This is a genomic window from Alishewanella maricola (assembly GCF_016343785.1).
Lineage (GTDB): Bacteria > Pseudomonadota > Gammaproteobacteria > Enterobacterales > Alteromonadaceae > Alishewanella > Alishewanella maricola.
Window position 1 is genome coordinate 57,423 of the sequence record NZ_JAEINI020000005.1, and the last position, 115,343, is coordinate 172,765.

107 protein-coding genes and 1 pseudogene (2 of these 108 cut by a window edge) are annotated in these 115,343 nt (G+C 46.7%); 73 read left to right on the forward strand and 35 right to left on the reverse strand.

Features of this window, described 5'->3' with window-relative positions:
- From JAO78_RS09060 to JAO78_RS09070, 3 genes are all read left to right on the forward strand, one after another.
- Nucleotides 1-1,724: the 3' portion of a tetratricopeptide repeat protein gene (locus JAO78_RS09060; protein WP_226751026.1), read on the forward strand. The gene continues 745 nt to the left of window position 1, outside the view; 1,724 of the gene's 2,469 nt are visible here — the last part of the coding sequence; its start codon lies beyond the left edge, outside the window; the stop codon is at nucleotides 1,722-1,724.
- Nucleotides 1,721-2,140 (forward strand): hypothetical protein, encoded by a 420-nt coding sequence (locus JAO78_RS09065; protein WP_226751027.1) that lies wholly within the window; start codon nucleotides 1,721-1,723, stop codon nucleotides 2,138-2,140. Before JAO78_RS09060 ends, JAO78_RS09065 begins: the two co-directional genes overlap by 4 nt.
- 92 nt (nucleotides 2,141-2,232) lie before the next feature.
- Nucleotides 2,233-3,603 carry a GAF domain-containing sensor histidine kinase gene (locus JAO78_RS09070; protein WP_226751028.1) on the forward strand — a complete coding sequence of 457 codons (1,371 nt, stop codon included), beginning with the start codon at nucleotides 2,233-2,235 and terminating at the stop codon, nucleotides 3,601-3,603.
- 68 nt (nucleotides 3,604-3,671) lie between these two features.
- On the opposite strand, the gene JAO78_RS09075 is transcribed toward JAO78_RS09070, so the two are convergent.
- Nucleotides 3,672-4,406 carry a sulfite exporter TauE/SafE family protein gene (locus tag JAO78_RS09075; RefSeq protein ID WP_226751029.1) on the reverse strand — a complete coding sequence of 245 codons (735 nt, stop codon included), beginning with the start codon at nucleotides 4,404-4,406 and terminating at the stop codon, nucleotides 3,672-3,674.
- An 18-nt stretch (nucleotides 4,407-4,424) separates the two neighbouring features.
- Nucleotides 4,425-5,120 (reverse strand): pirin family protein, encoded by a 696-nt coding sequence (locus JAO78_RS09080; protein ID WP_226751030.1) that lies wholly within the window; start codon nucleotides 5,118-5,120, stop codon nucleotides 4,425-4,427.
- 129 nt (nucleotides 5,121-5,249) lie between these two features.
- Here JAO78_RS09080 and JAO78_RS09085 point away from each other — a divergent pair, with 129 nt between their 5' ends.
- From JAO78_RS09085 to JAO78_RS09105, 5 genes are all read left to right on the forward strand, one after another.
- A complete protein-coding gene (locus tag JAO78_RS09085) occupies nucleotides 5,250-6,107 on the forward strand; it encodes a DMT family transporter (RefSeq protein WP_226751031.1) in 858 nt (285 codons plus the stop codon).
- Nucleotides 6,108-6,250: 143 nt separating this feature from the next.
- The gene (locus JAO78_RS09090) at nucleotides 6,251-7,165 is read left to right on the forward strand and encodes a virulence factor BrkB family protein (protein WP_226751032.1); all 915 of its coding nucleotides are present in this window, start codon (nucleotides 6,251-6,253) and stop codon (nucleotides 7,163-7,165) included.
- A complete protein-coding gene (gene dtd, locus JAO78_RS09095) occupies nucleotides 7,162-7,602 on the forward strand; it encodes a D-aminoacyl-tRNA deacylase (RefSeq protein WP_226751033.1) in 441 nt (146 codons plus the stop codon). The genes JAO78_RS09090 and dtd overlap by 4 nt, the downstream gene beginning before the upstream one ends.
- Before the next feature lie 4 nt (nucleotides 7,603-7,606).
- Complete coding sequence (locus JAO78_RS09100; protein WP_226751034.1) at nucleotides 7,607-8,536, forward strand: bifunctional GNAT family N-acetyltransferase/hotdog fold thioesterase; 930 nt, start codon at nucleotides 7,607-7,609, stop codon at nucleotides 8,534-8,536.
- On the forward strand, nucleotides 8,529-9,344 hold the full coding sequence (locus JAO78_RS09105) for a Rossmann-fold NAD(P)-binding domain-containing protein (RefSeq protein WP_226751035.1): 816 nt from the start codon (nucleotides 8,529-8,531) through the stop codon (nucleotides 9,342-9,344). Before JAO78_RS09100 ends, JAO78_RS09105 begins: the two co-directional genes overlap by 8 nt.
- A gap of 7 nt (nucleotides 9,345-9,351) precedes the next feature.
- On the opposite strand, the gene JAO78_RS09110 is transcribed toward JAO78_RS09105, so the two are convergent.
- The 4 genes from JAO78_RS09110 to hutC all read right to left on the reverse strand — a co-directional run bounded on the left by JAO78_RS09110 (nucleotide 9,352) and on the right by hutC (nucleotide 15,463).
- Nucleotides 9,352-11,373 carry a methyl-accepting chemotaxis protein gene (locus tag JAO78_RS09110; RefSeq protein ID WP_226751036.1) on the reverse strand — a complete coding sequence of 674 codons (2,022 nt, stop codon included), beginning with the start codon at nucleotides 11,371-11,373 and terminating at the stop codon, nucleotides 9,352-9,354.
- A gap of 156 nt (nucleotides 11,374-11,529) precedes the next feature.
- Complete coding sequence (gene hutH / locus JAO78_RS09115) at nucleotides 11,530-13,065, reverse strand: histidine ammonia-lyase (RefSeq protein ID WP_226751037.1); 1,536 nt, start codon at nucleotides 13,063-13,065, stop codon at nucleotides 11,530-11,532.
- Nucleotides 13,062-14,744 (reverse strand): urocanate hydratase, encoded by a 1,683-nt coding sequence (gene hutU / locus JAO78_RS09120; protein ID WP_226751038.1) that lies wholly within the window; start codon nucleotides 14,742-14,744, stop codon nucleotides 13,062-13,064. The genes hutH and hutU overlap by 4 nt, the downstream gene beginning before the upstream one ends.
- Before the next feature lie 11 nt (nucleotides 14,745-14,755).
- Nucleotides 14,756-15,463 (reverse strand): histidine utilization transcriptional repressor HutC, encoded by a 708-nt coding sequence (gene hutC, locus JAO78_RS09125; RefSeq protein WP_226751039.1) that lies wholly within the window; start codon nucleotides 15,461-15,463, stop codon nucleotides 14,756-14,758.
- 181 nt (nucleotides 15,464-15,644) lie between these two features.
- Here hutC and hutI point away from each other — a divergent pair, with 181 nt between their 5' ends.
- Nucleotides 15,645-16,877 carry an imidazolonepropionase gene (gene hutI, locus JAO78_RS09130; protein WP_439647507.1) on the forward strand — a complete coding sequence of 411 codons (1,233 nt, stop codon included), beginning with the start codon at nucleotides 15,645-15,647 and terminating at the stop codon, nucleotides 16,875-16,877.
- An 11-nt stretch (nucleotides 16,878-16,888) separates the two neighbouring features.
- Here hutI and JAO78_RS09135 read toward each other — a convergent pair whose 3' ends face one another.
- The 7 genes from JAO78_RS09135 to priA all read right to left on the reverse strand — a co-directional run bounded on the left by JAO78_RS09135 (nucleotide 16,889) and on the right by priA (nucleotide 24,125).
- Complete coding sequence (locus JAO78_RS09135; RefSeq protein WP_226751040.1) at nucleotides 16,889-17,956, reverse strand: formimidoylglutamase; 1,068 nt, start codon at nucleotides 17,954-17,956, stop codon at nucleotides 16,889-16,891.
- 3 nt (nucleotides 17,957-17,959) lie between these two features.
- Nucleotides 17,960-18,445 (reverse strand): ribonuclease E activity regulator RraA, encoded by a 486-nt coding sequence (gene rraA, locus JAO78_RS09140; RefSeq protein WP_226751041.1) that lies wholly within the window; start codon nucleotides 18,443-18,445, stop codon nucleotides 17,960-17,962.
- A gap of 166 nt (nucleotides 18,446-18,611) precedes the next feature.
- On the reverse strand, nucleotides 18,612-18,983 hold the full coding sequence (locus JAO78_RS09145; protein WP_226751042.1) for a gamma-butyrobetaine hydroxylase family protein: 372 nt from the start codon (nucleotides 18,981-18,983) through the stop codon (nucleotides 18,612-18,614).
- Nucleotides 18,983-20,311 carry an ATP-dependent protease ATPase subunit HslU gene (gene hslU, locus JAO78_RS09150; RefSeq protein ID WP_226751043.1) on the reverse strand — a complete coding sequence of 443 codons (1,329 nt, stop codon included), beginning with the start codon at nucleotides 20,309-20,311 and terminating at the stop codon, nucleotides 18,983-18,985. The genes JAO78_RS09145 and hslU overlap by 1 nt, the downstream gene beginning before the upstream one ends.
- Nucleotides 20,312-20,322: 11 nt before the next feature.
- The gene (gene hslV / locus JAO78_RS09155) at nucleotides 20,323-20,841 is read right to left on the reverse strand and encodes an ATP-dependent protease subunit HslV (RefSeq protein ID WP_226751044.1); all 519 of its coding nucleotides are present in this window, start codon (nucleotides 20,839-20,841) and stop codon (nucleotides 20,323-20,325) included.
- A gap of 57 nt (nucleotides 20,842-20,898) precedes the next feature.
- Entirely contained in the window at nucleotides 20,899-21,468 is a 570-nt protein-coding gene (locus JAO78_RS09160) for an SPOR domain-containing protein (RefSeq protein WP_226751045.1), read from the reverse strand.
- A gap of 482 nt (nucleotides 21,469-21,950) precedes the next feature.
- On the reverse strand, nucleotides 21,951-24,125 hold the full coding sequence (priA, locus tag JAO78_RS09165; RefSeq protein WP_226751046.1) for a primosomal protein N': 2,175 nt from the start codon (nucleotides 24,123-24,125) through the stop codon (nucleotides 21,951-21,953).
- Between the two features lie 212 nt (nucleotides 24,126-24,337).
- Between priA and rpmE the strand changes: the two genes are divergently transcribed.
- Entirely contained in the window at nucleotides 24,338-24,550 is a 213-nt protein-coding gene (gene rpmE, locus JAO78_RS09170) for a 50S ribosomal protein L31 (protein ID WP_226751047.1), read from the forward strand.
- A gap of 230 nt (nucleotides 24,551-24,780) precedes the next feature.
- Here the strand turns inward: rpmE and JAO78_RS09175 are convergent, their stop codons facing one another.
- On the reverse strand, nucleotides 24,781-25,680 hold the full coding sequence (locus tag JAO78_RS09175; RefSeq protein ID WP_226751048.1) for a tetratricopeptide repeat protein: 900 nt from the start codon (nucleotides 25,678-25,680) through the stop codon (nucleotides 24,781-24,783).
- Nucleotides 25,681-25,781: 101 nt separating this feature from the next.
- Nucleotides 25,782-25,973 (reverse strand): hypothetical protein, encoded by a 192-nt coding sequence (locus JAO78_RS09180; protein ID WP_226751049.1) that lies wholly within the window; start codon nucleotides 25,971-25,973, stop codon nucleotides 25,782-25,784.
- An 88-nt stretch (nucleotides 25,974-26,061) separates the two neighbouring features.
- Here JAO78_RS09180 and JAO78_RS09185 point away from each other — a divergent pair, with 88 nt between their 5' ends.
- Nucleotides 26,062-27,303 carry a malic enzyme-like NAD(P)-binding protein gene (locus JAO78_RS09185; protein ID WP_226751050.1) on the forward strand — a complete coding sequence of 414 codons (1,242 nt, stop codon included), beginning with the start codon at nucleotides 26,062-26,064 and terminating at the stop codon, nucleotides 27,301-27,303.
- 41 nt (nucleotides 27,304-27,344) lie between these two features.
- On the opposite strand, the gene metJ is transcribed toward JAO78_RS09185, so the two are convergent.
- Complete coding sequence (metJ, locus tag JAO78_RS09190) at nucleotides 27,345-27,680, reverse strand: met regulon transcriptional regulator MetJ (RefSeq protein ID WP_226751051.1); 336 nt, start codon at nucleotides 27,678-27,680, stop codon at nucleotides 27,345-27,347.
- Nucleotides 27,681-27,857: 177 nt separating this feature from the next.
- Between metJ and metB the strand changes: the two genes are divergently transcribed.
- The 7 genes from metB to argH all read left to right on the forward strand — a co-directional run bounded on the left by metB (nucleotide 27,858) and on the right by argH (nucleotide 37,701).
- Nucleotides 27,858-29,030: a cystathionine gamma-synthase gene (metB, locus tag JAO78_RS09195; protein WP_226751052.1), complete on the forward strand. Its 1,173-nt coding sequence runs from the start codon at nucleotides 27,858-27,860 to the stop codon at nucleotides 29,028-29,030.
- Between the two features lie 263 nt (nucleotides 29,031-29,293).
- Nucleotides 29,294-32,197 carry a ligand-binding sensor domain-containing protein gene (locus tag JAO78_RS09200; RefSeq protein WP_226751053.1) on the forward strand — a complete coding sequence of 968 codons (2,904 nt, stop codon included), beginning with the start codon at nucleotides 29,294-29,296 and terminating at the stop codon, nucleotides 32,195-32,197.
- A gap of 122 nt (nucleotides 32,198-32,319) precedes the next feature.
- A complete protein-coding gene (gene argC, locus JAO78_RS09205; RefSeq protein WP_226751054.1) occupies nucleotides 32,320-33,348 on the forward strand; it encodes an N-acetyl-gamma-glutamyl-phosphate reductase in 1,029 nt (342 codons plus the stop codon).
- Nucleotides 33,345-34,109, forward strand: a complete 765-nt coding sequence (argB, locus tag JAO78_RS09210; RefSeq protein WP_226751055.1) for an acetylglutamate kinase — start codon at nucleotides 33,345-33,347, stop codon at nucleotides 34,107-34,109. Before argC ends, argB begins: the two co-directional genes overlap by 4 nt.
- A gap of 63 nt (nucleotides 34,110-34,172) precedes the next feature.
- Entirely contained in the window at nucleotides 34,173-35,087 is a 915-nt protein-coding gene (locus tag JAO78_RS09215) for an ornithine carbamoyltransferase (protein WP_226751056.1), read from the forward strand.
- Nucleotides 35,088-35,095: 8 nt separating this feature from the next.
- Nucleotides 35,096-36,310 (forward strand): argininosuccinate synthase, encoded by a 1,215-nt coding sequence (locus tag JAO78_RS09220; protein ID WP_226751057.1) that lies wholly within the window; start codon nucleotides 35,096-35,098, stop codon nucleotides 36,308-36,310.
- 5 nt (nucleotides 36,311-36,315) lie between these two features.
- Nucleotides 36,316-37,701 carry an argininosuccinate lyase gene (gene argH, locus JAO78_RS09225; RefSeq protein ID WP_226751058.1) on the forward strand — a complete coding sequence of 462 codons (1,386 nt, stop codon included), beginning with the start codon at nucleotides 36,316-36,318 and terminating at the stop codon, nucleotides 37,699-37,701.
- 36 nt (nucleotides 37,702-37,737) lie between these two features.
- On the opposite strand, the gene JAO78_RS09230 is transcribed toward argH, so the two are convergent.
- Entirely contained in the window at nucleotides 37,738-40,302 is a 2,565-nt protein-coding gene (locus JAO78_RS09230; protein WP_439647508.1) for a penicillin-binding protein 1A, read from the reverse strand.
- Between the two features lie 156 nt (nucleotides 40,303-40,458).
- Here JAO78_RS09230 and JAO78_RS09235 point away from each other — a divergent pair, with 156 nt between their 5' ends.
- The 9 genes from JAO78_RS09235 to JAO78_RS09275 all read left to right on the forward strand — a co-directional run bounded on the left by JAO78_RS09235 (nucleotide 40,459) and on the right by JAO78_RS09275 (nucleotide 49,358).
- Nucleotides 40,459-41,538, forward strand: a complete 1,080-nt coding sequence (locus tag JAO78_RS09235; protein WP_226751060.1) for a pilus assembly protein PilM — start codon at nucleotides 40,459-40,461, stop codon at nucleotides 41,536-41,538.
- A complete protein-coding gene (locus JAO78_RS09240) occupies nucleotides 41,526-42,125 on the forward strand; it encodes a PilN domain-containing protein (protein WP_226751061.1) in 600 nt (199 codons plus the stop codon). The genes JAO78_RS09235 and JAO78_RS09240 overlap by 13 nt, the downstream gene beginning before the upstream one ends.
- Nucleotides 42,122-42,721: a type IV pilus inner membrane component PilO gene (locus tag JAO78_RS09245; RefSeq protein WP_226751062.1), complete on the forward strand. Its 600-nt coding sequence runs from the start codon at nucleotides 42,122-42,124 to the stop codon at nucleotides 42,719-42,721. The genes JAO78_RS09240 and JAO78_RS09245 overlap by 4 nt, the downstream gene beginning before the upstream one ends.
- Complete coding sequence (locus JAO78_RS09250; RefSeq protein ID WP_226751063.1) at nucleotides 42,718-43,251, forward strand: pilus assembly protein PilP; 534 nt, start codon at nucleotides 42,718-42,720, stop codon at nucleotides 43,249-43,251. Before JAO78_RS09245 ends, JAO78_RS09250 begins: the two co-directional genes overlap by 4 nt.
- Nucleotides 43,252-43,266: 15 nt before the next feature.
- On the forward strand, nucleotides 43,267-45,336 hold the full coding sequence (locus tag JAO78_RS09255) for a type IV pilus secretin PilQ (protein ID WP_226751064.1): 2,070 nt from the start codon (nucleotides 43,267-43,269) through the stop codon (nucleotides 45,334-45,336).
- 172 nt (nucleotides 45,337-45,508) lie between these two features.
- A complete protein-coding gene (gene aroK / locus JAO78_RS09260) occupies nucleotides 45,509-46,027 on the forward strand; it encodes a shikimate kinase AroK (RefSeq protein ID WP_226751065.1) in 519 nt (172 codons plus the stop codon).
- Between the two features lie 20 nt (nucleotides 46,028-46,047).
- Nucleotides 46,048-47,103, forward strand: coding sequence for a 3-dehydroquinate synthase (gene aroB, locus JAO78_RS09265; protein WP_226751066.1), 1,056 nt, complete (start codon nucleotides 46,048-46,050; stop codon nucleotides 47,101-47,103).
- Nucleotides 47,103-48,524, forward strand: a complete 1,422-nt coding sequence (locus tag JAO78_RS09270) for an SPOR domain-containing protein (protein WP_226751067.1) — start codon at nucleotides 47,103-47,105, stop codon at nucleotides 48,522-48,524. The genes aroB and JAO78_RS09270 overlap by 1 nt, the downstream gene beginning before the upstream one ends.
- Nucleotides 48,525-49,358, forward strand: coding sequence for a Dam family site-specific DNA-(adenine-N6)-methyltransferase (locus JAO78_RS09275; RefSeq protein WP_226751068.1), 834 nt, complete (start codon nucleotides 48,525-48,527; stop codon nucleotides 49,356-49,358).
- Here the strand turns inward: JAO78_RS09275 and JAO78_RS09280 are convergent.
- From JAO78_RS09280 to JAO78_RS09290, 3 genes are all read right to left on the reverse strand, one after another.
- Nucleotides 49,355-49,549 (reverse strand): DUF2970 domain-containing protein, encoded by a 195-nt coding sequence (locus JAO78_RS09280; RefSeq protein WP_226751069.1) that lies wholly within the window; start codon nucleotides 49,547-49,549, stop codon nucleotides 49,355-49,357. The genes JAO78_RS09275 and JAO78_RS09280 overlap by 4 nt on opposite strands.
- 9 nt (nucleotides 49,550-49,558) lie before the next feature.
- Nucleotides 49,559-49,795, reverse strand: coding sequence for a hypothetical protein (locus JAO78_RS16780; protein WP_255654536.1), 237 nt, complete (start codon nucleotides 49,793-49,795; stop codon nucleotides 49,559-49,561).
- 117 nt (nucleotides 49,796-49,912) lie between these two features.
- Nucleotides 49,913-50,596: a TorF family putative porin gene (locus JAO78_RS09290; RefSeq protein WP_226751070.1), complete on the reverse strand. Its 684-nt coding sequence runs from the start codon at nucleotides 50,594-50,596 to the stop codon at nucleotides 49,913-49,915.
- A 225-nt stretch (nucleotides 50,597-50,821) separates the two neighbouring features.
- On the opposite strand from JAO78_RS09290, the gene rpe reads away from it, so the two are divergent.
- The 9 genes from rpe (at nucleotide 50,822) to speD (ending at nucleotide 59,205) form a co-directional block, all read left to right on the forward strand.
- Nucleotides 50,822-51,496 carry a ribulose-phosphate 3-epimerase gene (gene rpe, locus JAO78_RS09295; RefSeq protein ID WP_226751071.1) on the forward strand — a complete coding sequence of 225 codons (675 nt, stop codon included), beginning with the start codon at nucleotides 50,822-50,824 and terminating at the stop codon, nucleotides 51,494-51,496.
- 80 nt (nucleotides 51,497-51,576) lie between these two features.
- Nucleotides 51,577-52,581 (forward strand): tryptophan--tRNA ligase, encoded by a 1,005-nt coding sequence (gene trpS, locus JAO78_RS09300; RefSeq protein WP_226751072.1) that lies wholly within the window; start codon nucleotides 51,577-51,579, stop codon nucleotides 52,579-52,581.
- A 28-nt stretch (nucleotides 52,582-52,609) separates the two neighbouring features.
- Complete coding sequence (locus JAO78_RS09305) at nucleotides 52,610-53,197, forward strand: anthranilate synthase component II (protein ID WP_226751073.1); 588 nt, start codon at nucleotides 52,610-52,612, stop codon at nucleotides 53,195-53,197.
- A 271-nt stretch (nucleotides 53,198-53,468) separates the two neighbouring features.
- On the forward strand, nucleotides 53,469-54,686 hold the full coding sequence (locus tag JAO78_RS09310; RefSeq protein ID WP_226751074.1) for an aspartate aminotransferase family protein: 1,218 nt from the start codon (nucleotides 53,469-53,471) through the stop codon (nucleotides 54,684-54,686).
- 117 nt (nucleotides 54,687-54,803) lie between these two features.
- Nucleotides 54,804-55,823: an arginine N-succinyltransferase gene (gene astA / locus JAO78_RS09315; protein ID WP_226751075.1), complete on the forward strand. Its 1,020-nt coding sequence runs from the start codon at nucleotides 54,804-54,806 to the stop codon at nucleotides 55,821-55,823.
- A gap of 15 nt (nucleotides 55,824-55,838) precedes the next feature.
- Nucleotides 55,839-57,308 (forward strand): succinylglutamate-semialdehyde dehydrogenase, encoded by a 1,470-nt coding sequence (gene astD / locus JAO78_RS09320; protein ID WP_226751076.1) that lies wholly within the window; start codon nucleotides 55,839-55,841, stop codon nucleotides 57,306-57,308.
- Nucleotides 57,309-57,442: 134 nt separating this feature from the next.
- Nucleotides 57,443-57,793 carry a DUF3802 family protein gene (locus JAO78_RS09325; protein WP_226751077.1) on the forward strand — a complete coding sequence of 117 codons (351 nt, stop codon included), beginning with the start codon at nucleotides 57,443-57,445 and terminating at the stop codon, nucleotides 57,791-57,793.
- Nucleotides 57,794-57,915: 122 nt separating this feature from the next.
- Nucleotides 57,916-58,326 (forward strand): OsmC family protein, encoded by a 411-nt coding sequence (locus JAO78_RS09330; RefSeq protein WP_226751078.1) that lies wholly within the window; start codon nucleotides 57,916-57,918, stop codon nucleotides 58,324-58,326.
- Nucleotides 58,327-58,398: 72 nt separating this feature from the next.
- Nucleotides 58,399-59,205 carry an adenosylmethionine decarboxylase gene (gene speD / locus JAO78_RS09335; RefSeq protein WP_226751079.1) on the forward strand — a complete coding sequence of 269 codons (807 nt, stop codon included), beginning with the start codon at nucleotides 58,399-58,401 and terminating at the stop codon, nucleotides 59,203-59,205.
- Nucleotides 59,206-59,263: 58 nt separating this feature from the next.
- Here speD and JAO78_RS16860 read toward each other — a convergent pair.
- Together JAO78_RS16860 and JAO78_RS09345 are read right to left on the reverse strand one after the other, a co-directional pair.
- Nucleotides 59,264-59,368 (reverse strand): annotated as a pseudogene (locus JAO78_RS16860) (Rid family hydrolase); the annotation flags it as partial.
- Between the two features lie 88 nt (nucleotides 59,369-59,456).
- Entirely contained in the window at nucleotides 59,457-60,338 is an 882-nt protein-coding gene (locus JAO78_RS09345) for a phosphoribulokinase (protein WP_226751080.1), read from the reverse strand.
- Between the two features lie 269 nt (nucleotides 60,339-60,607).
- Between JAO78_RS09345 and JAO78_RS09350 the strand changes: the two genes are divergently transcribed.
- Nucleotides 60,608-61,003 carry an MAPEG family protein gene (locus JAO78_RS09350; RefSeq protein ID WP_226751081.1) on the forward strand — a complete coding sequence of 132 codons (396 nt, stop codon included), beginning with the start codon at nucleotides 60,608-60,610 and terminating at the stop codon, nucleotides 61,001-61,003.
- On the opposite strand, the gene JAO78_RS09355 is transcribed toward JAO78_RS09350, so the two are convergent.
- The 3 genes from JAO78_RS09355 to JAO78_RS09365 form a co-directional block, all read right to left on the reverse strand.
- A complete protein-coding gene (locus JAO78_RS09355) occupies nucleotides 61,000-62,772 on the reverse strand; it encodes an ExeM/NucH family extracellular endonuclease (protein ID WP_226751082.1) in 1,773 nt (590 codons plus the stop codon). The genes JAO78_RS09350 and JAO78_RS09355 overlap by 4 nt on opposite strands.
- Nucleotides 62,773-62,869: 97 nt before the next feature.
- Complete coding sequence (gene purD, locus JAO78_RS09360) at nucleotides 62,870-64,159, reverse strand: phosphoribosylamine--glycine ligase (RefSeq protein WP_226751083.1); 1,290 nt, start codon at nucleotides 64,157-64,159, stop codon at nucleotides 62,870-62,872.
- A 20-nt stretch (nucleotides 64,160-64,179) separates the two neighbouring features.
- Nucleotides 64,180-64,989, reverse strand: coding sequence for a class I SAM-dependent methyltransferase (locus JAO78_RS09365; protein ID WP_226751084.1), 810 nt, complete (start codon nucleotides 64,987-64,989; stop codon nucleotides 64,180-64,182).
- Nucleotides 64,990-65,169: 180 nt separating this feature from the next.
- Between JAO78_RS09365 and trmJ the strand changes: the two genes are divergently transcribed.
- The 19 genes from trmJ to JAO78_RS09460 all read left to right on the forward strand — a co-directional run bounded on the left by trmJ (nucleotide 65,170) and on the right by JAO78_RS09460 (nucleotide 85,251).
- Entirely contained in the window at nucleotides 65,170-65,913 is a 744-nt protein-coding gene (gene trmJ / locus JAO78_RS09370) for a tRNA (cytosine(32)/uridine(32)-2'-O)-methyltransferase TrmJ (RefSeq protein ID WP_226751085.1), read from the forward strand.
- Nucleotides 65,914-65,918: 5 nt separating this feature from the next.
- Nucleotides 65,919-66,728 carry a serine O-acetyltransferase gene (cysE, locus tag JAO78_RS09375; RefSeq protein WP_229586535.1) on the forward strand — a complete coding sequence of 270 codons (810 nt, stop codon included), beginning with the start codon at nucleotides 65,919-65,921 and terminating at the stop codon, nucleotides 66,726-66,728.
- 262 nt (nucleotides 66,729-66,990) lie between these two features.
- Nucleotides 66,991-67,470 (forward strand): Fe-S cluster assembly transcriptional regulator IscR, encoded by a 480-nt coding sequence (gene iscR, locus JAO78_RS09380; protein ID WP_226751086.1) that lies wholly within the window; start codon nucleotides 66,991-66,993, stop codon nucleotides 67,468-67,470.
- 17 nt (nucleotides 67,471-67,487) lie between these two features.
- Nucleotides 67,488-68,702, forward strand: coding sequence for an IscS subfamily cysteine desulfurase (locus JAO78_RS09385; RefSeq protein ID WP_226751087.1), 1,215 nt, complete (start codon nucleotides 67,488-67,490; stop codon nucleotides 68,700-68,702).
- A 36-nt stretch (nucleotides 68,703-68,738) separates the two neighbouring features.
- Nucleotides 68,739-69,122, forward strand: a complete 384-nt coding sequence (iscU, locus tag JAO78_RS09390; RefSeq protein ID WP_226751088.1) for a Fe-S cluster assembly scaffold IscU — start codon at nucleotides 68,739-68,741, stop codon at nucleotides 69,120-69,122.
- 6 nt (nucleotides 69,123-69,128) lie between these two features.
- A complete protein-coding gene (gene iscA / locus JAO78_RS09395; RefSeq protein ID WP_226751089.1) occupies nucleotides 69,129-69,452 on the forward strand; it encodes an iron-sulfur cluster assembly protein IscA in 324 nt (107 codons plus the stop codon).
- Nucleotides 69,453-69,470: 18 nt separating this feature from the next.
- A complete protein-coding gene (hscB, locus tag JAO78_RS09400; RefSeq protein WP_226751090.1) occupies nucleotides 69,471-69,995 on the forward strand; it encodes a co-chaperone HscB in 525 nt (174 codons plus the stop codon).
- Between the two features lie 7 nt (nucleotides 69,996-70,002).
- The gene (hscA, locus tag JAO78_RS09405) at nucleotides 70,003-71,859 is read left to right on the forward strand and encodes a Fe-S protein assembly chaperone HscA (protein ID WP_226751091.1); all 1,857 of its coding nucleotides are present in this window, start codon (nucleotides 70,003-70,005) and stop codon (nucleotides 71,857-71,859) included.
- 3 nt (nucleotides 71,860-71,862) lie between these two features.
- A complete protein-coding gene (fdx, locus tag JAO78_RS09410) occupies nucleotides 71,863-72,201 on the forward strand; it encodes an ISC system 2Fe-2S type ferredoxin (RefSeq protein WP_226751092.1) in 339 nt (112 codons plus the stop codon).
- A gap of 160 nt (nucleotides 72,202-72,361) precedes the next feature.
- The gene (ndk, locus tag JAO78_RS09415) at nucleotides 72,362-72,793 is read left to right on the forward strand and encodes a nucleoside-diphosphate kinase (protein WP_226751093.1); all 432 of its coding nucleotides are present in this window, start codon (nucleotides 72,362-72,364) and stop codon (nucleotides 72,791-72,793) included.
- Between the two features lie 140 nt (nucleotides 72,794-72,933).
- Nucleotides 72,934-74,061: a dual-specificity RNA methyltransferase RlmN gene (rlmN, locus tag JAO78_RS09420; protein WP_226751094.1), complete on the forward strand. Its 1,128-nt coding sequence runs from the start codon at nucleotides 72,934-72,936 to the stop codon at nucleotides 74,059-74,061.
- Nucleotides 74,062-74,082: 21 nt separating this feature from the next.
- Complete coding sequence (pilW, locus tag JAO78_RS09425) at nucleotides 74,083-76,140, forward strand: type IV pilus biogenesis/stability protein PilW (protein WP_226751095.1); 2,058 nt, start codon at nucleotides 74,083-74,085, stop codon at nucleotides 76,138-76,140.
- Entirely contained in the window at nucleotides 76,133-77,113 is a 981-nt protein-coding gene (locus JAO78_RS09430; protein ID WP_226751096.1) for a RodZ domain-containing protein, read from the forward strand. Before pilW ends, JAO78_RS09430 begins: the two co-directional genes overlap by 8 nt.
- The gene (gene ispG, locus JAO78_RS09435; protein WP_226751097.1) at nucleotides 77,113-78,213 is read left to right on the forward strand and encodes a flavodoxin-dependent (E)-4-hydroxy-3-methylbut-2-enyl-diphosphate synthase; all 1,101 of its coding nucleotides are present in this window, start codon (nucleotides 77,113-77,115) and stop codon (nucleotides 78,211-78,213) included. The genes JAO78_RS09430 and ispG overlap by 1 nt, the downstream gene beginning before the upstream one ends.
- 101 nt (nucleotides 78,214-78,314) lie before the next feature.
- Nucleotides 78,315-79,580 (forward strand): histidine--tRNA ligase, encoded by a 1,266-nt coding sequence (gene hisS / locus JAO78_RS09440; protein ID WP_226751098.1) that lies wholly within the window; start codon nucleotides 78,315-78,317, stop codon nucleotides 79,578-79,580.
- A gap of 20 nt (nucleotides 79,581-79,600) precedes the next feature.
- Nucleotides 79,601-80,230: a YfgM family protein gene (locus tag JAO78_RS09445; protein ID WP_226751099.1), complete on the forward strand. Its 630-nt coding sequence runs from the start codon at nucleotides 79,601-79,603 to the stop codon at nucleotides 80,228-80,230.
- A gap of 9 nt (nucleotides 80,231-80,239) precedes the next feature.
- On the forward strand, nucleotides 80,240-81,427 hold the full coding sequence (gene bamB, locus JAO78_RS09450) for an outer membrane protein assembly factor BamB (protein WP_226751100.1): 1,188 nt from the start codon (nucleotides 80,240-80,242) through the stop codon (nucleotides 81,425-81,427).
- Nucleotides 81,428-81,500: 73 nt separating this feature from the next.
- Nucleotides 81,501-82,976, forward strand: a complete 1,476-nt coding sequence (gene der / locus JAO78_RS09455; RefSeq protein WP_226751101.1) for a ribosome biogenesis GTPase Der — start codon at nucleotides 81,501-81,503, stop codon at nucleotides 82,974-82,976.
- 16 nt (nucleotides 82,977-82,992) lie between these two features.
- The gene (locus tag JAO78_RS09460) at nucleotides 82,993-85,251 is read left to right on the forward strand and encodes an arginine/lysine/ornithine decarboxylase (protein ID WP_226751102.1); all 2,259 of its coding nucleotides are present in this window, start codon (nucleotides 82,993-82,995) and stop codon (nucleotides 85,249-85,251) included.
- A gap of 99 nt (nucleotides 85,252-85,350) precedes the next feature.
- Here JAO78_RS09460 and JAO78_RS09465 read toward each other — a convergent pair whose 3' ends face one another.
- Nucleotides 85,351-85,920, reverse strand: a complete 570-nt coding sequence (locus tag JAO78_RS09465; RefSeq protein WP_226751103.1) for a gamma-glutamylcyclotransferase — start codon at nucleotides 85,918-85,920, stop codon at nucleotides 85,351-85,353.
- 269 nt (nucleotides 85,921-86,189) lie between these two features.
- Here JAO78_RS09465 and JAO78_RS09470 point away from each other — a divergent pair, with 269 nt between their 5' ends.
- From JAO78_RS09470 to JAO78_RS09480, 3 genes are all read left to right on the forward strand, one after another.
- The gene (locus JAO78_RS09470; RefSeq protein ID WP_226751104.1) at nucleotides 86,190-87,116 is read left to right on the forward strand and encodes a tetratricopeptide repeat protein; all 927 of its coding nucleotides are present in this window, start codon (nucleotides 86,190-86,192) and stop codon (nucleotides 87,114-87,116) included.
- 785 nt (nucleotides 87,117-87,901) lie between these two features.
- On the forward strand, nucleotides 87,902-88,258 hold the full coding sequence (locus tag JAO78_RS09475; RefSeq protein ID WP_226751105.1) for a hypothetical protein: 357 nt from the start codon (nucleotides 87,902-87,904) through the stop codon (nucleotides 88,256-88,258).
- Between the two features lie 109 nt (nucleotides 88,259-88,367).
- Nucleotides 88,368-88,679, forward strand: a complete 312-nt coding sequence (locus tag JAO78_RS09480; RefSeq protein WP_226751106.1) for a hypothetical protein — start codon at nucleotides 88,368-88,370, stop codon at nucleotides 88,677-88,679.
- A 149-nt stretch (nucleotides 88,680-88,828) separates the two neighbouring features.
- Here the strand turns inward: JAO78_RS09480 and xseA are convergent, their stop codons facing one another.
- The gene (gene xseA, locus JAO78_RS09485; protein ID WP_226751107.1) at nucleotides 88,829-90,166 is read right to left on the reverse strand and encodes an exodeoxyribonuclease VII large subunit; all 1,338 of its coding nucleotides are present in this window, start codon (nucleotides 90,164-90,166) and stop codon (nucleotides 88,829-88,831) included.
- A gap of 151 nt (nucleotides 90,167-90,317) precedes the next feature.
- Between xseA and guaB the strand changes: the two genes are divergently transcribed.
- The 4 genes from guaB to JAO78_RS09505 all read left to right on the forward strand — a co-directional run bounded on the left by guaB (nucleotide 90,318) and on the right by JAO78_RS09505 (nucleotide 95,539).
- Complete coding sequence (gene guaB, locus JAO78_RS09490) at nucleotides 90,318-91,787, forward strand: IMP dehydrogenase (protein WP_226751108.1); 1,470 nt, start codon at nucleotides 90,318-90,320, stop codon at nucleotides 91,785-91,787.
- Between the two features lie 58 nt (nucleotides 91,788-91,845).
- Entirely contained in the window at nucleotides 91,846-93,423 is a 1,578-nt protein-coding gene (guaA, locus tag JAO78_RS09495; protein WP_226751109.1) for a glutamine-hydrolyzing GMP synthase, read from the forward strand.
- Between the two features lie 651 nt (nucleotides 93,424-94,074).
- Nucleotides 94,075-94,779, forward strand: a complete 705-nt coding sequence (locus JAO78_RS09500; protein ID WP_226751110.1) for an aspartate/glutamate racemase family protein — start codon at nucleotides 94,075-94,077, stop codon at nucleotides 94,777-94,779.
- A gap of 52 nt (nucleotides 94,780-94,831) precedes the next feature.
- A complete protein-coding gene (locus JAO78_RS09505; RefSeq protein ID WP_226751111.1) occupies nucleotides 94,832-95,539 on the forward strand; it encodes a lipase family alpha/beta hydrolase in 708 nt (235 codons plus the stop codon).
- A 602-nt stretch (nucleotides 95,540-96,141) separates the two neighbouring features.
- Here JAO78_RS09505 and JAO78_RS09510 read toward each other — a convergent pair.
- Complete coding sequence (locus tag JAO78_RS09510) at nucleotides 96,142-97,200, reverse strand: S66 peptidase family protein (protein WP_226751112.1); 1,059 nt, start codon at nucleotides 97,198-97,200, stop codon at nucleotides 96,142-96,144.
- A 203-nt stretch (nucleotides 97,201-97,403) separates the two neighbouring features.
- Nucleotides 97,404-98,627 carry an ATP-dependent RNA helicase SrmB gene (srmB, locus tag JAO78_RS09515; protein WP_226751113.1) on the reverse strand — a complete coding sequence of 408 codons (1,224 nt, stop codon included), beginning with the start codon at nucleotides 98,625-98,627 and terminating at the stop codon, nucleotides 97,404-97,406.
- A gap of 76 nt (nucleotides 98,628-98,703) precedes the next feature.
- On the opposite strand from srmB, the gene JAO78_RS09520 reads away from it, so the two are divergent.
- Entirely contained in the window at nucleotides 98,704-99,417 is a 714-nt protein-coding gene (locus tag JAO78_RS09520) for a tRNA1(Val) (adenine(37)-N6)-methyltransferase (protein ID WP_226751114.1), read from the forward strand.
- Nucleotides 99,418-99,425: 8 nt separating this feature from the next.
- Here JAO78_RS09520 and fldB read toward each other — a convergent pair whose 3' ends face one another.
- The gene (gene fldB, locus JAO78_RS09525) at nucleotides 99,426-99,944 is read right to left on the reverse strand and encodes a flavodoxin FldB (RefSeq protein WP_226751115.1); all 519 of its coding nucleotides are present in this window, start codon (nucleotides 99,942-99,944) and stop codon (nucleotides 99,426-99,428) included.
- Between the two features lie 121 nt (nucleotides 99,945-100,065).
- Here fldB and xerD point away from each other — a divergent pair, with 121 nt between their 5' ends.
- From xerD to yghX, 6 genes are all read left to right on the forward strand, one after another.
- Nucleotides 100,066-100,983 (forward strand): site-specific tyrosine recombinase XerD, encoded by a 918-nt coding sequence (xerD, locus tag JAO78_RS09530; RefSeq protein ID WP_226751275.1) that lies wholly within the window; start codon nucleotides 100,066-100,068, stop codon nucleotides 100,981-100,983.
- A gap of 18 nt (nucleotides 100,984-101,001) precedes the next feature.
- Complete coding sequence (dsbC, locus tag JAO78_RS09535) at nucleotides 101,002-101,733, forward strand: bifunctional protein-disulfide isomerase/oxidoreductase DsbC (RefSeq protein ID WP_226751116.1); 732 nt, start codon at nucleotides 101,002-101,004, stop codon at nucleotides 101,731-101,733.
- Between the two features lie 96 nt (nucleotides 101,734-101,829).
- On the forward strand, nucleotides 101,830-103,563 hold the full coding sequence (gene recJ / locus JAO78_RS09540; RefSeq protein ID WP_226751117.1) for a single-stranded-DNA-specific exonuclease RecJ: 1,734 nt from the start codon (nucleotides 101,830-101,832) through the stop codon (nucleotides 103,561-103,563).
- Between the two features lie 114 nt (nucleotides 103,564-103,677).
- A protein-coding gene (prfB, locus tag JAO78_RS09545; RefSeq protein ID WP_226751118.1) for a peptide chain release factor 2 occupies nucleotides 103,678-104,776 on the forward strand; the annotation gives its coding sequence in 2 pieces (ribosomal slippage) (nucleotides 103,678-103,752 and nucleotides 103,754-104,776; 1,098 coding nt in all).
- Between the two features lie 42 nt (nucleotides 104,777-104,818).
- Nucleotides 104,819-106,339, forward strand: a complete 1,521-nt coding sequence (lysS, locus tag JAO78_RS09550) for a lysine--tRNA ligase (protein WP_226751119.1) — start codon at nucleotides 104,819-104,821, stop codon at nucleotides 106,337-106,339.
- 246 nt (nucleotides 106,340-106,585) lie between these two features.
- The gene (gene yghX / locus JAO78_RS09555) at nucleotides 106,586-107,476 is read left to right on the forward strand and encodes a YghX family hydrolase (RefSeq protein ID WP_226751120.1); all 891 of its coding nucleotides are present in this window, start codon (nucleotides 106,586-106,588) and stop codon (nucleotides 107,474-107,476) included.
- Between the two features lie 77 nt (nucleotides 107,477-107,553).
- Here the strand turns inward: yghX and JAO78_RS09560 are convergent, their stop codons facing one another.
- Complete coding sequence (locus tag JAO78_RS09560) at nucleotides 107,554-108,054, reverse strand: lactoylglutathione lyase family protein (RefSeq protein ID WP_226751276.1); 501 nt, start codon at nucleotides 108,052-108,054, stop codon at nucleotides 107,554-107,556.
- Nucleotides 108,055-108,146: 92 nt separating this feature from the next.
- Here JAO78_RS09560 and JAO78_RS09565 point away from each other — a divergent pair, with 92 nt between their 5' ends.
- Nucleotides 108,147-109,019: a LysR family transcriptional regulator gene (locus tag JAO78_RS09565; protein ID WP_226751121.1), complete on the forward strand. Its 873-nt coding sequence runs from the start codon at nucleotides 108,147-108,149 to the stop codon at nucleotides 109,017-109,019.
- A gap of 310 nt (nucleotides 109,020-109,329) precedes the next feature.
- Here the strand turns inward: JAO78_RS09565 and JAO78_RS09570 are convergent, their stop codons facing one another.
- The 3 genes from JAO78_RS09570 to JAO78_RS09580 form a co-directional block, all read right to left on the reverse strand.
- A complete protein-coding gene (locus JAO78_RS09570; RefSeq protein ID WP_226751122.1) occupies nucleotides 109,330-109,551 on the reverse strand; it encodes a hypothetical protein in 222 nt (73 codons plus the stop codon).
- A 274-nt stretch (nucleotides 109,552-109,825) separates the two neighbouring features.
- The gene (locus JAO78_RS09575; RefSeq protein ID WP_226751123.1) at nucleotides 109,826-110,038 is read right to left on the reverse strand and encodes a PilN family protein; all 213 of its coding nucleotides are present in this window, start codon (nucleotides 110,036-110,038) and stop codon (nucleotides 109,826-109,828) included.
- An 11-nt stretch (nucleotides 110,039-110,049) separates the two neighbouring features.
- The gene (locus JAO78_RS09580) at nucleotides 110,050-110,274 is read right to left on the reverse strand and encodes a hypothetical protein (protein WP_226751124.1); all 225 of its coding nucleotides are present in this window, start codon (nucleotides 110,272-110,274) and stop codon (nucleotides 110,050-110,052) included.
- Between the two features lie 242 nt (nucleotides 110,275-110,516).
- Here JAO78_RS09580 and tadA point away from each other — a divergent pair, with 242 nt between their 5' ends.
- The gene (gene tadA / locus JAO78_RS09585) at nucleotides 110,517-111,050 is read left to right on the forward strand and encodes a tRNA adenosine(34) deaminase TadA (RefSeq protein ID WP_226751125.1); all 534 of its coding nucleotides are present in this window, start codon (nucleotides 110,517-110,519) and stop codon (nucleotides 111,048-111,050) included.
- A gap of 172 nt (nucleotides 111,051-111,222) precedes the next feature.
- Here the strand turns inward: tadA and mltF are convergent, their stop codons facing one another.
- Nucleotides 111,223-112,659 (reverse strand): membrane-bound lytic murein transglycosylase MltF, encoded by a 1,437-nt coding sequence (mltF, locus tag JAO78_RS09590; RefSeq protein ID WP_226751126.1) that lies wholly within the window; start codon nucleotides 112,657-112,659, stop codon nucleotides 111,223-111,225.
- A 163-nt stretch (nucleotides 112,660-112,822) separates the two neighbouring features.
- On the opposite strand from mltF, the gene purL reads away from it, so the two are divergent.
- Nucleotides 112,823-115,343, forward strand: partial view of a phosphoribosylformylglycinamidine synthase gene (purL, locus tag JAO78_RS09595; protein ID WP_226751127.1) — the 5' portion only. The gene runs 1,370 nt beyond the window's last position; only the first 2,521 of its 3,891 coding nucleotides appear in the window; its start codon is at nucleotides 112,823-112,825; the stop codon falls past the right edge of the window.

The window sequence follows — 115,343 nt, forward strand, 5'->3', positions numbered from 1 at the left end:
TATTGTTGTCGTTTACGGCAGTGTGGTTGTTAGGTCGCTCAATAAAGCTGGCCATTGATGATGATGTGCAGCAAGCCCCGGCTATTGTGCAGCAAACCGTTGCTTTGGGGCCTATCGCAAACTCCTTAGCTATTTTGCCGTTTCAGCTGCAGCATGGCAGCAAATTAGCCGATTATCTGCTGTCGGGGATCCGTGATGAGTTAGTGTATTCCTTAACGCAATTAAATCAATTTCCGGTGCTGGCCGATCGAGCAATGCAAAATATCAGTACGGATCTGAGCTATCAACAATTAGCGGATCAATTGCGGGTGGAGTATGTGCTAGAGGGGCGTATGCAGATTGTGGATGAACAGTTTCAGCTGGCGATTTCATTGGTTGAAACCGCCACTGGCATGCAGCGCTGGTCGACACGTTTAGCTCAGCCAGAGCAAGCCTTACCGACATTACAACGCGATTTACATCGACAGGTGCAAAATGCATTGGTGCTAGTGATGCCGCAAGTGTCCGTTAGTTTAACTGGGCGTGATTATCAAATAACCAATAACTTCAAAGCGTTTGATGCCTACATGCAAGCCCAGCAACAGCTAAAAAAATATGATGATTTGGCCAGTTTAGATACGGCTGAACAGCTGTTATTACAGGCCTTAAAGGAAGATGCTGATTTTGCATTGGCTTCAGCTAGCTTGTGTAAGGTGCATTTAGATAAATATGCCCTGACTCGACATATCGAAGAGTTCGATTTAGCCAATACCGCTTGCCAACATGCCGCGGGTTTAGCGGTTAACCAAGCAGAAGTGTATTCTGCTTTAGGCGAGCTGTACCGGTTGCGTGGTCAATACCCAGAAGCTATCGCGCAATATGAGCAAGCGCTTGCCGTTAATAGCCGCTGGGTTGATGCTATTACCGGTAAGGCCAGAGTGTTAAGTGCTAAAGAGCAGTCACAAGAAGCGGAGTTGCTGTTTAATCAAGCCATCGAATTAGAGCCAGGATATTGGCAAAACTATATGCATTACGGCCGGTTTTTATATGACAATGCCAATTTTGCTGCCGCTGCGCGTCGTTTTGAGCAAGCGTCGCGCTTAAAACCAGGCAGTACCGATGTGCTAAATAGCCTTGCGGCGGCATGGTTTTTGAGCGGGCAATTTCAGCAGGCGATAACAGTTTGGCAGCAAGTGGTGGAGTTATCGCCCGTCTCGTTATCGTTTTCTAACCTTGGCACGGCGTTATATTTTGCGGGCGATTATCTGCAAGCCGAGCAGTTCTATCGACAAGCGTTAGCCGTGAGCCCAGCGGATTACACCATTTGGACTAATCTAGCCGATGTGCTTGATGTGCAGGCGGATAGGCAACAAGAAGCGTTGGGTCTGTATCAGCGGGCGCTTAGCTTAGCGCAGGGTAATTTGGTGATTAATGCTCAAGCTCAGCCGCTATTATCGCAAATTAGCCGATTACAGGCAGAGCTACAGCAATGCGAGCAAGCTTTTGATACTGAACAGCAATTATTAGTGAGTAACCTGACTGACTTTTACGTTTTTTATGATTTAGCCATCGCCAACTTTACCTGCCAGCGTGCTTTACAGGGCATAACGTATTTACAGCAAGCGATCGACTTCGGTTATCCGGCCTCTTTGGTGGCGGCTGATCCAAAAATTCCCCATGAGATCTCCTCTCGCCGTTCTGGAAATGCAGTATCGATTAATCAACATGAAGGAATATATAGATGAAAACCTTACTGATGTTCATGATTTTAACCGGCAGCTACTCGTTGTTTGCGGCGGATAAAGATCAGGTGTTACAAATTGAAGCGATGCCAGTTGCAGGCAGTTACTGTATTGTCGGCATTGAACCTGTCGGTGAAGATAATTGTAAAGAAAATAATGGTCAGCGCGGTCAATGTGAAGGTATCGCCAACTGTGTTTGCATAAAACCTGATAAGCATATTGAATGGCAAAGTGCCGACATAAAAGACTATCAAATTTATTTTTATGGAGATTCCCCTTTTAAACCAAATTGTAATTTAGAGTCGAATACTCAGGGTAAATTAAAATGTCGCATCAAAAATGACGCTGTGCAGCATTACGATTACGGTGTCAAAGTCGCAGGCTGTGAAGACTTTGACCCTAGGATCATTATTAAGTAAGCTGTTTTGGCATCATTATAATGCTTTATGCTGCAGCCCAGTTGCTGCAGCAAATTGTACTATGGCCTAATGTCTTATTCTGGGAGGCGATATTGAACAATGCACTTGAAGGATTGTTATTAGCGCTGTCGATGGATCCGCTGTTAGATAGCGATCATCGCTCGCAAGCCGAAAGCGTGTTGTTGCAAACGTGTTTACAGGGTATCAAGGTATCGCGGGCCAGTATTTGGCTTTATAGCGATGAGAACAGTACTATAGCGTGTAAGTTGTTGTGCACTCAACACGGCATAAGCACTCACGATCTGCCCACATTAAACCGGACAGACTATCCCAGTTATTTTGCCGCACTTGATAAAAAACGCGTGATCACCGCGCCAGATGCGCGCAGCGATCCGGCCACCTGTGAATTCAACTTGGTTTATCTTGAGCCTTGTAATATCTATTCGCTGTTAGATGTGCCGCTACGCTACAAAGGCGAGGTCATTGGCATTATCTGTTGTGAACAAACACAGCAGCCACGTTTGTGGTCGGATAGCGATGCAGCTTTTGTGGGGGCCTTATCAGACTTGTATGGCCGTATTGTCGCCGCGGCCCAGCGTCATCGTTATCAGGTTCAGCTGGAGACAGCGAATGCCCGTTTAGAAAGCCAAGTGCAAGAGCGTACACAGCACTTACAGGCTGCATTAGAACAGTTAAAACAAACTCAGCATCATCTTATTGAATCAGAGAAAATGGCATCATTAGGTAGTTTAGTGGTGGGCGTAGCGCACGAAATTAATACACCGATTGGCGTTGCTCTTACGGCGAATAGCCATAGCCAATATGTGTTGGAAAAAGTACAGCGTACCGTTGAAACCGGTGGCATCACCAAGCAATCTTTGAAAAGTGCTGTCACCGATTTATTGCAATCGTGCAATATCGTAGAGCGCAACTTAGAGCGTGCAGCTGGGCTGATCCAACAATTTAAACAAACGGCCTTAGATCAAGCGCATTTTGAATTGCACGCGATCGACATTGACGATTATATCTCTGCGCTGAGTAGTACCTTGCAACCATTTTGTCGGCAACATCAGGTTGAGTTACAGTTACAGCTGAGTAGCGGCTTGTCTTTAAACACTTTTCCGGGAGCCTTAGCGCAAGTCATCACCAATTTAGTCACGAATGCTTGCTTACATGCGTTCGAGCAAGCGACGCAGCCCGCGTTAGTTAACATTACTACTCGGGTATCTGCCGATCAACAGCTGTGCATTATGGTCAGTGATAATGGTTGCGGCATTCCGCGCAGCCATCAACAAAAAATCTTTGACCCTTTTTTTACCACTAAGCGTGGGCGAGGTGGCACGGGCTTAGGTTTATCGATTGTCTACAATATTGTTAAACAGCACTTAAAAGGTGAGCTAAGCCTGCACTCTGAGCCTGCTCAAGGCTGTCGTTTTAGCCTAACCATTCCTAATTTGCATTAAAGTGCGATTGGCCACCCCACGGCGCAATGTTCTTGCTAAAGAGCTGTGAAAGCGGCTTGCAGTTGCGTTTAAGGCAAAGTCCACAATAAGCGCGCGCCTGCCAAGAATAGCAAGCTGTAGATCAGCGGAATAATAATGCGTTCAGGCAGGCGTTTTTTTAAATAGACGCCCAGTTTAATCGCGATAAAGCTCAAAGGTAACAGCGGTAACACTTGATAGAGGTGTTGCAGGGTTAATTGTCCTTGCCAAATATACGCCGGTACTTTTAGCCAATTGGTTAAGGCAAAAAATACCGCTGCCGTGCCCAGGTATGTTGTGTAAGGCAGCTGTCGCGCCAGTAAGTAAATTTTTATTGGCGGTCCACCGGCATGCAATAACGTTGAGCTCAGTCCGGCGACAAAGCCTAAAATACCCCCTCCTAAGCTATTGGCTAACCAGGTTGCCGCTTTACCCCGTTGTAAAAAGTAATTTAGCGCAAATAGCACACTGGCGGCCCCCACTAAGCCTTGTAGAAAAGCCGTATTTAATTTGCCAAGTAACAAGGCGCCAACCAAGATACCGCCTAGCGCAGCCGGTAATAGCCGTTTTAAGTCAACCATACTCCATTGCCGCCAGTATTGATGCAAGGTTAAGGCATCAGCGGCAATTAATAACGGTAAGAGTAGAGAGAGTGCTGTTGGGGCTTCAAAGCTCAGTAATAGCAGCGGTAAAGCCAGTAAGCCAAGGCTACCTGCAAAGGCGGCTTTGGAGATGCCAATCAGTAACACAGCAATGATCAGTACTGCCCATTGTTCGATTAGCATAGCGTTGCAATACCGAGCTTAAGCCGGTAAATCAAACCAAATGGCATTGACAGGTCCTTGTAACACGTTGCCTTGAAGTGACGCGATCGCGGCAAGCTTGATACCATCACCGGGAGCAAGCGTTTGCTCTGCCAGCGACACTGTGCCACTGATCAGATGCAGATAATACGCTCTGCCAGCAACAACTGGCAGCTCAAATGCGTCACCTTCGGTTAAACGAAGCTGTGCCACCTGGGCGTCTTGTCGTATCTGCAAAGTGCCATTGCGGCCATCTGGCGTAATCACCCATGTTAAGCCAAATGCTTGGCCAAAGTCTTTTTGTTGATAGCGTGGTTCACCCTCTTGTTGATTGGGTTCAATCCAAATCTGCAAAAACGTTAATGGCGCGGTTTTACTGGCATTATATTCGCTGTGTTGAATGCCTTTTCCCGCACTCATCAGTTGGAACTCGCCGGCTGGTAAAATTTTTTCATTACCCGCAGAATCTTTATGCGCGATATGACCGTCGAGTACATAGCTGATAATTTCCATATTGCGATGACCATGCGTACTAAAGCCTGCCCCTGCGATCACCCTGTCATCGTTGATCACGCGTAAGGCTGAAAACCCCATTTGTTTAGGGTTATAGTAATGGCCAAATGAAAAGCTATGTTTGCTGGTTAGCCAGCCAAATTGTGCTTGTCCGCGGTCTGCTGAACGAATAATCTCTAACATGTTAATCTCCGCTAATCAGTTTGCAGGGCCCTATGGTTTACGTTGGCCTTGCATCGTATGTTGCTAGTTTAAGCGGCGGCCTTAAACAAATAAATGGTAATAAATATGATGAATCTTACGGTTAATTAGATGGTAAAAGCGAATATGCTTACTTTGCGGGTGTTGTGGTTAACAGTTTTAGCGTTGCTGGCTTTTGCGGGAAATAGTTTATTGAATCGAGCTGCATTTAATCATACTAGTATTGATGCGACGAGTTTTACCTTAGTGCGGATCATATCTGCGGCACTACTGTTATATGTGTTGTTAAGAGTGCGTCGACCGCGGCGGCAGCCTGCGGGCAGTTGGCTCGGTGCGGGCTACTTATTTGCCTATGCGGCGTTATTTTCTTTTGCTTATGTACAGTTGGATACCGCCACCGGAGCGTTATTGTTATTTGGCGCCGTGCAATTAACCATGCTAGCGTTGGGGGTAAAACAGTTAACTCAGGTTAGCGGTTGGCAATGGGCTGGCGCAGGCATAGCATTAGCAGGGATTGGCTGGCTATTGTTGCCAGGTGCCAGTGCGCCAGAACCCCTGTCAGCCTTCTTCATGTTATGTGCCGGTGCCGCATGGGGATTATATTCCTTACTGGGCCAACGCGCGGGTGATGCTGCGGCGAACACTGCAGGCAATTTTTTAAGAGCGAGCCCACTGGCATTGGTGCTATGTGTAATATTTTGGCCAAACCTGCAATGGGATACCTATGGTGTGCTGCTGGCGCTGATCAGTGGTGCCATCACTTCTGGTTTAGGTTACTACATTTGGTATCGGGTATTGCCAGCCTTATCAGCGTTACAAGCTGCATCGGTACAATTGGCAGTCCCTGTTTTGGCTGCCATACTGGGTATAGTGTTGTTAAATGAGCCATTAACACTACGTTTAGTGACCGCTGCGGCTGTCGTACTTTGTGGTTTAGGCTTGGTCTTATTGAGTAAAAATCGCGCTTAATCCGCTAAAGTATCCGCATTTTGCGGCACGTTCGCGTGTAAAGCTTGCTCGGGCAAACTGGTGAGCTTGCTGGATTTACGGTATGCTGTAACAGGGTATTGGCCAAGCTAAGTAGTTGCCATGCCAGCAAAAAAGGAATCGATATGCGATCTGTGAATTGGCAAAATGGTTGGCGGCAAACGATAGATTTTGTTCGAGCCTATGCCCAGCGTTGTAAGCAAGATCAGTTGTCTGTGATGGGCGGCTATTTGGCTTATATCTCATTACTGTCTTTGGTGCCTATGGTCACCGTGATGTTTTCTATGCTCAGCGCCTTTCCGATGTTCGCGCAGTTTCGCACGAACTTAGAGCAGTTTATTTATGCGAATGTGATCCCTTCTCGCGGCGAAGAAATTCAAACCTATCTCACGAAATTTATTGGCAATACCGGCAGTATGACCGCTATCGGTATTTTGGCTTTAGTCTGTGTGGCGTTATTGTTGATCCACAATATCGATAAAACCTTGAATAAAATTTGGCGCGTGACGAAACGGCCACGATTAATCATTTCGTTTTCTATTTATTGGATGATTTTAACGCTAGGGCCCATTTTAGTCGGCTTGTCGATCGGGATGACCTCCTACGTGGTCCGACTGAGCAGTTTTGCCGATGATTACACGCCTGGTTTTTCGAGCCTCGTCCTTGGATTAGTGCCTTACGCCATGTCGTTAATCGCCTTTTTTATCTTGTATTTGGTCGTGCCGAATATCAAAGTGCGGCTTAAACATGCCTTGCTCGGGGCGTTATTAGCCACTGTACTATTTGAATTATCGAAGCGCGGCTTTGCTATTTATGTGACACACTTTCCAACCTATCAAACGATTTATGGTGCTTTAGCCTTATTACCTATTTTGTTCGTTTGGGTGCATTTATCGTGGATGGTGGTATTGCTTGGTGCAGAATTAACGGCGTTATTGCAACAACGTGAAGAGGGTGTATGTGAAGAAGGCGATGATTGTGCGGTACCCGATCAGGATGAAGCGCCTCCTACCACTATTGATACCGAGCGCTTAACATGAAAGCATTAATTCAACGCGTGAGTTCGGCTAAAGTTGAGATTGAACACACAACAGTGGGTGCTATTGAGCAAGGTTTACTGGTGCTGCTTGGCGTAGAGGCGACAGATAATGCTGCTGATGTGCAAAAGTTGGCTGAAAAAGTGTGTCGTTATCGAGTGTTTAGCGATGAACAAGGCAAAATGAATTTGAACGTGCAACAGGCCGGCGGAGCCTTGCTGGTTGTTTCGCAATTTACCTTAGCGGCGGATACACGTTCGGGTTTAAGACCGAGTTTTACCCCAGCAGGCAGCCCGCAACTGGCAGAGCAGCATTATCAGGCTTTTTGCCAGGCTTGCCAAACGCTTGGCCTTAAGGTGGCGAGAGGGCGTTTTGGCGCGAATATGCAGGTGAGCTTGGTCAATGATGGGCCGGTAACTTTTTTATTGGAGAGTCGTTAAATCGATGAACGCGAACTTACTGAATCAGCGCTGGCAATTGCGCAGCCCAGAGAGCGCCGCCGACTGGCAAGCCTATTATCAATTACGTTGGCAAATTTTACGGGCGCCATGGTTACAAGCTTTAGGTAGTGAGCGCGACGAATTAGAGCAAGACGCTTACCATCTGATGCTCACTAACGCAGCCGGCGAGTTAATTGCGGTGGGGCGATTACATCAAGTCGATGCCGAAACGGCACAAGTGCGTTATATGGCGGTGGCCTCTGAATGGCAAGGCCAGGGCGCAGGTGCCGCAGTGTTACAAGGCTTGGAGCATTATGCGATAAGCCAAGGGTATAAAAAGCTGCTGCTAAACGCTCGCGATAGCGCCTTACCTTTTTACTTACGTCAGCAATATCATGTGTTGGGCTCGGCTCCCAGCATGTTTGGTATTGTGCATCAACGCATGAGTAAAACGCTTACGCTAGCCGGCACTGACAGCGAGTTCCGCCAGTGGTGTGCAGATTTGCAACAGACATGGCACAGCACTATTCCGTTAAGCCAGTTTATGCAATTGCAGATCACCTCTTTTGATGGTTTTAGTTTGCAATGTCAGGCGCCATTGGCACCGAATATTAATCTGCATCAGACCATGTTTGCTGGCAGTATTTATACCTTAGCAACCTTAACCGGCTGGGGCATGTTGTATCTTCAGTTGCAAAGTTTAGGCCTAGCAGGCGCGCAGGTGTTAGCGGAAGGCAATATTCGTTATTTACAACCGGTGCGTTCAACACCCACTGCGCGTTGTCATTTAGCCGATGTGCGGGGCGATCTTAGTCCCTTAGCCAGTGGTCGCAGAGTACGCCAGCAGATCACTGTAGATATTTTCGTCGATGAACAGCATTGTGCGCAGTTTGTGGGTTTATATGCCGTATTACCTGAGCAAAGCGATGACTAACAAGGTCGTCATTATTGGATGTGGTTGGCTAGGGCAGCAATTGGCGAAGCCTTTAGTGCATGCCGGTTATCAAGTATTCGGTAGCCGACAATCGAGTGCCAGTGCGGCAGCATTACCTGAACCTATCCAGGGTTTTACGCTGGCTTTAAATCAACCACTACTTGAGATCGACAAGTTATTGGCTATGTTGGCGGATGCGTGGGTGATTTGCAGTATTGCACCGGGTCGATCCTCGCCTACGGGGTATGTCAGTGCGCTTCAGCAGTTAGCTAAGCTTTGCCAACAAGCCGGTTTTAGAGGGGGCATCCACTTTAGTTCTACAGGTGTGTATCAGGGAGTCGATGGCCAACTGAATGAACAGACCACGCTGTCTGACACTCAACCTAGAGCGGTGTTGCTGGCTGAGGGGGAACAGGCTTTACAACAACAAGGTAATTGGCTGACGTTACGTTTAGGCGGCTTAATGGGGCCAGGGCGTCATCCGGCACGTTTTACCCAAGGTAAACGGCTTGCAGATGCACAGCAACCTGTGAATATGCTACACAGTGCTGAGGTGGTGCAAGCTGTTTTAGCCCTGCTACCCGTTTGGCCTTTAAGCCAGCCTTGTTATAACTTAAGCTCGCCTGCTCTGGTGAGCAAGCAGGCATTTTATCATGCGGCAACAGCTGCTCTTGGTCTGCCAGACAGTGCTTTTGATACTGAAACGGCAGCTCCATGGCGCAAAGTTGAGAGCCTAGCAATAGAGCGAGATACGCCTTTTCGCTATCGCTATCGTGATGCACGTGATGCGTTAGCCGATTGTTTGTAAACCCGTCTTAAATTTTAAACTTAGCGGCAGCAAGTTGTAACTGTTCGGCCAATGCTGCCACTTCGGCACTGTGGTTAAGCGTTTCTTCAGCTTGAGCTGCACTGGTTTTCGCCAGCCCGACCATTTCATGCATATTATCGTTAATCGACTGCCCTAACGCTAATTGACTGGCACTTGCGCTTGTAACTGCTTCGCTTATTCTCAAGGTTTCATGGATCGCTGCCGCCACTTGCTGCAAAGCGTTGACTAATTCAGCCATGGTTTGCACGCAGTTTTCCGCATCGGTTTTTCCTGCAGTGACAGCCGTTACGGCTTGTTTAGTTTGTTGCTGTAAATGTTCAATCATCTGGCGTATTTCACTGGTCGCCTGCTGCGTCCGGCTTGCTAAAGAGCGTACTTCATCGGCCACTACGGCAAAGCCACGGCCTTGATCGCCGGCTCTGGCTGCTTCGATGGCGGCGTTTAACGCTAATAAGTTGGTCTGTTCGGCAATGCTGCTGATGGTTGTTAAGATGCCGCCAATGTTAGTCGACTCCGAACTGACTTTGTTAATTAAGCTGCTGGTATTCACCAATTGTCCAGCCAACTTGCTGATACGTTTGCTGTTTTCATCTGCCAGCGTATTAATTTGTTGGCTTTGTTGCAGCGCCAATTGCATGGCTTGGCCAGTTTCTGCCGCATGCTCTGCGACCGCTTGCGTATTATCGGCTAATTGTTCGGTAATACTGTTAACCGCGCCAATTTGCTGCTGTTGTTGCTGTAACGATTGATTGATATCACTGACGGCATGGGTAGAGCGACTGGCAGTGTTGTTCAGCGCACGGGCATTGTGCTGGATATTATTAATTAAGCCGCTAAGGGCACTGATGAGGCTGTTAACCTTTGCAGAGAGGCTGCCAAATTCATCTTGTTGTTTAATCATCAGTTGCCGAGTGAGATCGCCTTGTGCGATGTAGCCTAGTATATGGTTGATACCTTTAAGCGGTTTGATCATGGCATTAATAGTGAAATAGGCGATAGTAAAGGCTAACACCACTAAAATCACCATGATGATACTGGTGCGCTGGCTGCCAGAGTTTAATTCGCTGGAAACTTGTTGTTGTAGCTGCGAAAATTGCTGATCTGCGGCTTGTACCACTTGATCTAAGCTATTAAGCGCTTGCTCAATTTGTTCCTCTGCTTGATTAAGTTGTAAACGTGCCTGCTGTAAGGCCGTGACATGCTGTTTTTTCAGTTGGCTTAAATTCGTTTCTTTGTCGAAAGCCGTATTTAAGTTCTGCCAATTTTCAGCAAACTGCTGCCATAAACCTTGGCTGTTGATGTCCTGCACTAATTGCGCTAAATAATCGACATTGACCTGCATATCACTGACGGCAAATTCAATATTTTGCTCGTTCGGTGCAAATTGTGCGTAGTCACTGTAACCTGCGGTTTCGCGTAGCGTGTTAATTAACCCTACCAGTTGCCCGTCTAAACGCGCAGCCGTGCCGGCAATAATTGCAGCCAGTTGTTTATCGCGTGGCAGTTCTAATTCAGACAATTCAATTAAGCTAGCGCCGGCTTCATCTAACAGGATTTCTAACTCAGCTAATTCACTGTTGAGTTGCTGCTGGTAACTCAGGCTACTTAAACGCGCTTGAAACATTTTTGCGGCGGCATCCGTGTAACCTTTGGCAAACTCAGTCGCTTGTTGCAGGTTTTGTTGCAGCGCACTGTCTACATTAAGCTGGGTAAAGCCCTCTGTTAGCTCAGCAAAAGCACGTTGTGCTTGAAGGAACTGTTGCTGTTGGCGTTCAATGGCATTTTGTTGTTCAGCATTAAACCCTGCAGAGGATAAGCGTGCCAGTTTTAATAATTGAATTTGCGCTAAATTGCTTTGTTGTTGTGCGGGCAGCGCTTGTTCATTGACCTGAGTATTGGCACGGGTGATGCTGCGAAATATACCAAGTGCTGAGATGCTGGCAAACAGTAATAATAAGGTGATAAAGGCAAAACCAATACTCACTTTATGTGCAACTTTTAATTTCATGCTGAGTTACCCTGCTTGAAGAAACTTATTATCTTTATTATAGTTTCAACTTAGCAGTTTTTAGCACACTGGTCTAGCCAGCAAAGCAGTCTGGCTAGACATAAAATTGTGCAAAAGGTGAACACAGTGCACGAAAATGCACTGGTTAGTGTGAGTTTAAAAGCTACATAACATACCGCTGGGTAACATGGGGTTAAATACACCCGAACGCACCAAGGCGGCACTTTTTTCTATATCAGGACCAAAGTAACGATCTTGCTGATAAAAGCTGACTTCGTCGCGCAAAGCGGCTTTTGCTTGCTCTAACACCGGGGTGCTTTTCAGTGGCGCCCGAAAATCCAAGCCTTGTGCCGCAGCAAGATATTCCACCGCCAACACGCCGGTAGTGTTCTCGGCCATATCTGCCAAGCGCCGAGCGGCAAAGGTCGCCATGGAAACATGATCTTCCTGATTGGCTGAAGTCGGTAAACTGTCGACCGAAGCAGGATGTGCTAACGATTTATTTTCTGAGGCCAGCGCAGCAGCGGTCACCTGTGCAATCATAAAACCACTGTTGACCCCACCGTTTGGCACCAAGAAAGCCGGTAACTTACTCAAACTAGCATCAATTAATAACGCCATACGTCGTTCCGACAGTGCGCCGATTTCGGCTATGGCTAAGGCCAAGTTATCGGCGGCCATAGCAACCGGTTCGGCATGGAAGTTACCACCGGATAAAATATCGCCATCCTCTGCAAATACTAAGGGGTTATCTGTAACGCCATTGGCTTCAACTTGCAGCACCTCTGCCGCATGACGGATTTGCGTTAAACAGGCACCCATCACCTGAGGTTGGCAGCGTAACGAGTAGGGATCTTGTACTTTTTCACAGTTTTCATGGGAATGGCCTACTTCAGAGCCGGTTTGCAGCAAGTGCCGATAAATGCAGGCAGTATCAATTTGGCCTTTTTGGCCACGCGCCTGATGGATGCGTGGATCAAATGGTGCACGACTGCCAAGTGCCGCTTCCACGCTCATTGCGCCAATAACGCAACCTGCAGCGTACAAATCTTCGGCATTAAACAAGCCTTGTAAGGCCAGGGCGGTAGAGGCTTGTGTGCCATTCAGTAAGGCCAGACCTTCTTTCGCGGCAAGGGTAATCGGCGCTAAACCGACTAATTCGAGTGCTTCTTTAGCATCATAAATTTGCCCTTTGTAGCAAATCTCACCTTCACCGATTAACGGTAATACCATATGAGCAAGTGGCGCGAGATCGCCAGAAGCGCCAACCGAGCCTTTTTCTGGAATACACGGGTATAACTCGGCATTAACCATGGCAATTAGCATGTCAATCACGCTTAAGCGAATACCCGAAAAGCCACGGCTGAGCGAATTGATTTTTAGCACCATCATTAAGCGTACGGTGCTATCTGCCATAAACTGGCCAAAGCCCGCGGCATGCGATAACACGATAGACCGTTGTAACAATTCTAATTCATCGTTTTTAATCCGTGTGCTAGCCAGTAAGCCAAAGCCGGTATTGATGCCATACACCACTTTATTTTGTTTAATAATATCGGCGACACAAGCGGCTGATTGAGCAATAGCAGGGAGCGCACTGGTATCTAGGCTGAGCGTTACTGCGCCTTGTTGCACAGCACGTAATTGTGCCAAACTAAGCTGGCCAGGGATCAAGTTTAAGGCGAAGGTCATGGTTGTTCTCCCGTCATCATTGGTAGATCTAGGCCCTGTTCATGGGCACATTTTTTGGCAATGTCGTAACCTGCATCGGCATGACGCATTACCCCTGTACCCGGATCATTCCACAGCACTCGACCTAAACGTGCTGCCGCTTCCTCTGTTCCATCCGCGACAATCACCACGCCACTGTGTTGGCTGTAACCCATACCCACGCCACCGCCATGATGTAACGACACCCACGTAGCACCGCCAGCGGTATTTAATAAGGCGTTCAGTAATGGCCAATCGGAAACGGCATCTGAGCCGTCTAGCATGGCTTCAGTTTCACGATTAGGGCTGGCAACCGAGCCAGAATCAAGATGATCACGACCAATAACAACAGGGGCATTGAGTTCGCCATTTTTTACCATCTCATTAAATGCTAGGGCAATACGGGCGCGATCTTTTAAGCCAATCCAGCAGATACGAGCGGGTAAACCTTGAAACTGAATGCGCTCGCGTGCCATATCCAACCAATGATGCAAATGGGTATCATCCGGGATCAGCTCTTTGACTTTCGCGTCGGTTTTGTAAATGTCTTCGGGATCGCCAGACAGGGCCACCCACCGAAATGGCCCAATGCCTTGGCAAAACAGTGGCCGAATATAGGCAGGAACAAACCCCGGGAAATCAAAAGCATTGTCTATGCCTTCGTCTTTGGCCATTTGCCGAATATTATTGCCATAGTCGGTAGCGACTGCGCCGCGTTGCTGCAAAGTTAAAATCGCTTGCACTTGAACGGCCATAGAATGTTTCGCGGCTTTAACCACTTTGGCCTCGTCTTGCTGGCGCATTTCTGCTGCAATTTGCAGGGTCCAGTTTTGGGGTAAATAGCCGTTTAAAGGATCATGTGCGGAGGTTTGATCGGTCACCACATCGGGCGTAATGTTTCGCTTAACTAATTCACTGAACACATCGGCGGCATTCGCCAATAAACCAATCGAGGTGGGTTTGCCTGACGCTTTCGCTTGCTCAAGTAATTGCAACGCTTCATCTAAAGCATAGGCTTTTTGGTCGATATAGCCGGTTTTTAGCCGAAAATCGATGCGACTTTCATCCACTTCACAGGCGATCATATGAAAGCCGGCCATGGTTGCGGCCAATGGCTGTGCACCGCCCATGCCACCGAGACCACCGGTTAAGATCCATTTATTGGCGGCGTTACCGTCAAAATGCTGCTTAGCAATCGCCACAAAGGTTTCATAGGTGCCTTGTACGATGCCTTGCGTGCCGATATAGATCCATGAGCCAGCGGTCATTTGGCCGTACATCATTAACCCTTGTCGATCTAATTCATTAAAATGTTGCCAGTTCGCCCACGCCGGTACTAAATTAGAGTTGGCGATTAACACCCGCGGTGCATCAGGGTGGGTTGGAAAAACACCAACGGGTTTACCGCTTTGCACTAACAGTGTTTGGTTATCCTCTAACCGGTCTAACACCTCGACAATCTTATCAAAACAAGCCCAGTTACGAGCCGCGCGGCCAATACCACCATACACCACCAGGGCTTGCGGATGCTCAGCCACCTCAGGATCCAGGTTGTTCATTAGCATGCGCTTAGCGGCTTCAGTTTGCCAACTTTTGGCGGTGATCTGCTTGCCGCGCGCGGCGCGGATCACTCTGCTGTTATCAATACGGTTCGTGTTCATAGCAACCTCTGTTAACGGGGTAACGCAAAATTAAGGTGTCCGCCTAGCCGATAGCGGCTACCAGGCGAGGTGAGATAAGCCAGGCTAACGGCACCATCACGGCTAAAGGTGCGACGGGTCAAGCGCAGGCAGGGTTCAGGTTTTTTCAGTTGTAGATGCTGGCAAGTAAAGTTATCTGGCCAGATCGCTTCAACGATATGTTCAGCTTCGGTCAGTGGCGCAATCATACTCAGATAGTGATGCGGTGTTTGCTCTTGAAAATCTTGCTGGATATACAGTGGCACTTGCAGCGGATTGACATAGCGCGCTTCGAGTTGCAATGGTTGCCCGGCAGACAGGTGCACAATCAGTGAGAAAAACACAGGATCATTGCGTTTTAACCCCAGTGCTGTTGCCACAATGGTCGGGCAAGGTAATTCGGTTAGCTGTACTAAGGTTGCGCTATAGGTATGGCCACGGCCGGCAATTTCATCAGCAATATTATGTATTTGCAATAAAGATGACTGGGATTTAAGTGCCGCAACAAAGCTGCCAACACCTTGCGTTCGATACAAAATTCCTTGCTCGGTTAGCTCTTGCAAAGCGCGCCGGGCGGTCATGCGGCTAACGGAGAATTGCTCGGCCAATTCATTTTCGGATGGCACACGGCTGTGCTCAGGCCAGGCACCGCTTTCAATTTGCCGTAGCATAAACTCTTTTATTTCTGCAAATTTTGCCATGTTATTCTCGTGTTAGTCAGACAGCGGGTCAGAACGGATCCACAAATTAGCTGCAAATAAAAATAGCGGATCTTGGTTGTATATACAAGTTTTTCGTATAGACTATTTTTAATAGTTTGGGCTTTAGCCCTAGAGGTCGTTGCGCGATTAAGTGTTAGCAGAATTGTGCTCAGGAGGAACAGTGACAGAATTTGATGCCGTGTGGGTGAATGCTCAGATCGCCAGCATGACGGGAAACGGCCAGCCTTATGGTGCTATCGCGCACGGCGCATTGGCCATCAAAGACGGTTTGATTGCTTATGTTGGGCCACAAGTTAATTTGCCGCAATTTGATGCATTAAGTACGCCGCTGTACGATGCAAAAGGCCAATGGATCCTGCCCGGTTTAATTGATTGTCATAACCATTTGCTGTTTGCTGGTAGTCGCGCCAATGAATTTGAGCTACGCCAACAAGGGGCCAGTTATCAAGATATCGCGGCAGCCGGTGGCGGTATTGCCAGTACCGTAAAAGCCACTCGGGCAGCCAGCCATGAACAATTGTTTGTATTAGGTAAAGATCGCCTCAATAGCTTACTGCACGAAGGCGTGACGACTGTAGAAATTAAATCAGGCTATGGTCTCGACTTAGCCAATGAGCAAAAGCTGCTTGAAGTCGCCGCGTTGTTAGCTGAGCATCATCCGCTGAATATTGTAAAAACCTTTTTAGGTGCGCATGCACTGCCAGCAGAATTTAAAGAGGATGCGGCAGGTTATATCAACGAAGTGTGTCGTATGTTACCGCTGCTTGCTGAGCAACAGTTGGTGGACGCGGTTGATGTGTTTTGTGAAGGTATTGGCTTTAGTGTTGAGCAGTGTCGGCAAGTATTTAACACGGCCAAGGCATTAGGCTTACCGGTTAAAGCGCATGCTGAACAATTATCTAATTTAGGCGGCAGCGCCTTAGTGGCTGAGTTTTCGGGGTTATCCGCGGATCATCTGGAATATTTGGATGAGGCAGCGATTGCCCGTATGGCAAACGCCGGTACCGTTGCGGTGTTATTACCGGGGGCTTATTACTTTTTACGGGAAACCCAATTACCACCGATAGCGCTGTTACGTCGCTACCAGGTGCCAATGGCGATTGCCACCGATCTTAATCCGGGGACCTCGCCATTTTGTTCATTATTGTTAATGTTGAATATGGCCTGCACCTTGTTTCGTTTAACGCCAGAAGAAGCGTTATTAGGCGTGACGCGTCATGCTGCCAAGGCGCTGGGATTGACTGACCGGGGAAGTTTGGCTGTGGGAATGCGTGCCGATTTTGCCTGTTATGCGATTAGCCAACCGGCAGAATTATGTTATCAATTTGGCGTCAGTGCGCTAAAACAAGTGGTCATTGGTGGCACCTTGTGCCGCTTAGCCAAAAATGTGTAGCTGATCACCCTTTAGTCAATGCTTGGCGGCTGTTGTTGCTTTCCCGCTAAAAAGGCTTGTACCAGTTGGCTTAACACTTGGCCGCATTGATTCATCCCTGCAGCTTCACCACTTGGATGTTGCGCAGGCGCGGCTTCGGCTAAGTGTAAATAAGCGGTTTGCGGTAATTTGGCGAAGTGAAACACGGCTTGCTCTGCTTCAGCTACGCTAATACCACTGTAGTTAAGCGCGCTGGCCGGCATGCTGGTAATGCAGTCGGTATCCACTTCAAGTGCTAACTTGGTGTTAGCGGATAACACTCTTTGCAAACTCAGTTCGATGGCCTGGCTCCAGTTGTACTGGCCTTCTACAAAGATCTGTTGATAGCTGAGATATTCAAAATTCGCTTGCTGTAAGGCCGTCAAACTGGCGGCATTATTTTTTTGCTCATGCAGCCCCAGCACAAAATAATGCTGTAATAACGCTTCAGCTTGCGCATAACTAAACGCATTGCCGCTATGTCGGCCTTCTAAGGCACGAAAATCGGCATGCGGATCCAAATTAATACAATTAACCTGTTGCTGCTGACAATCACTTAACGCCCGCAACAGTGGTAAGGCATTGTTATGACCACCGCCAATCACTATCGGGGTTAAGCCCTGCGCAAAAATAGGTTGAACGGCACTGAATACTCGTTCGTCAAGTTGCGCACAAAGGGCGCGTAATTGGCTTAAATGCTCGGGTTGTTGATGATCTAATGCTGTACTTTGTGCTTGTAAATCGGCACAAGCTACCTCACCGAGGATCAAAATAGATTCACCGGCGAGTAATGCATTAGCTTGCAGATTAAGGAATTTGTTTAAAAACGCTTGAAAGCCTAATTGTGCACCAGCAAAGCCACCGTTCGCTCTAGGGCCCAGATCTTCGGGGATCCCCAGTATGACAAACTTGCCACCGTGAGCGGCATGTAAGGCAAGGTTCTCTGCTAACGATAAAGTGGCTTCAGGAAAGCGTAACTGGGCAGATAATCGTTGTTCGCCGCTGCGCTGCTGACAGCAACGCGCAAGTTGCGCTTGAGTCAAATAGTGCAGGGCGTTCATGCGTTACTCGATGTCGAGTGCATCCGGCGATAAAATGATGCCGGTACTGTCAGCATACAGATGATCACCAGGTAGGAAGGTTACGCCGGCAAAATTAACGGGCACTTCGGTTTCACCAAAGCCTGCATCGTCAGCGCCAATCGGGATCGCATTAACGGCTTGAATACCGATATCGAAATCTTCTAATGCATCAAGATCGCGCACGCTACCGTAGCAGACAATGCCTTCCCAGCCGTTGCTTGCCGCTAAAGAGGCCAGATCCGCATCAACTAAAGCACGACGAGCTGAGCCACCACCGTCAATCAGTAACACCTTACCAATGCCGTTGTCAGTCAGCATTTGACGCACCAAACCGTTGTCTTCAAAACATTTTACGGTGTGGATTTTTCCGCCAAAAGAACGGCGACCACCATAGTTAGCAAAAATCGGCTCAACGACATCAACTTGATCCGCGTACAGATCGCAAAGCTCTGAGGTGTTATATTCCATAAGGTGGCTCCAAACTGCAAGAAAAGTATGCAGACAGTATAACCTGCTACCACCTAAGCTCAAGCACAACTTCGAGCACCATTAGGCAAAGTCACTTACGCAATGCGGTTTTCTACTTGAGAGAGAAGTGGTAACAGGCGGATGCTTAACGGCAGTGCACTGGCCCTTACAGCGTTTTAATACTGATCAGCGGTTCACGGCTGGCATTAGCCTGTTTTAACTTGGCCAAATAGTCTTGCCACAAGGTTGTTTCATTTTCAGCCAACTGGCAAAGATAAGCAAAACTGTACAAGCCAGTAGCATGGCCATCATCAAAAACCAGTTTTACTGCGTAATGACCCACCGCTTGGATCTGCTTGATGGCAACGTCACGTTTATGGCTGACCAACTTAGGTTGGCCATGACCACGCACCTCAGCAGAGGGGGAGTGCACGCGTAAAAACTCGGCACTCAAACTGCTGAGGCTGCCGTCGCTAAACTGTAAGTCGAGCAAACGGCGACGTTGATGGTAATGAAGTCCAACCAACTTTTTGGTCATTACAAAATAAACCGACTGAGATCTTCGTTTTGTACTAAGTTGCCCAGATGTTTTTCAACATACTCAGCATCGATACTGATTTGTTGCCCCGCATGATCGGCAGCATCATAAGAGATTTCCTCTAATAAACGCTCCATCACCGTGTACAAACGACGAGCACCGATGTTTTCTGTGGTTTCATTGACTTGAAAGGCCGCGGCCGCGATATGCTTAATGCCGTCAGCGGTAAAGCTGATGTTCACCCCTTCAGTGGCGAGCATCGCTTGCGCTTGTTCGGTCAGTGACGCTTTAGGTTCGGTTAAGATGCGTTCAAAATCAGCGGCGGTTAACGCTTCCAGTTCAACCCGGATCGGCAAGCGACCTTGTAATTCAGGCACAAGATCGGAGGGTTTACTCATTTGAAAGGCGCCAGACGCAATAAACAGAATATGGTCGGTTTTTACCATACCGTGCTTGGTGTTCACGGTGCAGCCTTCAATCAGCGGCAGTAAGTCACGTTGCACGCCTTCGCGTGAAACATCGGGGCCGCTGGTTTCGCCGCGTTTACAAATTTTATCGATTTCATCTAAAAATACGATACCATTTTGTTCAACCGCTTCTAAGGCTTCTAGCTTAAGCTCTTCAGGATTAACCAAACGTGCCGCTTCTTCTTCAATTAGTTGCTTAAAAGCGTCTTTGATTTTCAGCTTACGTTTTTTCTTTTTGTCATTGCCTAAGCTTTGAAACATGCTTTGCAATTGCGACGTCATTTCTTCCATGCCCGGTGGCGCCATAATTTCGACGCCAATGGGGCCTTGTGACAATTCCAATTCGATTTCTTTATCGTCTAATTGGCCTTCACGCAGCTTTTTACGGAAAATTTGCCGCGTATTCGATTCGCTACTTTTTTCTGTTTCACCCCAGGCGTCTTTGGCGGGTGGCAGTAAAGCATCGAGGATCCGCTCTTCTGCGGCTTCTTCTGCTCTAAAACGATTTTTGGCAATCGCTTGTTCACGCAACATTTTAACGGCACTGTCTGCCAGATCACGGATGATGCTTTCTACTTCTTTACCGACATAACCCACTTCGGTGAATTTGGTGGCTTCAACTTTAATAAAGGGCGCGTTAGCCAATTTGGCTAAGCGACGAGCAATTTCAGTTTTACCTACACCCGTTGGGCCAATCATCAGAATATTTTTGGGGGTGACTTCTTGGCGCAAGCTTTCATCAAGCTGCATACGGCGCCAACGGTTACGTAAGGCAATAGCAACGGCACGTTTGGCTTTATTTTGACCGATAATGTGTCGATCCAACTCGTGGACGATTTCTCTAGGCGTCATGTCAGACATAATTGTTCCGCTTATAATTCTTCAATGGTGTGATGGTGATTGGTATAGACACAAATATCACCGGCAATTTTTAGGCTTTTTTCAACGATGTCACGCGCGCCTAGATCAGAATTTTGTAGCAGGGCTGTCGCCGCCGCTTGCGCAAAAGGGCCGCCACTGCCAATGGCGATGAGATCGTGTTCTGGCTGGATCACGTCGCCGTTACCCGTAATGATCAAAGAGGTGTTGGCATCGGCTACGGCCAGTAACGCTTCGAGTTTGCGCAGCATGCGATCGGTACGCCAATCTTTTGCTAACTCAACGGCCGCGCGCATTAAATGGCCTTGGTGCATGTCAAGTTTGGCTTCAAAGCGTTCAAATAAGGTGAAGGCGTCAGCGGTACCGCCGGCAAAACCTGCCAAGACTTTATTATGGTAAAGACGGCGAACTTTACGGGCGTTACCTTTCATTACGGTGTTGCCCAGTGACACCTGGCCATCACCGCCGATGGCGACGTGACCATTGCGTCGAACAGATACGATAGTTGTCATGAATATGCCCTATGGCGAATTAACTTAGGGCATAGATAGGGTTTAGGCGTTAGCTTTTCAAGCCCAGTTACGCACCTGACAGGTATTAATACCCATTTGCCGTAACCGATTCATATCAACGGTGGCAGCACGACGAGACTCATAAGGGCCCAGCACTACCCGAAACCACACGCCATTAGTACCTTCGGTGCGGCGCACATCGGCGGTAATGCCCGCAAAGGCGATTTGCGCTTTCATGGCTTCGGCTTGGGTTTGCTGTCTAAATGAGCCGCATTGCAGTTGCGCCGGACCACTGCGACGCTGCTCTGTCACTTCGACGGTCACTTCTTTATTTTTAAGCTCTTCAATATATTGATAAGGCTCAGCTACGGGCTTGGGAGGCAATTCATCTTTTTTCACGGTAACAGCCGGAGCGGGTGCTTCAGGCGGCGTTACCACCGGAGCTTGTTGGCGTAAAAACCACAAACCGTAAACAAAAGCCAATAAGACACAGAGCACCAAGCCGATTAATATCCAAGGTTTTTGTGAGGCAGCTTGCGCTTTGGCGCCGCGTGCTGGGCGGGCTTTGCCTTTGGTCTTGCTGGCCGGTTTCGGGCGACTGGCGCGCACATAATCTTTTTGTGGCATAGTGACTGTTTGATTACCTACTGATTACAACAGCGGCTATTCTACCTTGAATAGTAAAAAATGAAATAGAGCTATCACTCTGCCTAGGGCTTGTTGACGTTTGCTGTTTAGATTTTGTTCGTTTGGCGATGTTTTGATCGCGAAACGAGGAGTGCAGTACGCGGTACCCGGTTTGTTATTCTAAATAAACGACAAGTGAAGCTACCGCGTCCTGCTCTCGCCCCTGACCTACATCCATGTAGGCCACAAAGAGCAAAGCATCGCCATACAAACCCTTCGGGCAGCGTGTGGCTGCCATTTCTACTGCGTTATACGAAATATTCCTATATTTCGCCTTCGGCCAGCAGAGCTGTTCCCGTTTGTTCCATACAAACGGGTCGCTTGTTTATGTAGAATAACTACACGGCACAAGCTCTACCTTGTATAAATGGCAGTCACTCAGCTGCAAAAACAACCATCAAACGTCAACAAGCCCTATGTACTTAGCTCAGATCCAGCGCATCCACATCGAGCTGCCATTTTACTTTACGGCTCAGCGGCCAACGTGTGATTTCTGGCAAGATGTGCCCTAAGGCATGATGCAATAGCGGTCTATTTTGGCTGTACAAATGCAACTGCCAGCGATACTTACCCGCTTTGCGCTCTAAAGGCGATAATAACGGCCCTAGCCGCTGTAAACCGTTATAGGCTTGGCAAAGCTCTGCGACCTGTTGTAACCACTGCTGGCATAAGTCACTTTGCAGGGCTTCGGCACGAAATAATGCCAAGTGCTGATAGGGCGGTAAGGTGGTTTGTTGGCGTTCGAGCAGGGCACTGCGTGCAAAAGCCGCATAACCGTTTTGAATAATATCTTGCAGCAGGGCATGTTCAGGATGCTGTGTTTGCAGTAATACCTTACCTTTGTCATTGCCTCGACCTGCGCGGCCAGCGACCTGTGTCAGCAGTTGAGCTAATTGTTCTGGCGCACGAAAGTCTGCGCTGTATAAGGCGCCATCTACATCAACAATTACCACCAAAGTCACAAAAGGAAAGTGGTGGCCTTTCGCCAGCATTTGCGTACCTAAAATTAGGCGTGGCCCAGCTTGATTAATATCCTTGAGCAACTCCCCTAAAGCACCTTTTCGCCTTGTACTATCGCGGTCTAAGCGGGTTACGGGTGTATCTGCAAACAACTGCTGCAAATGTTCTTCTAACTGTTCAGTACCTTGGCCAACTGGCGCTAATCGAGCACTGCCACAAGAGCCGCATTGTCTAGGAATAGGGCGGCTGGCGCCGCAATGGTGACATAATAATTGGCGACTATGTTTATGATAAGTGGTAAAGGTGCTGCAACGTTTACATTCGGTCAGCCAGCCGCAATCTTGACAGCTAAGCGCGGGGGCAAAACCGCGGCGATTCAAAAATAACATCACTTGCTTACCACGGGCTAACTGGCCGCGGATTTGTTTAATACTGCTATCGGCTAAGCCGAACTGCAATTGTTGCTGTTTTAAATCAATTAACTCGAATGGCGGTAAGCTTTGCCCTGTAGCGCGATGTTGCAGTTCTAAATGCACATAGCGTTTTTGTTGGCAATTATATAAAGATTCTAAACTGGGGGTGGCAGAGCCAAGCAACACAGGGCAGCCTTCTAATGAGCCGCGTTTAATCGCCAGATCACGCGCATGATAGCGAAAGCCATCTTGCTGCTTTAAAGATAAATCATGCTCTTCATCAATAATAATTAAACTGAGTTGTCGAAACGGTAAAAACAGCGCCGAGCGCGTGCCAATGACAATCGCAGCACTGCCACTTGCCGCTTGTAGCCAGCATGACAAACGTTCGCCATCGCTGAGGTTAGAGTGCCAAGCTAAAACGGGCACATTAAAACGCTGTACAAAACGTTGAAGTGTTTGCGGCGTTAAACCAATTTCAGGTAGCAACAATAAGACTTGTTCGCCACGGGCTAATAGAGGCGCAATGCATTGCAAATACACTTCGGTTTTACCCGAGCCGGTGACACCTTCTAACAAGAACGGCTGAAACTTTCCGTAAGCTTGCTGCACCGCACTCACAGCAATAGCCTGGTCAACTGTCAGTTGTAAGGGTGTTTGTGCTAAACCTTGATAGGCGTAAGGTTGACGCTCTAGTGTTTCAGCAACAACCATGCCTTTATCTATCAGTTGTTTCAGTGTGCTGCGATGATGCTGTTGCAGTAGTGTATCTTCAGCTAAAGGGCTGGTTTGCAGCGTTTGCCACAAGGCAAGTTGCTTCGCCGAACGCTTAAAATCACTACTTTGTGCTGCTTCGCCTGCCGCCGTTAATCGATAGCCGGTTAGGGCATAATCGCGCAGTTGTCGGCCTTCACGCAATAACGCAGGAAGGGCTGCGGTCAGCACTTCACCTAACGGATGGTGATAGTATTCCGCTGCAAAGCTTAATAAAAGGCGTAGGGTGCCGGAGATCACCGGAGCGTCTTCTAAAATGTGACTTACTGCTTTGAGTTGGCAGTGTTCAAAAGGACTATCCGGATCAATTTGCCAAACAATCCCAATTAACTGACGTTGACCAAATGGCACTTGTACCCGACACCCCACTGTTACACTGCTGTTTTCAGGCAACAGATAATCAAAATGTTGGCGTAACGGGACGGGCAGAGCCACTCGAATAACGGTCACTATGGTTTCCACAACAAAGCAAAGGGATTGTTAGTTTAAGGATCGATATCCGGCTTGCCAAGTAAAACAAAAATAGTGTTTTTTTGCCGCGGGCAGGTTGCAACTTGTTTGCCTATCAATTAAGCTACGCGCCCTAAATTAACTGTAATTGCGTATGGTGTCTGGCGCCAAAAATTGTGACCAGATAGCGATACGGCCTAACGAGGTAACCCATGAAACCAGGTATCCATCCAGAATACAAAGAAATTACTGCTACTTGTACTTGCGGTAATGCATTCAAAACTCGCTCTGCACTTTGCAAAGACATCCACTTGGACGTATGTTCAGCATGTCACCCGTTTTATACTGGTAAGCAAAAAGTGTTAGACGTAGGTGGTCGTGTAGATCGCTTCAAAAAACGTTTCTCTGTTCTGGGCAATCGTTAATCGATTACCGAACGAAAAAAAACCGGAGCTTAGGCTCCGGTTTTTTTTGCTTCAAAATACGCTGCATGTGCACATTAGTATTAATCTGTACTGAGCATAGCGGTAGGGTTTTCATGGCGATGGTTGTAGCACAATAAAAAAACGCCATGCTCAGCATGCTAGCTAAGACATAGCGTTAAGTGGGAACAACCTATGGCTAAAACGATGGTACAGCAAATTCAAACAACCGGTTATTGACCACCTGATAACACTTGGTTGATTGAAGAGGAAGAGCTGTCTGGTTTAATACTGGCGCAGTTGCTGCCGCTTTGCTCACAACTGACTCCGCGAATACGACTACCGACAGAGCGGCTATCATAAAGCCCTGAAGAATTTAACCGTTTGACTAAACCGGCAAGCATGTTGTTCATTTGAATTTGCTGCCCCGTCACGCGGATGACCTCAATGTTTTCAACTTGCTGTAAATCTTTTACTAATTCTGCATGTTCATTGCTTGCTGCTAGTTCAGCGCTGACTTCCGCTAAATAAGGTTTGGCTTGGGTTTGCCCAGTTAACACTAAGCGTTTAAACAACTCCGCCGCCGCAACGAGATCTTTTTCAGTGCCAATACCATGTTGTTTAAGTTGGCCCAGTAACAGCATTGACGTTGCTAACTTTTGTTCTGACGCTTGCTCGAGTAATACCACAGCTTGCTCGATTTGCGTTGGATCTTCAGTTTGCAACAATGTTACTGCTTTTGCATATTGGGCTGGAGCATAATTTAAAGAGATGGCTTGTTCTAATAACCGGTCTGCTTCTGCGATATCTTGCTCAATAACAAAGCCATTTCGTAACCAATCTGACATCAAGTAAACTGACATGGGGTTGCGCTGGCGTACACCTTGGCGAAGATAGCGTAATGCTTGACTGGTATTCTGTTCTAAACCATCGCCTGTCGCATAAGACATGGCAACGATCGCCGCGGCATCGCCGCTACCTGCTCGAGCCAGTCGCATCAATTTACGCAGCTCTTTTGTGCAGTCAGTTTCAGTGCATATTTGCTCATTGTTTCCGGCATTTTGTGCAGTGGCGGGCAGGCTAATACTGATGCTACTTACGAGAATAAGTGCAGAGATCGATAAAAGGCGCATGGCATAACCTCATTAACTAAATATTTACCAGATATTGTAGTGATATTTTAATGACGGTCAAGGGATGTCGCTAAAATTAATAGTGATTTGTTTTGTTTATGTTAAATTTTGGTGGTAACTAGTTCAACATATAAATACTCAGCAAGAGATTGGGTTTTAAGTGTATAGGCTTCTTTATGGCTAGCGCATTTCTTGCTATAAGAAGAGAAGAAAATATCAACAAGAAGGTGGTCATACTTGCTTAGGCTGGTAGGTCCAGCAACAAATTGGTGTTTTTCTATTAAAGAGCTCATTAAAATGAGCCTTCATCTGGCTTGCTGTAAAACAATAATAAGCATAATTGCAGCCTGTCGCCGCTTACCTTACTCCAGGACAATTAGAATGACAGATTTCAGAGAACAGGCACTTCGCTACCATGCCGAACCCCGCCCAGGAAAAATTAGTATTGAAATTAGCAAACCGGCTGAAACCGTCCGCGATCTTGCGCTAGCTTACAGCCCAGGTGTGGCGGAGCCCGTTCGTGAAATTGCTGCTGATCCAGACAATGTTTATAAATATACCGCTAAAGGTAACTTAGTCGCTGTGATTTCTAACGGTACTGCGATTTTAGGTTTGGGCAATCTGGGGCATTTAGCATCAAAACCGGTGATGGAAGGTAAAGCCTTGTTGTTTAAACGCTTTGCCAACTTAGATTCGATTGACATTGAAGTGTCACATCGCACAACGGAAGAGTTTATAACGACGGTTGCCAATATTGCCGATACCTTTGGTGGTATTAATTTAGAAGATATTAAAGCGCCAGAATGTTTTGAAATAGAGAAAGAGTTAATCAAACGCTGCAACATCCCGGTGTTTCATGATGATCAGCATGGTACAGCAATAGTCACTGCTGCCGGTATGCTTAATGCGTTAGAAATCCAAGGTAAGGATATTAAACACGCCATTATCGTTTGTATGGGTGCGGGTGCTGCGGCTATTGCTTGCATGGAGTTATTAATTAAATGCGGTGCCATGCGTGAGCATATCTATATGTTGGATACCAAAGGGGTGATCCATGCTCGGCGCGAAGATTTAAACCAATATAAATCGTTATTTGCCAATAATACCGATAAACGGACTTTAGAAGATGCTTTACAAGGGGCGGATGTTTTTGTTGGTGTATCGGGCCCCGATGTGTTGCCAGCAGAAGCTTTAATGTTAATGGCAGATAAGCCTGTTATTTTTGCTTGTTCAAACCCTGATCCGGAAATTAAGCCTGAGCTCGCGCACGCGGCTCGACAAGATCTGATCATGGCAACAGGTCGCTCTGATTACCCTAATCAAGTGAATAATGTTTTGTGCTTCCCGTTTATTTTCCGTGGTGCTTTAGATGTACGTGCCAGTGAAATCAATGACGCAATGAAACTTGCAGCAGTAGAAGCGATCCGCTCAATTGCTAAAGAGCCGGTGCCAGCCGAAGTTTTGGCGGCGGCTGATGTATCAGCTTTAGAGTTTGGTAAATCTTACATTATTCCAAAACCGATGGATCCGAGATTGTTACCTCGAGTGGCACGTGCTGTGGCGGAAGCCGCGGTAAACTCTGGCGTTGCTCGTTTACCACTGCCTGATAATTACTATAAGTAAGCTGAGCCGCTTATAAAAAAAACCGCCTATTGGCGGTTTTTTTATTCTTCGTCGTTTTCTGCTTCAATGATGACTGGGATGGGTTTACCCATGCTGGTCAAAATCTGCCGAACTTCAGCAGGAATTTGATGCGGATTATCTTTACGTAGATCGTCATCAGCCGGTAATGGCTGGCCAGTAAAGGCGTGCAAAAAGGCTTCGCACAATAACTCACTATTTGTCGCATGCCGTAAGTTGTTCACTTGGCGGCGAGTGCGTTCGTCAGTTAGCACTTTTAAAACATTCAGCGGGATCGATACGGTAATCTTTTTAACTTGTTCTGATTTTTTACCGTGTTCCGCGTAAGGGTGAGCATACTCACCATTCCACTTAGCCATAAGGGTCCCTTGTTATTGGTCGAGAGAAATTGCTCGCGCAAGTGCGAAATTCTACTGTTTTCTCTGTTACAGTCAAACACTGTGCAACAAATAAACATTATAGACGGCTAAATGGTTTGACTTCCAGTGTTAACGCATTATACTTTTTGGACATCTAAACATCCAAAAGGGCGTATTATGACCAAGCGTCATCCAGCGACTATCGTTGCTCGAGCGGGTATTGCGGAAGATACCGCCTTTGGTGCAGTGACACCACCGATTTACCTCACTTCAACTTATCAACTTCCGGCATTAGGGCAGCCAGGTCCTTATGATTATTCACGTTCAAATAACCCTACCCGCGATGTATTAGGGGAGGCGTTAGCCGAACTCGAAGGCGGTGCTAAAGCGATTATCACCAATACTGGTATGTCAGCTTGTTTGTTAGCACTGCAATTACTAACACCCTCTGACACCTTAGTGATCCCGCATGATTGTTATGGTGGTAGTTATCGATTATTTACCAATTTGGCGCAAAAGAAGCAGGCTTTTAAATTACACATTATCAATTTTCAAGATGCCGATTGGGCCGAGCAATTACGGTTAAGCCAAGCCAGCATGATTTGGTTAGAAACACCGAGTAACCCATTACTGCAAATTACTGATGTGCGAGCGGTTTGTCAGTTAGCGGCCAGCCTCAAAGCCAAAGTGGTGGTGGATAACACCTTTTTATCGCCAGTATTACAGCAGCCCCTCTCCTTAGGTGCAGATTTAGTCATACACTCGACGACGAAATTTATTAATGGCCACTCTGACATTATCGGCGGTGCCGTGATTGCTAAGGATCTGGCGGTTGGCGAAGAATTAAAATGGTGGGGAAACTGTTTAGGCTTAACCGGTGGAGCATTTGATGCCTATCTTACCTTGCGAGGCTTAAGAACGTTAAACTTGCGCTTAAAGCTGCAACAAGAAAATACGGCTGCAGTGGTCGATTTTTTAGCGGCGCATCCTTTAGTTGCTAAAGTGTATTATCCCGGGCTGACAAGTCATCCTGGGCATCAGATTGCTAAAGAACAGCAATTGGGTTTTGGGGCGATGTGTAGTTTTGAGTTGAACGCTCCTGCGGCATTGTTAAAAGATTTTTTCAATGCTCTAGAGTATTTTACTTTGGCACAGTCACTGGGAGGCACTGAAAGTTTAATCTGTCATCCTGCTTCAATGACGCATGCTTCGATGGATGCGGCGGCGCAGCAGCGAGCGGGTATTGCTGCCACCTTAGTGCGTTTATCAATAGGCATTGAAGATGTGGCAGATTTACGTGCTGATTTGCAACAAGCGCTAAACGTGGTAGCTCAGCGTTTAGCTGACTAAAACAACTCATCTAGCTTAGGCAACAGATGATTTAATGCTTGTTGCCGAAGTTATTTTTTAATAATATGTGAGCTCTCGCTAATATCTGAAATTCATTAACTTAATGATTTCTTTATTTTAGTTCGTGTTTGTTGGTTTCTTTATACCGTAAAATCAAGTTCCTTAAGCAGGTAACACGCTTGGCATTGTTAATTAAATTCGGTTAATCTAAAGTACATTAGTAGCTAAGCGCTAACGCTACAGCCAAGGAATTGGACTTCTGCATGCTTTTATCGGGCCTGTGTCGGCATCGGCGACATGTTTATCATTTTTTCTGCTTTTTGTTGTGTACTGTATTTTTTAATACGGCAGCGGCTTCTGCTGCAAAGCATATTCCTAGCTTAGATAATTATTTTAAAGAAACGCTCAACACTCGATCCGGCTTACCGCACAACACTATTAATGCTATTACTCAAACGCCGGATGGCTATATGTGGTTTGGCACTTGGGAAGGCGTTGCACGGTATAACGGTCGCGAATTTCGCATTTTTGATCGTAACCCCCAAACCGGTTTGCCAGATGTCGGCGTGCGTACTTTTCATTTGGATAAACATAATGTTTTGTGGATAGGTGGTGCACGTGGCGGGTTGGTTAAAGTACAAGATGGGCAATGGCAAGCTTTTCCCCCTTTTGGTGAATTGATTAATCGTTTGTTTATGGATAATCAAGATCGATTATGGGTTGCTACCGAGGGGCAGGGGCTTTACATGCAAGATGCCACCGGTAAACGCACACATTTTACGCTTGACGATGGATTACCCTCTCTCCAAATTCACAGTTTGCAACAAGATGCCAACGGCTTACTGTGGGTTGGCACCGCGAATGGATTGGTTTACTTAGATGCACAATTGCAAATTCAACCGGTTGCTGCAGACGAATTTAATGGCGTACCGATATTTGCATTGGAATTAAATCATCAAGCAGCGTTACTAGTGGGCACAGAACGTGGCCTTTACCTGGCACAGCCAAGTCAATCTAAGCCATTAACTTTATTAGATAATGTTCCGGTGTCGGCCATATTGCAGGAGAACTCAGACATTCTATGGATTGGCACTATAGATAGAGGCTTATTACGCTTACATAACGGTATTACTGAATCTTTAGATATGCGGCAGGGCTTACCCAATAATCGTATTTTAGCTTTGTTAAAAGACAAAGAAGGTAATTTGTGGGTTGGAACAAATGGCGGCATTTTTCGTTTAAGAGATGCGCCTTTTAATACCATGACTACCGAAGTCGGATTAGCCGGAAATTATACCCGTGCTCTGTTATCGCATTCTAATGGCTGTATGTATGTTGGTAGCAGCCGCGGTTTAACTCGTATTTGTAATGGTGCGTTCAGTATTATTGATTTAACGGCAGTCAGTGTCGGGCAGTCGGTGTTAAGTCTAGCGGAAGGACCCGATCAAACGGTGTTAGTGGGCACCTATGCCGATGGTTTAATTGAACTGCAATATGATCAGATCCGACGCCATTATGATACCGGGAACGGTTTACCAGCCAATGAAGTTCGAGCCATCCTACCTCTGGGCAACGGTCAAATGTGGGTAGGCACGTCTAATGGTGTTAGTCTTATAAAGGATGATGGTATTTTAAGTTTAGGCGTTGCAGATGGTTTACCCAGTTCTTTTGTTGTCTCGCTGTTTCAAACACCCGATCAGCGAATTTTTATTGGCACCGGCAATGGTGTGGCCGTTTATGAAAACGAGCAACTGAGAACACTAAATATAGCGGCATACGATGATGCACACTATGCCTTTGGAATGACCTATGATGCCCCGGTAAACATTTTATGGATAACCACGGATCGAGGCCTGATGGCCTATCATCTAGCCAGCAATGACATACAGATTATTGGCCGAGCGCAAGGCATGCCGTTTGATAAAATATTTGAGTTAGTTCAAGACCAGCAAGGTTCTTTTTGGATCAGCAGTAATAGGGGCATTTTAAGGTTAAATCGCAGCCATGCCCTGGCGCTTTTAGCCGGTAAGCGTAGTTCATTAAGTGTCGAACTTTATGGCGAAAGCGATGGCATGATCAGTTCGCAAGCCAATGGCGGCTCGGCTAAAGCGGGTGCACTTCACCATGATGGCTCGGTGTGGTTTGCCACATCGATGGGAGTCACCCGGGTTCAGCCTGAGCGTTTACAGCAATTTGCTGAAATTGCTCCGCCAGTAGTTATTGAAAAAGTACATGTTGATGGCCAAGCTTTACCCTTAGGTTCTCCAGTTAATCTTATAGCAGGCAGCAATCGATTGGAAATTAGTTACGCTGGCTTGGGCTTTGTGATGTCAGGGCGAATTCAGTATCGCACTAAGTTAGTCGGTTTTGATCGTGATTGGGTGGCGCGTGGCACCGCCATTACCGCCGAGTACACTAACTTACCACCAGGTGAATATCGCTTTTTAGTGAGTGCCAGTTATCCCGACGGTGAGTGGAGCAAGCAAGAAGCTGTCTATACCTTTACGCTACTACCACATCTCTGGCAGCGTTGGTGGTTTAAATTCGCCATTATCTTGTTACTCACCACACTCAGTATTATTGCGGTGCGTTGGCGTATGTCGAGTTTAAGACACACTGAACAACGTTTGCGTAAATTAGTCGCAGAGCAAACAACCGAATTGCAATTGCTCGCAAGACAAGATGCCTTAACCGGTTTGGCTAATCGCCGAGCTTTTGATGAAGAATTGCAGCATGAGTATCAACGCGCGCAGCGGAATAACACCACTTTATGTCTGGCATTAATAGATGTTGATCATTTTAAGCGGGTTAATGATCAACTGTCGCATGCGGTAGGTGATGAAGTACTGAAACGTTTGGCTGAAGTGTTAAAACAGCAATGCCGGACGGTTGATATGCTTGCACGTTGGGGCGGCGAGGAGTTTGTGGTGTTGTTACCTGATACCTCATTACAGGATGCTTCAGAGGTGTGTGAACGCCTTCGTCATAAAGTAGAAAAACTTAACTTCACTGATCTAGCTGCTGATTTGCATATCACAATAAGTATTGGTTTAACCACGAATAATAAGTTGGAATTACCCCAGCTATTAGTCAGTGCCGATAAAGCCTTGTATAACGCGAAAAAATTAGGGCGTAATCGCTTAGCCTTAGCGGACAATACGCGTTAAATATTGGGTATTAATTCAAAAAAACAGCATAATAATTCTTGATTGTGCATATCCTTCGTTCTACACTAGGCGCCATATTGTGCTATAACTTGTAGCCTAGTTTTTCTTTTTAAGAGTTTTCCATGTCCGTTGAACAACAAAACATTAAAATTCGCAGTGCCGTACTCGGTGCGGCGGGATACAGTGGTGCTGAGCTATGTGCTTTGCTATGCGCTAACCCCTATTTTGAACTGAGCTATGCTTTTGCATCGGCCGGTCGCAGTAGTGAACCTTTCGCCCAGTTATATCCTCGTTTTCAGCAACAAGTCGATATTTTGGTTGAGCCTTGGACCGATGAGCGCGTAGAGACGTTAGATGTGCAGGTAGCGTTTTTGGCGTTGCCACATGAAGCCAGTGAAGCTATTGCCCCGCTGTTGTTAGCAAAAGGCATTGCGGTAGTCGATTTATCGGGTGCCTTTCGTTTAAAGCAAGCTGACTTATACCCGAAATACTATGGTTACGCTCATCAACATCCTGAGTTATTGGCCCAAGCGGTGTATTCATTAATGGAATGGCAAACGACTCCATTGGGTGATCTAGTCTCTGTTCCTGGCTGTTATCCTACCGCTTGTACGTTGGCGTTATTACCGCTGCTAAAAGCGGATTTAGTAACTAAAGACTGCATTCCGGTGATCAGTGCCACAAGTGGTGTCTCGGGTGCTGGCCGCAAAGCCAGCTTAAGTACTTCATTTTGTGAAGTCGGTTTAAATGCTTATGGTTTCTTTAAACACCGGCATCGCCCAGAGATTGAACAAAATCTGGGACGCAAAGTGGTGTTTACCCCTCATCTGGGTAATTTTAAGCGCGGCATTTTAGCAACCTGCGTTGTCACGTTAAAAGCCGGCGTGAGCGCTGAGCAAGTTGCGGCAGCTTTTCAGCATGCTTATGCCAGTAAGCCGTTAATCCGTTTTACTAAGAACTCTCCTAATGTTGCCGATGTGGCGGGTACACCGTTCTGTGATTTGTATTGGCAGCAAGATGGCGAGCAATTAGTCATTATGTCAGCCATTGATAACTTATTAAAAGGCGCTGCCGCGCAAGCGATGCAGGCGGCGAATGTTCGTTTTGGTAAACCTGAGACAGCGGGTTTATTAGCAGGAGCCAACCTATGAAACCGCTAGTATTAAAAATGGGTGGCCGCTTACTGCAAGACAGGCAAGCGTTAGATGCCTTATTAGCGGTATGTGCCAACATTAAGCAGCAACGGCCGGTCATTTTAGTACACGGTGGTGGCGATCAGGTTGATCAATGGCTGAGCAAGTTTGGTTTTGTCACAGAAAAAATTGATGGGCAACGGGTATCACCAGCAGAACAAATGCCTGTGATAACTGGTGCTTTAGATGGCGCGGTAAATGCTGAAATGGTCAGCCGTGCCATGTTGCAAGGTTTGTTGCCTGTTGGCTTAAATTTATCCGCGGGTAATGCCTGTCAATTCACCGTGAATACGCGCCTTGGTGCGGTAGGTATTGTTAAACCCGCTGATGCGACTTTAATTGAGTTGTTATTAACCCAAGGCTATACCCCCGTATTTAGCTCGATTGGCATTGCCGCCGATGGTCAGTTGTTAAATGTGAATGCCGATTTAGCCGCAGCGGCGATTTGCCAGCTAGTGAAAGGCCAATTGGTGTTATTGACTGACGTTCCGGGAATTCTCGATGCCAATATGCAGTTAATTAACGAACTTTCTGCCGAACAAGCCAGTAACTTAGTGCTTGAGGGTGTGATTAAAGGCGGCATGAAAGTGAAGCTAGATGCTGCTTTAGAAACAGCGGCTGCGTTGCAAAGCAATATTGTGGTCGCGGGCTGGCAAAATCCAGCCGATTTGATGAATTTGATGCAGGATAAGCCTGTCGGCACCTGTATTTTGTATTAATTAGCGGCGCCATTGCTTGGCGCCATTGAGTAAGGATACCGCTTAGCGGATAACGCGTGTGCTATGAGTAAATTAACCCAGCTGCTATGTTTAGCTGAACTGGATCAACAACAATTGTCTGCTCTGCTTGATCTCGCCTTAGATATCAAACAATCACCTAACAATTACCGACATGCTTTGCAGGGGCGCAGTATTGCTTTGCTGTTTGAAAAGCCCTCGTTACGCACCCGCGTAAGCTTTGATGTGGGTATTCACAAATTAGGTGGCCATAGTGTCTATCTTGATTTGCAAAATGGCGCTATGGGTGAGCGTGAATCGGTTGAAGACTTCGGCAGTAACTTAGCATGCTGGACCGATGCTATTGTGGCGCGTGTTTACTCACAGAAAACCTTAGTGCGTTTAGCCTTAAGCAGTAAAAAACCGGTTATCAATGCTCTAAGTGATATTTATCACCCTTGCCAAGCCTTAGCCGATTTATTGACATTAAAAGAGCAATACGGCGATTTATCTCAAGTACACTTAGCCTATGTGGGCGATGGTAATAATGTTTGCCAATCTTTAATGTTAGGTGCTGCGATCATGGGGATGGACTTAACGGTGGTCACACCACAAGGTTTTGGCCCTGATGCGCATGTATTATTAAAAGCGCAAGAAATCGCGCAGCGCAGTGGCGCCAAGTTAACATTGAGCCAGCATGTTTCTTCTGCGGCCGGTGCTGATGCGATCTATACCGATACTTGGTTATCAATGGGTACCCGTTCTGATCCTGCGTTAATTACTGAAATTTTTTCACCCTATCAGATCAATACTGCAGTGATGCAGCGTTTAGCGGTAAAACATTTTATGCACTGTTTACCTGCACATCGTGGCCACGAAGTGACCAGTGAAGTGTTAGACAGTGAACATTCTTTGGCATTGCAGCAAGCGGAAAACCGCATGCATGCACAAAATGCCGTTTTAGTCAGTTTATTTAGTTGAGGTTGATGATGAGCGTTGAAAACGTTAAAAAGGTAGTTTTAGCCTATTCAGGTGGTTTAGATACATCGGCTATCGTGCCGTGGTTAAAGGATAATTATAACTGCGAGGTGATTGCCTTTGTTGCTAACGTCGGTCAAGGGGACGAAGAGCTTGCCGGTGTAGAAGAAAAAGCCATTAAATCAGGTGCTAGCAGCTGCTACATCGTTGACTTACGTGAAGAGCTAGTCAATGAAGTGATTTTCCCGACGTTAAAAACCGGTGCGGTGTATGAAGGCCAATATTTATTGGGAACCTCTATGGCACGCCCTGTGATTGCGCGTGCCCAAGTTAATTTAGCCTTAGAATTAGGTGCTGATGCGTTATGTCACGGCTGTACTGGTAAAGGTAATGACCAAGTACGTTTTGAAGGGGCCTTTGCCGCGTTAGCGCCACAATTAAAAGTGATCGCGCCATGGCGTGAATGGGAATTTAACTCTCGTCAGTCACTGCTTAATTACTTGGCTGAGAAAAATATTCCGACTACCGCTTCTGCGACCAAGATTTATAGCCGTGATGCTAACTTATGGCATATTTCACACGAAGGCGGTGAAATTGAGAATCCGTGGAACGAGCCTTCAGATCAAATCTGGATGTGGACGAAATCACCTGAACAAGCTCCTGATCAAGCAGCTTACGTTGAGTTAAGTTTCGAAGCCGGTGAATTAACCACCATCAATGGTCAAGCGATGGGGGGTGTTGCTGCCATTGAGTTACTGAATGATATCGGCTCTGAGCATGGTGTTGGCCGTATCGATATTGTTGAAAACCGTTTGGTTGGCATGAAATCTCGGGGTTGTTATGAAACACCCGGCGGTACAATTTTATTAGCCGCATTAAAAGGTTTAGAAGCCTTAGTGTATGACCGTACTTCACTGAAATACCGTGAAGAAGTGGGTTTAGAGTTTGCGCAGCTGGTTTATGATGGACGTTGGTTCACGCCATTAAAAGACGCCTTACTTGCCGCAGCAACCTCTTTAGCATCACAGCTAACCGGTGATGTTGTGATCAAACTATACAAAGGTAATGTCACGGTAGCGAAGCGTCGCTCACCAAACAGCTTGTACTCAGAAGCATTCGCCACGTTCGAAGGTGATGAAGTGTATAACCAAAAAGACGCTGAAGGCTTTATCAGATTATATAGTCTGGCTAGCCGGATCAGAGCCTTACACGCAAACAAGGGTTAAGTATTATGGCTATGTGGGGAGGGCGCTTTACTGAGGCCACACTGGCAGAATTTCGTGAGTTCAACGATTCCTTGAGCTTTGATTATCAACTTGCATTGCAAGATATTACCGCATCCCGTGCTTGGGCTGCGGGCTTGCTGCAAGCCGGTATTATTAATCAGCAAGAAGCGCAGCAGTTAGATGCCGGCCTGGCCGACTTAGCTGTAGCGATTGAAGCTGATCCTAAGTTACCGTTGCAAACGCAAGAAGAAGATATTCATAGTTGGGTCGAAGCCCAACTAACGGCCAAGCTAGGTAATGTTGCGAAGAAATTACACACGGGGCGCAGCCGTAATGACTTAGTTGCAACTGACTTGCGGCTCTGGACTCGTTTAAATGCGGGTCATGTGCGTCAATCACTACTGGCGGCGTTAAAAGCCTTGTTGGTGTTTGCTGAGCGCGCCGAAACCGCCGTGATGCCGGGTTTTACCCACTTACAGCGGGCACAGCCGGTATTAGTGGCGCACTGGGCCTTGGCCTATGTAGAAATGTTTAAACGTGACCTGGGCCGATTGGATGATGCTGTCGCACGTTTAGACAGTTGTCCGCTAGGTTGTGGCGCACTTGCCGGAACGGGCGTAGCAATGGATCGGCATACACTGGCACAACGCCTAGATTTTGCCGAACCTGCAGCTAACAGCTTAGATGCGGTTTCCGATCGTGACTATGTGGTTGAGTTATCCGCTGCCGCAACTTTATGCATGACGCATTTATCACGTTTGTCAGAAGATGTTATTTTCTTTTGCTCAGGCGAAGCGGGCTTCTTTAAATTAGGTGACGCGATCAGTAGCGGCTCCTCTTTAATGCCGCAAAAGAAAAACCCCGATGTATTTGAGTTATTGCGTGGTAAAACCGGTCGTGTCTTGGGCCATTTAGTGGCCATTTTGCATGTCATTAAAGGTTTACCTCTGGCATACAACAAAGACATGCAAGAAGATAAGCAAGGCTTTTTCGACTTGATGAGTACCTGGCAGCAATCGTTGTTAGTACTGGCAACCGTATTGCCGCATTTGTCGGTAAACGAAGCGCAATGTCGTTTAGCAGCAGAGCTCGGCTATAGCAATGCCACTGACTTAGCCGATTATCTGGTGGCGAAGGGTATTCCGTTTCGTGATGCGCATGAATTATCCGGAGAGCTGGTGTTAAAGGCATCAGCGGCGAAGGTTGCGTTAGAAGCACTGCCATTAGCAGAGATGCAGCAGGTGTGTGAACTGATCAGTGATGATGTGTTTGCTGCTTTGACCATCGAAGCCGGCTTAGCGAAGCGCAATGCTTATGGTGGCACTTCACCACAACGCGTATTGGCTGCGTTAAAAGCGCGCCAAGCTTGGTTGGATAGTATTTTGGCCTAAGGCCATTTGAAAAAAAACCGGCTTTCGCCGGTTTTTTTAGAACAATTCTTCGACTTCTTCAGTTTTTTCAACCGGCTCTTCGCCAAATTGAATTTGCGGTACACTTCCTGAAACGTATTGCGTCGGCTCCGTGCCCAACTTGAAGTATTCAAAGGTACTGCTGTCATCGGTACGACGGCTTAACAGCCCAGTGGCCTGATCAATACGTACTGAAGAAATACCTACGGGAGTTGGTAAAGACTTTTCAGCATAAGCGGGCAATACAACTCGCATGTAGTTTAGCCAAGCTGGCAGAGCAGTACGAGCACCAGACTCTGTGCCTGCACTTTGATTTCTGTCTAAATTGGCATTCCACAAGGCACGGCCTAAGCTGCGGTTAGCATCATCAAAACCAACCCAACTTGTTACAACAAGTTGCGGGGTAAAGCCTGAAAACCAGGTATCTTTAGAGTCGTTGGTGGTACCGGTTTTACCCGCAATATCTCGACGTTTTAAGCTTTGTAATTGCCAGGCCGTACCATTCCAGCCTGTGCCTTGTCGCCAATCGCCACCGCCCCAAACGCTGCTTTTTAAGGCATCGGCGATTAAGAACGCATTTTGGGCTGAAATAACTTGTGGCGCATATTGTTCTGTTGCCATGGCGTTAAGGTCAGTTAATTCATCTACTGTCGCGTCGGTCAGCTCGGCAGAACTGTCTGGATTTTGCTGTTCGCCACAGGCTTGGCAAGCCAACAACGGTTGATGTTGATAAACCACTTTACCTTCGGCATTGATAACTTTATCAACAACATAAGGCTGAACCAAATGGCCACCATTAGCAAAAACGGCATAGCCAGTAACCACTTCTAATGGGGTTAATGAGGCTGAACCCAGCGCAAGCGTTTCGTTACGTGGCAGGTCGCTTTGTGCAAAGCCAAATTTTTGCAAATGGGCAATACTGGCATCAACCCCGATACCGCGCAATAAGCGGATCGACACGACGTTTTTGGATTTAGCTAAAGCTTCACGGATGCGAATTGGTCCATCATAAACGGCGGGTGAATTCTTCGGCCGCCATGCAATACCCGCGTTATTATCCCATTGATGGATGGGAGCATCATTCATGATGCTGGCTAAAGTATAGTTTTGCTCTAAAGCCGCAGAATAGATAAAAGGTTTTACGTTTGAGCCGACTTGACGCTTAGCTTGTGTTACGCGATTAAATTGGCTTTGTGAGAAGCTGTAGCCACCAACTAATGAGCGGATCGCACCGTTTTGCGGGTCTAATGCCACCAAAGCACTACTGACTAAAGGCACTTGGCTTAAACGCCAGGCATTATCTTGCTGACGTACTAAAATACTCATGCCGGGTGCTAAGATGCTGGCAGCAGATTTTGGTGCTGCACCTTGACGATCATCAGCAATAAAGTTACGCGCCCATTTTAAGCCATCCCATTCCAAAGTGAGAGTTTGGCCGCCTTTTAAAATCACTTCCGCACTTTGTTGCGCCACGCTCAATACTACCGCTGGCACTAAATCTTCGATTCCCTGTTGTTGGTCAAGAAACTGGGTAAGTGCCATGTCATCTAAACGCCCGCTTTCGTTAAACACAGGAGACTCATCATCGTTACTGACAAATTCGGCCTGCCACGCTCTGGCAACAGGGCCGCGATAACCATGGCGTTCATCGTAATCGTAGATATTTTGCTGTAACGCTTGTTTGGCAGCGGCTTGTTGTTGACTATTGATAGTTGTAAAGACTTTAAAGCCATCAGCATAGGCGACTTCTTCACCGAACAAGTCAACCATTTGTTGCCGAACCATTTCAGCAATGTAGGGTGCTGATGCGGTAATTTGTGCACCATGCAAGCGGCTGGTCACAGGTGCAGCAATGGCGTTTTCATAAGTTGCTTGATCGATAGCGCCGGTATCGAGCATCCGACCTAACACCACGTTACGTCTAGCGCGAGCGTTACTGGCAGAACGAACGGGGTTAAGGATGGATGGCGCTTTAGGTAAACCCGCGATAATGGCAATTTCGTCAACCGTAAGTTCAGTGACAGACTTGCCAAAGTACACTTGAGCAGCAGCACCGACACCAAAAGCACGTTGACCTAGTTCAATTTTATTTAAATAAAGCTCTAAAATTTCTTGTTTAGTCAGTAGCTGTTCAATGTGGATCGCTAAAAAGATCTCTTTTACTTTACGAATGATTTTTTTCTCACGCGATAAAAAGAAATTTCGAGCTAATTGTTGGGTGATGGTACTGGCACCTTGGCTTAATTCACCCGACGTCGCAACTACACTGGCGGCACGAATAATACCAATAATATCAATACCAGGATGTTCATAAAAACGAGTATCTTCGGTTGCTAGGAAAGCTTCGAGCAATAAGGGGGGCATTTGCTCTAAGGTTAAAGGTATGCGGCGTTGCTCGCCAAACTGGGAGATCAGTTCGCCATCAGCGGTGAATACTTGCATGGGGGTTTGCAGCCGCACATCTTTTAAAGTGGCAACATCAGGTAGGTCATCTTTTAGAACCACATAGGTAATACCGATAGTGGCGACACCTAAAAATGTCATTAAGACGAACAAAATAAAAAGCTTTTTAACCCACGACACCGTTGGCCCCCAATTTTTAACTCCCAATTTGACAATAACGCTGCTAGTATATATTTATTAGGTTGAGATTAAACGCTTTTTCTTGCCAAAAACCTGTGACTGGACTAAGAATACCTAAACAAAAATCGATAAATAATAATACGGCTGCAAGGCGCTATGATTAAAAGCCTGTTTAGTAAACAATCACCCATAATGGTGGGCATTGACATCGGTTCTCACACCGTGAAAGCAGTGCTATTAAGTATGCACAGTGGCTACTACAGGGTAGAAGCCTTTGCAGTTGAGCCCATGGTAAAAGGCGCAATGGCAGATCGTGAGATCCAAGACATTGAAGCTGTTGGTAATGTGCTAGCGAAAATTCGTAAAAAAATTCCACGTAATGTTAAGTTTGCGGCTGCAGCTATTTCTGGTTCTACCGTTATCAGCAAAGTCATTTTCATGGATGTGTCATTAACTGACGCTGAACTTGAAAGCCAAATTGAAGTTGAAGCGGATACTTTAATTCCTTATCCATTAAATGAAGTTAGTCTTGATTTTGAAAAACTTGATGTTAATGAAGCCGATCCTTCTAAAGTTAACGTGCTTTTAAGTGCTGCTCGAACTGAAAGTTTAGAAGCGCGAGTTGCTGCATTAGCCGATGGCGGTTTTACAGCAAAGGTTGTCGATGTTGAAAGCTATGCGTTAAGTCGGTCAGCAGAGTTATGTTTAAGTCAGTTACCTGCGGATGCCGCCAATAAAGTGGTTGCTATGATAGATATTGGTGCAACCATGACATTATTAAGCATTGTTGAAGGTGGCAAAACACTCTATACCCGTGACCAAGTATTCGGTGGCGAACAATATACTCGCAGTATTTTGTCTTACTACAATAAAAGCTACGATGAAGCTGAAACTGCCAAAGTTTCTGGTGATTTACCCCCTAATTATACTTTCGAAGTGTTAGCACCTTTTCAAACTATGTTACTGCAACAGATCCGGCGCGGTATTCAAATGTACTTAACCAGCAGTGGTAAAGAAACACTGGATTACATCGTAGTGTCGGGTGGTTCAGGTATGATTGAAGGTATCGATAAGTTATTAATTGACGAGTTAGGCATTCACACTGTGATAGCTGATCCCTTTAACAGTATGGAAGTGGCGTCATCAATTGACCGCGATCTTTTAGATAAGCATGCTCCACAATTAATGGTAGCCAGTGGGTTAGCCTTAAGGAGTTTTTCACCATGGCACATATAAACCTACTGCCGTGGCGTGATGCGGCTAGAAAGGAACGTCAAAAAAACTATGTGATGGTATTGGCTTTTACCGCATTAATGAGTTTTTTGGTGTTTTTTTTAATTAATATGATTTACAACGCACGTTTAGAAGGCCAAGCGAAGCGTAATCAGTATCTGCAAAGTGAAATTAGCATCTTAGATCAACGAATTGCCGAGATTAGCCGTTTAAATGAAACCAAACGCAGCTTGCAACAACGTTTAACATTGATTGAGCAACTGCAAAGCAGCCGAAATTTAGGTACGCAAGTGATGTCTGAAATTGCGACCATCATTCCAAACGGTGTTTATTTGACACAATTAGAGAAAAAAGGCTCGATGTTACTGTTAGTGGGGAAAAGTGAGTCAAATAACCGACTGTCTAATATGCTGCGTGAAGCGGAGCAGTCAGAGTTATTAGCAGAGCCTTACCTCGAGTTTATTCAAGCTGCCAAAGAGCGCTCAAGTTTATTAAGTGATTTTCAAATGCACTTAAAAATTGTCGGCTTTGAAGCCCTAGACAACAGCAACGCAGAGACTAAAAACAATGCACAGGGAGGCCGGAGATGAGCCTCAACATGAAGTTATCTGATATTGATGTTAATGATTTAGACTTAGACAATATGGGCTCTTGGCCTGTATTGGTGAAAGTGATTTTTGCTGCTATTTTAGCGGCCTTGGTGTCAGTAATCAGTTATTACTTATTAATCGACAGTAAAATTGACGAGTTGGCGAGCGCGAAACAAAAAGAAACCGAACTGATGCAATTGTATCAAACCCGCTATGCGGTTGCGGTGAACCTAGAAGCGTATCGCGAACAAATGAAAGAAATGCAAGATTCATTAGCTTTCTTATTAAAACAGCTACCGACCACGTCTGAAACGCCTGGTTTGTTGGATGACATTACCTATGTTGGCACAACAAGCGGTTTAGTTTTTTCCAAAATTAACTGGGAACCGGAAGTTGAAAAAGAATTCTACACCGAGCTGCCAATTAAGATTGATGTGACCGGCGATTACCATCAATTTGGTAACTTTGTCAGCGAAGTGGCTAAATTACCGCGTATTGTCAGTTTGCATGACTTTAATATTCAAGCTGAAAAAGACGGTAAACTAAGGTTTAATGTGGTCGCAAAAACCTATCGCTACAAGGAGAACAGCCAATGAGAGCCTTACTGCTAGCCGGTACCTCAGTGCTGCTACTCAGCGGTTGTTTTGACAGCGTCGACCATATTCAAGCTCATATGGATAATGTAAAAGCCAATACACGGCAACGTATTGAACCGTTACCGCAAGTAAAAGAGTTTTCTCATATCAGTTATGCGGCTGCAAATGAACGTAGTCCTTTTGCAGAACCTACGCCAGAAGCAATTCAGGAACGACTCTTGCAACAACAAGATTGTTTGTATCCGGATCCTAATCGGCGCAAAGAACTGCTGGAAAGATTTGCGTTGGAAAACCTGACAATGCGCGGTACTTTAGGGGATGGCGATAAACTCTGGGGCTTGATTGAATCTGCTGACAAGTCTTTATACAGAGTAACAATTGATAATTATTTGGGCTTATTCAGTGGCAAAGTAATCAATGTAGAGCCAACTTATATCGATTTACTGGAATTAATTCCTGATGGTTCTGGCTGCTGGGTGGAACGTGAAACACGGATCCAGATGTACGATGCTGCGACTGCAGGTAACTAGGTGTGCGAGTGAATCATGGATAAATTAATAAAAATTAAAAATGTAGGACGCAAAGTTAGCAGACTTGGTTTGTTATCGTGGTTATTGCTTGCTTTACCTGCTAGTGCAGCGCCCTTGCTCTACGAGGTTCGTTTCAATCCATTACTTAATGGTGAAACCGAGATCGAGTTCGTGTTCGATGAACCCTTGCTGCAAGAGCCGGACATCAGCCTGTTAAATGAGCCATCACGTTTAAACGTGCGCTTTGCTGAAGCTGAGCTGGAACAGCGTATTGCGGATGTGGCCATTAATAATGCCGGCGTTAGCCGAGTGAAGTCTACCTTGTCTGAAGGTGGCATTAATTCTGTTATCAGCATGGATTCCTTAAAAGTCTACCGCACCAGACTTGATGGTAATGTCTATGCTGTGCACCTCGCTAATTCACCGCAAATTGTCAAAGCGGGTTCGACATCTGAGCTTAATCCAAGCTTTATTAATAAGTTGCAAGCAATTGATTTTCGTCGTGGTGACAAAGGCGAAGGCCGAATTTTAGTATTTTTAAAAGAAAATGCAGCGGCAGTTGATGTGCAAGAGCGTCTTGGCAAATTAGAAATTGAATTCTATAACACCGATATTCCCGATGAGTTACTTTATCAGCTTGATGTCGGCGATTTTGCGACAGTAGTGAAAGGTATTGAAACTTTTAAAACTAAAACCTCTACGCGTTTAGTGATTGATGCCACAGATCAGTTCACTTTTAACTATCAGCAAATCGACAATATTTTTACGGTTACTATGCAACGTGATTTGACCAGCCGGAGTATTTTAGGTGGTGGTCGTGATTATAAAGGCCGTGCTATTTCTTTGAACTTCCAAGATATTCCGGTAAGAACCGTACTACAAATTATCGCCGATTATAACGGCTTCAACTTAGTCACCAGTGATTCTGTTGTTGGTAATATTACTTTGCGCTTAGATGGTACTCCGTGGGATCAGGCCTTAGATATCGTGATGCGTGTTAAAGGTTTAGATAAGCGTATGGAAGGTAACATTCTGTTGGTGGCGCCAACTGAAGAGTTAGCCGCGCGAGAAGCGAAAGAATTAGAAGTATTACAGCGGGTGGAAGAGTTAGAGCCTTTGTATTCAGATTTCTTACAAATTAATTATGCAAAAGCCGTTGATTTAGCGCTGTTGTTGTCCAATAAAGATGCAACATTACTTTCTCCTCGCGGCAGTGTTGTCGTGGATGAACGCACCAATACCATCTTAATCAAAGATACAGCCCGTAACATTGAAAATGTTCGCAGATTAATTGAACGTTTAGATATTCCTGTACGCCAAGTTTTAATCGAATCGCGTATTGTCACGGTAAATGACAGCGTAACGGATGAGCTTGGTATTCGTTGGGGTTTTAGTGATCAACAAAGTACCAGTGGCGGTGATCGCGGTGTCTCAGGTAATGCCACCGGCGCTAATGGTATTTCAACGGGTGGTTTCCCAGCGTTAGATGATCGTTGGAATGTAAATCTGCCCGTTTCTAGTCCTGCTGGTAGTATTGCCTTTCATGTTGCTCGGTTAGCTGACGGGACTTTGTTAGATCTTGAATTATCGGCGTTAGAGCAAGAAAACAAAGGTGAAGTGATTGCTAGTCCACGCATCACAACTTCTAACCAAAAAGAAGCGAGTATTGAGCAGGGTGTTGAAATCCCTTACGTGCAAGCAGCTTCCAGTGGTGCGACAACGGTAGAATTCAAGAAAGCCGTGTTGAGCTTAACGGTGACACCGCAAATCACCCCAGACAACAAGATTATTTTAGACTTAGTCATTACCCAAAATACCCGTGGTGAGACAGTACAAACGCCTACAGGCCCAGCTACAGCTATTGATACACAGCAAATTAAAACGCAAGTGTTAGCCGACAATGGCGAAACTATTGTGTTAGGCGGTATCTACCAGCAGCAAGTGGTATCAACGGTTACTAAAGTACCGTTACTGGGTGATCTGCCTTACATGGGTGTGTTATTCCGCAACAAAAGCGAATTAAACGAGAAAAGCGAGCTGTTAATTTTCGTTACACCACGTATTTTGACTGAAGGCCAGCCTTAATTCAGGCACAAGCGATGGTCGCTGACCATCGCTTGTGCGGATGACGCTGTCAGAATTAACTTGCCAATCAAAGGGCATTCCTGACATAATTCAGCGCTTCAAATTTTCGTGGGAGCCTAGTGGTCCTTGAATTCAACTTTTCTTTGAGTTAGCTGATTTAGCAATACGACATATGGCAGAAAAACGTAATATCTTCCTTGTGGGGCCAATGGGTGCAGGTAAAAGCACAATCGGCCGCCATTTAGCAGACATGCTGCATCTTGATTTTTATGATTCTGATCAGGAAATTGAACGACGCACTGGTGCCGATATCGCCTGGGTTTTTGACCTTGAAGGCGAGGAGGGTTTTCGGGTGCGTGAGGAAAATGTCATTCAGGATCTAACTGAATTACAAGGAATAGTATTAGCGACCGGTGGTGGCTCAGTTATCAGTAAAGAAACGCGCAATAGGTTATCTGCCCGCGGTATCGTGGTCTATTTAGAAACGCCTATTGAAAAGCAAGTGGCCAGAACACAACGTGATAAAAAGCGGCCATTATTGCAAACAGAAGAAGAGCCAAAAGAAGTTTTAGAACGTCTAGCAGCTGAACGCAACCCGTTATATACGGAGATTGCTGACTTTACTGTTCGTACCGATGAACAAAGTGCCCGCAATGTAGCTAACCAGATTATTGAGCAACTGGGTTTTTAATCGTTAAAGGAGAACTGCATATGCAAGAAGTTGCTGTACAACTTGGCGAGCGCAGTTATCCCATCATCATCTCCGATACGTTTCCTGCATTACTCCCTGAGCTAGCGAAAGCGGCTCAGGTAGTGATTGTTTCAAATCCTACTGTTGCTGAACCATATCTGGCCGCTGTCAGGGCGTTATTCCAGCAACCGGTAAAACATTTCCTTTTACCAGATGGCGAAGCCTATAAAACGCTGGCATCGTTTGAGCAAGTGCTATCCTTTTTGTTAGAGCAAAAAGTGTCACGGGATGCGGTGCTTGTCGCATTAGGTGGCGGCGTAATTGGTGATATGACCGGTTTTGTTGCAGCGTGTTTCCAACGTGGTGTGCGCTTTGTACAAATTCCGACCACCTTATTGGCGCAAGTTGATTCATCCGTCGGTGGTAAAACCGCAGTTAATCATCCGTTGGGTAAGAATATGATCGGTGCGTTTAAACAGCCCGAGCAAGTGTTAATCAATACTAGTGTGTTGAGCACCTTACCTGATCGCGAATTTGCTGCAGGCATGGCAGAGGTGGCGAAATACGGTTTATTAGGCGATGCTGCTTTTATTCAGTGGTTGTTAGCGAATGCGCCGGCTATTCAACGTAAAGAGCCGCTAGTGTTAGCGCAAATGATCAAACATTGCTGCCAAATGAAAGCCAATATTGTTAGTCGTGACGAGACCGAGCAAGGTGACCGTGCCTTATTAAATCTTGGTCATACTTTTGGTCACGCTATTGAAGCCTTTTTGGGCTACGGCGAATGGCTGCATGGTGAAGCGGTTGCCGTTGGTATGGTGATGGCGGCTAAACTTGCGCAGAGTCGAGGTTGGTTAAGTGATAACGAACTCACTCAAACCATCGCATTATTGCAGGCTTTTAACTTGCCTACTGTTGCACCTGCACAGATGAGCATCACAGACTTTCTGCCGTATATGAAAACAGATAAAAAAGTGAAAGAGGGCAAGATGCGTTTTATTCTGCCAACGGCGTTAGGTGCCAGTAAAGTGGTTGCGGATGTAACCGAGCACGAACTTAGCCAAGTTTTTGCCTGATGAAAGTACGCGGCCTCCAACAACAGCTGGCCAATTCTGGGTATTTGCTGCCCTCGCAACGTGATGTGTTATCGCGCTTATTATTTCAATTAGCCTTTAATGATTTTTCCCGCCTCGCTATTATTGGTGCTTCAGGCAGTGGTAAATCGACATTGGCTCTCGCCTTAGCTGAATTATTTTCTGAAGCTGAAGAAATCTCTGTCAATGTTGCAATGCTTCAAGCACCGATTGCTGAGGCATTATTAGCTTCGCAGCTTGGCAAACAATGGTTCGCGACCAGTGATTTAACCGAGCAAAATCTATTGCAGCGTTTGCAAAACGTTGACGCCGATACCCGTTATATTTTAATTACCGATAATCCCGAGCTATTAAGTACTGAGCAATATGCTTGGATCTTAAGTTTACCGGTGACATTATTTGTCTTCACGACGCAAGCGGATAGTCAGATGCAGCTTAATTTGACGATCCCTGGGCTTACCTTAGCGGATTGCGAGCAGTTGTTACAGGCAGAACAATTAGATCCCTTAACGTTAGCGGAACGTTTTGCCAACTGTCAGAATAACCTGCATAAATTAATTAGCCCAGCGCCTGCACGAACGGCTCGGGCGGCACGCAAGCCCGTGGTTAGCAGACCCAAAGCCCCCTTAATTGCAGCAGGCGTAGGCGCGGCACTGATCGTATTGTTTATCCTCACTAGCTGGTTAAATTCAACACCTTCAGCAGATCAAGCAAATCCTGTTGCAGAGATGGCCATTGTACCCATACCGCAAGAGCAATCAGCTACAGCAAGCCCTGAAACGATTGGTGCAACGAGTCAATCAGCTCTGATTGATTTATCTAATGACGCTAGGATGCCAGAGTTAGCTGAAGCAGAAGCTGAAGTAGAAGCCGAGCCCGAGCCCGCTATAGTCGCTATGCCCAGCAACGCTGAGAACATTAAGGCTGCTGTTATTGACGAGGCCAAAACTGTCGTTGCAGAACCGACAGTAGCAACCACATTAAATAATGTGCAGCCATTACCTGCTAAGTTATTACAAGAATCAGTGCTTACCCCTGAGCCTGAAGTGAAACGCGAACAAGACACGCCGAAGGTGCATCAGCACGGCGCATTACTTGCCACGCCTGCTCAACATTTTGTTGTGCAAATCGCGGTATTATCGAGTGAAAACGCGTTAAGCCGATTTAAGCGTAACTATCCAAAATTATCGATACAAGTTTATCAACGCAGTTGGCAGGGGCGAGGTCAATGGGTCATCGTCAGCCAAAGTTTCGCCAGCAATACCGCCGCTAAACAGTATGTGCAAAAATTACCCAGCGCGCTGAGCTCAGCTGGGCCTTTTATTAAAAGTGTGGGTGCTGTCCAGCAAGAGATCAAAGCTTGGCAACGATTGCAACTGGCCCAAAGTAGTCAGGATAATTAAGTGGTACAGAAAAGAAGTCGTGCCTTTTTAAAGTGGGCGGGTGGTAAATATAATTTAGTCGAGCAGTTGCAGCGGCATTTGCCCGCAGCTGATTGTTTGGTTGAGCCTTTTGTCGGTGCGGGCTCCGTTTTTTTGAACACGCATTATCCGTCTTACAAGCTAAACGATATTAATGCTGATCTGATTGAATTATATAAAATTGTTCAGCAGCAGCCAGAGCGTTATATTGCTGACGCCCGTCAACTTTTTGTGCCCAGTGCCAACGAGCGCACAAGCTATATCCGCTTTCGGCAGCAGTTTAATGAGCAACAAGATACCTATCAACGTGCTTTGTTATTTTTGTATTTGAATCGCCATGGTTACAACGGTTTATGTCGTTACAACCTGTCTGGCAAATTCAACGTACCCTTTGGTAGTTATAAAAAGCCTTATTTCCCAGAGGCCGAGCTGTATTTCTTTGCGGAAAAAGCACAGCTCGCCGAGTTTACCTGTAGCAGCTATCAAGATGTCTTTCAGCAGTTAACTGCTGGCGCCTCCGTGTATTGTGATCCTCCTTATGTCCCTTTAAGTAAAACGGCCAGTTTCACCAGTTATGCGCGGCAGGGTTTTACTTTAGATGATCAGGCGCAGTTAGCGATTTTAGCCGAGCAAGCGCAGGCTAATGGGCATAGCGTGTTGATCAGTAATCACGATACGACTTGGACTCGGAAGATTTATCAGCAAGCAGAGTTGCACACCATAAACGTTAGTCGTTCTATCAGTCAAAAGGGCAGTGCTAGGGGTAAGGTTGCAGAGTTATTTGCGTTATATCTGGCCGAGCAAAAAAGCAGTTAAGGGACGACGAAGCTAACGATCAATAATAAGACACTCACAAATAGCGCTGCCATCAGAATGCCTGTGATAATGTAAGGTACCGCGCTGTCGCTTTGAAAATCTTGTAAGCGTTGTTTTTCAGACTGTACGCCAATAAAAGCGCCGAGCACGGCTTTGATAATTTGCCAAGTACTTGCTTTCGTGTGGCTCATACCAAGAAACTAAGAAGGGTTATTGTTGCTAGGAGACATACGACTTAAAAGTTCTAGAAAATCAACAAAATGGAACTGTACAGAGCGACTATCGCCAGACAACCAACTCACCCAATTACGTTGAATTTCTTTACAGCCAACAAGGTTGTCAGAGCATTGCGACAAACTATCTATTTGCCAAAGCGCAACAGCAAACACCACACCACTGATGGCAAGCATTGATTTGCTGGTTTTAGTTAGTTTCATGTTAAATCCTGTTAACGACGCATAACTTCCTTATATTAGTAGATTACACCACCAGATACAAGCTGATTATTTATTAAGCACTGTATCGGTGGCGTAAGTTAGTGATGGAAACGAGATTTAGAAGCTTTTTGAGACGCCAAACACCACACGACTATCAGCTAAATATAAATCTTTAACATCGGTATCGATATAGGCTAATGATAACCCAAGACCCAATACCTCAGTGCTGACCGTGACACCGTAGTCTAAATAGCTTAATGAGCTATCGTCTGAATATTCGTTTTGACCAACATGAAAATCAACAGCCAGATTATCGGTTAACGCTAAGCTGTAACCGGCATAGACATAGTAGTAGTTACCAGTGTTGCCATAGTAATCATCGCTGTAGGCTAAGCCTAAGCTGAAGTCTTTGTAAGCAACAGAACCGTATAGTTCCCAGAAGTTAGAGCCTTCGAACTCGGTGTTTGGGTAGCCATAACGCATAATACCTACGTCGGCCGACCAACCTTCAGCAATATCACCGCTCCAACCTAACATCACGTCTAGCTCTAAAGTGCCAGTACCACCGAAATCAACGCTTGAGCCCCATACTGACAAATAGATGCCTGACTCATCACTTAAGGTTAAACCACCCTGTAAGGCTGCCGCTTCGTCCGTTTGTGAAATACCACGGAAGGCATAGTCAGAAACAAAGGTGACATCGCCACTCACTTCTACCGCGTGGCTCTGCATGCTGGCCGCGCTCATGGCTACAAATAAGGTGCTATAAGTTGCTACAGATAGTTTTTTTAATAATGTCATTATTGTTTCCCCTCATATTGGATTCATCTAATTGTTTCCAAGATATATGCCATGTGGAAATTTTCATTAATAAACAGCACCTTAGTTTTTTTGATCGACTTGGTTTGCTAAGTTTTGCGACATCTTGGTGCAGCTATGCTTGTATTTTGTGCAGCACGGCTTAAGCCGTTGATGCATTCTGTTGAATAATTCAGTAAAGTCGGTGTTTTTCCAAGGAGAACACTGATGCAACCATTTTTAATCGCGCCGTCTATTCTGTCTGCTGACTTTGCTCGCCTAGGTGACGATGTAGCCAAGGTGCTCTCTGCTGGAGCGGATGTGGTGCACTTTGACGTGATGGATAACCATTATGTCCCTAACCTCACTATGGGGCCGATGGTTTGCCAAGCGTTGCGAGATTATGGTGTGACGGCCCCCATCGATGTGCATTTGATGGTTGAGCCTGTCGATAGCATGGTGCCGCAGTTTGCTAAAGCCGGCGCCAGTATTATTACTTTTCATCCCGAAGCCTCTCGGCATATCGACCGTACCTTACAGCTGATCAAAGAACACGGTTGCCAAGCTGGCTTGGTGTTTAATCCTGCAACACCGCTCAGTTATCTGGATTACGTCATGGATAAAATTGATGTGGTGTTATTGATGTCGGTGAATCCGGGTTTTGGTGGCCAGAAGTTTATTCCTGCCACGCTCGATAAGTTACAAGCAGCACGGCAACGTATTACGCAAAGTGGTCGGTCAATCCGTTTAGAGGTTGATGGTGGCGTTAATTTAGATAATATCGCTGACATTGCTCGTGCGGGTGCTGATATGTTTGTCGCTGGCTCGGCTATTTTTAACACGCCCGATTACGCGGCAACGATACAAGCGATGCGAGTTGAATTAGCAAAAGTCTGCTGTTAATGGCTTTTTTGCTGCGAGCTTAGCCGACAACAGCGTATAATATCGCGCTTACATGGTTTTAAAACAGGATACTGCAAAGAATGAGTCGTAAACCGATAGTGCTAAGTGGCGCACAACCTTCAGGACAATTGACGATTGGTAATTACCTTGGGGCATTGCGTCAATGGGATGAAATGCAAAATGATTACAATTGCTTGTATTGTATTGTCGATTTGCATGCCATTACAGTGCGTCAAGATCCTACGGCGCTGCGAAGTGCTTCCTTGGATAGTTTGGCACTGTACTTAGCTTGTGGGATCGATCCGGCTCGTTCAGCGGTCTTTATGCAGTCACATGTGCCTGAACATAGCCAACTAGCATGGATATTAAATTGTTATACCCAGTTTGGTGAATTAAGTCGTATGACACAGTTTAAAGATAAATCAGAGCGGCATAACAATAACGTTAATGCCGGTTTGTTTACTTACCCGGTGTTAATGGCGGCCGATATTCTGCTGTATCAAGCGAATCAAGTACCTGTAGGTCAAGATCAAAAGCAACATTTAGAATTAGCTCGTGATGTTGCCAGCCGCTTTAATGCCTTGCATGGTGATATTTTTACGGTGCCTGAGCCCTTTATCCCAGCGGTAGCCGCGCGTGTCATGAGCCTACAAGAGCCGCAAAAGAAGATGTCAAAGTCTGATGAAAACCCTTGGAATTTCGTTGGCTTATTAGAAGATCCCAAAGTGATCAGTAAAAAGTTTAAAAAAGCGATGACAGACTCTGAAGATCCACCACGCGTTTACTTTGATCAAGAGAATAAACCTGGTGTAGCAAACTTATTGAATATTCTCAGTGGTGTAACCGGTAAAACGGTAACAACCTTAACCAATGAATACGAAGGTAAGATGTACGGCCATTTAAAAACAGATGTGGCCGATGCCGTGATTGGTTTATTAGAACCGGTACAGCAGCGCTTTAAAGAAATCAGAGCGGATCAAGCCTATATGCAGCAAGTCATGCGAGCTGGTGCCGCCAGTGCTCGTGAGCATGCTTGCAAAACGTTAGAGCAGGTGAATGCCGCTGTTGGTTTTGTCACGCCTTAAGTTGGTTTGGGTCTGGAGTTAATACCCTATGCTGCTGATGATCGACAACTATGATTCTTTTACTTGGAATCTGGTGCAATATTTTGCTGCCTTAGGGCAGCAAGTTGTGGTGCGCCGCAATGATGACATCAATGTCGAACAGATCCGCAGCATGGCTCCGCGTTATCTGGTGATTTCACCGGGGCCGGGTAATCCTAGTCAAGCGGGCATCAGTTTAGCCGCAATTGAGGCTTTTGCCGGTCAGATCCCTATTTTGGGGGTTTGCTTAGGACATCAGGCGATAGCACAAGTATTTGGGGCTAAAGTGGTGCGGGCGCCCCGCGTGATGCACGGTAAAAACTCGATTATTCAACATCAGCACCAGTCGGTGTTTCAGCAGTTACCCTCACCACTGAGTGTGACGCGTTATCATTCGTTGTTGGTAGAGGCCGCAAGCTTACCGGCAAATCTGCAAGTCAGTGCCACAACTATTCCGCTTAATGAAAACGAGCCGCCTGAAATTATGGGCCTGTACGACCCAGCCTTAGCACTACATAGTGTGCAATTTCATCCGGAAGCGATTCTCAGTGAGCAAGGACAGCGGATGCTCGCAAATTTTTTAGCAGTGACTATTTAAGCTTTTCATAAAAATAGCGCGGTTTACCGCTAAGGCATAGGCTGCTGCATCTCGCCGAGCATTTCGCTTTCATTGAATATTCTTAAGAAGCGCTTGAATATTCATTTCCACTGCAAATCTATCTGTATCCCTTGTTTTTTCAGGTGTTGCTACAGATGTAGATGCAAGACAACGTCAGTATAATCTGTAATAATGGCGCTATCACGATGTCAATACTTACACCTATACGTGCAAGCTATTCCCTACAAATAAGCGAAAGAGGAACACGAATATGACCGCAGAGATCCAAGTAACCCGAGCTTTGTTCGATGACGTAATGGTACCCAATTATGCTCCAGCAAAATTGATACCGGTAAAAGGGCAAGGCGCTCGCGTTTGGGATCAAGAAGGTCGGGAATATATCGACTTTGCAGGTGGTATTGCGGTCAGTAGCTTAGGTCATTGTCATCCTGCGTTAGTGAATGCGTTAAAAACGCAGGCTGAAAAACTGTGGCATTTAAGTAATGTTCTCACTAACGAGCCTGCGCTGCGTTTAGCGAAAAAGTTAGTCGACGCGACCTTCGCCGAAAAAGTGTATTTTTGTAACTCTGGTGCTGAAGCTAACGAAGCGGCCTTTAAATTAGTGCGTCGTTGGGCTTTAGACAATTTTGACGAGAGCAAGCAAGAAATTATCTCGTTTGGTAAGAGTTTCCATGGTCGGACATTCTTTACCGTAACGGTCGGCGGCCAAGCTTCATATTCTGACGGTTTTGGTCCAAAACCTGGTGCTATTGTGCATGCTGAATTTAATAACTTAGACAGCGTGAAAGCGCTGATCTCGGATAAAACCTGCGCCATCGTTGTTGAGCCCATTCAAGGTGAAGGCGGCATTATTCCCGGCGATGCAGCGTTTTTAAAAGGGTTACGTGAGCTGTGTGATCAGCACAATGCCTTATTAGTTTTTGATGAAGTACAAACAGGCGTTGGTCGCACAGGCCAGTTATATGCGTACATGAACTACGGTGTCACACCCGATATCTTGACCACGGCAAAATCGCTTGGTGGCGGTTTCCCGGTGGGCGCTATGTTAACCACCACGGCGATTGCACAACATTTAAAAGTGGGTACCCATGGTAGTACTTATGGCGGTAACCCCTTAGCTTGTGCCGTTGCTGAAGCCGCAATCGACACCATCAATACCCCTGAAGTATTAGAAGGGGTATTGAAAAACGAAGCCATTTTCCGCGAGTGTTTAGCCACGATTAATGCCGAGCACAAGGTGTTTGCCGAAGTGCGTGGTAAAGGCATGTTGTTAGGTGCGGTATTAAACGAGCAATACAAAGGCCGTTCACGTGAGTTTTTCTTAGCGGCAGCTGACCATGGTTTATTTGCTTTAGTTGCTGGCACCGATGTTGTGCGCTTTGCACCCTCGCTGGTTATTACCGAAGCTGAAATTCGTGAAGGTATGAAGCGTTTTGCATCTGCCGTGGCGCAAGTTGTCAAAGGCTAAGCGGTTTACGCGTTTTTGCTTGTCGATAATCGTTAATTCAACTGCATGCTCAGTCAAACTTGGGGCTTTTAGCCCTGAGTTGCGACCGCAGCCTGTATCAGAATGGAGTAAGCTAGCATGATGGTGATTCGCCCGATCCGAGCGAATGATTACCCCGCACTGTATCAAATGGCGGTAGAGTCAGGACATGGCTTTACCTCGTTGCCGGTTAATGAAGAGCTGCTGATGCGTAAAATCAGTCGTTCGATGGCGTCTTTTAATAAGACCGTCAGTTCGCCCGGAGACGAAGGTTATTTGTTTGTGCTGGAGGATACGTCGAGTGGCCAGGTGTGTGGTACCAGTGCGTTAGAGGCCGCCGTAGGGCTAGAAGATGCGTTCTATCATTATCATCTTGGTAAGGTCGTGCATAGCTCGAAAACCTTAGGCGTGTACAAAACGGTCGATATCTTGACGTTATGTAATGACTACACGGGCGTAAGCGAATTATGTACTTTGTTTTTGCGACCGCCGTTTCGCCAGAAGTTTAATGGCCGCTTGTTGTCTAAAATGCGCTTTTTATTTTTAGCTGAGTTTGCTGAACGTTTCTCAGATAAAATTATTGCCGAGTTACGTGGCGTATCTGATGCCCAAGGTAACTCACCATTTTGGCAATGGTTACAAGCCCACTTCTTTTCAGTTGATTTTCCAACGGCAGATTACTTAACAGGCATTGGTCAAAAAGAGTTTATTGCCGAACTGATGCCAAAATATCCAATTTATGTCAGTTTGCTGAGCAAAGCCGCACAGCAAGTGATTGGTCAGGTGCACGAACAAACCCGCCCGGCGCTCGCTTTGTTAGAGTCTGAAGGTTTTTCTTGTCGTGGTTACGTCGATATTTTTGATGCAGGCCCAACGGTAGAAGCGCGCATTTCACAGATCAGAGCCATCCGAGACAGCCAGCGTTTACAAGTGCGTATTGCTGAGGCAACGGGAAGTGGTGAGGCCTATATGATTTGTAATACGACCCTAAGCGATTTTCGAGCTTGTTGGGCAGAGTTACAACCGCAGGCCAATAGTACAGAAATTAGCATTCCCGCCGAACTCGCTAAGGCCTTGCAGGTCAATGCTGGTGAGTGGGTGCGGATCAGCAAACTATAATAATAGGAGAGACAGATGAGCCAAGCAGTGCAGTTTATTAACGGTCAATGGCAGGCAGGTGAAGGTCAAGCTTTTCACTCTATCGATCCCGCAAAAAATAAGGTTATTTGGCAAGGCCAAGCGGCCAGTGCCACGCAAGTTAAGCAAGCTATCCTCGCCGCGCGTCAAGCACAAATTGCTTGGGGAGGCTTGGGTTTTGCAGAGCGTGTGGTGTTTGTTAAACAGTTCGCCGCCCAACTAAGCAGCCATAAAGAACAACTGGCGGCCTGTATTGCTGAAGATACCGGCAAAGCGTTATGGGAAAGCCTAACCGAAGTGGGCGCCATGATCGGTAAAATAGACATTTCAGTGCGCGCCTATGAAGAACGTACTGGCACCAAAGAAAACCCGATGCCACAAGGGCGAGCGTTTTTACGTCATAAACCACATGGTGTTGTGGCGGTGTTTGGCCCGTATAATTTTCCAGGCCACTTGCCTAATGGCCACATTGTACCCGCACTTCTCGCGGGTAATACCGTGGTGTTTAAACCGTCGGAATTAACGCCAAAAGTAGCAGAATTAACCGTTAAATTATGGCAACAAGTCGAACTTCCCGCCGGTGTGTTAAACTTGGTGCAAGGTGAAGTTGATACAGGTAAAGCCTTGGCCAGTGATGATGGCATTGATGGCTTGTTCTTTACCGGGAGTTCTCGCACCGGCCATTATTTACATCAACAGTTTGCCGGCCGACCAGAAAAAATTCTGGCCCTGGAAATGGGCGGAAATAACCCCTTAATAGTGCAAGATGTGGCAAATATTGATGCTGCGGTGCACGATATTGTGCAATCGGCCTTTATTACCTCAGGCCAGCGCTGTACTTGTGCTCGTAAGTTATTTTTACCTGTAGGCGCTAAAGGTGATGCGATTTTACAGCGCTTGTTAGAGGTTAGCCGCAACATTCAAGTGGGTGAATACGATGCCCAGCCGCAGCCATTTATGGGGGCCATGATCTCCGTCCAAGCAGCGAAAGGGATGTTAGCCGCGCAGCAGCAACTGGTAGCGTTAGGCGGTGAGATCTTACTGCCGTTAAGCCAACCGTATGCCGATAAAGCCTTGGTCACGCCAGGTATTATTGAGTGTACGCACATTACTGATTTTCCAGATGAAGAGCACTTTGGCCCTTTATTAAAAGTGTTCCGCTTTAGCGATTTTGATGCCGCCATTGCTGCAGCGAATAACACCAGCTTTGGTTTGTCAGCGGGCTTGTTAAGCGATAGCCATGAGCTGTATCAACACTTCTACAAGCATATTCGTGCGGGTATTGTAAACTGGAACCGGCCTATCACAGGTGCCAGTTCAGCGGCGCCATTTGGTGGTATAGGTAAAAGTGGTAATCATCGTGCTAGCGCTTATTATGCCGCCGATTATTGCGCTTATCCCGTGGCGTCGGTAGAGTTAGAACAAGTGGTGTTACCCGAACAATTGTCACCCGGCTTACAATTTTAAGTGCGTCAGTTTATCGGCGCTTCGGCGCCGATTTGTTTTTCATAACATTGTTTGCTTAAATAAAGAGAGTTGATAACACAACATTTTGCTGTTTATCAGCAAAACTCGCCGCACTATGACGATATAGGTACAGTATGGTTATTGATAAGGTCGGTTATGAACATCTTATTCAGTTTTTAACTGAACAATTAGATTTATTTACTACTCAAGGCCCCGCAGATGCATCGGGTAAATCGATAGGCGCTTTATTAGAAGAGCATATTGCAGAGCAAATTATCACCTTGTGCACGCAACATCAAGAACTCGAAATGAATCATCGCGCACTGATTATCCGTGAGATTGACGGTATCATGTATGATTTTCAAGAAATCCTTGCCTCGGTATTAGACAATACCGCCACGCCACAACAAGTCGAATTAATTAACGAGATCGCGCTGTTAATTAAAAATTTATTTGATAACGCCATTGCCGAATTATTTGATTAACAATTACTGATGTTACCCGTATAAACGTTATGGCTGCTCGGCAGTTCATGTGCGATTTAACTGGCGGCACACTGGTCTTTTACGTAGAATACTCACCCTTGTTTTAAAGCTGAGATACGAAGATGAAAGCCAAGGTCAGTTGGGTCAATGGGTTAACTTTTTTAGGTCAATCTGAGAGTGGTCATGCCGTAGTATTCGATGCCGATCGTGACAGTAATACCGCACCGACGCCAATGGAAATGCTATTGATGTCAGCCGGCGCATGTTCATCGGTTGATGTGGTCAGTATTTTAGAAAAAGCACGTCAGCAAGTGTCAGCTTGCCGGGTTGAATTATCCGGTGTGCGCGCTGAGACTGTGCCTAAAGTCTTTACTGAGCTGCATTTACATTTTGTTGTTAGCGGTAAAGCCTTAAGCGAAAAGCACGTAGAACGAGCCGTAAGCTTGTCTGCTGAGAAGTATTGCTCAGTGTCTATTATGTTATCGCAAAGCGTAAAAGTAACTCACTCATTTAGTGTTGAAGACGCTGAGTGAATCAATTGTCTGCACGGTCGGGCTGAAAGTTAACTACGGCGTATTTGGGCGTCGTTAGCGGAGAGCAAAGAATTGGTTAAGCCTTTTGAAAAACTGAAACTGCACGGATTTAATAACCTGACTAAAAGCTTAAGTTTTAGCATTTATGATATTTGTTATGCAAAAACAGAACAGCATCGTCAAGAATATATTGAGTATATCGATGAGCAATACAACGCGGATCGTTTAACCGATATTTTGACCGAGGTGGTGGATATTATTGGCGCCAATGTTTTGAATATTGCCCGGCAAGATTATGATCCTCAAGGTGCCAGCGTGACCATTTTGGTCAGTGAAGAGCCGGTACTGGTTGATCCGGACAATACTGAAAACCCTGGGCCATTACCTGATGCGGTGGTTGCGCATTTGGATAAAAGCCATATTTGTGTGCATACTTATCCTGAAGTGCACCCGCATGCCGGTATTTGTACGTTTCGAGCAGATATTGAAGTATCAACCTGTGGCATTATTTCACCGTTAAAAGCGCTGAATTATTTGATCCACAGTTTTGAATCGGATGTGGTGACCATCGATTATCGGGTACGGGGTTTTACGCGTGATATTAGTGGTACTAAACACTACATCGACCATCCGATCACATCGATCCAAAACTTTATGGATTACGATACTAAGAAAGCCTTCCAAATGATTGACGTTAACGTTTATCAGGAAAATCTATTCCATACCAAGATGATGCTAAAAGAAGGTGATTTAAACAATTACTTATTTGGGATGGGCACGGATTCGATGACCGCCGATGAACAAAAAGACATCAGTAGTAAGGTGTTTCGCGAAATCCGTGAAATTTTCTACGGTCGCAATTTGCCAGAAGTAAAATAACGGCAACGACAGACAGTACGGGCAACAGCAGAGGGGCGCTGTTACCCGTACTGCTGTATTACTTGGCTTTTGGCCTTACTGCAATCACTTCAATTTCAACTAACATACCTGGCCGAACAAGGCTGGCAATTTGTACCGTTGAGCGCGCCGGAAAATTAGGTTTTTTCGCGGCTTCACCAAACTAAAAAAGCAAACATCAAGGGCACTGGCAGGGCAACTTGTTATGCTAAAACCGCATTAAGCGTCAAGTTTTAGTACAAAAATTGTGAATTACGGCGCTTCTGCATCAACGCTTCAATCAGCGGCGTTAATATTAACTCCATCGCTAAGCCCATCTTGCCGCCTGGCACCACTAAGGTGTTAACACGAGACATAAAAGATCCATCAATCATCTTCAAATAATAGGGAAAGTCGACATGTTTGATCCCGCGAAAGCGGATGACCACGAAGCTTTCATCTAATGATGGGATATCTTTGGCACTAAAGGGGTTAGACGTATCAACCGTAGGTACGCGTTGAAAGTTAATATGGGTGCGAGAAAACTGCGGAGTAATGTGGTTAAAGTAGTCTTCCATGCTGCGCACAATACTGGCTTGCACTGCTTCGCGGCTGTGCCCACGTTCAGAGGTATCGCGAATAATTTTCTGGATCCACTCCAAATTAACAATAGGCACCATACCAATCAGCAAATCGACATGTTGGGCGACATTCTGTTGTTCGGTAACGGCACCGCCATGCAACCCTTCATAAAAGAGCAGATCGGTATTCGCGCGTAACTCTTGCCACGGTGTAAAAGTGCCCGGCAGTTGGTTATAGGGCACCGCTTCATCGAAGGTATGTAAATAGTGGCGAATTCGTCCAGTACCGGTTTCAGCATAGCTAGCGAAAAAGCTCTCTAAAGCCGCAAAATCGTTGGCTTCTGGGCCAAAATAGCTAATATGTCGACCTTCTTCACGTGCTTTACGTACCGCTAAATCCATTTCAGGTCTGCTAAAACGATGAAAGCAATCACCTTCAACAAAGGCTGCATCGATACCCAGTGTACGGAAAATATGTTTAAAGGCATTGGTCGTAGTTGATGTGCCTGCACCCGATGAACCGGTAACCGCAATAATAGGATTTTTGTGCGACATAGTGTCACCCTGTAACTTAAATTAGCTTCACCTTATCGGATTTGGGCCTAGCGACGCAACTATTATCCATTCAGGTTTGTGTCGTATGACCGATTAAATTTTGGGATTTGCTGGGGTTAAGCTTGGCAAAGGCAGCGTATTGTTGGAGTAAGCTACTGGGTTATGCTAACCGCCACAAATAACAACTGACGCGAGATTTAACTGATCCGAAATGAGCTGAACGAGTACAAAGCCACAGTAGGTTTAATACGATATTTTTGGAGAATGCCATGGCAGATATGCTGCTAACCTTATTAATTGTTGCAGTGATGCCTTATTTAGCGAAGGCGCCTTTGGTGTGGGCAATGCAACAGGCCGGGGGCTATGACAATCATTATCCTCGGCGGCAACAAGCATTATTAAAAGACTTTGGGGAACGTTGTACTGCGGCGCATTACAACAGTTTTGAAGCCTTAGGGTTATATATTGCTGCGATAGTATTTGTGGTTGCAGCGGGGAACGTCACAAGCTCAATGCTAATCGCTGCTTGGTTGTTTGTGGTTTGTCGACTGGGCTATTTATTGTGCTACTGGTTAAATTGGGCGGCTGCACGCAGTTTAATTTGGCTTGGCTCGGTAGCGGCAGCCATCAGCTTAATGCTGATGGCGTTAGCCGAATTACCTTAAAAGCGGAAGGTAGCAATAATCGGATCGTGGTCAGAAGAGCGATACGGTGTTGGCGCATATAATTGTTGCTGTTGCGCCGCTGATTTAAAGCGTAAGCTGTAATCCAGTAATACCGGTTCATCCGCATTAATGGGCCAGTGCTGAAAATGGCTTAGCTGTTGTGCCAAGGCTGGGCTAGCTAACATGTGATCTAAAGATCCGGCTCGGCCTCTGAATACAAAAGAGTAGGAGGCGTCTTTATTCTCGTCTAAATATTGCCAGCCTTGCTGTTCTAAATAGGTAATCGGATCTTCAAAACGATAGGCATTTAAATCACCTAGCACCACTTGGTAGGATGTGGCAATGCCAGTGGGCGTGGTCGTTAACCATTGCTGTAACGCAGTCACGGCTTCTACTCGAGCTGCATTCCAACACGCTTGACCATCAGCTTGATCTTTTTGCAGTGCATAATCACTGGCATTGGCGCGAGGGCAACTGCCTTTAGATTTTAAGTGACCAAGTGCCAAGGTGAGTTGTTGGTTTGAGGCAAGATGCCGAAAACTTTGCGCCAGCGGTGGCCGATGCAAACGGGTAAATGGCGCTGCGGTATTAACTGCGGTTTGCCCAATGGCTTCAATACGCTCTGAGCGATAAAACATACCGACTTTTATAGCATCTGAACCTGGTGCCACCGCGGTTGTAATCATGCTATACGGTGAAGCACTGCGCTCATTAACAGCGGCTAATAACGTCGCAATAGCGCTGCCCTCATCGTAGCCATTATTTTCTAGTTCTAGCAAACCAATAATATCAGCGTCTAGGGCGACGAGTGCTTCAACTAATTTGGCTTGTTGTCTGGCTAATTCAGCGGGTGAACGAGCTCCTCGGCGTGTTGGGAAAGGCTTATCTTGGCCATGGCCGTTAAAGAAATTCAGCACATTATAACTGGCAATTCGCAGTTCGTTCTGTTGCACCGGTGTCGGTACAGCAGGCCGTGGATTAGCACTGACAAACTTAGCGGGTGAGGTGGGCAAAATGCGATAGCCGCGCTCGTCTTGATGTACTATACCGGCAACATCTAATACCTGATCGCCAATCCGTAAAGTGCTGTTGGCGCTTAAGCCGTTATTAGGATATGGCAGAGGGTCGGGGTTTTGTTGCCAATGGCCATCATCTAACCAGATTTCTTGGCGGTTTTGTTGCTCTGCCAGTTTTGCAGCAGCTTCGCCCGGACTGACGACTTGCGTCGGCACCATTAAGCGTTCATTCGCCAGTAAAATTTCGCCATAACGACCTAAAGGATAAGTATCGGCGACTAACAGCGGTTGGCTAAATGCCACCCACATCCCTTCATAAGCTTCCCAACTTTGCTCTGCTGCCAGCGGTAAGCTCAAGGCTATAGGTTGTGTGCTGCTCTGGCCGCAGGTGTTAAGCACGGTAGCATCCACTAGGCTGGTCTGCTGTTCAATTTCAGCGACGGTGCCTTGTACCGTTAAGATCTGCCCGACTTGATAATTTGCTGCATCCGCGAGGCTGAGTAAAATCCCTTCAGCGGTTTGAGGATCGTTATCAGGTTCGACACTTTGTAACATGAGGCCTGGCATAGGCCCATCGAGGTAGACGGGGGCTAATACCACACCTTGCAGCGTAACGCGCTGTCCAAGCAGTGGGCTGATTTCTGCCGTGCCTTGAACTTGTGCAATGCTATGAGTGGTTTCGCCACAAGCGGAGGGCGGTTGCTGACATGCTGCCAGACATAAGCTGATAAAACCGAGAGCAATAATTCGCATAATCTATCCTATGAAAGCCGATAAAAAAGGTGCCGAAGCACCTTTTAACACCCTTTAATTAGGGCAAATCTAATTAGCCTAATGGCCAATAAAAACGTTAAGCTTGTTGCTCACGCGCAATAGCGCGATAGCCAATATCATGGCGATAATACACATTATCCCAATGAATTTTTGTCACAAGCTGATAGGCCGCTTGTTGTGCCTCGGTAACGCTGTTACCCAATGCGGTGGCACATAACACGCGGCCACCATTCGTCACGACATCGTTGCCAACCAGTTCGGTACCTGCATGAAACACTTTACCCGCAAGGGCTGCGGCATCGTCTAAACCATGGATCACTGTGCCTTTAGCATAAGCATCAGGGTAACCCCCAGCAGCCATCACCACACCTACTGCCGCTTTAGGGCTAAATTGAATGTCGGTTTGTGCTAATTGACCTTGCACCGCACTTTGACATAAAGCGACGAGATCTGACTCTAAGCGCAGCATAATCGGTTGTGTTTCCGGATCGCCAAAGCGACAGTTAAACTCTAACACTTTAGCCGAGCCATCTGCGGCAATCATTAAACCTGCATATAAAAAGCCGGTAAATACATTACCTTCAGCGGCCATACCTTTAACGGTAGGCATAATCACCTGCTGCATAACCCAATCATGCACCGCAGGGGTGACTACGGGGGCAGGAGAATAAGCACCCATTCCACCTGTATTTGGGCCTTTATCGCCGTTATCACGCGCTTTATGATCTTGCGAAGAGGCAAAGGCTAGAGCATGGCTGCCATCCACCATCACAATAAACGAGGCTTCTTCACCGGTCAGGAATTCTTCAATGACCACGCGACTGCCAGCATCACCAAATTTATTACCCGCCAGCATATCATCGATAGCGGCAAAAGCCTCTGCCTCGGTTTGCGCGATAATGACACCTTTACCTGCGGCTAAGCCGTCGGCTTTGATCACTATCGGCGTGCCGAGGCTTTTTACATAGGCTTTCGCCGGAGCAATTTCAGTAAAGTTTTGGTAAGCGGCTGTAGGGATGTTGTGCCGTGCCAAAAAGTCTTTGGCAAACGCTTTTGAGCTTTCTAATTGTGCCGCAGCTTGGGTTGGACCAAAAATGGCTAAACCAGCTGCACGAAAGCGATCGACTACGCCTTTGGCTAAAGGCGCTTCAGGGCCAACAATCGTCAGATCAATCTGTTCTTGTTGGGCAAAAGCCAGTAGACCTGCCACATCATCGGCAGCAATAGCGACATTTTGCAACGCCTCTTCGCGAGCGGTGCCCGCATTGCCTGGTGCGACAAATACTTCGGTTGCCAGTGGAGATTGTGCTGCTTTCCACGCTAGGGCGTGTTCACGACCACCGCCGCCAATTACCAATACTTTCATCAGTTTGTCCGTTTGCTCAGTTAGTTAATGGGTTTGCGGAATTTTAACGTCATGCGATCGCTTTCGCCGATAGCTTGATATTTTGCTCTATCTTGTTCACCTAAACGTAAAGTAGGTGGCAAAGTCCACACACCTGAAGGGTGGTTGGCAGTATCTTTGGCGTTGGCATTGATTTCGCTGCTGCCTTCAAATACAAACCCCGCTTGCTCTGCTAAACGCACCGCCATGCTTTGTGGCATGTAACCGCTGCGTGTCCATTCGGTGTTTAATTGGCTTTCAGGTAAGCGGTGTTCAACCACACCTAATACGCCACCCGGTTTTAATGCGGTAAAAAACTGCTTATAGGCTGCAACCAGCGCGTCTTCACCACCGCCAATATACCAATTGTGTAAATTACGGAAGGTTAATACCACATCGGCTGAGTTAGCAGGAGCAATAGTGACACCGCCAGCAGCCGAAAACTCGGTGACCTGAACTTTACTGTATTGTGGTTGGCTCGCCATTTTTTCGATAAAGGCTTTGCGGCTACGCTGACCATACTCTGACGAGTTGGCAGGAAAATGTGCCGCATAGTACATGCCTTTTTCAGCAACGAGTGGCGCGATAATTTCCGTGTACCAACCGCCGCCGGGAGAGATTTCAACAACGGTGCTTTGTGGCGTAACGTCAAAAAAGGCCAAGGTAGCGACCGGATTGCGGTATTGATCACGCTGTAAATATTCAGGCGTACGTAGCGGATTTTTTACAGCGGTTTCTAAAGCTTCATTTGCGGCAAGTGGCAAGCTGCATAATAAAGCAGTCAGGCTTAATATTTTGCTGAAACGTAACATAATGGTGAGCTCCTTTTAGGGGTGGCTGTAGTTTAGCAAAGCAACTGCAGAATTGCAGCGTCTTTCGTTGCCCAATAAATAGGCACTTTTGTTTTTTTAGGTGGCTAGACTGCTAATTTTCAAGCTACAATCTGCCGTGGCTATGCTAGAATAGCCCCCTTTTTTAGTGTGAGTTGCATTATGTTAGATCAGATTAAAGTGGTATTGGTGGGCACGACACATACGGGTAACATGGGTTCGGTTGCTCGAGCTATGAAAACGATGGGTTTGTCACAGCTTTGTCTGGTTGCACCGAAAACCGCCCCTGACGGCCAAGCCTATGCCTTAGCAGCGGGTGCCAGTGAAATTTTAGCTAACGCGCAAACGTTCGAATCTTTAGCCGAAGCCGTGGCCGATTGCAGTTTAGTGGTCGGCAGTAGTGCGCGTTCTCGCACCTTAAGTTGGCCAATGTTGTCACCGCGTGATTGTGGCTTAAAAGCGGTAGCAGAAGCTACGGCAGCACCGGTGGCGTTAGTGTTTGGCCGAGAAAGTAGCGGCTTAAGTAACGAAGAGCTGCAGCTGTGTCAGTACCATGTGTGTATTGATGCCAATCCAGAATACAGCTCGCTTAACTTGGCGATGGCCGTACAAATTATTTGTTACGAAGTGCGAATGGCGCATTTAGCGGCCAAGCCGTTACCTGAGGTCGCGGATGATGAAAAATATCCAAGCTCAGCGCAGATGGAAAACTTTTATCAACACCTAGAAACCGCCTTGCAGCACACGGGCTTTATTATTAAGCAGCATCCGGGTGTGGTGATGACAAAACTGAAGCGCTTGTTTACTCGCGCTCGACCTGAAGAGGCGGAATACAACATTTTACGCGGCATTTTAACCTCGATGCAGCGTCTTGAAAAAATTGATCAGACGAGTCACAAGGAATAATAGGCATGTTCTCCGGCATCAAAGAAGATATCCGAAGTGTATTTGAGCGCGATCCGGCAGCACGCAGTGCCTTTGAAGTACTGACCACTTACCCTGGCCTACATGCCATTTGGTTACATCGCTTAAGTCATCGTTTATGGCGTGCTCAGTGGCGTTGGTTAGCGCGTTGGCTCAGTACCCTTGGGCGCTGGCTAACGGGCGTGGAAATTCATCCTGGCGCTAAAATTGGCAGACGTTTTTTTATCGATCATGGTATGGGCGTGGTCATAGGTGAAACGGCTGAAATTGGCGATGATTGTACGCTGTACCATGGCGTTACCTTGGGCGGTACGAGCTGGAATCCGGGTAAACGGCATCCTACTTTAGGAAATGGCGTGGTCATTGGTGCCGGTGCCAAAGTACTCGGGCCGTTAATGGTGGGCGACAATGCCCGTATCGGTTCCAACGCGGTCGTGGTTAAAGATGTGCCAAAGGCAGCAACGGTTATCGGTATTCCAGGACGCGTTGTATCTAAGCCCGATGCCGATGTGTCTAAACAGCGACAACATTTAGCCAAGAAATATGGCTTTGATGCCTACGCGGTAGCGGCAGATAACCCGGATCCGGTTGCCAATGCGATTGGCAGTTTATTGGATCATATCCAAGTGCTCGACAATAAGGTTGCTGAACTTTGTCACAGTGTTAATGCGCTAGGGGGCAATGTGTGTGAAGAAGTGCCCACGGTCAATATTGAGGAAAGTGATTTTCGGGAAGCGGAACAACGCGCTGCCGAGCAGCGCTGTAAAGATGAGGAAGTGTTTGATCCGCGGGTCTAATGGCTAATCGCGAATTCCGATAAGTTTAGGCTTTAGCATGATGCGGTTTGCTCAGCTTAATAAACCTTGAATCATCCCTGAGGCGCGATGATTATCTGCATTGCTGCAGTTCACCCTTGGCCTGTAAAGGTTGATTTAGAGCAAACAAGCCATACTGAACAGGCGGGTATTCGGTTAATACCTGACTAAAACACTAGGGTTAATACTTGACTAAAATAGTCAGGAATGTAAAATGGACCCCATTCTGAAATGGGAGCCAATTATGCGATTAACTTCAAAAGGCCGTTATGCCGTGACTGCAATGTTAGACGTTGCTTTACACGCAGTACAGGGACCTGTACCTCTCGCAGACATATCAGAGCGACAAGGGATCTCACTTTCTTATCTTGAACAATTATTCGCTCGTTTACGCAAGCACGGGCTGGTAAGCAGTGTACGTGGCCCCGGCGGCGGTTACCAACTAGGTATGGCAGCAGCGGCAATCTCTATCTCTGCCGTGATCGCTGCGGTAGATGAGTCCGTAGATGCCACACGCTGCCAAGGCAAATCCGATTGCCATGGTGGTACTCGCTGCTTAACCCATACGCTGTGGAGTAATTTAAGCCACCGTATAGAAGACTTTCTGACCAATATTTCGTTAGAAGAACTGGTCAATCAACAAGAAGTGCGGCAAACCGCTCAGCAACAAAGCCGTAAGTTAAAGAATCCTGCCACTGATATTGACGTCAGTTGTCAGCTGTAAGCGCAACGGAGCAAACCATGAAGCTACCAATATATTTAGACTATGCTGCAACAACCCCGGTTGACCCGCGGGTTGCAGAAAAGATGATGCAATTTTTGACAATGGATGGCCAGTTTGGTAACCCAGCGTCACGCTCGCATCGTTTTGGCTGGCAAGCTGAAGAGGCGGTAGAAATTGCACGCAGTCAGATCGCCGACTTAGTCAATGCTGATCCACGTGAGATCGTGTTTACCTCTGGTGCCACTGAATCAAATAATTTAGCCATTAAAGGTGCGGCCGAGTTTTACCACAAAAAAGGTAAACACCTGATCACGGTCAAAACAGAACATAAAGCGGTATTAGATACTATGCGCCAATTGGAGCGCGATGGCTTTGAAGTGACCTATCTAGATGTTGAAGCTAACGGTTTAGTCGATTTAGCGAAGTTAGAACAAGCCATCCGCCCTGACACCACGCTCATCAGCATTATGTTTGTCAACAACGAAATTGGTGTGGTGCAAGATATTGCGGCTATCGGTGAATTATGTCGCAGTAAAGGGATTATTTTCCATGTTGACGCGGCGCAAGCAACCGGCAAAGTAGCGATCGATTTACAAACCTTAAAAGTCGATTTAATGGCCTTCTCTGGTCATAAAACTTACGGCCCTAAAGGCATTGGTGCTTTGTATGTGCGGCGTAAACCACGCATTCGCTTAGAAGCACAAACGCACGGTGGTGGTCATGAGCGTGGTATGCGTTCTGGTACTTTAGCCACGCACCAAATCGTCGCGATGGGCGAGTCTTTCCGCATTGCTAAAGAAGAAATGGCTTCTGAAAATATTCGGATCACCGCGTTACGTGATCGCTTATGGAATGGCATTAAAGATATTGAGCAAGTTTTCTTAAACGGCGATGCCGAACATCGTGTGCCAGGGATCACTAACATCAGCTTTAACTATGTTGAAGGTGAGTCTTTAATCATGGCATTAAAAGACATTGCGGTATCGTCAGGTTCTGCCTGTACGTCGGCCAGTTTAGAGCCATCTTATGTGCTGCGCGCACTGGGCTTAACTGACGAACTGGCGCACAGTTCCATTCGTTTTAGTATTGGCCGTTTCACCACGGAAGAGCAAGTTGACCACACTATTAAGATCGTGCATGCCGCTATCGATAAATTACGTGAAATGTCGCCGTTATGGGATATGTATAAAGACGGTGTCGATTTAAACACTGTGGCCTGGGTGGCGCACTAAACACTAGGCGCTATCGCCACAACAGAGGGTATTAACATGGCTTACAGCAATAAAGTTATTGATCACTACGAAAATCCACGCAACGTTGGCGCTTTTGCTAAAGATGATCCAACCGTTGCCACCGGCATGGTGGGTGCGCCGGCTTGTGGTGACGTAATGAAACTACAAATCAAAGTCAATGAGCAAGGCATCATCGAAGATGCGAAGTTCAAAACGTACGGTTGTGGTAGTGCTATCGCTTCAAGCTCACTGGTTACTGAGTGGGTAAAAGGGAAAACCTTAGATGAAGCACAGCTAATTAAAAACACTGATATTGCGCAGGAACTCGCTTTACCACCGGTGAAAATTCACTGCTCAATTTTAGCTGAAGATGCTATTAAAGCCGCTATCGCAGATTATAAACAAAAGCACGGAGGCTAATGCCCGATGGCGATTTCAATGACAGCAGCGGCGGCCGAGCGGGTCAGTAGTTATCTGCATAATCGCGGTAAAGGTGTTGGCCTGCGCGTTGGTGTTAAAACCACTGGCTGTTCTGGATTGGCATATGTACTGGAATTTGTTGATGAGTTGAACGACGATGATCAAGTGTTTGAAGATCATGGTTTAAAACTCATTGTTGATGGCAAAAGCTTGGTATATATCGACGGCACGCAGCTTGATTTTGTTAAAGAAGGCCTAAATGAAGGTTTTCAATTTAACAATCCGAACGTCAACGGCGAATGCGGTTGTGGCGAAAGCTTTACAGTGTAATGCAGACCCTGAGGTAGCATGAATTACTTTCGGTTGTTTGATTTACCTGAGACATTTGAACTGGATCTAACCGAATTAGGTTCGCGTTATTTGTCGTTGCAAAAGCGTTTTCACCCCGATAATTTTGCGGCCGGCTCTGAGCGTGATCGCTTGATGTCGGTGCAGCAAACGGCCAACATTAACGATGCTTATCATAGCCTAAAGCAGCCTTTGCTGCGGGCTGAGCATATGTTAGCGTTACGTGGTTTGAAAATTAGCAATGAACAGCGCAGTTTTACCGACCCGCTGTTTTTAATGCAGCAAATGGAATTGCGCGAGCAACTAGCAGAATTACAAGACGAGGTCGATCCAGAAGCGGCCTTGTTTGCTATTGAGCAACAGATCCAGCAGCAACGCAAACAGCTATTAAAGGCGTTAAGCGAAGCCCTGGTTGAGCAGAGCGCTGAACAAGATCAGCTCGCCGCCGAGTTGGTGCGTAAATTAAAATTCTTTTATAAACTGCAGCAAGAGCTGGAGTTAATCGAACAGCAACTACAAGACTAATTTCACTATGGCTTTACTACAAATTGCAGAGCCGGGCCAAAGTGCGGCCCCGCATAAACATCGGTTGGCCGCAGGCATTGATCTGGGCACCACTAATTCCTTAGTTGCAACGGTACGCAGTGGTGAAGCAAAAACTTTGCTGAACCAAGCCGGCGAATCGATGGTTCCTTCCGTGGTTCGTTACACTAAAGACGGTGTGCAAGTCGGTAGTGCTGCCGAAGCCGCTGCCGTTAGCGATGCTGAAAATACGATTGTTTCGGTTAAGCGTTTAATGGGCAAGGGCTATCAAGAAACGCTGGCTTTAGCCAATGCGCTACCTTACCGCTTAGTTGAGCAAACCGGCTTAGTCGCTATCGAAACGGTACAGGGTATCAAAAACCCGGTAGAGATCTCTGCTGAAATTCTGGCTACTTTAGCGAATACCGCCAGTGAAACACTCGGTGGCGAACTGAATGGCGTAGTCATTACCGTACCGGCTTATTTTGATGATGCGCAGCGCCAGGCAACCAAAGATGCCGCTAAGTTAGCCGGTTTAACCGTACTGCGCTTATTAAATGAGCCAACAGCGGCAGCCTTAGCTTATGGCCTCGACAGTGGCCAAGAGGGCGTCATTGCCGTTTACGATTTAGGCGGCGGTACCTTTGATATCTCCATCTTACGTTTGCGTCGCGGCGTGTTTGAAGTACTTGCGACCGGGGGTGATTCAGCACTCGGTGGTGATGATTTTGATCAAGCCATTGTTAGCGAATTGAAAGAACGTAGCGGCCAAACTGATTTATCCTTTAGTGCTCAGCGCCAATATCAGCAGCAAGCTCGGGCCTTGAAAGAAGCGTTAACCGATAAAGATCGTTGTGATTATCATTTTACTGCTGATCAACAAGAGGTTAAGGGAACTTTAACCCGTACTGAGTTAGATCAGTTAATCCTGACGTTGGTGAAAAAAACCATCAGGGCTTGCCGTCAAACCCTTCGCGATGCTGACTTAACCACCGATGAAGTGTTAAAAGTGGTCATGGTCGGTGGTTCAACCCGAGTCCCCCTTGTCAGGCAGCAAGTAGCAGAGTTTTTTAATACCGAGCCATTAACCAGTATCGACCCTGATAAAGTGGTGGCCTTAGGCGCGGCTATTCAAGCCAATGTGCTGGTGGGTAATAAAGCAGACAATGAAACCTTGTTGCTTGATGTGATCCCATTGTCGTTAGGCATTGAGACCATGGGCGGGTTAACCGAAAAAATTATTCCACGCAATACGGTGATCCCGGTTTCGCGTGCCCAAGAGTTTACTACCTTCAAAGATGGTCAAACGGCGATGGCGATTCATGTCGTGCAAGGTGAGCGCGAATTAGTCGAAGACTGCCGTTCTTTAGCACGCTTTGAATTACGCGGTATTCCTCCGATGCCTGCTGGTGGTGCTCATATTCGCGTAACCTTTCAGGTTGATGCCGATGGTTTGCTCAATGTCAGTGCCGAAGAAAAATCGACCGGTGTGCAAGCCAGTATTCAAGTGAAGCCGTCTTATGGTTTAAGTGATGATCAAATTGCTAGTATGATCAGTGGCTCGATGCAGCACGCCAGACAAGATATGCAGCAGCGCTTGTTGCGTGAGCAGCAAGTTGAAGCAGAACGAGTCATTGAAGCCGTTAGTGTGGCGTTAGCCTCTGATGCGGCGTTACTTGATGAGCAGAAGCAAGCCGACATTAAGCAGGCGTTAGCCACCTTAAGTGAGTTACGTCAGCAACAAGATACCGCGGCCATTAAAGCTGCCATAGAACATACCAACCAGTTAACAGATGAATTTGCAGCCCTTCGCATGGATAAATCTATTCGTTTAGCGCTGCAAGGTCATAAGGTAGATGAGGTCTAAGTTATGCCACAAATCGTATTTTTACCCCATGCCGAATTATGCCCTGAAGGCGCGGCTCTCGACGCTAAAAGTGGCGAAACGGTATTAGATGTTGCATTGCGCAACGGTATTGCCATTGAACATGCTTGTGAAAAGTCTTGTGCCTGTACTACCTGCCATATTGTGGTACGTGAAGGTTTTTACTCGTTAAACGAAAGTGACGAGTTAGAAGAAGACATGCTGGATAAGGCTTGGGGTTTAGAGCCAGAGTCTCGCTTAGGTTGTCAGGCGCGAATTGCCAATGACGACTTAGTGGTTGAGATCCCGAAATATACCCTGAATATGGTCAGCGAAGGGCATTAAGCCCCGCTAGCGCTCTGCGCTGTCTAGTCGCAGCACAGAGCGCAGTAAGTGTTTTACCTCCCTAGGCAATCTTTTCTTCAAGCTAGGTTTTTTATAACTTTTAGCGTATAATTTGCCGCCCAAATTTTTTAACCCTTTATTAGATTAATAGGAGCCAGACATGGCCTTAGAACGTACTTTCTCTATCGTAAAACCTGATGCCGTAGCCAAGAACCACATCGGTGCTATCTACAGCCGTTTCGAATCTGCAGGTTTACGCATTGTTGCTGCTAAGATGTTACACTTAAGCCAAGAACAGGCTGAAGGTTTCTACGCTGAGCACAAAGAGCGTCCATTCTTCAATGCATTAGTTTCTTTCATGACATCTGGCCCAGTAATGGTTCAAGTGTTAGAAGGTGAAGATGCCGTTCGTAAAAACCGTGAAATCATGGGTGCGACTAACCCGAAAGATGCTTTCGCGGGTACTTTACGTGCAGATTTCGCTGCTAGCATCGACGAGAATGCGGTACACGGTTCTGACGCTGCTGCTTCTGCTGCACGTGAAATCGCTTACTTTTTCACTGAAGCTGAGCTGTGCAGCCGCACACGTTAATTTTCAGCGTTTAGTGAACAAACAAAGGGGGCGCGAGCCCCTTTTGTGCATTAATGCCCTCACTGCGGTGAGCATGACGACAATAGCGTAAGTTATTGTTCTGAAAAGATAGTTATATTGGTTAGCAGGAGTATCCTGGAATGAGTAGCTCATCCACTTTAGTTAATTTGTTAGATCTTACCCGATCGCAGATGCAGGAATTTTTTGTCACGCTTGGCGAAAAACCGTTTCGTGCCGATCAGGTAATGAAGTGGATATACCATTACTGTGTCGATGATTTCGACAAGATGACCAACATTAACAAAAAGCTGCGCGATGTTTTAAAAACGCGCTGCGAAATTAAAGCCCCGGTCGTGGCGACGCGGCAAGATAGCGCCGATGGCACCATCAAGTTTGTAATGGCCTTAGAGGGTGGTCAAGAAGTTGAAACCGTTTGGATCCCAGAAAAAGATCGCCGTACACTTTGTGTTTCTTCACAGGTGGGTTGTGCGCTGGATTGTTCATTTTGCTCTACAGCGCAGCAAGGGTTTAACCGTAATTTATCTGTCTCAGAAATCATCGGTCAGGTTTGGCGTGTTTGCCAAATTATCGGCAGCTATGGCGATACGGGTGTAAAACCCGTTACCAATGTGGTGATGATGGGCATGGGCGAGCCATTATTAAATTTGAATAACGTTGTGCCTGCGATGGAACTGATGATGGAAGACTTCGGTTTTGGTTTATCTAAACGTCGTGTCACTTTAAGCACTTCGGGTGTTGTGCCCGCGTTAGATTTATTGCGTGAGCGCATTGATGTCGCTTTGGCTATTTCGTTACATGCCCCCAATAATGCTTTACGGGATCAGTTGGTTCCAGTCAATAAAAAGTACCCCATGGAAGAGTTTTTAGCGGCTTCGCGCCGTTATGTTGCGCAATCAAAAGCCAATGATAAAGTTACCGTAGAGTACGTTATGCTTGATGGCATCAACGACAGCATGGAGCAAGCGCATGAACTGGCTAATGCTTTAAAAGAAACGCCTGCTAAGATTAACTTAATTCCATTTAATCCTTACCCTGGATCGCCTTATAAGCGTTCGAGCAATTCTAGGATTGATCGTTTTAACAAGGTCTTACAAGAACATGGTTTTACTGTTATGGTACGTAAAACCCGAGGCGATGATATTGATGCGGCATGCGGGCAGCTGGTTGGTGATGTTATCGACCGAACTAAACGTTTAATGAAAAAGCAGCAAAAAGGTGAGTCAATCACAATAAAAGAGCTGCAATAACAAAAGGGAACGCCAGTGGTAATGCAGAGATTTCCTGTTGTCACCGCGCTTACGGCATTGTTAATACTCTCAGGATGTGTTTCTGAGAGCACTTATGTTGCGAATGAGCGCCAGGTTAGCCAGCGCAGTGTGGATAACACCGAAGCGGCTAGAACCCGAATTTCGCTAGGTTTAAACTATTTGCGTCGTGGCGATACGACGCAAGCGCTTTATAATCTTGAGCGTGCCAAAACGATGGCACCTAATTTGCCAGAAGTGTTTAACGCCCTGGCTTATTATTACCAAACGGTGGGGGAGCATACTCAGGCTGAAAACGCCTACAAGCAAGCCATTGCTAAAGATTCAAACAATGCGGATGCTTACAATAACTATGGTGCATTTTTATGCCAAATAGGAAAGTACGTCGAGGCTGAACAGCTATTGTTATCGGCCATTTCCAAGCCCGGTTATATCCGCGTGGCGGAAAGTTACGAAAATTTAGCCCTGTGTCAGTTAGAACAAAACGGTTTTGAACAAGCCCGAACCTATTTAGGGTTTTCTATCTCACACAATGGCACGCGGATAAGTGCATTAATCAACAGTGCTTCGGTTAACTATGCCATGGGCAACTTAATTGATGCCAAAGCCGATTTGCAGCGTATTCAACGTTTAGGCCGTGTCTCTGCGCGCAGCACCTTATTAAATTATTTGGTGTCTGAAAAGCAGGGTGATATGGCAACCATGCGCCATGCCGAGCAGCTATTGCTGACACTGTATATTGATACGGCTGAAGCCAAATTGCTGTTACAGCAACGTACATTGGATAGCGAGTTTGAGCAGTTGCGTGAACGCTACAAGCAAAAACTTCTGGCTAGCATTCAACCTGTGGTTACTGATACACCTGCCGCCAAACAACAGCGGCAACCGGTTGCTAACCCGCAGTTGCGGATACGACGCAAATCGACCGAAGCCGAGCCGGTTAACGATACGCCTGTAGCGAATACGCCTGCTGCTGCGCTAAGCCATAACCCTACACCGCCCACTGCGGCGGTAACTCGTCAGCCAGAGCCGACGCATTCGGTGGCGGATATTGCTAACAGCTTTAGTGCGCAACAAACCAAGCCGGCTGAACTTCCACCGGCTTTACCGGTTGAGCATGTGCTGTTAAATGACAAAACCGTGAATGCTGCCCACAATACATCGGCTGCTACAGCTGAAGAACTCAGTGCTCAAGCTGCGCTCATCACGCAAAACGAGCCCAGCAACAAGACCACAACATCGCGCAGCGATTCGGCGCTGCAAGCAACAAAACTGGAAAGCGCCGTTACTGCGCAACCAAGGTTAAACCCTGCTACAGCCACCAGCGCTGCTCCTGAAGCGCAGCTTACTGCTGTGTCTAATACTCCCACGGCGAGCTCCCAACAAACGGCGCAAGAGCCGTCAGCGGTTACGCCTGCGCTTGAGACCAAGGCGGCATTAGAAACATTAACAACAGCAGCTGTGGATAGCGCTGCGCCAAGCATGATGTCAACTGAACCAGCCGCCGCGCTGACCGTTCAGCCTGATCCTTTAACGAAACAAACCGTGGTGGATACTGCAGAGCCCGCTGTTACAGCGAATTTACCTGCCGCTGATCCTGTCGCGTCAGTGCAACCTATCTCTTCTGCACAGCTCACCATAACCATGCCACAAAGCAATAACGAGCTTATTGCTGATATCAGTGATGTGCCTTTTCATAAAGTCGCCGAGGGCGAATCACTTCACAGCATCTCGATAAATTACAATATTTTATTAACCCGCCTGCAAGAGTGGAACGCCTTAACGCCAACCTCTAAATTGCGGGTAGGACAAAAAATCTGGTTAGCTCCGAGTGATGCCCCGCCAGATTCGGGTGCACCGCCAGTGCGATTGGCCAATGCGCAGCCAGTCGATGAATATTTTCATCTGGTTGCTGAAGGTGACACTATGTTTGCTATTTCGTACCGCTATAATATTCGTTTAGAGCGGTTCATGGCCTGGAATGCGTTAACGGAACAAAGCCGTTTAACCATCGGGCAAAAACTTTACATTGTGGATCCGGCATCAATTAATCATGACTAATGACGAACAACTTGAAGCGAGCTCAGCACCTGAATTGACGGTCGGTCAGATCTTACGGCAAACACGTGAGAAGCGCGGCTTATCTTTAAAGGATGTAGCACAACAGCTAAATTTAAAAGCCGAAGTGTTGCAATGCATAGAAGCCGATGAACCTGATAAAAACATCCTGCCGACCTTTATGCGTGGTTATGTTCGTGCCTATGCGCGGTATTTAAAATTACCTGAGTTGCCGCTACTAAAACAGTTTGAACAGGCGCACCATGTCAATAGTGCACCGGTGAAAACCATGAAAACCTTTTCTAATCGGCAGGCCAAGCAGCAAACTGAAGCTCGCTTTATGTGGCTGACTTATTTGATTGCCGCTATTTTACTGGCCTCGTTAGCCATTTGGTTTTGGCAGGGCTCGCGTGATTTTGTCACAAGCGATAGCCTACCGACCAGCAGCACAACGCCTGCACTGACAGAATCGAGCGGGACTATTCCACTTACGCAAACCGCATCACAGCCTAGCAGCTGGGAGTCACCACCAGCGGCCAATAACGCAGCAGATAACAGCAATGAGCCAGAAAGCTTAGTAAGCGAGTCGGTAACGCAAAGCGATTCGTCTGCATTACCCAGCAGTGTGCCCATGGTTGAGCTGGCAGCGCCCATTACCGACACGCTGCTTGCCCCAGAAAACAACGAACTGGCCACAGAGTCTTTTGGTGACAGTAACGACAGTGGTTTAGATCGGTTAAAAATGACGTTTGCCGAAAACTGCTGGATTGATGTTGTGGATGCCAGTGGTGAGCGAGTTGCTTATGGCACCAAGCAAGCTGGCTACATTATGGAACTGAATGCCAAGGCACCGTTTGTGATTACCTTAGGCAATCCCAGCGTGGTCGCCATCGAATTAAACCAACAGCCTTATGATATGTCGAAATATCCTGGAGGCCGTGTTGCCAAATTTACTTTGTCAGGACAGAACGAATAATGTTTGCAGAAAATCCGATTAAACGTCGGCAATCTACTCAAATTAAAGTAGGAAATGTATTAATTGGCGGTGATGCGCCAATCGCCGTACAATCAATGACCAATACTCGCACTACGGATGTTGACGCGACCGTGGCACAAATTCGCGCCATTGCAGCTGCTGGTGCTGATTTAGTGCGTGTTTCAGTGCCAACCATGGAAGCTGCCGAAGCCTTTAAGCTGATTAAACAGCAATCGCCAGTACCTTTAGTTGCCGATATACATTTTGATTATCGAATCGCTTTAAAAGTGGCTGAGTATGGTGTTGATTGTTTGCGCATTAATCCGGGTAACATTGGTAAAGAAGATCGTATTCGCGCGGTGGTCGATGCCGCTAAAGATTACAATATTCCCATCCGTATTGGTGTGAATGGCGGTTCATTAGAAGCGGATATTCAAGAGAAATACCGTGAGCCGACGCCCGAAGCGCTAGTAGAATCAGCCATGCGGCATGTCGATATTCTGGATCGCTTTAACTTCGACAATTTTAAAGTCAGCGTAAAAGCCTCCGACGTGTTCTTAGCCGTCGGCGCTTATCGTTTACTGGCAAAGCAAATTAAACAACCACTGCATTTAGGCATTACCGAAGCAGGTGGCGCAAGAGCCGGCGCAGTTAAATCGGCCATTGGTTTAGGAATGTTATTGGCAGAAGGTATCGGCGATACACTGCGCATTTCATTAGCGGCCGATCCGGTTGAAGAAGTTAAAGTGGCGTTTGATATTTTGAAATCGCTGCGGATCCGTTCACGTGGTGTTAATTTTATTGCCTGCCCTAGTTGTTCACGCCAAGAATTCGACGTGATTAAAACCATGAACGAGTTAGAGCAACGTTTAGAAGATATTGTTGATCCTTTAACGGTGTCCGTGATTGGTTGTGTCGTCAATGGCCCGGGTGAAGCGTTAATTTCAGATCTGGGTGTGGCCGGCGCCAATCGTAAAAGTGGCTTTTATATCAACGGCGAGCGGCAAAAGCTGCGGTTGGATAACGGGCAAATTGCTGAACAACTCGAGTTTCAAGTACGGCAGTATTTGCAACAACGTATCGCAGTAAAACAACTCTAAGAGTAGGATGCTTGGTGTTTTGCGGCGCAGGCTCTATAATCCCTGCTTTTGCAGACACCTTAGCGGTGCTCTTTGCGTAATAGTTAAACGGAAGCATTATTTTGGCTAAGCAAATTCAGGCAATTCGTGGCATGAACGATTGCCTGCCGCAGGATTCTGGTCTGTGGCAATATGTAGAACAAGTCCTTCGCGACACCGCGGCTAGCTATGGTTACAGTGAAATTCGCTTTCCCATTGTGGAGATGACCGAGCTGTTTAAACGCTCTATTGGCGAAGTCACCGATATCGTTGAAAAAGAAATGTACAGTTTCAACGATCGCAATGGCGACAGCTTAACCTTACGACCAGAAGGCACTGCCTGCTGTGTGCGTGCGGGTAATGAGCACGGCTTACTGTATAACCAAGAACAACGCCTGTGGTACACCGGCCCGATGTTTCGTCATGAACGGCCGCAAAAAGGCCGTTATCGCCAATTTCACCAATTTGGCTTAGAAGCTTTTGGTATTGGCAGTGCTGATATTGATGCAGAAGTGATCATCTTAAGTGCGCGTTTATGGCAAAAGCTGGGTTTAACCCCTTATGTGAGCTTAGAGCTGAACTCATTAGGCTCGAATGAAGCGCGCGCGGCCTATCGTGATACTTTGGTAGCCTATTTGGAACAGCATAAAGATCTGCTGGACGAAGACAGCTTGCGTCGTTTGTACAGCAACCCTTTACGGGTGCTGGACAGCAAAAACCCGGCCATGGCCGAGATGCTGGCCGCCGCACCAAAGCTAGCCGATCATTTAGATGCAGAGTCAACAGCGCATTTTAATCAATTACAAGCACGCTTAACCGCGGCGGGCATTAGTTTTACCATTAATCCACGCCTTGTGCGCGGCTTAGACTATTACAATCGTACCGTGTTTGAGTGGGTAACCACAGAGCTGGGTTCGCAAGGTACCGTGTGTGCCGGTGGTCGTTACGATGGTTTAGTCGAACAGCTTGGCGGCAAACCTACGCCGGCCGTTGGTTTTGCTTTAGGTTTAGAGCGCTTGATTTTATTACTGCAAACATTAGAGTTAGCGCCAGTATTAGCCCCAACCGCAGATATTTATCTGATGGCAATGGGTGAGTCTGCGGAACTTGCAGCTGTTAGCGTTGCCGAAAGGCTGCGTAGCGATTTGCCGACCAAACGTGTTATCTTGCACTGCGGTGGCGGCAATCTAAAAAAACAATTTAAAAGGGCTGATAAATCAGGTGCCGAATTAGCACTGATTTTAGGCGATGAAGAACTGGCCCGTGGCGAAATCACCTTAAAATGGTTACGTCAGGATCAGCCACAACAAACCTTGAAACTGAGCGAATTGGCTCAGCATCTGGCCTGAGAGCATAATGGAGTAGTTAGGTGGAAATTTACACAGACGAAGAACAACAGGTTGAAGCCCTCAAACGGTTTTGGAATGAATATGGCAAAGCTATTTTTGGTGGTGTAATTATTGGTGTAGCTGCCTTATATGGCTGGCGCTTTTATCAGGCTGAACAGCGAGCTAGCGCCGAAGCCTTATCTAACAGTTATGCTCAACTGGTGCAAAAGCAAGCCAGTGAGGATGATTTCTTAGCAGAAGCGCAAACTTTTATTAGCGAGCAAGGTAATAATAATTATGCCGTGTTCGCGGCGTTATTAGCGGCGAAAGATGCGGTGACCGCTGAGAATTTTGCCGAAGCGATTAAGCAGTTAAGCTGGGTACAGCAAAACAGCAAAGACGCTAGCGTTAAGGCGATTGCTCAGTTACGGTTAGCTCGTGTACAACGTCAAACAGGTGACTATACCGGCGCTTTAGCAACCTTAGAGCAAGCTGTACCATCCAGTTTTGTTGGGCAACAAGCAGAGCTGAAAGGCGATGTGTTACAAGCAACGGGTGATTTAGTCGCGGCGAAAGCGGCTTATCAAGTCGCCTTTAGCAATGCCGGCCAAAATACGCAATTATTGCAGATTAAACTTGATGAGCTGGCGCACATCACTGCTGCGAACTAAGGGGCCGATATGAAATTTGCCTTAAAACATGCGGCGTTGGCGTTGATTTCGCTAACGTTGATTGCTTGTTCTAGCAAAGATAAATTAGTACTGCCCGATATCGAAAATCGCATTAGCCCCAAGAAAGTGTGGTCGATGCAAGTCGGTGACGGCGTTGGCCATTACGAATCAGGCTTAAAGCCACTGATTTTAGATGACAAAGTGTTTATGGCCAGCCGTGAAGGCATCGTGGTGGCAGCAGATCTAGCCACAGGCAAACGCTTATGGACCTTTGATCTACGCCAAGACGCGCAAGTGTCTGCTTGGCAAAAATTAAATTTAAGCTGGTCTGAAGGTAATGCCCGCATTGCTGGTGGTATTAGCCAAGGTTACGGCAAGCTTTTTTTAGGTACTGAAAATGGCGAAGTGGTTGCGCTTGATGCGGTTACGGGCAGTTTAGTTTGGCGTGCGCAAGTGCCGGGTGAAGTGTTAGTGAGTCCTGCGGTCGGCGATGGCTTTGTGGTAGTTAAATTAGGTACCGGTACGCTTTTGGCATTAAACCCAGATGATGGCGAGCAGCGTTGGGTGTTTGAAAACGAACAGCCTCCTTTAACGATCCGCGGTGTCAGCGAGCCGGTTATTGAAAGCGGCGGCGTTATTTACGGTAATGCGAATGGTCGTATCGGCGTATTGTTAGTGGATCGTGGTTTCCAAGCTTGGGAAGAAACGGTTGCGACACCAAAAGGCAGTACCGACTTATCACGTTTGGTCGATGTCGATGCTAAGCCGTTAGTCGTTGGGGGGACAGTTTACACTATCGCCTTTAACGGTGAGTTATTTGCACTAGATCTGCGTTCGGGTCAGCAATCTTGGAAGCGCGATTATGCCAGTTTCCGCAATATGGCGATCAGCGGTTCAGTGATTTATCTGGTCGATTCTGAAGGTCGTATTTATGCGGTCGATCGTCGTAATGGGTCGGAGATCTGGAGTCAAACCGGTTTACATAAACACTTTTTAACTGGCCCTACCGTGTATAAAGACTACCTGGTTATCGGCGATAGCAAAGGTAATTTGCATTGGTTTGATCGCAACACTGGTGACTTTGTTGCCAGACAAAGCTTTGATGATTCGGGCTTTTATCGTGAAGCTGTTGCCAATAATGACTATATAGTCGTCACAACTCGTGATGGTGAGCTAGTATTATTACAAACGCCTTAAACTGCGTATTAATCTACTTAACAGAAAACAGGCCTAAACTGAGGCCTGTTTTCTTATTTTTGAGGTTGACTAAATGTTACCTGTAGTTGCCCTGGTTGGGCGCGCCAATGTTGGCAAATCAACACTGTTTAACCGTTTAACCCGCACCCGCGATGCGCTTGTTGCTGACTTTCCGGGATTAACACGTGATCGCAAATATGGCTCGGTCAACTTCGAAGGCATGGAGTTTATTGTGGTGGATACCGGTGGTATCGACGGCAATGAGCACGGCATTGAAGTCGAAATGGCTGATCAATCGTTAAAAGCCATTGCTGAAGCCGATGTTGTGCTGTTTCTTGTCGATGCACGCGCCGGTTCAACGGTGGGCGATCAAGCGATTGCGGCTCATATTCGGCGGGTGGAAAAGCCCGTCTTTTTGGTTGCCAATAAAACCGATGGTCTAGACGCAGATACCGCCGTTGCCGACTTTTACAGTTTGGGCATAGGCGAGGTTTATCCCATAGCTGCTGCACATGGCCGAGGTGTTTCTTCCTTGTTGCAACATGCCTTATTGCCGTTCTTGCAACAACAAAAAGACGAAACGGCTAGCGAAGATTCTGTGATCAGTGATTACACGGATGTCTCTGAAGAGGACGCTGCCGCAGAAGCGGCCAGACTGCGCTCTGAACATATCAAGTTAGCCATTGTTGGCCGGCCTAATGTGGGTAAATCGACACTGACCAACCGTATTCTGGGTGAAGAGCGGGTAGTGGTGTTCGATATGCCGGGTACCACCCGTGACTCAGTGTATATTCCGATGCAGCGTAATGAGCGTGATTACACCTTGATTGACACTGCGGGTGTTCGTCGTCGTGGCAAGATTGATGATATGGTCGAGAAGTTCTCGGTTGTTAAAACATTGCAAGCGATTGAAGATGCCAACGTGGTCATTTTGGTATTGGATGCTCGTTTAGGCATTTCAGATCAAGATTTGAGTATCTTGGGCTTCGTATTGAATGCCGGGCGTTCCTTAGTGTTAGCGGTTAACAAATGGGATGGCTTAAACGACGGTGTGAAAGACGAAATTAAACGCGAGTTAGATCGTCGCCTTGGTTTTATCGACTTTGCCCGCTTACATTTTATTTCGGCTCTGCATGGTTCTGGCGTGGGTAATCTATTCGACTCGGTTGAAGAAGCCTTTGATTCTGCCACGAAACGCGTAAGTACCTCGTTATTAACCCGCATCATGAAAATGGCGCAAGAAGATCACCAGCCACCGATGGTGCACGGTCGTCGCGTTAAATTGAAATATGCGCATGCCGGTGGTTATAACCCACCGATTATTGTTATTCACGGCAACCAAGTAAAAGATTTACCGGACTCGTATAAGCGTTATTTGATGAATTACTACCGAAAAGCGCTGCAAATGATGGGTACGCCAGTGCGTATAGAATTCCGTGAGGGTGAGAACCCCTATACACCCACTAAGAAAAATACTGAGACTGCGCTGCAAAAGTATAAGCGTGAGCGCTTAATGAAAGCCCGTCAAAAAGTGGCTAAAAAAGATTAACAGCAAGGACTAACAGATGAAATTCCGTTTTCCGGTTATTGTAATAGACGAAGATTTCCGCTCAGAAAATATTTCAGGTTCGGGTATTCGTGATCTCGCCCAAGCGATTGGTGGCCATGGTTTTGAAGTAGTGGGTTACACCAGCTATGTTGATTTAACCGCTTTTGCCCAACAAGCGAGCCGCGCATCTTGTTTTATTTTGTCGATTGATGACGAAGAGTTTGGCAGTGGCAGCAACGATGATGTGAATAAAGCGCTGATTGAGCTGCGTGCTTTTGTTAAAGAAGTACGTAAGCGCAATGCCGATATTCCGATTTTTTTGTACGGTGAAACCCGTACCAGTCGGCATATACCGAATGATATTTTGCGCGAGCTACATGGTTTTATTCATATGTTCGAAGATACGCCTGAGTTTGTTGCGCGGCATATTATTCGTGAAGCTCGTAAATATTTAGACGCCTTAGCGCCACCATTTTTCAATGCGCTGATGGATTATGCCCAAGACAGTTCATACTCATGGCACTGCCCAGGTCATTCTGGTGGCGTGGCATTCTTAAAAAGCCCGGTGGGCCAAATGTTCCACCAATTCTTTGGTGAAAACATGCTTCGGGCTGATGTGTGTAACTCGGTAGATGAATTAGGCCAACTGCTTGATCACACTGGGCCTGTGGCCGAAAGTGAAGCGAATGCGGCGCGTATCTTTAATGCCGATCATTTGTTCTTTGTCACAAACGGGACCTCCACCTCGAATAAGATGGTGTGGCACTCTGTGGTGGCACCCGGTGATATCGTGGTGGTTGACCGTAACTGCCATAAATCGATTTTACACTCGATCATTATGACCGGTGCTATTCCGGTGTTTTTAATGCCCACCCGTAACCATTACGGCATTATTGGGCCTATTCCGAAAAGTGAGTTTTCGCCCGAAGCCATTGCCAAAAAGATTGAAGCCAATCCGTTTGCTCGCAATGCCAAGAACAAAAAGCCGCGTATTTTAACCATTACTCAAAGTACCTATGACGGTATTTTGTATAACGTGGAAGAAATTAAGCAAGAGCTGGGCTCAACAATCGACACCTTGCACTTTGATGAAGCGTGGTTACCGCATGCCAGTTTCCATGAGTTTTATCATGAAATGCATGCTATTGGTAAAGATCGACCGCGCTCGGAAGAAACGCTGGTATTTGCTACGCAATCTACCCATAAATTGTTAGCTGGTTTATCTCAAGCTTCGCAAATTTTGGTACAAAATGCCGAAAAGCGTAATTTAGATACCCACCGCTTTAATGAATCTTATTTGATGCACAGCTCGACCAGCCCGCAATATGCCATTATTGCTAGCTGTGACGTGGCAGCGGCGATGATGGAAGCACCAGGCGGCACGGCGCTGGTGGAGGAGTCGTTGTTGGAAGCCATCGATTTTCGTCGGGCGATGCGCAAAGTCGATGACGAATTTGGCGATGATGATTGGTGGTTTAAAGTATGGGGCCCCGATATTCTGCCAGACGAAGGCATTGGCCATCGCGAAAAGTGGGTGTTACATGCCACCGATAGCTGGCACGGTTTTGGTGATATCGAGTCAGGCTTTAATATGCTGGACCCCATCAAAGCCACTATCATCACACCGGGTATGAACTTGCATGGCCAGTTTGATGAAACCGGGATCCCGGCGGCGATTGTCAGTAAATACTTGTCTGAGCACGGTATTATTATCGAGAAAACCGGTCTGTATTCGTTCTTTATTATGTTTACCATTGGTATTACCAAAGGTCGTTGGAACTCGATGGTCACCGAGTTACAGCAGTTTAAAGACGATTACGACCAAAACTTGCCGTTATGGCGCGTCATGCCAGAGTTTGCGGGTAAGAACAAGCGTTATGAAAAAGTCGGTTTACGCGATCTGTGTCAACGCATTCATAATATGTATCGCAAGTATGACGTGGCCAAAGTGACTACTGAAATGTACTTGTCACAAATTGATACTGCCATGACACCCGCCGATGCTTGGGCGAAAATGGCTCACCGTGAAATTGAGCGGGTATCGATTGATGAAATCGAAGGGCGGGTAACGGCCATGTTAGTGACGCCATATCCACCAGGTATTCCACTGATGGTGCCAGGCGAGCGTTTCAATAAAACCATTATCAACTACCTGAAGTTTACCCGTGCGTTCAATGGCGAGTTCCCCGGTTTTGAAACCGACGTGCACGGTTTAGTGCGTGAGTTGGTCGACGGTGAAGTGAAGTACTTTATTGATGTGGTAAAAGAAGCTTAACCAAAACCGCTATTATGTTATTTAAATGAAAGGTCGCCTAGTGCGACCTTTTTTATGCGTTTAATTTAAACTCGCAGGCTTATGTTAATACATGGTATCTCACGCTAGCAGGTTTAACAGTTCTCGCTCTATCGCAAATACATGCTCATCATGTTCACCCAACTCGCGTAGCGCAGCGGCCAGCTGCAGTAAATACTCGCTATTCGGGCCACTTGGGCCAGCACTTACCGCAATATGTGCCGCAATGGCCGCATCACTGTCTGGGCCTAGATAAGCTTCATTATCGGCGCTGGCTAAATATACCAAGCCCGCCGTTTGGCCGGGCTCATCTTGCCAATGTAATTCAGTAAAAAAGCGCAGATAACCATTCTTCTCACGATGGTCTAAGTGAGTAAAAGTTTGAGGTGTCACCTGATAGGCCATGCCGGCACAGCGTTCACCAGGGGCTTCTATCAGGGTTAAGACACGACCAGGTGCCTCTGGTGTACCACGATGATCATGTGAGCCTTGCCAAAAACGGCGCTGCCAGCCATAAATACAGGCAGGCTTGCGCTGTAGATAAGGAAAATCCGCCTTATAAATCAATGAGCCATAGCCAAACAGCCACACCGAGTCGAGGTGATCAAGTGGTTGGCGTTGCTGATTTAAAGCGATGGTATTGTGTGACATAGCACTCCGTACAGCTGAAATTAAAAATGTTCTTAATCATTAATCGTAACAATTCGCCGCTCATAAAACGATAATGAGTATTTGAGAATATCACAAAGCAGCCTGTTTCGAGTTTTTGCCAGAAAGTCGTTTTGGGATTTTACCCTGAAATAAAATGGATTCTGAGTGAAAAATAAGTAAATTTGTTTAATTATTTTGTTTTTTAAGGTTGCCATTTTGAGTTTTGAGGCCTAATGTTTAATCAGGTTTTTTATTGATAAGGATTGAAGATGAAGAATTTTAATAAGAATTTATTCTTAACCGGCTTAGTGGTTTTGCCTTTTTTGTTTCCTTTACAAGTGCATTCAAATACTCAGGTTTCAACTCACTTACTGTGTAGCGATGATCAGTGTGAAAGTGAAATTGTTAAACTACATAAAATGGCGCGTCACAATAACTACCCTGCAATGACCTTACTCAGTATGATCTACGCGACAGGCGACGGCCGTGAGGTTGATCACAAAAAAGCGTTAAGCTACTTAGAGCGTGCAGCGGCGAGTCAACACCCGATGGCCGTGTTTACCTTATCGGAATGGTATCGAGAAGGGTTTGTTGTAGAACAAAATTTAGCACAAGCTGATGCATTATTAGCGCAAGCGGTATCACTTGGACACGTGTCTGCACAGTACAAAAAGACTTTATTGTTATTACAGCAGGCTGATGCCGCCAATGCCGATGAAGCCAACGTTTTTGCAGATGAAGCTATCACCTTATTACAACAAGCCAGTGACCAGCGTTCCGTTGAAGCGATGTTTTTGCTAGCGAGGTTGAAACAGCAAGGTCTCTTTACCCAACTTGATTTAGAAGGCGCGGCTCAACTTTTTAAACGCCTAATGATATCGGGCCATGAAGCCTCTAGACCTTTTTTACAAGAAACGATTGCCATGCTTGCAACGAAACCCGACACCACAGGGTTAGTGGCCGATTTACAGCAAGCTTATGCAGTAGAGGTGATTAAGGTATCAACCAATGACCACAATCCCGATTCCATATTATCCGATGTGATTGCGCAACTTCAGCGTAAAGGTGTTTACTCTAAAGGCAGTGCATCAATGGTGACTACCGCTTGTGGTGTGAGTTTTAGCTGTAATGCTTTTGCCGCAGAAATGGGGCCCAAGTTAACTAATCAAGTTATAACCGGTGAACCGAAGCGTTAACGTTTTTGCCGTTGGCGAGGTACTTTCTTTTGCGTCGCCAAAAGAAAGTACCTAAAGAAAATGCGACCACTTCCGCTCGAAAGCCCGGCTGCTCCTGCTATAGCCCAAGGCGAAAACGTTACTCGTGCGGCGCAGCAACGCCGCACTCAAACATCCGTTAAGACCTTGACCAAGGATGTACAGTCGGCTCGCCGCAGAGGGGGGAAACCTTTGAGGTCAGATACCAATCTTTTCGCAAGGGTTGCCCGGCTTGTAAACTAATGGGATTAACAGCAATAAACTGTCATGGCTTTTGAAAAACATTTGGGTGGAGCTGAACGAGTTAACAGCGAAGTCAACGTTGGCTAAGGACGTCTTTTTCAGGGATGAAAAAGAGGAGCGTACAGGGACGTATTTACCGCGTGCTCCAGCCGACGATTTACGCAGCGTTTAACGTTTTGTAAGCTTCAAACTTTAAGTCAGATACCGAAATACTTCGTTTTCGCCATTGGCGAGGCACTTTCTTTTTTCTGTTCTAGATGAATATTTCTTTAAAACAAAGAGCATGACTGAAACTTCTTAATAATTTGGTCAATTTAATAACTAATTATCTTTTCAATATGTTGATTTTCGGTAAACTCCTAAGTATAAATTTGTTTAGCCTTTTGGATGCTGCTAAGAGGTCTACTTAATAGCGGTTAGGCATTTAAAAGGAACTTAAAGAAATGAGATGTTTGTTAATAATTTTTTCGTTAGCCATATTTACAGGGTGTGCAACAACACCAATCTTAACCACAGCCGACACGATGCAAATAATAAAAGCCGCTGCAGACTCTGCCCCAGCTGGCGTTTATGGAAAATACACCTTATCAATTCAATCTACTGGCTCGCAAATTGGCGATGATCGAATCTTTCTAAACACAGAATTAGATTACAGAGACCAAAGAAATATCACTATTGCTCTGTCCCATGATGCTGTAAAAGAATTAAATGACCATACTGGGCAAGCTGCTATTGAGTTTTTTAAAGGAAAACAGATTCAGGTTATTGGTGATGCGAACCGGGTTAGAATTGATTTTACATCAAGGGGGCAACCTACAGGTAAATACTATTACCAGACACATATTCGTGTCACTCAAGTGTCTCAAATTAAAGTGTTATAAAGCCATGCCTAACAAGGCTGTTGTCGCTGCTACCATGGTTTGGACGGCTTATGCTGCGTTCTAGCAGCCCCAAAGTTTTGCTTAAGGCAGACAAACAAGGAAGGTCAAAATGAAATCGGAAATCATAACAATCAACGTAGCTCAAACAGCAAAAACACTGTCGTTCCTCGCTGCACTCATCAGTTCGCTAATAGCCGTTATAGGTATAGTGTCATTAGCCGCCGGCGTCGAAACTACAATCGCATTCAGCTACATAATTTCGATAACGGTTAACAGTAACGGGGGCAAGCTTTTCTTATTTTTATGCTTACCCGTGTTAACTTTTGCAGCTACTTATATATCAGTCGCTATTTTTTGTATCGCATACAACTTCGTGGCAAAAAAAACCGGCGGAATAGCCTTTCAAACTAAGCTTCAATAAAGGTATGCCTGACAATACGCCGAGCAATATCATGCCTCATTTGGCCAGTGAACGTGATGTTCAAACGCATTGTTTACAATACCATCAAGCATATCTGTTGATAAAAAAGACTCATTTAAATAGGTTGTTGAAGATGGCTTATCTTCCCCTTATTTGTGAATCACTTCTGTCACCGTTGCCATAAAGCGGCCCTCTGCTAAACGCGTATTGATAGTATCACCTAACTTTAGTTGTGAGCTGCTGGTAATGGCTTGCTCTGCGGCATTAAAACTTATGCTGTATCCTCGAGCTAGGGTGGCGAGTGGGCTAACGGTGTGCAGTTGCGCACTGAGTTTCGCCAGTTTTTGTTGTTGCTGTTTTACCTGTTGTTGCTGCGCGTGCTGCAAGCGTCGTTGAAGTTGCTGCAACAGGTTGTGTTGTTGCTTTAAGGTTTTAGCGGGCGAGAGATGCAGCAAACTTTGTTGTAAATAGCTGTGCTGGCGTTTAGCTTGCTGTAACTGTAGCTGCATCACCCGTTGTAAGCGCAGTTGTAACTCATCTAGGCGCTGTTGCTGTTGTTCTAAACGGCGTTGTGGGTGCAGTTGTTGTAAGCGTAGCTGTAACTGACTGAGCTTGGGTGTCAGCCTTTGTAAAAACAAGCGCTGGGCTCGAACTAAGCGGCTAGACAATTGCTGCAGTTGCAACACAAAATGGCTTTGATCGGGTGACACCAGTTCAGCCGCCGCGGAAGGGGTTGCCGCCCGCACATCTGCTACAAAATCGGTGAGTGCAAAATCAATTTCGTGCCCCACGGCACTGACAATCGGAATAGGGCACTGCGCCACGGCTCTGGCCAAGGCTTCGTCGTTAAAACACCACAAGTCTTCTAACGAACCACCACCACGGCCAATAATTAAGACGTCAACCTCATCACGCTGAATGGCTGTACTGAGCATTTGCCGTAGCTGCCCAGCGGCGCTGTCACCTTGCACTTGGCATGGGTAAACGATCACCTTAATACCGGGGGCACGGCGTTGCAGCACAGTAATAATATCGCGCACGGCGGCACCGGTGGGAGAGGTAATTACGCCGACGGTGCGCGGATTAGCCGGTAGCGCTTTTTTGCGCTCGGCTGCAAATAAACCCTCGGCAGCCAGTTTATTTTTTAACTGTTCAAATTGTTGTTTTAATAAACCATCGCCGGCGGGCTCAATAAAGTCGGCTAATAATTGATACTCGCCGCGCGGTTCATAGACACTAATTCGGGCGCGTAATAAAACCTGCTGGCCATTTTGCGGCCGGATCAGTGCATTGCGGTTGGCTTGCTTAAACATGGCCACTTTTACCTGCGCTGCCTGATCTTTTAAACTGAAATACCAATGCCCCGACGCGGCCGCCACAAAATTCGACACTTCACCACTTAACCACAATTGCTGAAACTGTAATTCGAGGGTAAGGCGTACTTCGCTATTTAAACGGGAAACGGTATAAATCTCAGACTGCTGCATGATTAACTCAACGACTTGTTCATGCCCCTAGTGTACGTTATCAAACCTTATCCTGACAAAAAGAAAAAAGCGTTTGTTCTGTTGCACTATTTCCGCTAAAATTGCACCGCAACATTCCCTATCTTTTCATCCACACAGCGAGATTGTTGCAATGCTCAGGATCATTAAAGAAGCTTTAACCTTTGACGACGTGTTATTGGTTCCGGCGCACTCAAATGTGCTACCCCACACCGCTGATTTACGCACTCAGTTAACCAAAACAATCACGCTTAGCATTCCTATGGTTTCCGCTTCAATGGACACTGTAACGGAAGCACGCCTTGCTATTGCCTTAGCGCAAGAAGGCGGCCTTGGTTTTATTCATAAGAATATGACCATCGAAGAGCAAGCAGCCAATGTACGCAAAGTAAAAAAATACGAAAGTGGCGTAGTATCCGATCCGGTTACCGCACTAGCGGATATGACGGTGCGTGATGTTCAAGCCTTAGCCGAACAACATGGCTTTTCAGGTTTCCCCGTTTTAGACAAACAAGGCGAGTTAGTCGGTATTGTGACCGGTCGCGACATGAGCTTTGAAGCAAATTTGCAAGCCAAAGTAACTGCTGTGATGACGCCACGGGAAAAACTGGTCACGGTAAATGAAAACGCGCCACGAGAAGATGCTTTAAAACTGATGCACCAACATCGGATTGAAAAGGTGTTGGTGGTCGATGATCATTTCAAATTAAAAGGTTTAATCACAGTTCGCGATTATTACAAAGCCGCCAGTAAGCCTAACGCCTGTAAAGACGAATTAGGTCGCTTACGCGTGGGTGCTGCGGTCGGTGTAGGCCCAGGTACAGATGAGCGCATCGCGGCGTTAGTTGAAGCCGGTGTGGATATTCTGTTAATTGATACCTCGCACGGTCACTCTGAAGGTGTGTTAGAGCGCGTAAGACAAACGCGTGCTCAATATCCCGATCTTCAAATCGTGGCAGGTAATGTCGCAACAGCCGAAGGCGCAAAAGCGTTAGCTGAAGCGGGTGCCAATGCTGTTAAAGTAGGTATCGGCCCAGGCTCAATTTGTACTACGCGTATTGTTACTGGCTGTGGTGTACCACAAATTACCGCTATCTCTGATGCCGTTGAAGGTGTGCAAGGTTTAGATGTGTGCATTATTGCCGATGGCGGTATTCGCTTCTCTGGTGATATCGCAAAAGCCTTAGTGGCTGGTGCAAATTGTGTGATGGTGGGTTCTATGTTTGCAGGTACTGAAGAAGCACCAGGCGAAGTAGAACTGTATCAAGGCCGTTATTACAAATCTTACCGTGGTATGGGCTCATTAGGCGCCATGGCGCAGCGCAATGGTTCATCAGACCGTTATTTCCAAGGCAGCAATAATGCCGAAAAGCTGGTTCCTGAGGGTATTGAAGGTCGAGTGGCTTACAAGGGCCCAATCGAAACCATCATTCACCAGCAAATGGGCGGTTTACGCTCTGCCATGGGCTTAACCGGAAGCCCAGATATCAACACGCTACGCACCAAGCCTCAGTTCGTTAAAGTGACGTCTGCAGGCATGGGGGAATCGCACGTGCATGATGTGCAAATCACAAAAGAAGCACCAAACTACCGTTTAGGGTAACTGTTTTTTGCTATCAGGGCTGACTTAGGTCAGCCCCTGTACTTTTCAAAAGGTTAGTATGAACAAGAATATTCATCATCATCGCATTCTGATCCTCGACTTCGGTTCTCAATATACTCAGCTGATTGCCCGCCGCGTGCGGGAAATTGGTGTTTATTGTGAGTTGTGGGCGTGGGATGTTACTGAAGCACAAATTCGTGAATTTAATCCAACCGGTATTATTCTATCGGGTGGCCCAGAAAGCGTGACTGAGCAAAACTCGCCACGTGCTCCGCAATATGTGTTTGAAGCGGGTGTACCCGTGTTAGGCATCTGTTATGGCATGCAAACCATGGCTGAGCAGTTAGGCGGCAAGGTGCAAGGCTCTGATCTGCGTGAATTTGGTTATGCTCAGGTTGAAGTGGTTGCTCCGAATGATTTATTTGCCAAGATTGAAGATCACATTGGCGCTAACGGCAATGCCTTATTAGATGTTTGGATGAGCCACGGTGATAAAGTGGTTGAAATCCCAGCCGGTTTTGAAACCTGTGCCAGCACGGCCACTTGCCCGCATGCCGGTATGGTGGATGAAGCGCGTCAGTTTTACGGTGTGCAGTTCCACCCAGAAGTCACGCATACCCGCCAAGGCCTGCGGATGTTGCAACACTTTGTTGTAGACATATGTGGTTGTGACCGCCTTTGGACACCCGCATCCATCATTGAAGATGCGGTGATCCGTTTAAAGCAGCAAATTGGTGATGACCAAGTTATTTTAGGTTTATCCGGTGGTGTCGACAGTTCTGTTGTGGCCATGTTGCTGCACCGCGCTATTGGTAAAAATTTGACCTGTGTCTTCGTTGATAACGGCTTGTTGCGTTTAAACGAAGGCAAGCAAGTTATGGATATGTTTGGTGATCACTTTGGCTTAAATATCATTAAAGTAGACGCCGAAGATCGTTTCCTAGACGCCTTAGCCGGTGAAAACGAGCCAGAAGCTAAACGTAAAATTATCGGCCGTGTGTTTGTTGAAGTGTTCGATGAACAATCGCAAAAACTGGAAAACGCCAAGTGGCTAGCGCAAGGCACTATTTACCCTGACGTCATTGAATCTGCCGGCTCTGCTACCGGTAAAGCGCATGTGATTAAATCGCACCATAACGTCGGTGGCTTACCGGCGCATATGAAGTTGGGCTTAGTTGAGCCGTTGCGTGAATTATTCAAAGATGAAGTGCGTAAAGTCGGGTTAGAGCTGGGTTTACCTTATGACATGCTTTACCGCCATCCTTTCCCTGGCCCAGGTTTAGGGGTTCGGGTATTGGGCGAAGTGAAAAAAGAATACTGCGACCTACTGCGCCGTGCTGATGCGATCTTTATTGAAGAGCTGCATAAAGCCGACTTATACAATAAAGTCAGCCAAGCCTTTACGGTTTTCTTGCCGGTAAAATCGGTGGGTGTGATGGGTGATGCGCGTAAGTACGATTGGGTGGTATCACTGCGTGCGGTTGAAACCATCGACTTTATGACTGCGCATTGGGCGCATTTACCTTATGATTTACTGGGTAAAGTGTCTAACCGTATTATCAATGAAATCAACGGCATTTCTCGTGTGGTGTATGATATCAGCGGTAAGCCACCCGCGACGATTGAGTGGGAATAAGTTTTATCGTTTAAACTGTTCAGTTTAAATGGATTAAAAAGGCGCTGCGGCGCCTTTTTTGTTGGGACTTTATTCGAGGGCAGATAGCAAGACTCTATTACGAAACGATTAACGTTTTCGCCGTTGGCGAGATACTTTCTTTTGCGTCGCCAAAAGAAAGTATCCAAAGAAAATGCGACCCCAATTTCGCTCGAAAGCCCAACTGCTCATGCGCTGTCCAAGGCGAAAACGTAACTCGCGCGGCGCTAACGTCGCCGCACTCAAACACCCGTTTTCTTAAAACCTTGGCCAACGATGATCAGTCGGCTCGCTACAAAGGGGGAATGAATATCCAAAGCGAAGATCTAGGGTCGGAGCAGAGCGAGTTAATAGCGAAGTAAACTTTGGCTGGAGACGTCTTTTTCAGGGATGAAAAAGAGGAGCGTACAGGGAGGTATTTACCGCGTGCTCCAGCGGAAGCTTTACGCAGTGTTTAACGTTTTCTCCGTTGGCGAGGTACTTTATTTTGTTTCGCCAAAAGAAAGTACCCAAAGGACAAACTTCGAGGTTAGATACCGAGAGCCAAGTAGCTGCTGTGCAAAGCTTCGCGGTATTGCAGAGAAAGGCCTTTTGCGTCATGGTATTGCTTCTGAGAACCATTGGTGGCTTAACATGAAAACGATAGGTTTAATTGGCGGAATGAGTTGGGAGTCAACCATACCGTATTATCGGTTGCTTAATCAGGGGGTTAAGCAACAGTTGGGTGGGTTGCATTCGGCTAAATGTATTTTATACAGTGTCGATTTTCAGCAGATTGAACGTTTACAACATGCGGGTGATTGGCAAGGCGCCGGTGAGGTGTTAGCTGAAGCGGCTGTAGCACTGGCTGCAGCAGGTGCAGAGGTTATTGTGCTCTGTACCAATACCATGCATAAGGTTGCTGCTCAAATTCAAGCTGCGGTGGCTATCCCGCTGTTACATATTGCCGATGCCACCGCAACCGCCTTGCAGCAAGCTCATTGTAGCCGTGTTGGTTTGCTGGGAACTAAATTCACCATGGAGCAGCCTTTTTATCGAGAGCGCTTAAGTGAAAAGTACGGTGTCACGGTGCTGTTACCCACTGAAGCTGAGCGTGATCGTTTGCATCAGATTATTTATCAAGAGCTCTGTCAGGGAATACTTAAACCGGAATCAAAGCAGTTAGTGCGGCGGGTGATGGCCGGTTTAGCCTTGCAAGGTGCTGAGGGAATTATCTTGGGTTGTACTGAAATAGGTTTATTAGTCAGTCAAGCTGATGCCGCTGTGCCGTTGTTTGATACCACGGCACTGCATGCACAAGCGGCTGTAGCATTCGCGTTAGCCGATACGGTTAGTTAAGCTGATAACACTACGCGGCTGCTAGGTCGAAACACTAAAAAAAAGAGACAGTATGAATTACCTGTTTGCCATAATTCTGCTTTGCTTTAGCGCGCTATTACAGGCTAAAGAGTGCGTGATTTTATTGCATGGCTTAGCGCGTAGTGCCGATGCTATGCAAGTGTTAGAAAAACGCTTACAGCAGGCCGGTTATGTGGTCAGTAATGTCGATTACCCCTCAACGCAGTACCCTATTGAACAATTAGCAGCATTGGCCGTTGATCAGGGGCTGCGTCATTGTCAGCAGCAATCCGCACAGCCAGTGCATTTTGTTACGCATTCGCTAGGTGGCATCCTTGTGAGATACTATTTAACGCAGCAGCCTATTGCTCATCTTGGCCGCGTGGTCATGCTTGGTCCGCCTAATCAAGGCAGTGAGGTCGTGGATAATTTAAAAGATGTGCCCGGGTTTGAATTATTGAATGGCCCAGCAGGTCAGCAGCTTGGTACGGATGAAGCGAGTATGCCGAAACGCTTAGGTCCGGTCGATTTTGAGTTAGGCGTGATTGCCGGTACGCAAAGTATCAATTTGTTGCTTTCGACAATGTTGCCCAACCCGGATGATGGCAAAGTGTCACTGGAGTCAACTAAAGTTAAGGGGATGACAGATTTTATTGCCTTACCGACTACGCATCCGTTTATGATGAAAAACGATGCGGTGATCGCGCAAACGTTGTATTTTTTGCAACACGGAGAGTTTGAACCGCTTGAATCAAAATGACGGTTTTTTTACTGATTAAATTCGTGCTTAACGTTTTCGCCGCTGGCGAGGTGCCGCTTCGGGGGCAGATACAGACCCTTGGTGTTTTCGCCGTTGGCGAGGTACTTTCTTTTGTTTCGCCAAAAGAAAGTACCCAAAGAAAATGCGACTCCACGTTGCCGCGAGAGCCCGGCTCAACCTCATCCTACCAAGGCGACGAGGTAACTCGTTCGGCACTACCGTGCCTCGCTCAAACACCCCTCGTCTTAAAACCTTGGCCGGGCAAGGCTGACTGGCTTGCAACGTAATGGAATTAACAACGGAGCACAGCGCTGTCAGAGTTAATGTGGATCAGGTTTAGATTGTTGGTAACTACTCGCAGTAAACGTTGGCTGGAGACGTCTTTTTCAGGGATGAAAAAGAGGAGCGTACAGGGATGTATTTACCGCGTTCTCCAGCCCGCGTTTTACGCAGAGAGGTCATACTAGAAGCTTAGGCTAATGCTTTCGCCGTTGGCGAGGTACTTTCTTTTGCGTCGCTAAAAGATAATCTCACCGTGAGGTGAGATCTATACTCGCCGGTGAGACTGCTAGGAATGACCCCCTAGCAGTCAGCTTGTTCGGTTAGCGTTGAAATACCGGCTCGAGTAAGCGTAGGGTGCCGGCATTGGCATCCATTTCTACTTTTGCGCCTACCGGCAGAATAAATTGCTTGGGAATATGGCCAATCATCGCGCCGCGATAAGCTGGAACACCCAGCGGTTTAATAAAGTCGGCAAAAATCTCATCCAGCGTTAAACTGCCCCAACCATTGCCTGGCGTGCAGCGGTTACAATCACCAAACACAAAGCCTTTTATTTTATCCAGCGCACCCATCAATTTTAGCGTACTCATCATGCGGTCAATGCGGTAGGGCTGCTCTTCAATGTCTTCTAAAAAGAGAATTTTATCTTGAAAATCTGGTAGGTAAGGCGTGCCAGCCAAGGAGGTCAAAACCGTTAAGTTACCGCCCATTAGCTCGCCTTGTGCCTTACCTAGAGTAATCACGCGAGTGCGGTTTTCGCGGTTAACCAGTTCACCTTTGCTTTCTTGTTCGTTTTGGTAAGTGAGCAATTCTTGCTGGAAAAACACTCGTTCGAATTGATCCACATTAAAGGCATTCCAACTACCAATACCATTGGGGCCATGAAAACTCACTAAACCGGCTTTAGCCAGCAAGGCATTATGCAGCGCAGTGATATCGGAATAACCCAGTAACGGCTTAGGGTTGCGCCGGATCATCTCATAATCAAGCAGCGGCAGAATACGCGCGGCACCTGAACCACCACGGGCACAGATAATGGCTTTTACCTCGGGATCGGCAAACATGGCGTTCAGATCGCTGGCGCGATCCGCATCACGGCCAGCTAAATGACCATGACGCTCGGTATAAAAACGGCCGGCTTTAACGTTAAAGCCCAGCGCCTGCAGTACTTCAGTGGCGATAACTAAATCTTCTTGGTCGGCAACGGCGGCGGATGAGGCAATTAAGCCAACGGTATCGCCTTTTTGTAACCGTTTCGGCAAGATGCGACCGTTAGTGGCTAAGGTTGTGCTGGCCGCTTGTGCCGTGAGGCTACAACCGACTAATGGTAATACGCTAAGCGCAACTGCACTGCTTTTTAGAAATTGACGTTTATCCACCGACCGCTCCGCTAATAATAATTTATTCCTATTGATAGCATGCTTTTGGAATAATTACAGCGGATTTGACTAAAAATTGCGTTGATGCGTTGGGCTAAAAAGATAAAAGGGAGTGGGGCAACGAACCTGGTGTTGAAAAGCATTGAACGAGGGGAAGACGGCCAATAAGTGCGATTACCTACTGGCCAGAAACAACATGGTTATTATTTTTTAGGCGCTTTTTTTGCCAGCTTTTTGGCCGCTAATTTACCTGGCTTTTTCTTTTTACTTGCGACTTTCGCTTCTTTATTTTTGGCGCGAAGCCCCTCAATGTTACGACGTTTAAGTTTTTGCTCAGTATAGCGTTCTACTTTGGCAACAATACTCATATCGTGTGCTTCGACTAGCGAGATCGCCGTCCCTTTTTTACCGGCGCGACCTGTGCGGCCAATACGGTGCACATACACATCGGCGCTACGTGGCATATCAAAGTTAATCACATGGCTGATGTCGTCAATATCCAAACCGCGCGCCGCTACGTCAGTCGCCACTAAGATGCGTACTTGGTTATTGGTAAAACGTGCTAAAGCTTGCAGCCGTTTATCTTGCGGCATTTCACCTTGTAACCAGCAACAGCGTAAACCGGCCGTTTCTAATTGCCCCGACAACGTGGCTAAACGCTCACGGGTTTTCACAAAAACGATCGCCTTGGTCACGTCTTCTTGCTGCAAAATATGAATTAACAAAGCGAGCTTGTGGTTAATGTCATCGGCTAAATGACACCACTGCAGTATTTTGGCTTTTTCTTTGCGCGATGGGTGCGCTTCAATCCGCTCTGGCTCTTTTAACGAATGACTGGCGAAACGCTCTAACGTGGCGCCTTCTAAAGTGGCAGAAAACAGCATCGTTTGCCGGCGGCGGCGCGCTTCTAACACGATACGGTTCATCTCACCAACAAAGCCCATATCGAGCATCCGATCCGCTTCATCGAGGATCAGTACTTCCACTTCATCCGCTTGAAAGCTTTCTTCATCGAGATATTCAATCAGTCGACCAGGGGTGGCGACTAAGATGTCATTGTTTTTTTCAAGCGTGTCTTTATGGCTACCATAGTTCACACCGCCGGTAATTAAACCGATGTTCAGAGTCGTATGTTGGCTGAACTGACGGAATTCATCATACACTTGGTAAGCGAGTTCGCGGGTTGGTGTCATCACTAAAACCCGCGCAAAACCCGGATCGCGGCGCGAGAAATCTAATAAATATTGAATAGCGGGTAACACAAACGCCAACGTTTTACCCGTGCCGGTTGGGGCAGACGCCATAATATCGCGGCCCTCTAACGCCAGTGGCAGCGCCAGTTGTTGGATCTGAGTGGGCTCGCTAAAACCGGCCGTTTCGAGTGCGCGATTAAGGGCGTCGTCGAGTTGAAACTCGGCAAATGACATGGGTAGTACCTCAAAGTTATGCTGTTTCCTTATGACATCGGCTGGCACTCAGGCTAAACTGGCGCGCGGAGGACGTATGTCAGCAGGTTTTCAATGTAAACAATTTACTATTGCGCATCAGCATTGTGCGATGAAAGTCGGCACTGACGCGCTGCTATTAGGGGCCTGGGCCCGGCTGCCAGCCAAGGGTGCTATGTTAGACATTGGCGCAGGCAGCGGTATTCTTAGTTTAATGTTAGCGCAGCGCAGCCAGGGTAAACAGGCAATTACTGCCATCGAGCTGGATGCTGCCGCGGCGGCACAGGCTGCAGATAATGTGCAACACAGTCCGTGGCCATTGGCCATCACGGTAATAAAAGGCGATATTCTAACCTATCAGAGCACGCAACGTTACGCTTTAATCGTGTCTAACCCACCTTTTTTTCAAGCGGCTTTGCCCAGTATAGATCCATTACGACAACAAGCCCGGCATACCGATAGCTTGCCCTTTAGTGCCTTGTTACAACAAGCGGCAACGTTATTAAGCCCCGAAGGGGAATTTTGTTTAGTGTTACCTGCGGTAAGTCAGCCGGCTTTTGATGCAGCAGCAACCGAGGGAGGCTGGCATTGCTTGCGCCGCTGTGCCGTGCAAAGTAAAGCGAACAAGCCGGTCAGTCGTTACTTACAGAGTTGGCGCATTGCTGGCAAGAGGCAAGCAGTTGAGCTAAGCAGCTTACTGATCCACGCTGAAAACGGCACTTATTCAGCTGAATATCGCGCCTTGCTACGGGATTTTTATTTGAAGTTTTAACCCGATGCTTAGCCGATGGTGGCGATTTCGGTTAACACCTGTTCGACCCAGCTTTGCAGCCGGGCATCAGTTAACTCATACTGATTTTCATCATCCAGTGCTAAGCCATAAAACCATTCGCCATCCGGCGTAAGCGCTTTTGAGGCGATAAATTCATAACCACTGTTTGGCCAGAAACCTACCCGGGTGATAGCCTGTGGTGCCAGCGCCTCATGTAACATGCCCAGCGCATCTTGAAACCATTCGGCATAACCAATTTGGTCGCCCATACCGTAAAGGGCGATTATTTTTCCGCTTAAATCAACTTGGCTGATCTCAGGCCAGCGTGCTTCCCAGTCTTCTTGAATTTCGCCGAAATCCCAAGTTGAGAGGCCTAAAATCAAGATGTCGTAATCTTGCATGGCGGCCAAACCGGTATCTTTTAAGTTGTGTAACGTCACCAACTCGGGGCCGAGTAGTACTTGAATTTTCTCTGCCACCATTTCGGTGTAGCAGGTGGTGGAACCATAAAAAAGACCAATGTTCATCTGATAGCACGTGTAGTGAAACATGGCGGTATATTATCAGACTTGCCTGCGCTCGCCCATACACTATGCCTTGATGGCTAAATCCGCTACTATTGGCACACCTGAGATCGTTAAGCTTGCTATGAGCCAAACAATACATGCTGCCTTGACAGCCGATACGCAGCAGCGTATTCAACAATTTTTGGATCAGCTTTATTTAGAGCAAGATGCCAGCCCGCACACGTTAAGTGCTTACGGCTCGGATCTGCGGCATTTTGCGCTGTTTTGTCAGCAGCAAAATATCAAACTGCTCAGTGTTAGCGGTGATGATGTGAATGCGTATTTAGCCACGCGCTACGATCACGGGATTAGCCCGCGTTCTGCCTCTCGGGTGTTAAGTAGTTTACGGCGTTTTTATCGTTACTGGCAGCAATTGGCGTTGATAAGTACGAATCCGCTGGAGCATTTATTAAACCCCAAAATTGGCAGTAGCTTACCGAAAACCCTATCAGAAGCCGATGTGGAAGCTTTGCTTGGCGCACCGGATTTAAGCGAGCTGATCCAATTTCGTGATAAAGCCATGTTAGAGTTATTATATGCCACCGGCTTACGCGTGACCGAGTTGGTTAGCTTAACCATGCAGCAACTGTCTGTGCAACAAGGTGTGGTGCGGGTGCTGGGTAAAGGCCGTAAGGAACGCTTGGTGCCTATGGGTGAAGAAGCACAGCATTGGCTAAGTCGTTATTTACGCGAAGCGCGGCCACAGCTGTTAGGGAGTGCGCAAGATGTGCTGTTTCCGAGTAATCGACAACAAATGATGACCCGACAGACCTTCTGGCACCGTATCAAATTTTATGCAACAGTGGCGGGCATTAAGGCAACCTTGTCACCTCATACTTTACGACATGCGTTTGCCACGCATTTACTGAACCATGGGGCCGACTTAAGGGTCGTACAGATGTTATTGGGCCACAGTGATCTGTCGACAACACAAATTTACACGCATGTTGCCCAAGTGCGCTTGCAGCAACTGCATCAACAACATCATCCGCGGGGTTAGTGCGGAACAAGGAACACTATGACATTCGGTTTAAAAACTTTAGCGGCATTATTTATCGCCAGTAGCCTACCGCTGACCGCTTTAGCAAATGAGGCTAAAATTACTGAATCGTTGGCCCAAGTTGGGCTAACGGTGCAACAAGTCAGCCCTTCGCCAATGACTGGCGTATCGCAAGTGCTGACCGATCGTGGTTTGTTCTTTATGTCAGACGATGGCCGGTTTTTGGTTGCCGGTAATGTGCTGGATATGCAAAATTGGCAGCAAGTTCGTGGTCAACAAGTGCCGACTAACTTAAAAGAACAGTTAATGGCCCCGATTATTGTTCAAAAGCTGGCCGAGCAAAAAGACAACGTTATTGAATACAAAGCCCCCAATGAAAAATATGTAGTGCATGTGTTCACCGATCCCAGTTGTGGTTATTGCCGCAAATTACACTCAGAAATCAAAGATTATTTAAAAGCCGGTATTACGGTGCGTTACTTAGCGTACCCTCGTGCCGGTGTTGCTTCAGAAATCGGTTTGCAAATGCAACATATTTGGTGTGCCAAAGATCAACGCGGCGCCATGGACAATGCCAAGGTCGATAAATCGGTGGCTAAAGCCATGTGTCAAAACCCTGTGGCCACGCATTACGAGCTGGGACAGTTTATCGGTGTTACCGGCACTCCTGCGGTGATCCTGCCTGATGGTCAGTTGATCCCAGGTTATATGCCCGCAGAAGCCATGATTAAAGAACTTAGCGCAGGTTAGAGCAAAATTAGCCATTACTTAGCAGATATTGTGCGCTATGGGTTGCCCAACACGGCAACCCGAGTAGCAAAGGTCAACACGCTCTAGGAGTTACGCTTGCAGCAAAAACAGATCCTGCGCCGCGCCTTACCCACGGTAGCAGCCGAATTAGATAGCAGTTTGCATCCGGTGTTACGTCGGTTGTATTTAGGCCGAGGGGTACAGCATGCCGATGAATTGCAACGGCATGCCGCTGCCCTGTTGCCGTTTAATTTATTAAAGGGTATCGATACTGCTGCTGTACTGTTAATTGAAGCACTTGTCCAGCAACAACGTATTGTTATTGTCGGTGACTTTGACGCCGATGGTGCTACCAGTACGGCAGTGCTGATGAGCGGTTTAAAAGCGTTTGGCTTTAAATACCTCGAGTATATGGTGCCGAATCGCTTTGAATACGGTTATGGTTTAACGCCAGAGCTGGCTGAGATCGTGGTGGCGCAGGGCGCAGAACTGATCATTACCGTCGACAACGGTATTTCTGCAATAGAGGGCGTTGCCTTAGCTAAAAAAGCCGGTGTGAAAGTGCTGGTCACCGATCACCATTTACCCGGTGCCGAATTGCCCCAAGCCGATGCGATTGTTAATCCAAATCAACCTGGCTGTACTTTCCCGAGTAAAGCGTTGGCCGGTGTTGGCGTGGCTTTTTACTTATTGCTGGCCCTACGTGCGACCTTACGGGAGCAAGGCTATTTTCAACAGCAGGGTTTAACTGAGCCGAATGTGGCGGAACTGCTGGATTTAGTTGCCTTAGGTACGGTGGCCGATGTCGTGCCGCTAGATACCAATAATCGTATTTTGGTGCATCAGGGCTTAATGCGCATCCGTGCCGGTAAATGTCGGCCGGGTATCCAAGCGTTAATTGATGTGGCCAATCGCACGGCCGTAAAACTTACAGCAGCAGATTTTGGTTTTGCGCTAGGGCCGCGCTTAAATGCCGCCGGGCGCTTAGATGATATGGCGCTGGGTATCAGCTGTTTACTGGCGCCGTCGATTGGTTTAGCACGGCAATATGCGGCAGAGCTTGACGCGTTAAATGCTGAGCGACGCAACATCGAACAAAGCATGCAGCAAGAAGCGCAGGCATTTTTAAGTCAGCTGTCTTTTGATGGTAGCGAGTTACCAGAGTGTTTATGTTTATACCGCGCCGATTGGCATCAGGGTGTGATCGGTATTTTAGCCGGCCGCATTAAAGAGCAATTTAACCGGCCAACCATCGCTTTTGCTCAAGGTGATAACGGTGAATTAAAAGGCTCGGCGCGCTCGATACCCGGCTTACATATGCGCGATTTATTAGAAGAAATTGCCAGCCAGTACCCTGGGTTAATTAAAAAATTTGGTGGCCATGCCATGGCCGCCGGTTTAACTATTGCTGAAGAGCGTTTAGACACCTTTAAGGTGGCGCTGAGTTTTACCGCGAAAAAATATTTAACACCCGAGCAGTTAACCGCCGTGATCATGAGTGATGGCGAATTAGAACGTGATTGCTTTGAGCTTGATTTTGCGCAGTTACTGCAAAATGCCGGGCCTTGGGGCCAGGCCTTTCCTGAGCCGGTCTTTGATGGTGAATTTAAACTGCTCAGTCAAAAGATGTTAGCCGACCGCCATTTAAAAATGCTGCTGCAAGGCCCTGGCGGCAAGTTAGTGGATGCCATTTGGTTTAATGCCGATAACAAGGCGTGGCCAAATGTGAATATTCAGCAAGTCCGCTTAGCTTATCAGTTAGATATTAATGAATATCGCGAGCAACAAAACTTGCAATTAATTGTGCGACATATGGATGCTGTAAGCTAAGTTGCGGCTTGTTAAGCGCTTGCGCTAATTTTCCAGATAATAACTGCCCTAAGTGGCAGTTTTTTGTTATAATCCGCGCCAATTTTTTGGTCGAATTACAGGTTTAACCACAACATGTTTGAAGTAAATCCGGTTTATAACAGTATTAAAGATCTGACTGAACGCACTAACGTGCTTCGGGGGTATCTTTGACTACGATGGCAAAAAAGAACGCCTAGAGGAAGTCTCGCGCGAACTGGAAGACTCTGCCATTTGGAACACACCGGATAAAGCTCAAGCATTAGGTAAAGAACGCTCGGCACTAGAGCAAGTGGTGGGTACTATCGACAGACTAGACCAAGGCTTAGAAGATGTCGCGGGTTTAGTGGAATTAGCGGTAGAAGCCGAAGATCAAGCGACCTTTGATGAAGCAAAAAGCGAATTAGCCGATCTAGAAAAACAACTGGCTTTACTGGAATTTCGCCGGATGTTTTCGGGTAAAAACGATGAGAACCATTGTTACCTCGACATTCAATCAGGCTCTGGTGGTACGGAAGCGCAAGATTGGGCCAGCATGCTGATGCGGATGTATCTGCGTTGGGGTGAAGATAAAGGCTTTAAACCTGAACTTTACGAAGTCACCGATGGCGATGTGGCCGGTATTAAAGGCTGTACCATTAAATTTACCGGTGATTATGCTTATGGTTGGTTACGTACCGAAACCGGTGTGCACCGTTTAGTACGTAAAAGCCCATTCGATTCGGGCAATCGTCGCCATACGTCGTTCGCCTCGGTGTTTGTTTCACCCGAAATTGATGATGATATCGAAATCGATATCAACCCGGCCGATTTGCGTATCGATACCTATCGCGCTTCAGGCGCCGGTGGTCAGCACGTTAACCGCACCGATTCTGCTGTACGGATCACGCACTTACCGACCAATATTGTGGTGCAGTGTCAAAACGATCGCTCGCAACATAAAAACCGTGACAACGCGTATAAGCAACTACGCGCTAAACTGTACGAGTTTGAATTACAAAAACAAAATGCCGAGAAACAAGCACTCGAAGACACAAAATCGGATATCGGCTGGGGCAGCCAGATCCGCTCTTATGTGTTAGATGACTCGCGCATTAAAGATTTACGCACCGGCATTGAAACGCGTAATACGCAAGCCGTGCTAGACGGTGATCTGGATAAATTTATCGAAGCCAGCCTAAAAGCTGGTTTATAAACTATAACTGACTTATTTATAAACTCACTCAGGAATCAAAAAATGTCTGAACAGCATACTCAACATGAAGAAATTCAGGATGTTAACAAACTGATTGCTGAGCGAAAACAGAAGTTGGCTGCGATCCGCGAGCAAGGTAATGCCTTTCCTAACGATTTTCGTCGCGCCAATATTTCTGATGAAATTCATGCTAAATATGATGCGTTAAGCAAAGAAGAGTTAGAAGCGGCCAAGGTTGAAGTGAGCCTTGCCGGTCGTATTATGACGCGCCGTATTATGGGTAAAGCCAGTTTTTGTACGCTGCAAGATATGGGCGGCAAGTTTCAGGTGTATGTAGCGCGTGATAGCCTGCCAGAGGGGCTGTACAACGAGCAATTTAAAAAGTGGGATTTGGGCGATATCGTTGGCGTAAAAGGCCATTTATTTAAAACGCAAACGGGCGAGTTAACCGTTTGGTTAAGCGAAATTCGCTTGCTGACGAAAGCGTTACGTCCGCTACCAGATAAATTCCACGGTTTAACCGACAACGAAGCGCGTTATCGCCAGCGTTATTTAGATCTGATCTCGAACGATCAATCTCGTAAAACCTTTTTAGTGCGTAGCAAAACGGTGTCTTATATCCGCCGTTTCTTCAATGAAGAAGGCTTCTTAGAAGTTGAAACACCGATGCTACAGGCCATCCCCGGTGGTGCCTCGGCACGGCCATTCGAAACACACCACAATGCTTTAGATATGCAGATGTTTTTGCGTATCGCCCCAGAGTTGTATTTAAAGCGCTTAGTGGTCGGTGGTTTTGAAAAAGTATTCGAGTTAAACCGTAACTTCCGTAACGAAGGCGTTTCAACGCGGCATAACCCAGAATTCACCATGTTAGAATTTTACTGGGCCTATGCTGATTACAACGATTTAATGGATTTAACGGAGAAGTTATTCCGTGGTTTAGCATTGGATGTGCTGGGTAGCACCGAAGTGCCGTATCAAGGTGAAGTATTCGATTTTGGTAAGCCGTTTGCGCGTATGTCGGTTACCGAGTCTATTTTACATTACAATCCAGAGCTGACGCTTGAGCAGTTAACCACGCGTGAAGCGGTAGCTGAGTTAGCGAAGTCACTGAAAATTGACGTTAAACCTAACTACGGTCACGGTCGTATTTTGATGGAAGTGTTTGACGAATTAGTTGAAACCAAACTGCGTCATCCTACTTTTATCACCGAATACCCCGCAGAAATATCGCCACTGGCGCGCCGTAACGACGACAATCCAGAAATTACCGATCGATTTGAGTTCTTTATTGGTGGTCGCGAATTAGGTAACGGTTTTAGCGAGTTAAATGACGCTGAAGATCAAGCCGAACGTTTCCGTGAGCAAGTCGCACAAAAAGACGCCGGTGATGATGAAGCAATGTTCTACGACGAAGACTTTGTGACGGCGTTAGAACACGGTTTACCGCCTACAGCAGGCCAAGGCATTGGTATTGACCGCTTGGTGATGTTACTGGCCGATGCTGCGTCTATCCGTGATGTGATCCTTTTCCCACATATGCGGTTACATCACGAAAAGTAAGCGCAAGATACACAATAACGATAAGCCAGGTTAAGCCTGGCTTTTTTATGCGTTGAACAAGGACTTCCTTGCGTTAAATCCCCCCTGAGCTAAGCAAACTAACTGCTAAGCTAAAGCGTAACTTATCATTGAAAGCTTCGGCTGATGTTGCACTGTGCTCAAAGGTACATTGCAGTAGCCTGTCGCGAGCTGTTGCCCTGCGGTAACACTGCAAATAAGAATAACCTTTATCCACAGGAGAGCCTTATGCCTCGTTTAACCGCGGCCGATTTCAGCCCCGAATTGCTAGAACTGTATGATTTTTATGTGCATGGCCAATTAACCCGGCGTGATTTTCTAGAAAAAGCCACCAAATATGCCATTGGCGGTATGACAGCCTTAAGCATTTTATCGGCACTCACGCCTAATTATGCGCTAGCCGAGCAAATCTCCTTTAACGATCCAGAAATTAAAGGCAGCTACATTACTTACCCATCACCTAACGGCCACGGCTCAGTGCGCGGTTATATGGTGGTGCCTGCAAATCATAGCAAACCAGTAGGCGGCGTTTTGGTGGTGCATGAAAACCGCGGTTTAAACCCTTACATTGAGGATGTGGCAAGGCGCTTAGCCAAGGCGGGTTTTGTTGCGCTGGCGCCAGATGGTTTAAGTTCGGTGGGCGGTTATCCGGGTAACGATGAAGTGGGACGCGAGCTACAGCGCCAAGTTGATCCAGAAAAGCTGATGAATGACTTCTTTGCCGGTATTGAGTTTTTGCGTGACAGCGCACTCACCACCCAAAAAATTGGTATTACCGGCTTTTGTTACGGTGGAGGTGTCTCAAATGCCGCTGCAGTGGCATACCCGGAATTAGCGGCGGCGGTGCCATTTTATGGGCGGCAAGCGCGCCCTGAAGATGTGCCTGCTATTCAAGCGCCGTTGCAACTGCACTTTGCGGAAACCGATCCACGGATTAATGAAACCTGGCCGGCCTATGAAGCCGCATTAAAAGCCGCTGGCAAAACCTATGAAGGGCATTTTTATCCTGGCACAAACCATGGTTTTCATAACGACTCCACGCCACGTTATGACGAAGCCGCTGCTAATTTAGCGTGGCAGCGCACCATAGGCTGGTTTAACCGCTATTTAGCTGATTAGTTCGGTCAAAAATAAAAAACGCGATTGGCATCCTAGCTAATCGCGTTTTTATATTGTTTTATGTTAGCGCTGTGAGTTTAGTAAGCGCCGGCACTGTAGATTAATTCATAGCTGTGGCTATAAATTTCTAAAATATTCCCAAACGGGTCTTCCATATAGATCATGCGATACGGCTTTTCGCCCGGATAGTAATAACGTGGCTTCGGCATGCGCTTTTTACCCCCAGCTGCAACAATACGCTCTGCCAATTCTTCAACGTTTGGATCTTGCACACAAAAATGGAAAATACCGGTTTTCCAGTATTCAAAGTTGTTTTCCGGGTTTTGCTGATTGGAGAATTGAAATAACTCTACGCCAATGCGATCGCCGGTGGATAAATGGGCGATGCGAAAACTGCCCCAGCCGGCACCAAACACGTCAGTACACATTTCACCAATGGCACTCGTGTCTTCTGTGATCTCAGTGGGCGTCATAATCAGATACCAGCCGAGTACCTCAGTGTAAAACTTTACTGCCGCTTCCAGATCAGGCACTGAAATACCGATATGTGAAAAATTTCTTGGATAAGTATTGCTCATCATTTAGCTCCTTTTTAACAGTGATCACAGTATATAAAGGCGCTATAATTATTTGAAATTATCATTTTTACTTAAAATAAGTATAAAACGTAATGATTAATCCGCAATGGTTACGCAGTTTTTGCACCTTAGTTGAAGTAGGGCACTTTACCCAAACCGCACAACGCTTGCATATGACGCAATCGGGTGTCAGCCAGCATATGCATAAATTAGAACAACAGCTTGGCGTGACGCTGTTAGATCGCCATGGTAAACAATTTACCCTAACGGATGCGGGGGAACGGCTGTACGCTGAGGCGCGTGAGTTGGTCGCGGCTTTGGCGAGTTTGCCGCAGCGCTTGGGGCATGATCCCGCTTTTCAGGGAGAAGTGAGACTGATGTCGCCGGGCAGCGTGGGCTTAAAGCTGTATCCGCATTTACTGAGCTTACAACAGCAGCATCGACAACTGATAATTGATTATCGTTTTGCACCTAATCGCAGTATTGAACAGGCCGTCGCCAATGGCGAAACCGATATCGGTATTATGAGTTGTGCTGCCACACTCAGCAACGTTAGTTATGAAACTTTAACCACGGAGCCATTATTGTTGGTCACTCCGGCAGGTTGTGATGATCTTAGCTGGTCCCATTTGCAACAACTCGGTTTTATTGATCATCCCGATGGCGCTCATCATGCGGCGCTGTTACTTTCGGCTAATTACCCAGAGTTTCAAGGCGTATCATTTATTGCAAAACACGGCTTTTCCAATCAAATCGCCCTGATTTTAGAGCCGGTCAGTCGGGGGTTCGGCTTTACAGTATTACCGGCTTATGCTGTAGAAATGTTTGCGCAGCAAAGCCTCATTCAAGTTCACCGTTTGCCGCAGCCAGTCAGTGAAACCTTGTATTTAGCCACCCGAGCTCAGCAACCGTTGGCTAATAGAGTGCATACGGTAATGAAAGCGACTCAGGCAGGTTTAACCTGATGATAGCGCAATGCAAAGTCGGGATGGGAGCGCCAGCGTGTAGTATGCGCTCAGATCTTTAATTTTGCCTTTTTCGGGCACTGCAGGGGCAACTGTTACTCCTAAAACATAAACGCTGCTTAGCACTGCTGTAGTGATGGGTTCGTTAGATGGCGTCTCCGGTACGGCAAGCGTAGCGGAGACGAGAGCGTTGTAGAGGGAGAGATGTGTATCAAGGGCGCTGGTCTTGTTTTGGCTGCTCAAAGCATTTATATCGCATGCTTAACAGTGAAGGCTATCCCCTGAAGATGCATTGTAATTCAAGGATTATTTATGAAGAATGTGGCTGGCGCTTATCACGCACTAACCACCACACCAGATAAGCTAAAATCAGCAGGGGTAATACGGTGACGGCTAAGCTAACACCAATACCGATAATGGCACCGATAACACCCATGAGAACAGCAAATACCGTGGCTAAGATGGCGAGTAATGTAGGTAAGCAGTAAATACCGATAGCGATAATTAGTATGGTTGCGAGTGTTCTGTTCATAAGTCATTCCTTTTGATTAAGAGGTTTACCGCTGGATTCAGCAAGTTCCTTGTATACCAATCAAAAGCTATGCCAAAAAATAAATTAAATTTTTTCAATATCTTATGATTATAGGTTGGCGGTTGTGACAGATTAATCACACAGGCGTAGTGATTTTGACTAAGAATTGGTCAAAAATTTAAACGCTATAATATTAGCTCAAACAAAAACGCCGATAATCATATCGGCGATGAACTTGTGCTGGCAACATACACTTTTAGTTTTGAGGGCGGTGCTAGAGTTTATTGATTTTTTCTTTTAACTGATAGCTAGGCTCGGTGACAATACTTTCGAGGGTGGCCACGCGATTTTTTAGTTTAGCAATCTCATTTTGTAACGCGCTAACATCTTCGTTGTTATGTTTTGCTTTGCCTTCCATATAGGTTTTATAGCCGGAAACGGCACAGCCACATACGATAGCGATGGCGGCAATTTCAAAAGGTCCCATTAGTCACTCCTTTAACGATTTAAACGATTAATTTCTTCATTTAACTGATATTTCTTATCAGTGACGATACTTTCTAAAGCGGCAAGCCTAGTTTTGACTTTTTGTAATTCTTCTTGAATTTCTTTATCACCTTTGCCTGATGCTAAATGTTGATACTTGTAGCGCATTTTCATTGCATCATAAAAGCAGCCACCGACAATCGCGACGACGACAATAACCACCACTCCGATATCCACTTTTTTGTTCTCCTTTGCGTTTGTCCAAGCTTTATGTCAATGAGGCTGATCTGTTGACTGATTTATTGGCTGTGTAAAAACCAAAAAACACTGCAAACAAAATGCCAAAGTTTAAACTGTTTAATATCAATGTGTTATGTTTTGTTGTTTTGCAAGGGTGGTGTTTTACCCAAAATAATCGTCAGCCTGACTTCAGTCTAGTGGTAAAATTCGCCAACGATAGCAAAACTTTGTAAAACTTTATGACTGATGAAGATTGGATGCGCCACGCTTTAATGTTAGCCGCTCGAGCAGAAGCCGCAGGCGAAGTGCCAGTGGGGGCGGTGTTGGTTAAGGATCAGCAAGTGGTTGCTGAAGGCTGGAATCAGATGATCAGTTCGCACGATCCATCGGCACATGCTGAAATGTTAGCCGTGCGCCAAGCGGGCCAATTACTGCAAAACTATCGGCTACCAGAGTGTACTTTGTATGTCACGCTAGAGCCGTGCAGCATGTGCGCCGGTATGTTGGTGCATAGTCGAATTAAACGGCTGGTGTTTGGGGCCAGCGATTATAAGACGGGAGCGGCCGGCTCTATCATGGATTTGGTGTGTCATCCCAAGTTAAACCATCAATTAGAGGTGACCGCTGGGGTGTTGGCTGAAGAGTGTTCGATGATGTTATCGACGTTTTTCCAGCGGCGTCGCGCTGAGCAAAAGAGGCTTAAACAGCAGAAGGGGCCGTTGGAAATTGTTGAAAAGACGTTTGGTAATGACGGCGACGTCGATTTAACTTAACAGTCTTCACACTGCGTTTTAGGCGTCGCCGACTTGACGAGACGGTCAGTAAACGCCGCCGCCGTTTTAGCGACGGTCTTTTTTTATTTAGCATAGGGTTACCTAAAGTGTTTACGATTTTGTTAATAGTATGACTGCGTAAGCTCAGTTACAAGCAGCCGGTATGAATTTATTATGAAGAGGGTGGTGCTAAGGCAGACGACTCTTCAGATTCATTTGTTTCTTCGACCAGTTTTTGACGTTGTTGTTCCATTCTATCTTCCAGTTGCTGCCGTTCGTCCACACCCACAAGGGTGTCGTAATAGCGACGAATATTTTCGACATACATTACCGCTTCATCACCGCGGGCAAAGCCAAAACGGGTATGTTGATACACCGACTTTTTGCGTAATAAAGGTAAGCGCTGTTTCACTTCAAGCCATTTATCGGGATCGGCGCCATCTCTCTGGGTTAAACGTCGCGCATCTTCAACATGACCCCAGCCAATGTTATATGAGGCTAAGGCGAACCATAATCGGTCTGGCATCGGGATCCGCTCTGGAATACGCGTTAATAACAGTTGCAGATAACGACTGCCCCCATCAATGCTATCTTGTGGGTCGAGCCGACTGTCTACGCCCATTTGCCGAGCCGTGGGCATGGTTAGCATCATTAAACCGCGCACACCCGTGGGGCTGCGGGCTTTCGGGTTCCAGTGCGACTCTTGATAGCTTAACGCTGCCAATAAACGCCAATCCAATTCACCGGCATGCTCCAGAAACCATGGCTTGAACTTCGGCAAGGTGTGGTCGATAGCCTGAATAAATTTAATGGTATCAACGTAATCAAACAGCTCAACATGGCCGAAATAACGATCTTCTAATGTCACTAAGTCGCCATTTTGATAAACATGACCAAAATATTCGATCAAGACACTGTATAAGCTGTCATCTTGGCTTTTTTGAAGTAGCCAACCCACCGGCAAATTTTCATTGAGAGTAAAGGCAATACTGAGTTGCGGAAACAAACGGCGGTTTACCGCCAGTTGGTTTGAATCGGTCAGGGTATAGTTGATACTGCCGTCGATGACTTTTTGCAGTAATTCATCGGCATCTAATTCGGGATCTTCTACATACTGAAAGTCAGCGTTTTCTTGTTGTAAAATGGCCAGGCTTTCGGCATGACTACTGGCTTTCATCACCACAACCGGCCCGGCAAGATCGGCAAATTCACGCGGCCAAGTTGCTCCTTGTCGGTACACCACAACTTCATTGATCCAGCGATAAGGCGGTGCGGCACGAAAGCGTTCAGTACGTGAGGGCGTTAAGGTTAGTCCTCCGGCGATAAAGTCAACTTGGCCGGTTTCCAGTTTATCGAGTAACTCATCAAGGTGAAAACTAGGGGCTAAACTCAGCTCGACACCGAGGCGGTCGGCCAGTGCTTTGGCCAGTTCGTATTCAAACCCAGTCGGGCCATCTACCCCAATATAATAACTTGTCGGGCCATGTAAAATACCCACTCGCAAGCTGTTGCGCTGATAAATGTCGGCCAATTGCCCGCTTGTCTCGACCGCCGGTGGCGTGCAAGCAAACAGTAAGCAACAGCAGAGTAATAACAGCGTTTTGTGCATAATGGCGGTCCAACCTCTTTGATGAATGGCTGTTATAGCAAACTTCTTGCCGTCAGTCAGGTTTTTCGCATATCCCTCGCCGTGAATTTTCTTTATAATATGCCGCCTTTTAGGGTGTAAACGCCCTAGGTTCCACTGTCGTTCAACCAACGGAAATAAGCCTATGTTGATCCTGCGTGGTGCGCCTGCACTGTCCGAATTCAGAATTCAAAAGTTACTCGATCTTTGTGCCCAGCAAAATTTACCGGTAAGCGGAATTTATGCTGAATATATGCATTTTGCTGATCTTGCTGCACCGTTAAGTGCAGAGCAACAGGACACATTAGATAAATTATTGAGTTACGGCCCCACGGTCACCAGTCATCAACCGACCGGTCTGTTGTTACTCGTTACGCCGCGGCCGGGTACCATTTCGCCATGGTCATCAAAAGCGACTGATATTGCCCATAACTGTAACTTACCGCAGGTTAAACGCCTTGAGCGCGGCGTGGCGTATTATCTCCTAGCTGAGGACTTAACTGCAACGCAGTTAACGCAGGTGCAAGCCTTATTGCATGATCGGATGATGGAGACGGTGTTTACTCAGCTGCAGCAGGCAGAAGCATTGTTTGCTAAAGCTGCGCCAGCAGAGCTGAGTTCAGTTGATATTTTAGCCGGTGGTCGCGAAGCATTAGTGCTAGCCAATCAGCAAATGGGTTTAGCGCTGGCGGAAGATGAAATTGACTATCTGGTCACTAACTTTCAGCAATTAGGCCGAAACCCGAACGACATTGAGCTGTATATGTTTGCTCAGGCTAACTCAGAGCATTGCCGGCACAAAATTTTTAACGCTGATTGGACTATCGACGGCGTAGCCCAGCCTAAATCACTGTTTAAAATGATTAAGAATACTTTCGAGCATTCGCCAGATTTCGTGTTATCGGCTTACAAAGATAACGCGGCAGTGATGGTCGGTTCTGAAGCGGGGCGCTTCTTCCCGCAAGCGGGTAGTAATGAATACCAGTATCACCATGAACCGATCCATATTTTGATGAAGGTTGAAACGCATAACCACCCAACGGCAATCTCTCCTTACCCAGGCGCGGCAACGGGTTCGGGTGGCGAAATTCGTGATGAAGGTGCTACCGGTGTCGGCTCAAAACCCAAAGCGGGCTTAGTGGGTTTCTCGGTATCTAACTTGCGTATCCCTGGCTTTGAACAGCCTTGGGAAACCGATTTTGGTAAGCCAAACCGTATTGTTAGTGCACTTGACATCATGCTGGAAGGGCCACTGGGTGGCGCAGCCTTTAATAACGAATTTGGTCGCCCAGCGATCAACGGTTATTTCCGTACTTATGAAGAGCAAGTACACAGCCATAACGGTTTAGAAGTGCGTGGTTATCACAAGCCAATCATGATTGCCGGTGGTTTAGGTAATATCCGCGAAGACCATGTACAAAAAGGCGATTTAGCACCAGGTTCTAAACTGGTAGTGCTAGGTGGCCCGGCTATGAACATTGGTTTAGGCGGCAGTGCGGCTTCATCAATGGCCTCAGGGCAATCGAACGAAGATTTAGATTTTGCTTCCGTACAGCGCGAAAACCCAGAAATTGAACGTCGTTGCCAAGAGGTGATCGACCGCTGCTGGCAGTTGGGCGCCGATAACCCTATTTGCTTTATCCACGATGTGGGTGCCGGTGGTTTATCTAATGCTTTCCCTGAATTAGTGAGCGATGGTGGTGTGGGCGGTAAGTTTGAACTGCGTAACGTACCGAACGACGAACTGAGTATGTCGCCATTACAAATTTGGTGTAATGAGTCGCAAGAGCGCTACGTGATGGCCATTCCGGCTGACAAACTCGCGGTGTTTGAAGAGATTTGTAAGCGCGAGCGCGCACCTTATGCGGTAGTCGGTGAAGCCACTGCAGATAAGCATTTAACCTTAAGCGATCAGTATTTTGGTAATACGCCAATCGACTTGCCGTTAAATGTGTTACTGGGTAAAGCACCGAAAATGCACCGTGAAGTGCAAAGCTTGCAAGCCGTTGGCAAACCGCTCGATCGCAGTGCCATTACTATTGCCGATGCCGCCGAGCGTTTACTGCGTTTACCTACCATTGCCGAGAAAACCTTCTTAGTGACCATTGGCGATCGCACGGTAACCGGCTTGGTGGCACGTGATCAGATGGTTGGCCCATGGCAAGTGCCGGTGGCTAACTGCGCAGTTACCGCAGCAAGCTATGATACTTATCACGGTGAAGCGATGGCAATGGGTGAGCGTACGCCAGTGGCATTGCTTGATTTTGCTGCCTCTGCCCGTTTAGCGGTAGCAGAAGCCATTACCAATATCGCAGCCACGGATATTGGCGATTTAAACCGGATTAAATTATCAGCAAACTGGATGGCCGCGGCCGGTCACCCAGGTGAAGATGCCGGTTTATACGCCGCGGTTAAGGCTGTGGGCGAAGAGTTATGCCCAGCATTAAACGTGACCATTCCGGTCGGTAAAGACTCGATGTCGATGAAAACGCGCTGGCAGCAAGACGGTGAAGAAAAAGCCGTCACTGCACCATTGTCGTTGGTGATTACCGCTTTTGCTCGTGTTGAAGATATTCGTAAAACCGTCACGCCACAGCTTCGCACTGACTTGGGTGACAGTAGCTTGTTGTTAGTCGATTTGGGCCAAGGAGCCAACCGTTTAGGTG

What these genes read in the sequence shown, in the direction of transcription:
- JAO78_RS09065 (WP_226751027.1), top strand. Translation starts at nt 1,721, where the DNA reads ATGAAAACCTTACTGATGTTCATGATTTTAACCGGCAGCTACTCGTTG.
- JAO78_RS09075 (WP_226751029.1), bottom strand. Translation starts at nt 4,406, where the DNA reads ATGCTAATCGAACAATGGGCAGTACTGATCATTGCTGTGTTACTGATT.
- JAO78_RS09080 (WP_226751030.1), bottom strand. Translation starts at nt 5,120, where the DNA reads ATGTTAGAGATTATTCGTTCAGCAGACCGCGGACAAGCACAATTTGGC.
- JAO78_RS09085 (WP_226751031.1), top strand. Translation starts at nt 5,250, where the DNA reads ATGGTAAAAGCGAATATGCTTACTTTGCGGGTGTTGTGGTTAACAGTT.
- JAO78_RS09090 (WP_226751032.1), top strand. Translation starts at nt 6,251, where the DNA reads ATGCGATCTGTGAATTGGCAAAATGGTTGGCGGCAAACGATAGATTTT.
- dtd (WP_226751033.1), top strand. Translation starts at nt 7,162, where the DNA reads ATGAAAGCATTAATTCAACGCGTGAGTTCGGCTAAAGTTGAGATTGAA.
- JAO78_RS09100 (WP_226751034.1), top strand. Translation starts at nt 7,607, where the DNA reads ATGAACGCGAACTTACTGAATCAGCGCTGGCAATTGCGCAGCCCAGAG.
- JAO78_RS09105 (WP_226751035.1), top strand. Translation starts at nt 8,529, where the DNA reads ATGACTAACAAGGTCGTCATTATTGGATGTGGTTGGCTAGGGCAGCAA.
- JAO78_RS09110 (WP_226751036.1), bottom strand. Translation starts at nt 11,373, where the DNA reads ATGAAATTAAAAGTTGCACATAAAGTGAGTATTGGTTTTGCCTTTATC.
- hutH (WP_226751037.1), bottom strand. Translation starts at nt 13,065, where the DNA reads ATGACCTTCGCCTTAAACTTGATCCCTGGCCAGCTTAGTTTGGCACAA.
- hutU (WP_226751038.1), bottom strand. Translation starts at nt 14,744, where the DNA reads ATGAACACGAACCGTATTGATAACAGCAGAGTGATCCGCGCCGCGCGC.
- hutC (WP_226751039.1), bottom strand. Translation starts at nt 15,463, where the DNA reads ATGGCAAAATTTGCAGAAATAAAAGAGTTTATGCTACGGCAAATTGAA.
- JAO78_RS09135 (WP_226751040.1), bottom strand. Translation starts at nt 17,956, where the DNA reads ATGAACGCCCTGCACTATTTGACTCAAGCGCAACTTGCGCGTTGCTGT.
- rraA (WP_226751041.1), bottom strand. Translation starts at nt 18,445, where the DNA reads ATGGAATATAACACCTCAGAGCTTTGCGATCTGTACGCGGATCAAGTT.
- JAO78_RS09145 (WP_226751042.1), bottom strand. Translation starts at nt 18,983, where the DNA reads ATGACCAAAAAGTTGGTTGGACTTCATTACCATCAACGTCGCCGTTTG.
- hslU (WP_226751043.1), bottom strand. Translation starts at nt 20,311, where the DNA reads ATGTCTGACATGACGCCTAGAGAAATCGTCCACGAGTTGGATCGACAC.
- hslV (WP_226751044.1), bottom strand. Translation starts at nt 20,841, where the DNA reads ATGACAACTATCGTATCTGTTCGACGCAATGGTCACGTCGCCATCGGC.
- JAO78_RS09160 (WP_226751045.1), bottom strand. Translation starts at nt 21,468, where the DNA reads ATGCCACAAAAAGATTATGTGCGCGCCAGTCGCCCGAAACCGGCCAGC.
- rpmE (WP_226751047.1), top strand. Translation starts at nt 24,338, where the DNA reads ATGAAACCAGGTATCCATCCAGAATACAAAGAAATTACTGCTACTTGT.
- JAO78_RS09175 (WP_226751048.1), bottom strand. Translation starts at nt 25,680, where the DNA reads ATGCGCCTTTTATCGATCTCTGCACTTATTCTCGTAAGTAGCATCAGT.
- JAO78_RS09180 (WP_226751049.1), bottom strand. Translation starts at nt 25,973, where the DNA reads ATGAGCTCTTTAATAGAAAAACACCAATTTGTTGCTGGACCTACCAGC.
- JAO78_RS09185 (WP_226751050.1), top strand. Translation starts at nt 26,062, where the DNA reads ATGACAGATTTCAGAGAACAGGCACTTCGCTACCATGCCGAACCCCGC.
- metJ (WP_226751051.1), bottom strand. Translation starts at nt 27,680, where the DNA reads ATGGCTAAGTGGAATGGTGAGTATGCTCACCCTTACGCGGAACACGGT.
- metB (WP_226751052.1), top strand. Translation starts at nt 27,858, where the DNA reads ATGACCAAGCGTCATCCAGCGACTATCGTTGCTCGAGCGGGTATTGCG.
- JAO78_RS09200 (WP_226751053.1), top strand. Translation starts at nt 29,294, where the DNA reads ATGCTTTTATCGGGCCTGTGTCGGCATCGGCGACATGTTTATCATTTT.
- argC (WP_226751054.1), top strand. Translation starts at nt 32,320, where the DNA reads ATGTCCGTTGAACAACAAAACATTAAAATTCGCAGTGCCGTACTCGGT.
- argB (WP_226751055.1), top strand. Translation starts at nt 33,345, where the DNA reads ATGAAACCGCTAGTATTAAAAATGGGTGGCCGCTTACTGCAAGACAGG.
- JAO78_RS09215 (WP_226751056.1), top strand. Translation starts at nt 34,173, where the DNA reads ATGAGTAAATTAACCCAGCTGCTATGTTTAGCTGAACTGGATCAACAA.
- JAO78_RS09220 (WP_226751057.1), top strand. Translation starts at nt 35,096, where the DNA reads ATGAGCGTTGAAAACGTTAAAAAGGTAGTTTTAGCCTATTCAGGTGGT.
- argH (WP_226751058.1), top strand. Translation starts at nt 36,316, where the DNA reads ATGGCTATGTGGGGAGGGCGCTTTACTGAGGCCACACTGGCAGAATTT.
- JAO78_RS09235 (WP_226751060.1), top strand. Translation starts at nt 40,459, where the DNA reads ATGATTAAAAGCCTGTTTAGTAAACAATCACCCATAATGGTGGGCATT.
- JAO78_RS09240 (WP_226751061.1), top strand. Translation starts at nt 41,526, where the DNA reads ATGGCACATATAAACCTACTGCCGTGGCGTGATGCGGCTAGAAAGGAA.
- JAO78_RS09245 (WP_226751062.1), top strand. Translation starts at nt 42,122, where the DNA reads ATGAGCCTCAACATGAAGTTATCTGATATTGATGTTAATGATTTAGAC.
- JAO78_RS09250 (WP_226751063.1), top strand. Translation starts at nt 42,718, where the DNA reads ATGAGAGCCTTACTGCTAGCCGGTACCTCAGTGCTGCTACTCAGCGGT.
- JAO78_RS09255 (WP_226751064.1), top strand. Translation starts at nt 43,267, where the DNA reads ATGGATAAATTAATAAAAATTAAAAATGTAGGACGCAAAGTTAGCAGA.
- aroK (WP_226751065.1), top strand. Translation starts at nt 45,509, where the DNA reads ATGGCAGAAAAACGTAATATCTTCCTTGTGGGGCCAATGGGTGCAGGT.
- aroB (WP_226751066.1), top strand. Translation starts at nt 46,048, where the DNA reads ATGCAAGAAGTTGCTGTACAACTTGGCGAGCGCAGTTATCCCATCATC.
- JAO78_RS09270 (WP_226751067.1), top strand. Translation starts at nt 47,103, where the DNA reads ATGAAAGTACGCGGCCTCCAACAACAGCTGGCCAATTCTGGGTATTTG.
- JAO78_RS09280 (WP_226751069.1), bottom strand. Translation starts at nt 49,549, where the DNA reads ATGAGCCACACGAAAGCAAGTACTTGGCAAATTATCAAAGCCGTGCTC.
- JAO78_RS16780 (WP_255654536.1), bottom strand. Translation starts at nt 49,795, where the DNA reads ATGAAACTAACTAAAACCAGCAAATCAATGCTTGCCATCAGTGGTGTG.
- JAO78_RS09290 (WP_226751070.1), bottom strand. Translation starts at nt 50,596, where the DNA reads ATGACATTATTAAAAAAACTATCTGTAGCAACTTATAGCACCTTATTT.
- rpe (WP_226751071.1), top strand. Translation starts at nt 50,822, where the DNA reads ATGCAACCATTTTTAATCGCGCCGTCTATTCTGTCTGCTGACTTTGCT.
- trpS (WP_226751072.1), top strand. Translation starts at nt 51,577, where the DNA reads ATGAGTCGTAAACCGATAGTGCTAAGTGGCGCACAACCTTCAGGACAA.
- JAO78_RS09305 (WP_226751073.1), top strand. Translation starts at nt 52,610, where the DNA reads ATGCTGCTGATGATCGACAACTATGATTCTTTTACTTGGAATCTGGTG.
- JAO78_RS09310 (WP_226751074.1), top strand. Translation starts at nt 53,469, where the DNA reads ATGACCGCAGAGATCCAAGTAACCCGAGCTTTGTTCGATGACGTAATG.
- astA (WP_226751075.1), top strand. Translation starts at nt 54,804, where the DNA reads ATGATGGTGATTCGCCCGATCCGAGCGAATGATTACCCCGCACTGTAT.
- astD (WP_226751076.1), top strand. Translation starts at nt 55,839, where the DNA reads ATGAGCCAAGCAGTGCAGTTTATTAACGGTCAATGGCAGGCAGGTGAA.
- JAO78_RS09325 (WP_226751077.1), top strand. Translation starts at nt 57,443, where the DNA reads ATGGTTATTGATAAGGTCGGTTATGAACATCTTATTCAGTTTTTAACT.
- JAO78_RS09330 (WP_226751078.1), top strand. Translation starts at nt 57,916, where the DNA reads ATGAAAGCCAAGGTCAGTTGGGTCAATGGGTTAACTTTTTTAGGTCAA.
- JAO78_RS09345 (WP_226751080.1), bottom strand. Translation starts at nt 60,338, where the DNA reads ATGTCGCACAAAAATCCTATTATTGCGGTTACCGGTTCATCGGGTGCA.
- JAO78_RS09350 (WP_226751081.1), top strand. Translation starts at nt 60,608, where the DNA reads ATGGCAGATATGCTGCTAACCTTATTAATTGTTGCAGTGATGCCTTAT.
- JAO78_RS09355 (WP_226751082.1), bottom strand. Translation starts at nt 62,772, where the DNA reads ATGCGAATTATTGCTCTCGGTTTTATCAGCTTATGTCTGGCAGCATGT.
- purD (WP_226751083.1), bottom strand. Translation starts at nt 64,159, where the DNA reads ATGAAAGTATTGGTAATTGGCGGCGGTGGTCGTGAACACGCCCTAGCG.
- JAO78_RS09365 (WP_226751084.1), bottom strand. Translation starts at nt 64,989, where the DNA reads ATGTTACGTTTCAGCAAAATATTAAGCCTGACTGCTTTATTATGCAGC.
- trmJ (WP_226751085.1), top strand. Translation starts at nt 65,170, where the DNA reads ATGTTAGATCAGATTAAAGTGGTATTGGTGGGCACGACACATACGGGT.
- cysE (WP_229586535.1), top strand. Translation starts at nt 65,919, where the DNA reads ATGTTCTCCGGCATCAAAGAAGATATCCGAAGTGTATTTGAGCGCGAT.
- iscR (WP_226751086.1), top strand. Translation starts at nt 66,991, where the DNA reads ATGCGATTAACTTCAAAAGGCCGTTATGCCGTGACTGCAATGTTAGAC.
- JAO78_RS09385 (WP_226751087.1), top strand. Translation starts at nt 67,488, where the DNA reads ATGAAGCTACCAATATATTTAGACTATGCTGCAACAACCCCGGTTGAC.
- iscU (WP_226751088.1), top strand. Translation starts at nt 68,739, where the DNA reads ATGGCTTACAGCAATAAAGTTATTGATCACTACGAAAATCCACGCAAC.
- iscA (WP_226751089.1), top strand. Translation starts at nt 69,129, where the DNA reads ATGGCGATTTCAATGACAGCAGCGGCGGCCGAGCGGGTCAGTAGTTAT.
- hscB (WP_226751090.1), top strand. Translation starts at nt 69,471, where the DNA reads ATGAATTACTTTCGGTTGTTTGATTTACCTGAGACATTTGAACTGGAT.
- hscA (WP_226751091.1), top strand. Translation starts at nt 70,003, where the DNA reads ATGGCTTTACTACAAATTGCAGAGCCGGGCCAAAGTGCGGCCCCGCAT.
- fdx (WP_226751092.1), top strand. Translation starts at nt 71,863, where the DNA reads ATGCCACAAATCGTATTTTTACCCCATGCCGAATTATGCCCTGAAGGC.
- ndk (WP_226751093.1), top strand. Translation starts at nt 72,362, where the DNA reads ATGGCCTTAGAACGTACTTTCTCTATCGTAAAACCTGATGCCGTAGCC.
- rlmN (WP_226751094.1), top strand. Translation starts at nt 72,934, where the DNA reads ATGAGTAGCTCATCCACTTTAGTTAATTTGTTAGATCTTACCCGATCG.
- pilW (WP_226751095.1), top strand. Translation starts at nt 74,083, where the DNA reads ATGCAGAGATTTCCTGTTGTCACCGCGCTTACGGCATTGTTAATACTC.
- JAO78_RS09430 (WP_226751096.1), top strand. Translation starts at nt 76,133, where the DNA reads ATGACTAATGACGAACAACTTGAAGCGAGCTCAGCACCTGAATTGACG.
- ispG (WP_226751097.1), top strand. Translation starts at nt 77,113, where the DNA reads ATGTTTGCAGAAAATCCGATTAAACGTCGGCAATCTACTCAAATTAAA.
- bamB (WP_226751100.1), top strand. Translation starts at nt 80,240, where the DNA reads ATGAAATTTGCCTTAAAACATGCGGCGTTGGCGTTGATTTCGCTAACG.
- der (WP_226751101.1), top strand. Translation starts at nt 81,501, where the DNA reads ATGTTACCTGTAGTTGCCCTGGTTGGGCGCGCCAATGTTGGCAAATCA.
- JAO78_RS09460 (WP_226751102.1), top strand. Translation starts at nt 82,993, where the DNA reads ATGAAATTCCGTTTTCCGGTTATTGTAATAGACGAAGATTTCCGCTCA.
- JAO78_RS09465 (WP_226751103.1), bottom strand. Translation starts at nt 85,920, where the DNA reads ATGTCACACAATACCATCGCTTTAAATCAGCAACGCCAACCACTTGAT.
- JAO78_RS09470 (WP_226751104.1), top strand. Translation starts at nt 86,190, where the DNA reads ATGAAGAATTTTAATAAGAATTTATTCTTAACCGGCTTAGTGGTTTTG.
- JAO78_RS09475 (WP_226751105.1), top strand. Translation starts at nt 87,902, where the DNA reads ATGCAAATAATAAAAGCCGCTGCAGACTCTGCCCCAGCTGGCGTTTAT.
- JAO78_RS09480 (WP_226751106.1), top strand. Translation starts at nt 88,368, where the DNA reads ATGAAATCGGAAATCATAACAATCAACGTAGCTCAAACAGCAAAAACA.
- xseA (WP_226751107.1), bottom strand. Translation starts at nt 90,166, where the DNA reads ATGCAGCAGTCTGAGATTTATACCGTTTCCCGTTTAAATAGCGAAGTA.
- guaB (WP_226751108.1), top strand. Translation starts at nt 90,318, where the DNA reads ATGCTCAGGATCATTAAAGAAGCTTTAACCTTTGACGACGTGTTATTG.
- guaA (WP_226751109.1), top strand. Translation starts at nt 91,846, where the DNA reads ATGAACAAGAATATTCATCATCATCGCATTCTGATCCTCGACTTCGGT.
- JAO78_RS09500 (WP_226751110.1), top strand. Translation starts at nt 94,075, where the DNA reads ATGAAAACGATAGGTTTAATTGGCGGAATGAGTTGGGAGTCAACCATA.
- JAO78_RS09505 (WP_226751111.1), top strand. Translation starts at nt 94,832, where the DNA reads ATGAATTACCTGTTTGCCATAATTCTGCTTTGCTTTAGCGCGCTATTA.
- srmB (WP_226751113.1), bottom strand. Translation starts at nt 98,627, where the DNA reads ATGTCATTTGCCGAGTTTCAACTCGACGACGCCCTTAATCGCGCACTC.
- JAO78_RS09520 (WP_226751114.1), top strand. Translation starts at nt 98,704, where the DNA reads ATGTCAGCAGGTTTTCAATGTAAACAATTTACTATTGCGCATCAGCAT.
- fldB (WP_226751115.1), bottom strand. Translation starts at nt 99,944, where the DNA reads ATGAACATTGGTCTTTTTTATGGTTCCACCACCTGCTACACCGAAATG.
- xerD (WP_226751275.1), top strand. Translation starts at nt 100,066, where the DNA reads ATGAGCCAAACAATACATGCTGCCTTGACAGCCGATACGCAGCAGCGT.
- dsbC (WP_226751116.1), top strand. Translation starts at nt 101,002, where the DNA reads ATGACATTCGGTTTAAAAACTTTAGCGGCATTATTTATCGCCAGTAGC.
- lysS (WP_226751119.1), top strand. Translation starts at nt 104,819, where the DNA reads ATGTCTGAACAGCATACTCAACATGAAGAAATTCAGGATGTTAACAAA.
- yghX (WP_226751120.1), top strand. Translation starts at nt 106,586, where the DNA reads ATGCCTCGTTTAACCGCGGCCGATTTCAGCCCCGAATTGCTAGAACTG.
- JAO78_RS09560 (WP_226751276.1), bottom strand. Translation starts at nt 108,054, where the DNA reads ATGAGCAATACTTATCCAAGAAATTTTTCACATATCGGTATTTCAGTG.
- JAO78_RS09565 (WP_226751121.1), top strand. Translation starts at nt 108,147, where the DNA reads ATGATTAATCCGCAATGGTTACGCAGTTTTTGCACCTTAGTTGAAGTA.
- JAO78_RS09570 (WP_226751122.1), bottom strand. Translation starts at nt 109,551, where the DNA reads ATGAACAGAACACTCGCAACCATACTAATTATCGCTATCGGTATTTAC.
- JAO78_RS09575 (WP_226751123.1), bottom strand. Translation starts at nt 110,038, where the DNA reads ATGGGACCTTTTGAAATTGCCGCCATCGCTATCGTATGTGGCTGTGCC.
- tadA (WP_226751125.1), top strand. Translation starts at nt 110,517, where the DNA reads ATGACTGATGAAGATTGGATGCGCCACGCTTTAATGTTAGCCGCTCGA.
- mltF (WP_226751126.1), bottom strand. Translation starts at nt 112,659, where the DNA reads ATGCACAAAACGCTGTTATTACTCTGCTGTTGCTTACTGTTTGCTTGC.